Origin of the sequence: Sulfitobacter sp. 1A10359, assembly GCF_043558145.1 — a bacterium.
Lineage (GTDB): Bacteria > Pseudomonadota > Alphaproteobacteria > Rhodobacterales > Rhodobacteraceae > Sulfitobacter > Sulfitobacter faviae.
Map to the genome: position 1 here is coordinate 281,045 of NZ_JBIFGB010000001.1, position 108,800 is coordinate 389,844.

Genomic DNA, 108,800 nt, shown 5'->3' on the forward strand with positions numbered 1-108,800 from the left:
GTGAAACCTGCCGTGCCCACGGCCATCGCTTGACGCGTGTCCAACCCTTCGGGCAGCGGCACCAGCCAATCGGCCTTGACCCGCGCCTTTTGCGCATAGCCGCCCCAATGCGCCTCGCCCACGCGCCAACCGGTCAACACCACCTTGTCGCCGGGCTTGTAACGGTCGTCATTCGAGGTCTCGACCGTGCCGGCGAAATCGATGCCCGGCACATGCGGATAGTTGCGGACCAAGCCACCACCCGGCCCGATGCAGAGCCCGTCTTTGTAGTTCACGGTGGAATATTCGACCGCGACCGTCACCTCGGCCTCAGGCAGTTGGTCTTCGGTGATCTGGGTGACCTCGGCCTGGGTCTTGCCTTCGTCATCCTTGTTTACAATCAGCGCATTAAAGCTCATCTTTCATCTCCTTTTCAGGTTTCAATCGACCGGGCCTCAGGCCCAGAAACTTTCACGTACGGTCACGTCACGCGCGCCATCGGGGGTGTGCGCCCGCAAGCGCGTGCCCGGGTCCCAATGGGTCATCCGCACCATTCCGATGGCGACATTCACGCCAAAGTCAGGGGACCAAACCGCCGAGGTCACCTGCCCCACGCGTTTGTCGCCCGCCATCAAGGACCAGACACGATCACAAAGCGGCACCGGATCGCCCGCGATCTCTAGGGGACGTATCTGTTGCACCGGCCCCTCTTTCGCCACCCGCAGCAGCGCGTCTCTGCCGATACAGCCCATCGCCGCCTGCGTGTCGCAGAGCTTGCCAAGACCGCATTCGTGGGGCGTGTTGTCGTCGGTCATGTCATTGCCATAGCTCAACAATCCGCCCTCGATCCGCTCAATCAGGTTCGGACAGCCCGCCCGCACATCCAGATCGCGTCCCGCCCCGAAAAGGGCCTCCCAAAGTGGCATCGCGATGTCGGCCCCTTCGGTATAAATCTCAAAGCCGCCCTGTTTGGAGTAGCCGGAGCGCGCGACATTCATGGCGCGGCCTTGAAACTGGAACTCTCCGAAGCGGAAGAACTTCACCTCCCGCACCGCCGCGCCAAAGACGCGTTCCATTAGATCTTCGGCCTTCGGCCCCTGCACCGCCAGCAGGTTCACATCCGGTTCATCGACCAAAACATCAAGATGATAACCGTTGCATATCCCCTTGGCCCACAACAATAAATCGCTATCGGCGATGGAAATCCACCAACGATCCTCGGCCAGTTTCACCGCCACAGGATCATTGAGCATACCACCCGTCTCATCCACGATTGGCACATAGACACAGCGGCCCGGCGCCACATTGCGCAGATCACGGGGCGTCAGCATCTGCATCAGTCGGGAAGCATCGGGCCCGCGCAGTTCAACCTGTCTTTCGCAAGCCACGTCCCAGACTTGCACGGCTTTCTTCAAGTGGTGATAATCCGCCTCGGTGCTCTCAAATACGGTGGGCAGCAGCATCCGGTTGTAGACCGTATAGGCTTTCACACCCGCCGCCTCGACCCCGGCAGAGAATGGCGTGCGCCTGATCCGGCGCGAGGGAGAGAGTTCGGCCATCAGCCCTCCTCCGGCATAAAGATGAAATCGGTTACCGGCGCGTCACATCCTGCGTTGGTGAGCATGGCGTGCACTTGGCCGCGGTGGTGGGTTTGGTGGTTGAAGAAATGCACCACACATCCCGCCATTGGCTTGGAAACATCGCGCTGCAAGATACCGGAATGCCACGTTAAATCCCCATCCAGCCTTGACTGCTCCAGCCCCGACGCCCACTCAGAAATGGCATGATCGCATTGCCCTCGCGCCAAAACCCAGGCGTCACCGGAGCGGCAAAGCTCGGTGTCTTTGCCTTCCGGTTTTGGCGCGGCAGGCTCGAACCGCGACAGCCAGAGTTGATCGCACCACAGAAGATGGTTCAGCGTGCCGAGGATGGAGCCGAAGAACGCCCCGCGATCCTGCGTTAACGATGCTTCATCCAAAGTCTGAACGACATTTGACAACTGTCTGTTTTGCCAAGCATTATAGCGCGCCATCTCCTTGGCATAGGCGGGGGTGATCACCGCGCCCCCTGCCAATCAATCGCGCAGACCTCAGCCGATTTACCGCCGAAATCCCAGACCCGGCCATAGTCGCGGACCTTGGATTTTACGCCACGCGCAGCCACGATATTCGGGCCCATCCAGTATTTCGAATTGGTGATCGTCACAGGCTCTCCCGGTTCGGCCCCGGCCAGCATCTCGATCTCGCCGTTGATCTTTCGGCCAATGTTGATGACCCGGCGGTTGCCGTCGCGAATGATTTCGACCGGGGCGCGTTCGGCGCCGATGATCTCGCTTACCAACATGGTGAACAGCCCCGTGGTGCCACCCGCAGCGCCTGAGAAGATTTGCAGCAACCCGTCATAGGCCGCCTCGCTCGCGCGGTCGTCCACATAGGCGGCGACCTTCCAATTTCCCTCGCCCATGCGGCCCGGAATGTCGACCAACAGCCCGACGTTCAGACCGGCCAAGTCCTCCCCCTCGAAATGGCCCTCGTCGATCACGATGCCCATCCATGCATGGCAGTGGCCTTCGGTCGGCAGATGCGCGCCAAGGCTGACCACGCAGGGGCAGAAGACATCGCAAGAGCAGTTCAGGAAAAGCTCGCCCTTGATCGCCCAATTGGCGGGTGTCATCTCTCTGTTTGGCATACTATCCTCCTGTGATCATGGGCCAACCCGCCACGGCTCCTGCGCCGAGGATCAGGGCGAAACCCATTGGTTTTGTTACGTAATGCCCGATCTGGGGCAGTTTTTCGATGACCATGAAAAGCGTGGCCAGCCCCATCCAAGCAAGGTTCATGACCCCGCCGGCAAAGCCCAGAAGCATAAAGCCCCAGCAGCAGCCCGTACAAAAGGCGCCGAGGCCCAGCCCCATGCGAAAACCGCCCGCGGCGCCGGGGCGCCAATGGCCCATGAAATACATCATCGGAGAGTGGCAGACGCCGTGGCAAATCTCCTTGGCGCGGGTAAATTGGAAGAGGCCCACAGCCAAGAGCAGCGCCGCCGCCGTCCAACGCGATTTGGCGATGCCGAGCATGTCGATGACGCCGCCGTGCAGCAGCAACAGTTGCAAACCCGCGATCCCCGCTGCGAAGATCAGCCAGACTGCGAGGTAGCCTGCAAGCACCGCCAGCCAACCCGCGCGCGTGCCATTGGCCGAAGTCATGAGGTCTTCGTAAGCGCGTAGCGTCGGCACCATGGTCGGGACCATCATCGCCGCCATCATCGCGCCCCACATCACGAACAGTGGAAAGAAACGCGCCATGGGCATATACATATCCATGCCCGGATCCATCTGCCGCATGCGTTCGCCCATGGCTCCGGGGCGGCCCAGCAGATCGAGATCCATCTGCATCGCCATGCTGTACATCATCCACCAAGCGGCGAGAATTAGGGCGAAAAACCCCAGCCATAGTGTTGATCGTACCATCCCGGTCATCGCCGCCCTCCCCTGCGTGCTCTTGTAGATTTAATGTCAGACAATTAAAGTCCTCGCAAACACTAATTGTAAGACATATGAAAATTGACCCAACCAACCCCGCCGATCTATCGGCCCAGATCGCCACGGCCATCCGCGACGCCATCATCGGCGGGCATCTGATCGTCGACCAGCGCCTGCCCTCCGAGGCGGAGCTGGCCGAGCAGTTCGAGGTTTCCCGCCCCACGGTGCGCGAGGCGCTCAAGCGGCTGGCCGCGCAATCGCTGATCCGCACGCAGCGCGGGGCCACGGGGGGGGCTTTCGTCAACCGGCTGAGCTTTCCGGACGCCTATGCGCAGCAGATCACCACATCGACCCTGCTGCTGTCGATGAATGCGGTGAGTTTTGAGACCGCTTGCGAGGCACGCTTCGCCTTGGAACGCGCCTGCGCCCCGCTATCGGCAGAACGGCGGACGGCGGACCACCTTGCCACCATGCGCGCGGAGATTCACCGGCAGGCGCAGCCGGGACTGACGGATGAGGCCTTTTGCGCCTCCGACGTGGCATTTCACCGGGCGCTGGTCGATGGTGCGGGCAATCCGGTCCTGAGTTATCAACTTGCAGGCGCGGTTGAGGCGATGCAGCCCCTGATGAATATGATCACCTTCACCGCGCGGGATCGCGCACGGATCGTGGCTCTGCATCAAGAGATCGCGGATGCGGTAGAGGCCCATGACGGCAGGGCGGTGACGGCAGGGCTGACCGCGCTGGAGGCCGAGACGCAACAGCTTGCCCAAAGCGTTTTCGCCGCGCGTGCGGCGCGGAATGCCGAAGTTGCGGGCAGACGCTAGGTTGGGCCATATAAACAACGCGATACGCGCTTGTCTTGACGTGAAAAATTCACCGCATCGCACCCCTTGCAATTGACCCATGGCAGCCCTACTTTAATCCTGTCCTTCGGGACTATGGACATAAACGCGCTCGTAATAAGCGGTTCGGACCCGGGGGCGGTACCCGGCGGCTCCACCAAACATCCTTCATTTGGGGATCATGGGGCCGAAATAGGATCGACGAACGTCTAAAGGGGTTGCTTTGTCTCGGTGAGATACCACCGTTATCGGTTCAAACTGTACAATTGCAAATGACAATCGTGCTCCAGTTGCGATGGCCGCGTAAGCGGTTTCAGCGACTGAAATCTTAAGTCCTTAGGCCTTGCAGCTTAAGGCGGGGTTCGCAGGTACCTGGCAACAGAAACCTGCACTTTTCCCTTCCGTTTCATACCCGTTAGACGGCGCTCTTGCATTAACTTGACCGCGCTTTCCTCTGGCCCTATCCGTGACGCAGCGAAGCTGTGGTGGCTTTGATGACGCAGGATGGCCCCGATGACCCCACCTAGTTGGCCCGATATGTTTCGCGTGTTTGGCCGGATCGGGTTGATGTCCTTCGGCGGCCCCGCAGCCCAAATCGCCGTGATGCACCGCGAGCTGGTCGAGCATCGCCCGTGGTTGAGCGAGCAGACCTACCTGCGGGCCCTTTCGCTCTGTATGCTGTTGCCCGGACCGGAGGCGATGCAGCTGGCGACCTATGCAGGCTGGCGCCTGCGCGGTGTCGCGGGCGGGCTGTTGGGGGGGCTGCTTTTCGTCGTGCCGGGAGCTGTATTCATCGCGGCACTCGCGCTCCTTTATGCGTGGTATGGGCAGATGCCCTTGGTGCAAACGGCCTTTCTGGGCATCAAGGCCGCTGTCATTATCGTGGTATTCCAAGCGCTTCTGAAAGTTTCTTCAAAGGCGCTTCACGGGCGTCTCGGCTGGGCGCTGGCCTTTGGGTCTTTCATCGCGCTCTTCGTGCTGGGCCTGCCGTTTCCGCTGATCATTCTGGTGGCCGGGGCCATTGGGATGCTGACCCGAAGCCCGACGCCCGAGACCGAAGCCGCCGACCTGCCGCCGGCGCATAGCCTGCGCACCCTGCTTATCTGGGGTGGTCTCTGGGCCGCGCCGCTTCTGTTCCTTGCCTTCATCGGCGACGACTTTCTGCTGCAACTGGGGCTGTTCTTTTCCAAACTGGCCGTGGTGACCTTCGGCGGGGCCTATGCGGTGCTGGCCTATATGACCCAGACCGTGGTGCAGGATTTCGGCTGGATCGAGACCGATCAGATGATCGACGCGCTTGGCTTGGCTGAGACGACGCCGGGCCCGCTGATCCTTGTGACGCAATTCGTCGGGATGTTGGCGGGATTTGCGCAAAGCGGCCCCGCGGGGGCGATGGCTGCCGGGCTGCTGGCGCTTTGGGTCACTTTCACGCCCTGTTTTCTGTGGATTTTCCTTGCTGGCCCGTATCTTGAGGCGCTCTCTGAACAGCCGCGCATCGCAGGCGCACTGCGGGCGATCACGGCGGCTGTCGTGGGTGTCATCGCCAATCTCTCGGTCTGGTTTGCGCTGCATGTGCTGTTTGACCGGGTGGGCGCTGATGGCCCGCTCGCCCTGCCCCTGCCCGTTTGGGACAGTTTCAACCCCATGGCCGCCGCGCTCACCCTCTTGGCGGCCGTGCTGATGCTGGCGCTCAAGCGTGGTTTTGTCGTCACGATGGTTCTGCTCGCCACGCTGGCGCTGATCCTTCAAGCGATTTAGCGCGGGACCCCCTTTCACTCGCCCCTGAATGGGGTATGCTTACCCCTGCCCAACGCCCGGACCGGAGAGAAGAATGAGCCGCAGCATTGATTACGGCAACCTGATGCACGAAGCCATGCGGGGCCTGATCCGCAGGGTCTTGCAAGACGTATCGGACAAGGGACTGCCGGGGAATCACCATTTCTTCATCACCTTCGACACCTCGCATCCGGATGCGGAATTGGCCGATTGGCTGTCCGACCGCTATCCAGATGAGATGACCGTCGTGATGCAGCACTGGTACGACGGCCTCGATGTGGGTGAAGACGGTTTCGCCATCACGTTGAACTTCGGCGATGCGCCGGAGCCGCTTTATATTCCTTACGACGCGATCCGCACCTTCGTGGACCCTTCGGTTGAGTTCGGCCTGCGGTTCGAACAGCAAGAAACCGAAGAGGAAGACGTGGCGGAGGATGAGGCCACGCTCGACCAGACGGATGAGGCAGAGCTGGAAGTCGCGGAAGAGCCGGTCAAAGATGCCGAGATCGTCTCGCTCGATTCCTTTCGGAAGTAGCGGCGGAATGGCCGTTAGCGCCATCCCCGCATTGCGCAGCGCGTAAGGCGCAGGTACACCGCTGGACAACGATAAGTCACAGCAGGAGCCGCAGAATGGCCGATACCCGCACCGAAACCGACAGCTTTGGTCCGCTTGAAGTCCCCGCCGATAAATACTGGGGCGCGCAGACGCAGCGTTCGATCATGAACTTCCCGATTGGCTGGGAAAAGCAGCCCATCGCCATCGTGCGCGCGCTCGGCGTGATCAAGAAAGCCTGCGCGCAGGCGAATGTCGCGCAGGGCTCGCTGGACGAGGAACGCGGTAAGGCAATCATTCAGGCCGCTGGCGAAGTGTTCGAGGGCAAGTTCGACGATAACTTCCCGCTGGTGGTCTGGCAGACCGGTTCCGGCACCCAGTCGAACATGAACGCCAATGAGGTCATCGCCAACCGCGCGATCGAACTCATGGGCGGCACCATCGGCTCCAAGGACCCGGTGCACCCCAACGATCATTGCAACATGGGCCAGTCTTCGAACGACACTTTCCCCACCGCCATGCATATTGCTACCGCGATGACGGCGCGTGACGTGCTGCTGCCGGGGCTGGAGAAGCTGCACGGTGCATTGGAGAAGAAGGTCGAGGAATTCGACGGCATCATCAAAATCGGCCGCACCCATACGCAGGACGCGACACCGCTGACGCTGTCTCAGGAATTCTCGGGCTATACCCATCAGGTCGCCATGGGCATCGCCCGCGTGCGCGATGCGCTTGGCCGTATCTATGAGCTGGCACAGGGTGGCACCGCCGTCGGCACCGGGCTGAACACCAAACAAGGCTGGGCGGAGACTGTGGCGCATAACATGGCCGAGATCACCGGGTTGCCCTTCGTCACAGCCCCCAACAAATTCGAAGCACTTGCCGCCCATGACGCGATGGTCGAGATTTCCGGCGCGCTGAAGACCGTGTCGGCTTCGCTGTTCAAAATTGCCAATGACATCCGACTTCTGGGCTCCGGCCCGCGCTGCGGTCTGGGCGAATTGATCCTGCCCGAGAACGAGCCCGGCTCTTCGATCATGCCGGGCAAGGTGAACCCAACGCAATGCGAGGCGCTGACGCAGGTCTGCGCCCATGTTATGGGCAATGATGCCGCCGTGGGTTTCGCCGGGTCGCAGGGGCATTTCGAGCTTAACGTCTACAAGCCGATGATGGCCTATAACGTGCTGCAATCTATGCAGCTTTTGGGCGATGCAGCTTCGGCCTTTACCGACAATCTGGTGGATGGCCTCAAGGCTGACGCGGACCGGATCGAAAAGCTCATGCGCGAGTCGCTGATGCTGGTCACCGCGCTGGCCCCCGAGATCGGTTATGACAACGCCACCAAGGTCGCAAAGACCGCGCATAAGAACGGCACCACCCTGAAGGAAGAGGCGATCGCCTTGGGCTTCGTCGATGCCGAGACATTCGAGCGTGTGGTGCGCCCCGAGAACATGATCGGCCCGAAATGAGCCAGCCCATCAACCTGAACAAGGCGAGAAAGGCACGCGATCTTGCGGCCCGCCGCGCTCAGGCGGATGAGAATGCGCTGCGCTTTGGCCGCAGCAAGGCCGAGAAGGAGGCGGCGCGCAAAAGCGCCGCCCAAGCCAAGGCCACGCTCGACGCGCATAAGCGCGAGACATGAGCGCAAGGCCCCGCAAACATTCGGTGACCCTAAGGGGCCACCGGACATCGATCTCCCTCGAAGACGAATTCTGGGCTGAGTTCCGCGCCATCGCCGCCGCACGGGGCATGCCGATCAACGCGTTGGTGGCCGAGATTGACGCCGCCCGTGGGCTGGACATCGGGCTGGCCGGGGCGATCCGCTTGTTTGTGCTGCGGTCGTTAAAGGAACGTTTACCAAAAGCGGATTAGCGTCCGGCCATGACTTTGGCCTCTCCCCTTTCGCCACAGGCGTGGCTCCACAGCCTCTTTGCCTCGCGCGCCGCGATCAGCGGTCAGGTGATCCGGCGCAAAGCGCGGGATATCGAGAAATTCGTCGGACGCCGGGCATTCGAAGCGGAATTGAAGCGCCGTGGGTATCAAGCGGTGGAAAACGCCGGACAGGTCATCATATTTTGCCATCGTGAACCCATCCGGCGGATCGTGTAGCCGTTTTCTTTAAAAGAAAACGGCTTCGGAATTTTCAAAAAATTCCGTTTAGCAAATCGAGGCTTGGTAGATTTTCTCGATGTTCTGCCCAAGCGCCGTGTTGAACTCGGCGTCCGTCATCTTGACGTTCAGCCTTTCGGTCAAAGCGCGGGAGAAGCTGGCGATCATGGTCCGGTTCTTGCCCAGCCGTTCGCAGGCTTCCGCCGTGGAATAGCCACCCGACAGCGCCACGACGCGCAGCACATTGGCATGCTCGGCAAGATCGTCATAGAGACCGGCCTTTTCGGGGATCGTCAGTTTCAGCATCACCATCTCACCTTCGGGCAGCGCCTTCAGGTGCTTCTCGATCTCACCGTGCAGAATTTCTTCGGCCTCGGCCTTGCTCTCGGAGTTGATGTTCACCTCGGGCTCGATGATCGGCACGAGACCGGCGGCACAGACCTGTTTGGCCAGTTCGAACTGCTGCGCCACCACGGCGGCGATGCCGTTTTCATTGGCCTCATGAATGACAGAGCGTTCCTTGGTGCCGAAGATGCCGTGTTTCACGGCACGGGCCAGCAGGTCGTCGATCTCCATGATCGGCTTCATCATCTGCACGCCGTTATTGGTCTCTTCCAGACCCTTGTCGATCTTCAGGAAAGGCACCACGCCGCGGTCTTCCCAGAGCAGCTGCGCGACCGGCTTGCCGTTGATCGTGTCATCCATCGTGCGCTCGAAAAGGATCGCGCCAATCACTTTTTCAGAGGTGAAATCATCGGCCAAGATGATCCGCGCCCGCATGTCATGGACGGCTTTGAACATCTCTTCGTCGCCGTTGTAGTCCGACGGTTCCACGCCATAGAGGCTCAGCGCCTTGGGGGTGGAGCCACCCGATTGATCAAGCGCCGCGATGAAGCCCTTGCCGCTGTCCATTTGCTCAAGTTGCGCCTTGTCGTAGCCCATGTCACCCAGGTCCTATTTTGATTCCGTTCGCTGCGTTTCTAATTGAAACGCAAAGCCGATGATAGCAGCTAGCGTCTTGATAGCGCTAACCAAATGCCCTTATCTGAACGGACGGTCAAATGTGCGACAGGCACTGGCACGCGGCCCGGTTGGGCCGTCACGCGGAAGTCGCGCAGGATGCGCGACAGGATCAGCGGCCCCTCGACCATGGCAAAGCCCGCCCCCGTGCAGACCCGCGGCCCGGCGGAGAATGGGATGAAAGCGTCGCGCTGGCACTGTTTGCCATTCTCGGTCTGCCAGCGGGTCGGGTCAAAGCCGTCGGGGTTCTCCCAAAGCCGTTCGTGGCGGTGCAGATGCCACGGGCTGAGCACCAGTTGCGCGCCCTGTTTCACCTGTCGGTCACGGAAGTGTTCGGGGCAGCGGTTCTCGCGCACCATCATCGGCACGGGCGGGTAAAGGCGCAGCGTTTCGCGAAAAACATCGCGGCTGAGCTTTAGTTTCGACACCACCGCGAAATCGCAGGTCTCAAGCGCCTGCGCCTCTTCCGCCAGTCGCTCTTGCCACGCGGGATGGGTGGCCATCAAGTATAGCGCCCAAGCGAGGGCCGAGGCGCTGGTCTCATGCCCTGCAAGAAAGAAGATCGCGACCTGATCGACCATCTCTTGGGTGTCGAAGCGCTCTCCGGTTTCGGGATCTGCTTGGGTCATGATCTTGGTGGCAAGATCATCGGGCGCGGTGCCCGCCTCGATCTGCGCGATGCGCGCGCGGGTAAGATCGGTGATCAGCGCCCTGATCCGCGCCGCACTGGCCCGCGTGTCGCGGCGAAACAGGCGCGGCATCCAGCGCGGCAGCGGCAAAAGCGCCCCGAGGTTCAGGATCGGCTGGCTGCGCTGGTAATTGCGAAACTCGTCAAAAACGGCGCGGGCGACCTCATGTTCGATCGGCAGCGAAAACAGCGTGCGAAAGATCACATCGGCGGCGGCGTGGCTTGTCTCAGCCTCGATCTCGACCACCTCACCCGCCTTGGGCTCCAGCCTTGCCGCAGCCGCCTCTGCCGCGTCCCACATGGCTGGAAAGGTCTCGCGCAGCCGCCCGCCCTCGAAGGCTGGGTCGATGATGCGGCGCTGGCGTTTCCATGTCTCGCCATTGGTCAGAAAGACTGAGTTGCCCAAGAGGGGCCGCAGCCCCTCGCCGATACGGTCGGATTTGGGGAAATCCTCGGGCCGGTCCTTCAACACGGTTTTCACCAGTTCGGGCTGGTTCATCAGGTAGCTGCGAAAGAAGGGCGTTTTGAACTCAGCCATCCATGCCCGATAGAGCCGCGCGGGCTGGGCCGAGAGGATGTCGGCGCGGAACAGTTTGGCATAGCGCCAGAGCGACACGCGGTCGGGCCGCGCGGGGGGTTTGGGCGGATGGCTCATGCGGCGACAGAGGTGTATTTGCTGACCGCGTGGTCGATCCGGGATTTCGACGCGGGCCGCCCGTCATAGCGCGTGGCGAGTGTCTGGGGCCCGGCAGTGATCTGGAAATAATCGTAGTCGCGTGGCCGGTCAAAGGCGCAAAGATACTGGAAATGCAGCCGGAAGAAACGCCAGCGCAGCGCCTTCCAACGCGCGGGACTAAGCGTTTGCGTGAAGGCGGCGGAGAAGACCAGCGGCCAGCGTTTCCCCTCGGGGGCCACGCCGGACACCGACACCGGATCGCAAAGCGCAAAGGCGCAGCCATCGCCCGGGGCGGTGACATCGACCCAAGCCAATTCATCTCGCGCCGAGAGATAGCGCAGATCGCCGCGCAACCGCTCGGCCCGGGGCAGGAAAGACACCATTGGCACCACCTGCCCCAGCGTGAGGAAACCCAGAGCAGGCCCGCCTTCGGCCACCCTGCCCGACCGGATCAGATCGGCCAGCACAGAAACCCCCAGATGCGCGCCCGAGGAATGGCCGATGACCAAGACCTCGTCGACATCATCGGTCAGCGCGGCGGCGATGGCATCGCCAAAGGTGGCCATACGGGCCTCAAGCTGCGGCGGATTCGCGCCCTTGGTGGCGGCGGAATAGGCGTAATCATGCATGAGGTAATAGGCGAAAAACTTGCCGTCCTTCTTTTTGAACCAGCGCAGCAGGGCAATGCCCAACCCCATGCCCAGTGCCGCGAAGGCGAGCCGCGCGGCCCAATGATCGCTGAGCATGCCGAGAAGGCCATAGCTCAACAGGCCAAGCGCCACCGCCAGCAGCGCCTGCGCGATCAACATGCCAACGGGGTAGAGTGCGGCGATCACCGGCCCCCTGCGCAGCCGCATGAGCCGCCAAAGCGCGCCCGATCCGATGTAGACCCAAGCCGTGCGCAGCAATTGCCAATAGGTCGCCGGGATCGAACTGCTCATGCTTTCGCGCACGATGTCGGACCAGACCAGAACCTCGACCTGCGCGCTCACCCGCTGCCCGTCGATCTCAGCATCCACCTGCCAGCCGTAATTGCCGCGGCCCGCCTTCGGCTTCAGACCGATCTCATAGCCCGAGATCGCCGCCTGCGCGGCGCCTTCCTTGCGGTACAGCTCGCGGTAGCGGCGCGGGTGAATCGGATCGTAGCCGGGGATGTAGAACACCCGGCGCGTTTTCACCGTCTTTCCCTGCGCTTTGCTTACCATGCCCGCCCTCTTCTTCGGCAGAGTCTAGCCGTAATTCGGGGCGAGAATAAGGCTTAACCCACGGTTGCGAGGATCGGGAAGGTTTCGAGCAGCCAGAAGGAGAAGGCGGTGAAGGCACCGGTCAGCAAAGCCAGCCCGACGAGCACAAGAAGCCCCCCCATGATCCGCTCAATCAGCTTCATATGCGGTTTGATCCGGTTCATCAGCGTCATGGCGCGGGTGATGAACATCGCGGCCAGCAGGAACGGAATCCCCAGCCCTGCCGCATAGACGCCCAGCAAAAGCGTACCGCGAGAGACGGAAGCCTCGCTTGCCGCGAGCGACAGGATCGCGCCAAGCTGCGGGCCGATACAGGGCGTCCAGCCAAAGGCGAAAGCCAGCCCCAGAACATAGGCACCAAAGCTGGAGCCGCCTTTATCGCCCGCGTCCAACCGTGCCTCCTGGTCCAGAAAGGGAATGCGGAAAAGGCCGATGAAATGCAGGCCAAAGACAATGATCACCACGCCGGAAATCTTAGCGAAAAGCGCCTGATTCTGGAGAAAGAACATCCCAAAGGCCGAGGCGGTGAAGCCCAAGAGCACGAAAACGGTGCTTAGCCCCAGCACGAAGAACAGCGCCGCCACCACCGCCCGCCGCCGCGCGCTGGATTGGCTCGACATGTCATTGATCGACACGCCCCCCATATAGGCCAGATAGGGCGGCACGATGGGCAGCACGCAGGGCGACAGGAAGCTGAAAATCCCGGCGACAAGGGCGATGGTCATGGCCGGCAGGATCCCGGCGTCGAGGAGGCTTATTTCAAACATGACCGACTCCTAGACCGACATGGCCCCGGCGTCACCTGTCATATTGTCACAAGATCGTGGACCTCGGGACCGGCTTGGCTTAACTGATCTTATGAAGATCGAAAAACTGGATGCCACGGGGCTTCTCTGCCCCCTGCCCGTGCTGAAGGCACGCAAACGACTGGCCGCGCTGGCGCCGGGCGATCAGCTTCACATGACGGCGGATGACCCCGCCGCGGTGATCGACGTGCCGCATTTTTGTGCCGAGGCGGGCCATCAGCTGACTGAAACCCGGACCGAGGGCGCGGCAGAGCTTTACATCATCACCAAGGGCGGCTGAGCGGGCGCGGTCGCGCCGTCTTTCTTACCCTATTGCCAAACTGAAAACGGCGGGCTCTCAAGCCCGCCGTTTCCGTTATCTAGAGCGCTTTAGCTGCCCAGCGACCACCAGCCGCGCCGTTTGGGCTTGGGCTTTTCAGTGGGCTGCTCTTCGACCTTTTCCGCGACCGGCTCGGGAGCGGTTTCGGCAGCGGGTGCCTCGGCCTCGACCGGCTGCGGCGCGGCGGCGGGCTGCGGCTCAGGTTGAGGCGCTTCCGCGACAGGCGTCGCCGTCTCAGGTGACGGGGCCGCGATGGGCGCTTCACTCGGCAGGGCTTCGGCCATTGCATCGGGCGTGGCTTCGGCGACCGGCTCGACCGGCTTGGCCTTGGCCCGGCTGCGGCGCTTGGGCTTCGGCGCGGCTGCGGCCTCTTCCTCACTTGCCACGGCGTCTGCGCTCACGGTCTCTTCCGCCGCTTCGGCTGCGGGTTTCTTGGTCCGACGGCTGCGCTTGGCCTTGGGCTTGGGGGCCTCCTCCCCTTCGGCCTCGGCGCTGACTTTCGGCGCTTCGCCTTCTGCGGCGGCAAGGGCTTCGGGCGCGGGTTCCGCTTCGGGAGCGATTTCGGCCTTGGGCTTGCGCGAGCGGCTGCGGGATTTCGGCTTGGGCTTCTCCTCGGCAGCAGGCGCGGCATCCGCTTCGGCTTGCGGGGCTTCCGCCTCTACCGGCGCGGTTTTCTCGCCCTCGTCCGATTTCGCCTCGTCCTGCTGCTGAGCACCGTTTTGATCCTCTGCACCGTTCTGCTGATCGCCATTGCCATTGCGGCCACGGCCACCCCGGCTGCGGCGACGGCGGCGGCGGCGCTTGGATTTGCCCTCGCCCTCTTCACCATTGCCATTGCCGTTCCCGTTGTCGGAGGGGCTGGCGTCCTGTGCGGCGGGGGCCTCTTCGGCCTCGGCGGCGCTCTCATCCTCATCGATCTGATCCATTAGGGAAGTATCGACCGAGACGACGTGATCCGAGACGGGCGGCACGGTGCGGGTGGCCGTCTTGAACTTCTCGATGTGGAAGTCAGGGCTCACCAACGACGGATCGCCTTCGATCCGCACGGACATGCCATAGCGCATTTCGATATGGGCGATATGCTCGCGCTTTTGGTTCATCAGGAAGTTGGCGATGCCCACGGGCGCCCGCACCAATACCTCGCGGGAGCGGCGGCGGGTGCCCTCTTCTTCGATCTGACGGATGATCGACAGGGCGAGGTTGTCGTCCGAGCGCACGAGGCCGGTGCCGTGGCAGGCGTGGCAAGGCTGGGTTGTCGCCTCGATCATGCCGGGGCGCAGGCGCTGGCGCGACATTTCCATCAGGCCAAAGCCCGAGATGCGGCCCACTTGAATCCGCGCGCGGTCGGTCTTGAGCCGGTCCTTCATGCGCTTTTCGACGGCGGCGTTGTTCTTGCGCTCGTCCATGTCGATGAAGTCGATCACGATGAGCCCGGCAAGGTCACGCAGACGCAGCTGGCGTGCGACCTCATCGGCGGCTTCAAGGTTGGTCTTGAGCGCGGTCTGCTCGATCGAGCCTTCCTTGGTGGCCCGGCCGGAGTTCACGTCGATCGCCACCAGCGCTTCGGTCACGCCGATCACGATATAGCCGCCCGAGGGCAGTTGCACCGTGGGGTTGAACATGCCCGAGAGGTAGCTTTCCACCTGATAGCGGGCGAAGAGCGGCAGGCTCTCGTTGTAGAGCTTCACGTTCTTGGCGTGGGACGGCATGATCATCTTCATGAAGTCCTTGGCGATGCGGTAGCCACGCTCGCCCTCGACGTGAATCTCGTCGATCTCGCGGTTGTAGAGGTCGCGGATCGAGCGTTTGATCAGGTCGCCTTCTTCGTAGATTTTGGCAGGCGCGATGGACTTCAGCGTCAGCTCGCGGATCTGCTCCCAGAGACGCTGGAGGTATTCGTAATCGCGCTTGATCTCGGCCTTTGTGCGTTTCGCCCCGGCTGTGCGCACGATGAGGCCGGCACCTTTCGGCACCTCAATCTCGGTCGCGATCTCTTTCAGCTTCTTGCGGTCGGCGGCATTGGTGATCTTGCGGCTGATGCCGCCCCCACGGGCCGTGTTGGGCATTAGCACGCAGTAACGACCGGCGAGGCTGAGGTAGGTGGTCAGCGCCGCACCCTTATTGCCGCGCTCTTCCTTGACGACCTGCACCAGCAGGATCTGGCGGACCTTGATGACTTCTTGAATCTTGTAGCGGCGCGGGCGCGGTTTGCGCACGGGGCGGATGTCTTCGCTGTCGTCCTCATCGGCGACGGATTCGATGGAATCGTCCTTCGCCGTGGCATCGCTGCCATTGTCGTCTTCGCCATCGGCGTCCTCACCGTCGGCCTGCGCGTCATCCTTGGCGTCGGCATCCTCGGCCTTTGCCGCGTCATCCGCCTTGGCGGGGGCCGCGTCCTCGGCCTTGGCGACATCGCCCTCCGCCGCATCATTCTCGGGCTCTTCGACCGGCGTCTCCCCGACCCGCTCCATGGGCGAGCTGCCCTCTTCAATGTCGAGATCGACGGTTTCCATGCCCGCGATCTGATCGCTGTTGTCCTCGGCGACCTCGGCGGTGGCTACGGCATCATCGCTGTTGGTCTCGGCCGCTTGGCTTTTCGACCGGCTGCGCGACCGCGAGCGCGTCCGCTTAGGTTTTTCTTCCTCGTCATCCTTGGCGGCCTGCGCTTCGGCATAGGCGCGCTCTTCTTCCAGCAGCGCCTGACGGTCGGCCACGGGAATCTGGTAATAATCGGGGTGAATTTCCGAGAAAGCGAGGAAACCGTGACGGTTGCCGCCATAGTCGACAAAGGCCGCCTGAAGCGACGGTTCGACCCGTGTAACCTTGGCTAGATAGATATTGCCAGCAAGCTGGCGTTTATTTTCCGATTCAAAATCGAATTCTTCGACCTTGTTTCCGTCCACAACCACGACCCGAGTTTCCTCGGCGTGGGTGGCATCGATAAGCATTTTCTTAGACATAGATCCATTATGCACAGCACCCGCGCACAAAAGGCCCCTGGCGGGGCTTCGGGCTGGGAGGTGTGACTTGTCAGGGCGATGGAGGACGCGGCAACAGCAGGGCCACGAATGGCCCCCATCTGTCTGCTCTGAGCATCTGCGCGCGTCATCGCGGTTCTTCTCCGATGCGAGGGCTCTGCGGCCTCTCCCATCCATTAATTAGCTGTGCTTCGGTCGGGCTAACCCTCGCGAATATCAGCGGTTCTTCGGCCGTTTCCGGCCCAATCGGTCTGCTGGCCCCCCGGTGTCGGGCTGGCACGGCAGCGAAACTGTCAAAAGTCACCCCACGCCGGTCGGGCGTTACGGGACTTATCCGGCTAGTTAAGGGCTTTACGGGGTGAAACACAATGGTCAATCGAATGAGCAACAGTCAAATGCGCTTTATCCCCGGTCGGTTGACAAGGCGCATGGGCTTGGAAACATTCAGACTGTCGCGGCGGCTGTCGCCGGGCGACACCATAGAATTGCCTTGCCGCCGATGCGGCCCAGAGTTTCAAAGGACCGCTTTCATGCCTAAATTTCTGCGCCCCGCGCTTTGCCTGACCCTTCTGGGCCTCACCGCCTGTGATGAGATCGCCGTGGCCGACGACCCCGCAGCGCTGGCGGAATTGCGCGGGCAGAAAAGCTGTATCTCTGCGGTGGCCCAGCAAACCGAAGCGGCGGGGGTTGCGATTAACACCACCCGTCCGGTCGTTGAGCTTTACCGCCATATCATAGATGTGCCCGGCGCGGCGAGCTGGTCTTGCATCACCGATCCGAATGGCAAAGCGGTCGAGATCGCAGAGCAGCGCAACGGTTAAGCCGCGCTGCTTGTGGGGCGCGGTCAGAGGTAATCTGACCGCTGCAACCCGTATTTCGCCATCTTCTCGTTCAACGTCCGGCGCGGCAGGCAGAGCTCGTCCATCACGCTGGCGATCGAGCCCTTGTGGCGGCGCATGGTGTTGTCGATCAACATACGCTCAAAGGCTTCGACATATTCCTTCAGCGGCTTGCCCTCGGTGGTCATCACCGGCTGCATTTCGTCATGGTCACTCATCAACAGCGAGGCAATGGTGCCCGAGCCGCGGCGCGATTGCAGTACGGCGCGTTCGGCCACGTTGATGAGTTGACGCACGTTGCCGGGCCAAGGCGCCTGCAACAGTTGTGCCGCCTCTTGCGCGCTGACCTGAGGCGCCTCGCAACCGTATTCATCCGCGAATTGATCGCTCAACCGAGTAAAGAGCGTCAAAATATCTTCGCCCCGTTGGCGCAGCGGGGGCACGGTGATGCGCAGGGCCGCCAGACGATAAAACAGGTCCGAGCGCAGCGCGTCTTCCGACGTGCGCCCTGCCTCTTGCAAATTCGAGATGGCGACAATCCGCGTCTCCGCCGGGGTGCCTTGCTCGTTGATCGCGCTCAGCAGCCGGGCTTGGAGTTGCTCAGACAGCGCTTCGATATCCTCCAAGACCAGCGTGCCGCCACGGGCTTCTTCGATAGCAGGCAGTTGCGCGTCTTCGGGCTGCATCGGGCCGAAAAGCCGTTTGGCCAGCGCTTCTTCCTCCAAGGCACCGCAGGAGACGAGCACGAATTTCTTGCCCGCCCGCGAGCCTACGGCGTGCAGCGCATGGGCGACCAAAGTCTTGCCCGTCCCGGTCTCCCCGTCGATCAGCACATGCCCATCGGCCTGCCCCAGATCGAGAATATCCTCGCGCAGGCGCTCCATCACCGGGGATTGGCCGATCAGCTTTTTCATCAACTGGCCGCCGTCGGACAGTTCACGCCGCAGCGCGCGGTTGTCCATGACCAGCCGCCGCGCGTTGGTGGCTTTCTTGGCCAACTCGCTCATCCGGTCGGGGTTGAAGGGCTTTTCGAGGAAATCGAACGCGCCCACCCGCATCGCCTCAACCGCCATCGGCACATCGCCATGGCCGGTGATCATGATGACCGGCAGGGCCGAGTCGCTACCCATCAGCTTTTTCAGAAATTGCATCCCGTCCATGCCCGGCATCTTGATGTCGGAAATGACGATGCCCGGGTAATCCGGCCCCAATGTCTTGAGCGCGTCCTCGGCGCTGCCGAAAGTTTCCGTGTCATAGCCCGAAAGGGCCAGCCACTGGCTGATCGACTGCCGCATGTCCTGTTCGTCATCTACAATCGCGATTTTCATTGCCTGAGCCATGCGTTCACTCCGCCGCTTCTATCTTCGTTTCATCTGCCAATATGGGCAGCTGCATTTCAAATACAGCGCCACCGTTCTGTCCGTTGCGCGCCGTCAGCCTCCCGCCGAGGTCGTTGACGATCCCCGATGAAATAGCAAGACCCAGCCCAACGCCATCGCCGGGCTGTTTGGTCGTGTAGAAAGGTTCGAACAGCGCGTCCAAGTCTTCGATCCCCGGGCCATTGTCGCGCACGGTCAATGTCGCCGTCTCCCCCGCTGATAGTATAATGTCCACCTGAGGGTTTCGTTCCGATTTTGTTGCGTCTAATGCGTTTCTTAACAGGTTTACCATAACTTGTTCGATCCGCATACGGTCTCCCATCACCATGACGGGATTATCGGGTAGAATACGGCTGATCTGGACCTGTCGCTGGCGCAATTGCGGCTCCATCATCGACAGGGACGATGCCAGCGCCGCGCCCATGTCGACCGGAGAGAAAGCCTCCTGCCCCTTGCGGGCATAGGATTTCAGCTGCCGGGTGATCGCACCCATCCGTTCGATCAGATCGTCGATCCGCCCAAAGGACGACAGCGCCTCATCCTGCCGGTTGCGGTTGAGCAACAACCGCGCGCCCGCCAAATAGGTCTTCATCGCGGCAAGCGGTTGGTTCAACTCATGACTGACGGCGGCGGACATCTCGCCCAAGGCGGCGAGTTTCGATGACTGTTCAAGCGTTTGTTCGGCCACGGCAAGGGTCTGTTGCACGCGCTTTCGTTCGGCAATCTCACGTTGCAGGGCAAGGTTCAGCGCCCTGAGTTTTGCCGATTCCCGTTGGAAGATCGCCAGCCTTCCGGCCGTGCGGCGGCTGAGGAAGTAGAACGCCAAGGCCAGCAGGATCGCAAAGCCCATCACCTCAAGCGCCAGCACCCCGTTCACCTTTTCGCGCACGGAAGCATAGGTGGTGTAGCTGCTCATCCGCCAGCCCCGGAACGGAATCCGGTTTTCCAGACGCATCACCGCTTCGCCCTGCAAATAGGCATCGGGCGGCAGCGCGGTCCAATCGGTGGTGGCTTGGATGGCGCGCTCAATGGCGCTTTGCGGCGTGTGGTTGGCCAAGGCTTCGGGTTCGGTCAGGCCACGCCAGCGCGGCTCGGTGGCGAGGATGATCTGCCCGGTGCTGTCCATGACAATCACCGCATCGGAAATCCCGGCCCATGCGCGTTCGAACTTCTGCAAGTCGACCTCGACCGCGATCACGCCAAGGGTCGTGCCGCCCGACTGCATGCGCCGCGAATAGAGGAAACGATAGCCGCCCTGCTCCCGCTCAATCGTCGAAAAGATCGTCGCGTTGGAGCGGATGGCGTCCACGAAATAGGGCTCGGATTTATGCGCAGAGCCCAAACGGTTGCGGTCGGTCGCCGCAACGGTACGCCCGTCGATGTCATAAAGCATCAAAGAGGCCGCGCCAATCTCTTCCACGAAGGAGATAAGCCGCTGCGTCGATAGGGAATAATCCGCCGTTTGTAGCGCCCCGATCAAGGTTGGGTCGCGGGCCAAAAGCTGCGGGACGATGGCATTCTGGCGCAGTTCCGCCAACAGGTTGCCGCTATAAAGCGCGATGCGCAGTTCGGCGCGGTTGCGGGTGCTTTCGGTAAAACGGTCGGTCAGCAGTTTGTTGGTGATCGAAATGGTCACCACGGCGAGGATCATAAGCGCCGCGATGGCGAACCGCACCCGCCAGGATACGGCCATGCTATTGCCTTCGGAACCGGATGTATCACTCATCGCGGCAACCTACGCGCTCCGCGCGCCGCACTCAAGTCAGGCGGTTTGCAAAGCACCGGTCAATGCGCGGAAGAGCGCCGCCCCATCCGTATTGCCATGCGCCGCTTCCGCCGCCCGCTCAGGATGCGGCATCATGCCCAGCACCCGGCGGTTTTCCGACAGGATGCCCGCGATGTCATCGCGCGCGCCATTCGGATTCTCGGCATAGCTAAAGGCCACTCGATCTTCGCCGCGCAGTTTCGCAATCGTCTCGTCATCCGCGAAATAGTTGCCGTCGTGGTGGGCGATCGGAATGTCGATGACCTGACCGGCAGTGTAGCCGCTGGTGTAATCGCTCGCCGTAGTCTCGACCTTGAGACCCACGGTCTTGCAGATGTATTTCAATCCCGCGTTCCGCAGCAGCGCGCCCGGCAGCAGGCCGGTTTCGGTCAGCACCTGAAAACCGTTGCAGATGCCCATCACATAGCCGCCACGCTCCGCATGGGCGGCCACTGTGCGGCAGATCGGCGAATTCGCGGCGATGGCCCCGCAGCGCAGGTAGTCGCCATAGGAGAACCCGCCGGGGATCCCCACGATATCAACGCCTTGCGGCAGTTCGCTGTCCTTGTGCCAGACCATGGAGACCTTGGCACCCGCGGCTTTGAAAGCCACGGCAAGGTCGCGGTCGCAATTGGACCCGGGAAAGACAACCACCGCTGCGTGCATCAGGCCAGCTCCACCGAATAGGATTCGATCACCGTATTGGCCAAGAGCTTTTCGCACATGGCGTTCACATCAGCCTCGGAGGTGCCTTCGGCGAGGTCAAGTTCGATCACCTTGCCCTGACGCACACCGTTCACCCCGTCAAAGCCCAAGGCTCCGAGCGCGTGGCGAACCGCTTCGCCCTGAGGGTCGAGCACCCCGTTCTTCAGCATCACATGCACCCGTGCTTTCATGGCGCGACACCCCTTTGTAACATCTGCAAATTGAACGGCGAAGCCGCGTTAGTTGATCAGCGTCGGCTTGGTCACCGGCGCGTTGTTCTTGGGCATGACGCCAAGGCGTTTGGCCACTTCGGTATAGGCATCGGTGAGCGACCCCAGATCGCGGCGGAACACGTCTTTATCGAGCTTCTGGCCCGTTTCGATGTCCCACAGGCGGCAGCTGTCAGGGCTGATCTCATCGGCGACGATCAGACGCTGGAAATCACCGTCGTAAACGCGGCCAATCTCGATCTTGAAGTCCACCAGCTTGATGCCGACGGCCATCATAACGCCCGACATGAAGTCATTGACCCGCAACGCAAGGCTCAGGATATCGTCCATATCTTGCTGGCTGGCCCAGCCGAATGCGGCGATATGCTCTTCTGTCACAAGCGGATCGCCGAGCGAGTCGTCCTTGTAGCAATACTCGACAATCGGGCGCGGCAATTGCGTGCCCTCTTCGATGCCAAGGCGCTTGGACATGGAACCGGCGGCGTAGTTGCGCACGATCACTTCCAGCGGAATGATCTCAACCTGCCGCACAAGCTGTTCGCGCATGTTCAGGCGTTTGATGAAATGCGTCGGCACGCCGATGCTGTTCAGGCCAGTCATAAAGAACTCGGACAGGCGGTTGTTCAACACGCCCTTGCCTTCGATCGTGGCTTTCTTCTCGGCGTTAAAGGCCGTGGCATCGTCTTTGAAATATTGAACGATCGTACCGGGCTCGGGACCTTCATAGAGGATCTTTGCCTTGCCTTCGTAGATCTTGTTGCGCCGGGCCATGGGCATCCTTTCCAACAGGGGGCCGGGAACATCCCCGCCGCTTGCGCTTCTCTTAGTGCAAGCACCCCGCTGCTGCAAGCATGGCCCGCCACCTTTGCCCCGCCACTTGCGAGAACGGACCTGCGTTCGCATATCGAAAGGGTAACCGCAGCAATCGGAGACCCGCCATGAGCAACTTTGACGACCGTGCAAATGCCTTTGAAAGCAAGTTCGCCCACGACGCGGACATGCAATTCCGCGCCGAGGCGCGGCGCAACAAGCTTCTGGGTCTCTGGGCTGCTGAACTTTTGGGCAAATCCGGCAGCGATGCCGAGGACTATGCCAAAGAGGTCGTGAAATCCGATTTCGAAGAGGCGGGCGACGAAGACGTTTATCGCAAAGTCTCGGGCGATCTGGGCGACCGCGCGGATGAGGCGACGATCCGCGGCGAGATGCAAAGTCTGATGGCCGAGGCCAAGGCGCAATTGCTGAGCGAAACAAGCTGACACCCTGCGCCCCGGTCTTGGCACCGGGGCGCAGCCTTCCCGCCTGCCCTCATAATGAAGATGAATATTATGAGATTGCCCCCAAGTGGCCCGCGTGACATCAGGCGAAATTCCCAGACCCAACAGGAGCCCCCATGAGCAACGCATTCACCGATCTTCTCGCTGAAAAGGGCACATTGCTCGCCGATGGGGCCACGGGCACCAATCTGTTCAACATGGGGCTGATGTCGGGCGACGCGCCCGAATTGTGGAACACCGACGAGCCCGCCAAGATCACCAAGCTCTATCGTTTCGCGGTGGATTCGGGCAGCGATCTGTTCCTGACCAATTCCTTCGGCGCCAATGCCGCCCGCCTCAAACTGCACGACGCGCAGAACCGCGTGCATGAGCTGAGCCGCGTCTCCGCCGAACTGGCGCGCGAGGTGGCCGATACTGCCGAGCGTAAGGTGATCGTTGCAGGTTCCGTCGGCCCCACGGGTGAGATCATGGAGCCTGTGGGCACCCTGTCCCACTCCCTCGCCGTTGAGATGTTCCACGAGACCGCCGATGGGCTCAAGACAGGTGGCGCGGATATCGGCTGGCTAGAGACGATCAGCGCCCCCGAAGAATACCGCGCCGCTGCTGAGGGGTTCCAGCTTGCCGGTCTGCCGTGGTGTGGCACGATGAGCTTTGACACCGCGGGCCGCACGATGATGGGGCTGACCTCCGAAGGGATGGTCGACTTGGTGCATGGGCTCGACAACATGCCGCTGGCCTATGGTGCCAACTGCGGCACCGGCGCCTCTGACTTGCTGCGCACCGTGCTTGGCTTTGCCGCGAAAAACGGCACGCTGCCGATCATCTCGAAAGGCAATGCAGGCATCCCGAAATACGTCGAAGGCCACATCCACTATGACGGCACGCCCGAGTTGATGGCGCGCTATGCGGTGATGGCCCGCAACGCAGGCGCAAGCATCATCGGCGGCTGCTGTGGCACCCTGCCCGAGCATCTGGTCGCCATGCGTGAAGCGCTCGACAGCACCGAAAAAGGCCCGGCCCCCACGCTGGAGCAGATCCGCGAAGAGATTGGCGATTTCTCTTCCGAAAGCGATGGCACCGATGGCCAAGGCCCGACGCGCGCGCCGCGCCGCGGACGTCGCCGGGGCTGAGGCTCAGAATAAGCTCAATTGATCGCCCTTTTCGGAGGGCGGTCGAAACAGATCACAGCGCAGTGGCACGCCCGCGCGGGTCAGTCCCAGACGTTTGATTGCCAGATCAAAACGTTGCGCCACCATCTGCGCATATGGCCCCTCGCCCCGCATCCGCTTGTGCCAGCCCGCATCGTATTCCTTTCCCCCGTGCATATCGCGCAAGCGCGCCATGATCCGATCGGCCCGGTCGGGGTAATGAGTGGCGAGCCAGTCTTGCACCAGCGGCGACACCTCTCGCGGCAGGCGCAGCATGATCCAGCTTGCATGCCGCGCGCCGGCGTCGCGTCCGGCGGTCAGGATCGCCTCCAACTCCGGGTCGGTCAGCGCCGGGATCATAGGCGATGCCATGATCCGCACCGGGATCCCTGCTTCCGACAGCTTTCGGATCACCTGCAACCGCCGCTGCGGCGCGGGCGCGCGCGGCTCCATCAAGCGGCTCAGCTTCGCGTCCAGCGTGGTCACCGAAATGCCGACCGCCGCCAATCCGCGCCCTGCCATGTCGTCCAAGATGTCGATGTCGCGTTCAATCAGGCTGCCCTTGGTGACGATCGCCACCGGGTGATTGAACGCGGATAACACCTCAAGACATTCTCGCATGATGCCATGGGTCTTTTCGATCGGCTGATAGGGATCGGTGTTGGTGCCGATGGCGATGGGCGCGACCTGATAGCGCTTCGACCGCAGTTCCCGCGCCAGAACGTCCGGGGCTTCGGGGCGGGCGATCAACTGCGTCTCGAAATCCAATCCCGGCGACAGGCCGAGGTAGGCATGGCTAGGCCGCGCGAAACAGTAAACGCAGCCGTGTTCACAGCCCCGATAGGGGTTGATCGAGCGGTCAAAAGGCAAATCCGGCGAGCGGTTGTAGGTGATCACCCGGCGCGGCACCTCGATACTGGTCTGGGTGCGCAGCACCGGAAGCACCTCGTCACGCGCCCAACCGTCATCTTCGGCGACGCGGGTATGACGCTCAAACCGGCCCGCATCATTGCTGCCCGTCGCGCGGCCAAGCACGCGGAATCGCTGGTCTTCCCTATCCATGAAAGAAGGTTAGAACATTGCGCGAACATCGGCAAGTAACCTCGTGCAAACCCTTGTCCTTACACCGCAAAAAGCAGTAGTTTGCCCCCAAGGCGTCGCGCAAGGCGCGGCCGATGTCGCAAACCGCGACCCCGGCGCTAACATTCCGTGAGACAAGGGCTCAAGTGCCATGCACCTGCACGCCCAGCAGAAGGAAACACCATGTCGGAAGAAGACGATATCATCCTGGCCGAGTTGGACGACGAAGAACTGGTCCAGCAGATGTTCGATGACCTCTATGACGGTCTCAAGGAAGAGATCGAAGAAGGGGTGCAAATCCTGCTCGACCGCGGGTGGGAACCCTATGAGATCCTGACTAAGGCGCTTGTCGGCGGCATGACCATCGTCGGCGCCGATTTCCGCGACGGGATCCTCTTCGTGCCCGAAGTGCTGCTGGCTGCCAATGCGATGAAGGGCGGCATGGCCATCCTCAAGCCGCTGCTTGCGGAAACTGGCGCGCCGCGCGTGGGCAAGATGGTGATCGGCACCGTCAAAGGCGACATTCACGACATCGGCAAGAACCTCGTCGGCATGATGATGGAAGGCGCGGGTTTCGAAGTTGTCGATCTGGGCATCAACAACGCGGTTGAAGCCTATCTCGAAGCGCTCGAAGCGGAAAAGGCCGATATCCTTGGCATGTCCGCCCTGCTGACCACGACCATGCCCTATATGAAAGTGGTGATCGACACGCTGGTCGAACAGGGCAAGCGCGAAGACTATATCGTGCTGGTGGGTGGCGCGCCGCTGAACGAAGAATTCGGCAAGGCCATCGGGGCTGACGCCTATTGCCGCGATGCTGCCGTGGCGGTTGAAACGGCGAAAGACTGGATGGGCCGAAAACATAACTCTGCCAACGCCTAACCTACCTTCCCTGCTTTGCGTTGGCATCGCTGCCATGCGATGGTGACGCCATGAGCGACAGTAAACTGCCAGATGATCGGACCCTAACCCAAGACGGGCTCGCGCCAACCCGCGCGGGCCGTATCTTGCTAATCGCCTGTGGCGCGCTGGCGCGTGAGATTCTGGATTTGAAGGCCGCTAACGGTTGGACCCATCTGGACCTGACCTGCCTTCCGGCAAAATATCACCTCTACCCGGAAAAGATCACCCAAGCGGTGCGCGACACGGTCGCCAAACATCGCGCGGATTATGACGATTTCTTTGTCGTCTACGCCGATTGCGGCACGGGCGGCGGGCTGGAACGGGCCTGCGAAGAGATGGGCGTGCAGATGGTCGCAGGGCCACATTGCTACAGTTTTTTTCAGGGCAACGAGAGTTTCGCCAAAACCTCAGAGGATGAGATCACCACCTTCTACCTCACCGATTTTCTGGTGCGGCAGTTTGAGTCTTTCATCATCAAACCCATGGGACTCGACCGGCATCCCGAGCTGCGCGACATGTATTTCGGCAATTACGAAAAACTGGTCTATCAGGCGCAGACGGACGACCCGGCGCTGACCGAAAAAGCCCAAGACTGCGCCGCGCGGCTTGGCCTTGCGTTCGAGCGGCGCTTCACGGGCTACGGGGATTTGGAGAGCGCGTTGCGCGCCCTCTGAGCGTTACGCTTCCTGCGCTGCCGTCTCGCGCACCCGCTCGATCATCGCGCGCAACCCGTTTGAGCGCTGCGCCGAGAGGTGGTCGTTCAACCCCAGCCGCGCCAGTTCCGCCTTGGCATCGACGCCGCCCACTTCACTAGGTGTCAAGCCGTTGTAAAGCTTGCGTAAAACCGCAATTAGCCCTGAGACGATCATCGCATCGCTGGCGCCATCGAAATGCAGCTTCCCGCCCTCGAACTGTGCATGCAGCCAGACCTGAGAGGCGCAGCCATCGACCTTGGTCGCGGGGACGCGCAGCGGCTCAGGCAGCGGCTCCATCGCTTTGCCAAGGTCGATCACATGGCGATAGCGGTCTTCCCAATCGTCCAGAAACTCGAAATCCTCGACCAGTTCTTCAAAGGCGGGCGTGGCCATCTGTGCACTCTCTTCGGGTGAATTCCATTGCCTGACAGGTAGGATGCCCAGGGGCAAAGGTCCACCCCCTTCCCAAGGCTGGCGGGATGGGGTAGCACAAGGCAAGTAAACTTAACGGCGGTTCCCATGCGCAAGACAATCCTCGCTCTTTTGGCTTCGACCCTTTTGGTATCCGCCTGCGGCACGGTCCGTGACAGCCGCATCAACCCGCTGAATTGGTTCGGCCCCGCCCGTTCGGTTGAGACCGCCCCGGCGGAGAGCACGAACCCCCTGATTCCGCAGCGCAGCGGGCTGTTCGCGCGGCGCGCGGTTGAGGTCGACACCTATGAGGGGCGCCCCTTTGAACAGATCACCGATCTGACCATCGAGCCGGTGCCGGGCGGTGCGATTCTGCGCGCCACCGGGCTGGCGGCACGCCAAGGCATCTACAAAGTGCGCCTGACCCCCGCGACGCCGGATGAGATGCCCGTCGACGGTGTTCTGACCTATCGTTTGGAAGGGGTCCGCCCCGATAAGGCCACCCCGCAAGGCAGCCGCCCCACGCGCGAAGTGATTGCCGGGCGTCGCCTGACCGATCAGATGCTGGCCGGGGTGCGTGAGATTCGCGTCGAAGGGCAGCTGAACGCGCTGGTCTTTCGCCGCTAAGACGCCGCCTGCCCTCTATTGAGAAAGAGCCGCCCCTGATCGGGCGGCTCTTTTCGTTTCAGACTTTGACGGCCTTCACGTCATTTCCGTCAGCGGCCAAGGCGATCTTGCCTTCGCAGAGCAGCAGCGCATCGGCACCGAAGACCTCATGCCGCCAGCCGCGCAGCGCCTGCACGTCACGCTCCCCCGCCGAGAGCATGTCGAGATCGCTGGCCGAGGCGATGAGCTTGGCGGCAACGCCCGCGCTTTCGGTCTTGGCCTTGAGCAGCACGCGCAGAAGATCGGCCAAGGCCGGGTTGACTTGCAGCTTGTCGCGCTTGCGGTCGGGCTGGGGCATGTCGGCAGGCTTGCAGGCCACGCCTGCGGCGACCGCTTTCAGTATGCCTTCGGCAATTTCGCCTTTGCGGGCCTCGCGCAGCAGCAGCCGGGCGCGGTTCAACTCTTCGCCATTCGAGGGCTTGAGGCTCGCCAATTCGACCAGCGCGTCATCTTTGAACACCCGGTTGCGCGGGATGTTGCGGCTGCGGGCGTAATCCTCACGGAAAGCCGCCAACTCGCGGACGATCGCCAGAAACTTGGGCGAATTGGTCCGGGTTTTGACCCGTTTCCAAGCATCCTGCGGTTGGGTGACATAGGTGTCGGGGCTGAGCAGCGTCTCAAGCTCTTCGGCCACCCACCGCGCGCGTCCGGTCTGTTCAAGCTTGCGGGCCAGAAATTCGTAGATTTGGCGCAGATGGGTCACGTCGGCCAGCGCATAGGTCTTCTGCGCCTCGGTCAGCGGGCGGCGCGACCAATCGGTGAAACGCGAGGTTTTGTCGAGCGACTGATGCGCGATCTTGCGGACCAAAGTCTCATAACCCACCTGTTCCCCAAAGCCGCAGACCATCGCAGCGACCTGCGTGTCGAACAGCGGCTTGGGAAAGACCTTGGCATCGACATAGAAGATCTCGAGATCCTGCCGTGCGGCGTGGAAGACCTTGACCACCGATGTATCGCGGAACAGATCGTATAGCGGCTCAAGCGAGATGCCATCGGCCAAGGGATCGACCAGCACGGCGTTGCTGTCATCGGCACCCGGCATGGCAAGCTGGACAAGGCAGAGTTTGGAATAATAGGTCCGCTCACGCAGGAATTCCGTGTCGACGGTCACGTAATCATGGCGCGCAGCCTCTTCACAGAATTGCGCGAGGTCGGCGGTCGTGGTGATGGTTTTCATATATGCTCTTTGACATGTTGCACGCCCGGTCATCGGGCTTTGCCAAAGAGGTACATCACGCGAGAGGGTTTGACCAGCGTCAGCCCGTGAGCAGGACCGGCTCTCGCCCACCGGCGGCGAAACGGCGCAGCACGGCGGGGTAGAGGCGGTGTTCCTGCACCAGCACCCGCTCGGCCAAACTCTCGGCCGTGTCGCCGGGCAGGACGGGGATGCGCGCCTGACCAAGGATCGGACCGTCATCAAGTGCGGCGGTCACCTCATGCACGGTGCAGCCATGTTCGGTATCGCCAGCCTCGAGCGCGCGGGCATGGGTGTGCAGCCCGCGGTATTTCGGCAATAGCGAAGGGTGGATGTTGATCATCCGCCCCGTCCAAGCATCGGTGAACCCTTCGGTCAATTTGCGCATGAAACCGGCAAGGCAAATGATGTCGGGCGCATGGGCCTCAATCGCAGCGCTGAGCGCCGCCTCAAAAGCCGGGCGGTCCTTGCCGAAGGGGCGGTGATCGACCACTTCGGTCGCGATCCCCTGCCCCTGCGCCCAAGCGATCCCCCCCGCATCCGCGTTGTTCGACAGCACCAGACAGGGGCGGCCCGCATGGTCGCCAGTCATATCCTCGACCAGCGCCCGCATGTTGGAGCCGCCGCCCGAGACGAAAATCGCAACCCGCTTGGTCAAAGCAGCGCGCCGGAATAGGTGACGCCATTGCCAGTGGTGATGCGCCCGATCTCGATGGCGGCGTGGCCATCCTCGGCAAAGGCGGCTTTGGCGGCCTCGACCTTATCGGCGGAAACCACGGCGACCATGCCAATCCCGGCATTGAAGGTCTTGAGCAACTCGGCCTCGGCCATGCCGCCTTGGGCAGCCAGCCATTTGAACACGGGCGGCAGTTCCCATGTATTGAGGTCGATCTCAGCGGCGAGGCCCACGGGCAGCACGCGCGGCAGGTTCTCGGTCAGGCCACCGCCGGTGATATGCGCCAGAGCCGAGACGGCATCCGCGCGCAGAGCCGCCACAGCGCCTTTGACGTAGAGTTTCGTGGGTGTGAGCAGCGCATTGCCGAGATCACCTTCGCCCCATGGGCAATCGTCACCCCAGCCCAAACCGCTCCGTTCAACGATCTTCCGCACAAGGCTGTAGCCGTTGGAATGCACCCCGTCGCTCGGCAGACCCAAGAGCACGTCGCCCTCTTTCACGTCGCGCGGCAGCTCGGTTCCCCGCTCCATCGCGCCGACCGAGAAACCAGCGAGATCGAAGTCGCCCGCGTGATACATGCCCGGCATTTCAGCCGTCTCGCCGCCGATCAAGGCACAACCGGAATCGGCGCAGCCCTTGGCGATGCCTTCGATGATCCGCGCGGCGCTGTCGAGCTCCAGTTTGCCGGTGGCGAAATAGTCGAGGAAGAAGAGCGGCTCGGCCCCCTGACAGACCAGATCGTTGACACACATGGCGACCAGATCGATGCCGATACTGTCGACATTGCCCGTATCAATCGCGATGCGCAACTTGGTGCCCACGCCATCGGTCGCGGCGACCAGCACCGGGTCGGTGAAGCCTGCGCCCTTGAGATCAAACAGCGCGCCAAAGCCGCCGAGGCCGGACATCACACCGGGCCGCGCGGTGGATTTCGCCGCCGGTTTGATCCGCTCTACAAGCGCATTGCCTGCGTCAATATCCACGCCTGCTTCGGCATAGGTGATTCCGTTGTCGGATTTCGTCATGGTCATGGCCCCCGGCGCGCATTTTCCCTTGCGCGCGGAGTTAAAGTATTGCGCCGCCCACTGCAATCATTTGGTGCAGCTAATGTCTTGACGCTCGGCCTGCGGCGTCATACCCAAACGCCCATGGCGGGCCTGTAGCTCAATTGGTTAGAGCAGAGCGCTCATAACGCTTTGGTTGCGGGTTCAAGTCCTGCCGGGCCTACCATACTTCCGCCCCCCGCCTTTCGTGGCCGTCACCGTTTGGCGCTGACGTGCCAGTTCACCTGCATCTCGACCACCGTTTCACCCGCTTCGTTCTGGATGTCGACCGCCACGTCAAAGGCGACTTTTCCGTTTTCTTGCAGCGCGCTCAGCAGGTCGGACCCGGGGCGCGAGGTTTTGGCATGGGCGGTTAGCGTGCCTTCGGCGATCTTTTTAAAGGTGATCTGCCCCATGGCCGCCACGGGGCGCATGTCCATGATCACCGGCGCGATGGCCCCCGCCATGGCGGCCCCCGAGGCGGCTTCGCCCAGTGTGAACATCGCGCCCGCGTGCTGCGTGCCGATGTGGTTCGAGGTCTCATGCCGCTGCACCAATTCGGCGCTGGCGGTGCCGTCTCCGATCTCGAGCAGTTTCACCCCGACATGGGCGGCAAAGGGCACGGCCGTCTCGAGATGGGCTTTGATCATGTCATAGGGGGTCATCGCTGCGCTCCGTATTAGGGTCACCTCACTGTGACAAAGCCCGGCCCGCGGCACAATCATGCCGCCGGGTCACCGCGCGATGACGATATCGGCGCGCAGCCCGCCAAGGCGGTCCGATTCCCCAAGCCGCAGCACCCCGCCATGGGCGCGGGCGATGTCGGAGGCGATGGCAAGGCCAAGCCCCACGCCGCCGCCCTTGTCCTGGTTGCGCGCAGGATCAAGCCGCGAGAAAGGCCGTGTCGCCTCGTCCCGCCGCGCTTCTGGGATGCCGGGGCCGTCGTCTTCGACCCGGATGCGCAGGGTGCGATCGCTCAGCATGACCGAGACTTCGGCCTGCGTGCCATAGCGCACGGCGTTGGAAATAAGGTTGTCCACCGCCCGGCGCATCGCGACCCTGCGCAGCTTCACGATCCCCTCGCCCGCGCCCTCGGGCGGCAGCAGCGTGACCTTGCGCCCGGCCCGCTGCGCGTCTTCGACGATGGCGCTGACGAAACCATGCGGGGCCACCTCTTCAGGCACACCCTCGGCGGCGCCCTTGGCGAAGTTCAGGAATTCGTCCAGCATCCGCTGCATATCATCCACATCGGCCAAGAGCGGGGCTGCGTCCTCCTCGTCGATCATCGACAGGCCGAGGCGCATCCGGGTCAGCGGCGTGCGCAGGTCGTGGCTCACGCCTGAGAGCATCAGCGTGCGTTGCTCGATCTGCCGCTCGATCCGGGCGCGCATATCGACAAAGGCATTGCCCGCCGCGCGGACTTCGATGGCGCCGGTGGGGGTATAGGGCTCATGCCGCCCCCGGCCAAAGGCCTCCGCCGCGCGGGCCAGACGTTTGATGGGGCGCAGCTGATTGCGCAGATAGATCGTGGCGATATAGCTCAAAAGCACGCCGAAAAACACGGTGTAGACGAAGAGCTGATGCGGGTTCGAGGCCGATATGCGCCGCCGCTCGAACTGGATTCGCAGCGGCCCGTGCACGCTTTCGATATAGAGCACGACGAAATCGTCATCGCTGAGGTCGACCGCTTCGATCCCGTCCATCTTGCTGCGCAGCCGCGGGATGAGGACGCGCCCCGAGTAATCGTACCACAGCATGCTGTCTTCTTCGGGCAGCGGACGGTTGGCGGGGGTCACCACGAAATCAAGCGGACCCGCCCGTGCCTCAACCGCCGTGGGCACGGATTGCGCATCGGGGGCCGTGCCGACCGCCAGCATGACCAGCTCCAGTTCCCGCAGGACCGTATCGGTCATCTGGCCGGTGACACCTTCGAAATGCCTCTGCGCAAAGATTACCACGACGACCAACTGCAAAAACACCACTGGTAACAGCAGGATCAGCGCGGCACGTCCGTAGATGCCGCGCGGCACATATCGTTTGAGCCAGGCAAAATTCATGGCTAGACCTTAGCCAGCCCCCTGCCCCAGCGAAAGGTGAAACCATGCTGCCGCCCGACAACTTCGACCCCGAGATTGGCCTTGCCGAAACCTTGGAACCCGGGCTGCGGCGGATCGTGGCGCCGAACCCCTCACCGATGACCTATCGCGGCACCAATACCTATCTGTTGGGCGAAACCGACGTGGCGGTGATCGACCCCGGCCCCGACAGCCCCGCGCATCTTGAGGCGATTCTCGCCGCGATCCAGCCCGGGCAGCGGATCAGCCATATTATCGTGACCCATACGCATCTGGATCACTCCCCCCTTGCCCGCCCGCTGGCCGCGCGTACGGGGGCCGAGGTCTGGGCCTTTGGTGAGGCCACGGAGGGCCGTTCGACGGTGATGCAGGGGCTTGCTGAGGCGGGGTTGATGGGCGGCGGCGAAGGTGTGGACCACGGGTTTCGCCCTGATCACACTTTGGCCGATGGGGATGTACTGAAGGGGGACGGCTGGACGCTGAAGGTGCTGCACACGCCGGGCCATATCGGTAACCACATCAGCCTCGCTTGGGGGGATGCCTGTCTGACCGCGGATCACGTCATGGGCTGGGCGACCTCCCTCGTCTCGCCCCCTGATGGGGATCTGACCGATTTCATGGCCTCCTGCGATACGCTGGGCGCGCGGCAATGGCGGGTGTTCTATCCCGGTCACGGCGCCCCGGTGAGCGATCCCAACGCGCGGCTCGACTGGTTGGTGGCGCATCGTCGCGCGCGGGAGGTGTCGATCCTCGACGCACTGGCCGCCGGACCCGCGACGGCTGAGGACCTCGCCCGCGCCATCTATACCGAAACACCTGCCGCGCTTTTAGGCGCGGCCACCCGAAACGTGCTGGCGCATCTGGTCGATCTGACCGGCCGGGGGCGGGTGGCCCCAGAGGGCACCTTGCAGGCAGAGGCGCGTTTCACTCTCAACTCATAGGGGAATGCGGGCCCTTCCGTCGCAAAATCGCAACAAATGCCCCATTCTGGGCGCAATCTGGCCCCTTTATGGACCCGAACCGCGCCCAAGCTGGTTGCGGGGGTGAGAGACATCAAACCCCAGCGAGCAGCAAAGGAGCTACCCGATGGCCCGACTAGACAGAACGCCGCAACCGCAAAAACCGAAGCCCGCGCCGAAGCCGAACGGCACCTCGGCCCAACCACCGCAGCGTCCCACGCCGCTGATCACCGACTACGCCAGTCTTTGAACGGCGCTCCCCGCGCACCGGATGGGGCCGGTGGATGGGGGAACTTTGGGGCCGGACCATGCGTTTGCCGCCTAGAGCAACACGCAAGGACAGACATGAAACCCCATACCCCCTCTCACGAAGCTGACCTCGCCCGTCTGCGCCGTTTGGCCGTCAGCATGGACAGCGCCTATAAGCTGCCGATCGTCGGCGTGCGGATGGGATGGGATTCGATTCTGGGCCTGGTGCCGGTGGTGGGTGATACGCTCGCCCTTCTGCCCGCGGCCTACATCCTGAAAGAATCGCACCGCATGGGCGCGCCGAAAAGCGTACTGGCGAAAATGCTGGTGAACACCGGGGTCGACTATGTGATCGGCTCCGTCCCGCTGGTCGGTGACCTTTTCGATATCGGTTGGAAGTCGAAGCTGCGCAACGTCGACCTGCTGGAGCGTCACTTGAAAGACCAAGCTGCTAAAGCCCCGCCGCTGGGCAATGTCGAAGGGCGCATGTCCTCGCACCACCCGACGCTCAACAACTGATCGCCAAAGAAAAAGGGCCGCCCCAAGGCGACCCTTTCAGTCTTTCCGAAGAACGGGTGGCTTAGCCGACCAGCTCCAGACCGGAAAAGAAGTATGCGATCTCAACCGCTGCGGTTTCCGGCGCGTCGGAACCGTGCACGGAGTTTTCGCCAACGCTTTCAGCAAATTCTGCGCGGATGGTGCCCTCTGCCGCATCGGCAGGGTTGGTCGCGCCCATCACTTCGCGGTTTTTCGCGATGGCATTTTCACCTTCGAGAACCTGAGCCACGATCGGCGCGGAAGCCATGAACTCACACAGTTCGTCGTAGAAGGGACGCTCAGCGTGCACTTTGTAGAACTCGCCCGCCTGCGCTTTGGTCAGGTGGATGCGCTTTTGCGCCACGACGCGCAGGCCGGCGTCTTCGAATTTCTTGACGATGGCACCGGTCAGGTTGCGGCGGGTTGCGTCGGGCTTGATGATCGAGAAAGTGCGTTCGAGGGCCATTGGCTGTACTCCATAGCGGGTGTTGATTTGCGCGCTCCCTAGCATGGGGTCTGGCCCATGAAAAGCCGTGATTGACCTTCGGCCCCGCTTGCTCCAAACGGCTTTCATGTTACGCATTTCAGAAATCAACTACTCCGTCGAAGGCCGCCCCCTGTTCGAGGAAGCCTCCGCCGTGATCCCCGAGGGGCATAAGGTCGGCATCGTCGGGCGCAACGGCGCGGGCAAGACGACGCTGTTCAAAATCATCCGTGGTGAGCTGTCACTCGACAGCGGCGATATCTCTTTGCCCTCCCGCGCCAAGATCGGCGGCGTCGCACAAGAGGTGCCCTCGTCCGAGACCTCGCTGATCGACACGGTGCTGGAGGCCGACGTTGAACGCGCCCGGTTGATGAAAGAGAGCGAGACCGCCGAAGACCCTGCCCGCATCGCTGACATCCAGACCCGTCTGGCCGATATCGACGCTTGGTCCGCCGAAGGCCGCGCAGCGTCGATCCTGAAGGGGCTTGGTTTCGACGACGAAGAGCAGCAGATGCCCTGCTCCGCCTTCTCCGGTGGCTGGCGGATGCGCGTGGCGCTGGCTGCCGTGCTCTTTGCCCAGCCCGACCTGCTGCTTCTGGACGAGCCGACCAACTACCTCGACCTTGAAGGGGCGCTCTGGCTGGAAAGCTATCTGGCGAAATACCCCCATACGGTGCTGATCATCAGCCACGACCGCGGCCTGTTGAACCGCGCCGTGGGCGGCATCCTGCACCTCGAAGACCGCAAGCTGACCTATTACCAAGGCCCCTACGACCAATTCGCCCGCCAGCGCGCTGAGAAACGCGCGTTGCAGGCGGCGATGGCCAAGAAGCAACAGGCCCGGCGCGATCACATGCAGGCCTTCGTCGACCGTTTCAAGGCCAAAGCCAGCAAGGCCAAGCAGGCGCAATCACGCCTCAAGATGATCGAGAAGATGGACATGATCACCGCGCCCGAGGACGTGGCGCGCAAGGTCTTCACCTTCCCCGAGCCCGAGGAACTCTCGCCTCCGATCATCAACATCGAGAACGGCGCGGTGGGCTACAGCGACGACAACCCGGTGCTTACGCGGCTGAACCTGCGCATCGACCAAGACGACCGGATCGCCCTTCTGGGCAAGAACGGTCAGGGCAAATCGACGCTGGCGAAACTTCTGTCGGACCGCCTGCCCCTGATGGCTGGGCGGCAGATCAACTCCTCCAAGCTGCGCGTCGGTTTCTTCGCCCAGCATCAGGTGGATGAGCTGATCGTCGAGGAAACCCCGCTGCAGCACATGATCGCAGCCCGCCCCGGCGTGTTGCAATCCAAGCTGCGCGCGCAGCTTGCGGGCTTCGGCCTCGGCCCCGAACAGGCCGAGACCGAGGTCGGGCGGCTGTCGGGCGGGCAGAAGGCGCGGCTCTCGCTGCTCTTGGCAACGCTGCACGCGCCGCATCTGCTGATCCTCGATGAGCCGACCAACCACCTTGATATCGAAAGCCGTGAGGCGCTGGTGGAGGCGCTGACGCGCTACTCGGGCGCGGTGATCCTCGTCAGCCACGACATGCACCTGCTGTCGCTGGTGGCCGACCGGCTGTGGCTGGTGTCGAAAGGCACGGTCAAACCCTATGAGGAAGACCTCGAAGCCTATCGCAAAATGCTGCTGACGCCGGAAAAGCCGGTTAGCAAGAACCCCGCCAAGCCGAAAGAAGCGTCCAAGCCCAAACGCGCAAGCCGCGATGAGGTGTTGGCGCTGCGCAGCGAGGTCCGCAAGGCCGAAGCGCGGATGGAAAAGATCAACGAGATGCGCGACAAGCTCGCCAAGAAACTCGCCGATCCCGCGCTCTATGAGGACGCCAAAACCGGTGAGCTTGAGGTCTGGAACAAGAAATACGCCGAGGTGATGGAGGCGCTGGACCGCGCGGAATCGCTTTGGATGGGCGCACAGGAAAAGCTGGAGAAGGCCACGGCCTGACCCGGAAGCGTTCACTTTATCACATCGCAGGGGTCGCCTAAGGGGCGGCCCTCGTGCATTCTGGCAAGAAGCCCCGCGCCAAGGAAGTCCCATGACCCTCGACACCGCCTATATGATCACCGCCCTCGTCACGATGTTCGTGGTGATCGACCCCATCGCCATCGCGCCGGTCTTCCTCGCGCTCACTCGCGGGATGAGCAACGCAGAGCGGCGCAAGATCGCTTGGCGCGCGGTCGGCGTGGCCGGGTTGATCTTGCTGATCTTCGCAGCCTTCGGCGAGGCAGTGCTGGGTTTCATCGGCATCTCGATGCCCGCCTTCCGCGTCGCGGGCGGCATTCTGTTGTTCATCACCGCCCTCGACATGCTTTTTGACCGCCGCACCAAGCGGCGCGAAGACCGCGCAGATGAGGATGACCACGACGACCCTTCCGTCTTCCCCATGGCCATTCCTTTGATTGCGGGCCCCGGCTCCATCGCCTCGGTCATCCTGCTGACGGGGGAAAAACCGGGCGGCGAAGGGCTGTTGACCATCATCGTGATCACCGCGCTGACACTGGTGGTCATGGCGCTGACCATGCAGGTCAGCGGCGCGCTTGAGCGGGCGATGGGCAAGACGGGCATCAATATCGTGACCCGTCTGCTCGGCATGTTGCTGGCGGCGCTTTCGGTTCAATTCGTGCTCGACGGCTTGGCGGCCTTTGGCTTTGGCCCCGGCCCCACGTCCGGCTGACATTTCCGCGCGGCCTTCCTATATGAGATCTAAGGGGGCGCGTTCATGGCCGAAATCGACACAGCACATCTGATCTATCTCATCGTTCTTCTGGCGATGGTGGCGGGCTGGTTTTTCATGCACAGCCGCCCGAATATGAACAAGACCCTGCAACAGGCGGCGGTCTGGGGGCTGATCTTTACCGGCGCCGCGGCGGGCGTCGGCCTGTGGCAAGACATCACCCGCGACAGCGCCCGCAAACATCTCACCATCAGCGAAGAGGGTGACATCGTCCTGCCCCGCGGGCGCGATGGGCACTATTACCTGACCGCGCAGATCAACGGCGCGCCGGTGCGCTTTGTCGTCGATACCGGCGCGTCGGACATCGTGCTGACGAAATCCGACGCGACCCGCATCGGCATCGACCTCGAGGGGCTGGACTACCTTGGCCGCGCCGGCACCGCCAATGGCGAGACGCGCACCGCCTTCGTGCGCTTGGACGAGGTGGTGGTGGGCCATGCGGTCGATCACGACGTTCCCGCGGTAGTGAATGACGGGATCATGTCGCAATCACTGCTCGGCATGGGCTACCTGCAACGCTGGGGCCGGATTGAGATCAGCGGCGGAGAGCTACGCCTAAGCCGATGAGTGATTGAGGCAAGACCTTGCCGGAAATGCGCTGTAAAACATCAAACTCGCCGCGAAATAACGCCGCATTCGCCGCGAATTGAACAGGTTTCCGCCCCTTTGGCCGGATATCTGCAAGGCACAACTGTACCCAATTTTGGAGAAAGTGCTGCTATGCTGACGAACATTTTTGGTGGGTCATCTTCCTACCAACAAAGCAACAAACCCGCCAAGGCGGAGAAGGCTGAAAAGCCGGAGAAGGCCGAGAAGACCAAGGACAACAACGCGCAGGCGCAGGCGAAACCTGCCGGCGACGGGCAGACCACACAAAACAGCGCGGCGGCGCAAGAGGCGTCGAAACCTCAATCCGTGCAAGCGCCTGCCAAGACCGAAACGGTGCAAGCCGTGGCGCAGGCAAAATCGGTCGAGACGGCCCAAAAGGCCACGAGCGCGGATGACGAAGCCTTTGCCCGCGCCGCAGCACAGCGCAGCGTCGACAGCCAGCGCACCCGCGCCTTGCTGGATACGATCGCGCCGGTGAACAACAGCGCGGTCGAAGCCGCGAAGTCCTACGTCAGCAAGGTAGAACCCAAAGCGGCAGAGGCCGAAGCTGGCTCAGCCACCGGTGTCGCGAAACCCGCGCTCGACAAAGCGGCCTGATCCGCATTCAGGGGCGGCGGGCTTGCGGCCCCTGCCCCTGCACTGCCGCCCTTTAAGTCTCGGCCTTCTTTTCCCAGCGGCCGCTTTCCTCGGACCAATATTGGGCCGAGGCGCCGTCGGATTTCAGCCGCTTCCACAGGCCGCGCGCCTGATCCAGCGCGACGGGATCATGCTCGTCGAACAAGACGCAGACCCGCTGGTGCGCTGCCACTTCCGCAGCGGTGACATCGGCCCCATGCACCGTCATCAGACAATCCGCGCGATTGGGGGCACCATCCTCCAGCGTCAGCAGCACGGGCTGATCCGCGTCCTGCGGCCCGCCCGCCATGCCATGGGGCAGAAAACTGTCATCCGCATAGGTCCAAAGCGCCCGGTCCAGCGCCTGTAGCCCCGCCCGGTCCGTCCCGCGCAGGGCCACGCGCCAGCCATTGGCGAGCGACTTTTCCAGCAGCATCGTCAGCGTCTCGACCAGAGGTCGCTGGGTCAGGTGATAGAAGTAAGCCGCCCCCATCAGTCGCTCAGCCCTTCTCGAAACGATCGGCGACGAGACGGTTCAGCGCCGCCACGCCCCAGCCCGTCGCGCCCGCAGGCGCCAGCGTGCTTTCGGATTTCAGTGAGGCGACGCCGGCAATATCGAGGTGAATCCAAGGTGTCTCATCCTTGACGAAACGCTTGAGGAATTGCGCCGCGGTGATCGACCCCGCCGGACGCCCGCCGATGTTCTTCATGTCGGCCACGCGGCTTTTCAGCAGGTCATCATAGCCCTGCCCCAGCGGCATCCGCCACGCGCCCTCGCCTTCGCTCTCGGCGGCTTTTAGGAAATCGTTGCACAGCCCGTCGTCATTCGAAAAGACCCCGGCGTTCTCATGGCCCAGCCCGATGATGATGGCCCCGGTCAGCGTCGCCAAATCAATCATCGCCGCGGGTTTGAAACGATCTTGCGCGTACCACATGACATCGCAGAGCACCAAACGCCCCTCGGCGTCGGTATTGATCACTTCCACCGTATCGCCCTTCATCGTGGTGATCACATCGCCCGGGCGGGTGGCATTGCCCGAGGGCATGTTTTCAACGATACCCACAAGCCCCACGACATTCGCCTTAGCCTTGCGCAGTGCAAGTGTGCGCATCACGCCCGAGACGACGCCCGCGCCGCCCATGTCCATGGTCATGTCTTCCATGCCAGCCCCGGGTTTGAGGCTAATGCCGCCGGTGTCAAAGACCACACCCTTGCCGACCAGCGCCAGAGGGGCTGCGTCATCCGCACCACCTTCCCACCGCATCACGACCACTTTCGATGGGCTGTCCGACCCTTGGCCTACTGACAAAAGCGTGCGCATTCCGAGCTTTGCGAGTTCTTCCTCATCCAGAACTTCAACTTTCAGGCCCAAGCTCTCCATCTCGGCCAGTCGTTCGGCAAAATTGGTGGTGGTCAGGATATTGGCGGGCGCGTTGGTCAGATCGCGGGTCATGAAGGCACCCTCGGCCACGGCCATGAGCGGTGCGGCGGCCTCGCAGGCGTCATCGGGTTTGGAACACATGACGTCGACCGTGCCTTTGCGCGCCTTGGGCGCCGATTTGTGATCTTCGAACCCGTAGTCCCGCATTGCCAGACCAAAGGCCACATCGGCCACCCGGCGTGTCGCGGCGGCGAGCATCAGCAGATCGCTGTCACCCCGGCGCTTGGCCAGCGCGGCCCCGGCTTTGCGCGCGGTCATCACCTCGGCCCGGCGCGGCATATGAACCACGTCCACCGCCTCTGCCGCCATGCCTGCGGGGTAGCCCATGCTGAGAACCTCGCCGGGTTTCAGCGCCGCGAAACGCTCACTCTCTACCAGCCGCTGTAAAGCGCCTTTGGTCAGACGGTTCACCCGGCGCGCCCCGGCATCCAAACGGCCCTCAGGCTCCAGAAACACCGCAATCCGCCCGGAATGCCCCGCGATACGGTCGATGTCGGTCTCGGCGAAGGTGATGGGGGTCAGATCGGTCATGGCATGCCTCATGGTTGATTTTGCCCCAGACCTAGCGCGCCGCGCGGCGCATGGCCAGATAGCAGTTTTCCCGCCCCACGAATTGCTTTAAGATCCTCGCAAAGGCCGTCAGAGCATCTCGGGGGATCAGAGTGGCAAGAATTGACCGCTACATGCTGTCGCAACTTCTGGTTATGTTCGGCTTTTTCGCTTTGGTGCTGGTGGCGCTTTTCTGGATCAACCGCGCGGTTGTCTTGTTCGACCGTTTGATCGGCGATGGCCAATCCGCCTTAGTGTTTTTGGAGTTCACGGCCCTCGGCCTGCCGAAACTCATCGTCACCGTCCTGCCCATCGCGACCTTTGCCGCCTCGGTCTATGTGATCAACCGCATGTCGGGCGAATCCGAGTTGACGGTGCTCCAAGCCGCAGGCTCCGGCCCGTGGCGGCTGGCGCGGCCCGTCTTCGTCTTTGGCCTCTGCGTGGCGGCGATGATGACAGTGCTGAGCCATTTTCTGGTCCCCATGGCGCAGGGGCAGCTGAAGCAGCGCGAGGCCGAGATCTCGCGCAACCTCACCGCAAGGCTGCTGACGGAGGGGACTTTTCTGCATCCCTCCGACGATGTCACCTTTTATACTCGCGCCATCGACAGTGACGGCGTGCTGCGCGATGTTTTCCTGTCGGACCGGCGCAAGGCTGACGAAGGCGTGATCTACACCGCCGCCGAAGCCTACCTCGCCCGCAACGGCGACGACACGACGCTGATCATGCTCAACGGCATGGCGCAACGGCTGGACACCGAGAGCAACCGTTTGGCCACGGCCAAATTCCGCGACTTTTCGTTCGATATCTCCCCGCTGGTCAGCAGCGGAGACGAAATCGACCTGTCGGTCAGCGCAATGGTCACGCCTGATCTGCTTTGGGATTGGGACGGGGTCGCGGCGGCGACCGACACCTCGCCGGGCGTGGTGGCCGAAGAGCTGCACGGCCGCTTCGCGCAGCCGCTGTTCTGTCTCGTCGCCGCGATGATTGGCTTTGCGACTTTGATCCTCGGCGGTTTCTCCCGCTTTGGCGTCTGGCGCGAGGCGGTGATCGCTTTTGGCCTGCTCATCGCCATCGACGGGCTGCGGGGCACGATGGTCGTGCAAATCCGTGAGGCGGCGGCGCTCTGGCCGCTGGCCTATCTGCCCTCGCTCATCGGGGCCGTGCTGACGCTGGCGATGCTTTGGCAAGCCGCACATCCGCGCTGGATAAGGCGGCGTCTGCGTGGCAAGAGGGCCGCCACATGATCCTGCATTTCTATTTCGCCCGCCGCTTTTTTATGAGTTTTCTCGTCATCACCGGGGTGCTGGCCGCGCTGGTGATGCTGGTCGACGGTGTGGATCAGGCCCGGCGTTTCGCGGATGACGATGTGGGCTGGGATCAAGTGCTGGGCATGACGCTGCTGCACATGCCCCAGACCATCAACATGATCCTGCCGCTGATCATGATCCTCGCCACGGTGGCGCTTTTCATTGGGCTTGCCCGGTCCTCCGAACTGGTGGTGACCCGCGCCGCGGGCCGCTCGGCCCTGCGCGCGCTGGTGGCCCCGGTGGTGGTGGCCTTGATCATCGGCACGCTGGCCGTGGCCATGCTCAACCCCATCGTGGCGGCGACAAGTGAGCGGGCCGAGCAATTGACCCAAGAATACCGGTCCAATGGCCGCGCGGCGCTCTCGGTCAGTGACGAGGGGCTGTGGCTGCGGCAAGGCACGGAGGAAGGCCAATCGGTTATTCGCGCATGGCGCACCAACGCCGACGCCTCCGTGCTCTATAACGTCACGATTATCAGCTATGATGCCGAGAAGGGCCCGGTCCGGCGCATCGAAGCCGAAAGCGCAAAACTCAGCAGCGGCGACTGGGAGCTTACCGGGGCAAAGATTTGGCCGCTGGCGGCCGGGGTGAACGCTGAAGGCGCGGCGGAGGTGCATGAGACCCTGACGATCCCCTCTTCCCTCACCGTCGAGCGTATCCGCGAGAGCATTGGCCGTGTCGCCGCCGTCTCGATCTATGAACTGCCCGAGTTTATCCGACAGTTGGAACAGGCCGGGTTCAGCACGCGCCAGCATGAGGTCTGGCTTCAGGCCGAGCTTGCGCGGCCCTTCTTTCTGGTGGCCATGGTTCTGGTTGCGAGCGCATTCACCATGCGCCATACCCGCTTTGGGGGGACCGGCGTCGCTGTGCTGGCCTCGATTTTGCTGGGGTTCGGTTTGTATTTCATTCGCAGTTTCGCACAGATCCTTGGCGAGAATGGCCAGATCCCCGTGATCCTTGCCGCTTGGGCGCCGCCCGTGGCGGCGATCTTTCTGGCGCTAGGCCTGCTACTGCATGCGGAGGACGGCTGACATGCGCGCGGCCCTTGTTGGACTTGCCCTTTCATTCGCGCCTCTGAGCCTTGCCGCCCAGACCGCGCCTGCCAGCGACCGCCCCGCCGTTCTGGTGGCCGATCAGGTCTTCATTACACGCGATAAGGTCTTGGTCGCGCAAGGAAATGTCGAAGCCTTCCAGGGGGAGACGCGGCTGCGCGCCACGGCGATCCGCTATGATCAGGCCACCGGCGCACTTAGTATCGAAGGGCCGATTGTGCTGTCTGAGGGTGAGAATACCACGATCCTCGCCGATGCGGCCTCACTTGATGCGGGCTTGCAGTCCGGCCTTTTGCGCGGCGCGCGGATGATCCTTGAACAGCAGTTGCAGCTTGCCGCCGTGCAGATCAACCGGGTCGAAGGGCGTTATAGCCAACTTTACAAAGCCGCCGTAACCTCTTGCAAAGTCTGCGAAGATGGCGAAACACCACTTTGGCAAATCCGCGCGAAACGGGTGGTGCATGACCAAGTGGCGCAGCAGCTTTACTTTGACGAGGCGCAGTTCCGGATCAAGAACGTGCCCATTGCCTATCTGCCCCGCCTGCGCCTGCCCGACCCCACGTTGGACCGCGCGACTGGTTTTCTCGCGCCCACGGTCCGCTCGACCTCGCAACTGGGCGTGGGGCTGAAACTGCCCTACTTCATCAAGATCGGCGATCACCGCGATCTGACGCTGACGCCCTATCTTTCTGCCGAAACCCGCACGCTTGAGTTCCGCTACCGTCAAGCTTTCGTTTCGGGACGGATCGAGTTCGAAGGGGCGATCACCGATGATGAATTGGATCCCGGCAAGACCCGTGGCTACCTCTTTGGCACCGGCAGTTTCGATCTGCGGCGCGACTACAAACTGTATTTCGATATCGAGACCACGAGCGACAGTTCCTATCTGAGCGACTATGGCTATTCGGGTAAGGACCGTCTGACCAGCGAATTGACCGTCAGCCGCGCACGGCGCGATGAATATATGCGGGCAACCCTGCTGAACTACCAATCGCTCCGCGATGGTGAGGACAATGATCTGCTGCCCAACCTGGTCTTGGATGGTGAATTCCAGCGGCGCTATTTCCCGACTTCCGTGGGCGGCGAACTCCGCCTGACGCTTGAGGCCCATAGCCACCGCCGGTCGTCGGACCTCAGCACCGATGGTAATGGGGATGGCGAAGCCGACGGGCGCGATGTGTCGCGGCTTAACGGGGAGGCCGCTTGGCTGCGGCGTTTTACCTTCGGCAATGGTCTGGTGACCGACGTCGAAGCGGGGGCGAGCTTTGGTTTGTTCAACATCGCGCAGGATGCGGTCTATGACGGGCGCTACTCCGACCTCGTGCCCCATGCTGCCGTCACCATGCGCTACCCCATGCAGCGCCGGGAGGCCGCAGGCGTGGTGCAACAGCTTGAACCGCTGGTGCAATTGGGTTGGACCGGCGGTGATCGGCTCGATATTCCGAATGAGGAAAGCACGCTGGTGGAATATGATGAGGGCAACCTTCTGTCGCTCAGCCGCTTCCCCCGGCCCGACCGGCGCGAACGGGGTGCCGTGGCGGCCATCGGGGTGAATTGGGCGCGGCTCGATCCCAATGGCATGGATGCCAGCCTGTCTTTCGGTCAGGTGATCCGCGCCGATGTGGATGATGCCTTTAGCTTTAGCTCTGGCCTGCAAGGCACCTATTCCGATTTCCTGCTGGCCGGACAATTGCGCAGCGACAACGGTTTGGCGCTCATCGGGCGCGGGCTGGTCGATGATGACTTCGAGGTCGCCAAGGCCGAGCTACGCGGGGTTTGGGATTTCAAACGCGGGCAGATCTCGGGCAGCTATGTTTGGCTACACGAAGACGCCGCCGAGGACCGCAACGAAGACGTGTCTGAGATCACCTTCGACGGCAACTATTCGATCAACAGCCAGTGGCAGGCGTCCGCCGAATGGCGGTTCGACCTTGCTGACGAACGCGCGGCGACGGCGGGTCTTGGCCTGAGCTACAACAATGAATGCGTGCAGGTCGACCTTTCCGTGAACCGCAGCTATTCATCCTCAACAAGTGTTGAGCCCTCAACGGATATCGGTTTTAACATCGGCCTCAGGGGCTTTGCCGCAAACACCGGAACAGAAAGATACGTACGCTCATGTGGGAAGTAACGAAACAGACCGTCCGCGCCGGGATCCGTGGGACTGCGGCACTCGCCCTTGCTCTGGTCATCGGCCAATCCGCAGCGGCGCAGAACCTCTTTGCCCCCGTGGCCCGTGTCAATGACGAGGTGATCACCGGCTACGAAGTGCAGCAGCGCCAGCGCTTTATGCAGCTGATCGGCGCCCCCGGGGCCGATACCGACAGCGTGATCGACAGTCTGATCGACGACCGCCTGCGTGGGCAGATCCTTGATCAAGCCGGGCTTGAAGTCACCCCCGAGGGCATTCGATCCGGCATGGCGGAATTTGCCAGCCGCGCGGATCTGACGACCGAGGAGTTTCTGAAAGTCCTTGGGCAAGCCCAGATTTCCGAAGAAACCTTTCGCGACTTTATCGTGATCAGCGCCGCTTGGCGTGATCTTATTCGCGCGCGCTATAATGGCCGCGTTGACATCACCGACGAAGAGGTCGACCGCGCCCTTGGCAGCAGCCGTGGCAACAATGGTCTGCGCGTGCTGTTGTCGGAGATCATCATCCCCGCCCCGCCGCAGAACGCCGATCAGGTGAACGCGCTGGCCGAACGCATTTCGGAAAGCCGCTCTGAGGCCGAATTCTCGTCCTATGCCAGCAAGCATTCCGCAACCGCCTCGCGCGGGCGCGGGGGCCGGATGCCTTGGACACCGCTTGAAAAACTGCCCGCCAGCCTGCGGCCCATCCTCTTGGCCCTCGCCCCGGGTGAGGTGACAGCGCCGCTGCCGATCCCCAATGCCGTGGCCCTGTTCCAACTGCGCGGCATCGAAGAGACCGGCAAGCCGAGCGTCGAGTATTCCGAGATCGATTATGCCGCCTATTACATCCCCGGTGGCCGTTCCGAGACTGCCCTGTCGCGCGCGGCTGAGCTGCGCGGTCAGGTGGATCAATGTGACGACCTCTATGGCGTGGCCAAGGGCCAGCCCGCCAATGTGCTGGACCGTGGCACCAAGGCCCCGGCGGAGATCCCGCAGGACGTGGCGATTGAACTGGCGAAACTCGACCCCGGCGAAGTCTCCACCGCGCTGACCCGTGCCAATGGGGAGACTTTGGTCTTCCTGATGCTTTGCAATCGCACCACGGCGGCCAATGCCGATGTCAACCGCGAGGCAGTGGTCAGTTCGATCCGGCAGCGCAAGCTTGAGGGCTATGCCACACAGCTGCTGGAACAGGCCCGCGCCGAAGCCCGTATCACCCGCCAATGAGCCGCCCGTCCCGGCCGGTGGCCATCACCTGCGGTGAACCCGCCGGGATCGGCCCCGAGATCGCCGCCCGCGCTTGGGCGGCGCTCTCGAAGGACATCCCAATGGTCTGGATCGGCGACCCTCGCCATCTGCCGCAGGATGTCCCGCACCGCGTGATCGACAGCCCGGATGAGGTGAGCGCGCCGAGTGCCGATGCGCTGCCCGTGCTCCCCCATCCCTTCGACAGCGCTGCCCTGCCCGGCGTGCCGCAGCCCGGCCATGCGCAGGGGGTGATCGATGTGATCGCCCGGGCGGTCGATCTGGTGCAGACTGGCGCCGCCTGCGGCGTCTGCACCGCGCCGATTCACAAGAAGGCCCTGCAAGACGGGGCCGGTTTCGCCTATCCGGGCCATACCGAATACCTCGCAGCGCTGGCAGGTGTCGACGACGTGGTGATGATGCTCGCCTCTGACCAATTGCGCGTCGTGCCCGCCACGATCCATATCGCGCTCGATAAGGTGCCGCAGGCGCTGACCCCTTCGGGCCTGCGCCGCACGATTGAGATCACCGCGCAGGAATTGCAAAGCCGCTTCGGCATCCCCCGCCCCCGCATCGCCGTCGCCGGGCTGAACCCGCACGCGGGCGAAGGCGGCAGCATGGGCCGGCAAGAGATCGACTGGATCGCGCCGCTGATCCTTGAGATGCAGGGCGAAGGCTTTGCGCTGACCGGGCCGCTGCCTGCCGATACGATGTTCCACGCCCGCGCCCGCGAGGGCTATGACGCGGCGGTGGCGATGTATCACGACCAAGCGCTGATCCCGATCAAGACCTTGGATTTCGACCGGGGCGTGAACGTGACGCTGGGGCTGCCCTTTGTGCGCACCTCGCCCGATCACGGCACCGCCTTTGACATCGCGGGCCAAGGGCGCGCCAACCCGACCAGCATGATCGAAGCGATCAAATTGGCATGGCAGATGGGCAAGAAGACATGAGTGCAATCGACAATCTCCCGCCGCTGCGCGAGGTGATCAACACCCACGAATTGGCCGCGCGCAAGTCCCTCGGCCAGAACTTTCTGCTGGACCTGAACCTCACGGCCAAGATCGCGCGGCAAGCCGGGGATATGGCCGATTGCGACGTGTTGGAGATCGGCCCCGGGCCCGGCGGCCTCACCCGTGGGCTGCTGGCTGAAGGCGCGCGTCATGTGCTGGCGATCGAGAAGGACCGCCGCTGCCTGCCCGCGCTGGCCGAGGTGGCGGAACATTACCCCGGTCGCCTGACCGTGATCGAAGGCGACGCGCTTGAGATCGACCCGCTGAGCCATCTAACCCCGCCCATCCGTGTGGCCGCCAACCTGCCCTATAACGTCGGGACCGAACTGCTGGTCCGTTGGCTCACCCCGCCCGAATGGCCACCGTTCTGGCAAAGCCTGACGCTGATGTTCCAACGCGAGGTGGCCGAGCGGATCGTGGCAACGCCCGGCTCCAAAGCCTATGGGCGGCTGGCCGTGCTGGCGCAGTGGCGCAGCGATGCGCGGATCGTGATGCAGTTGCCGGCGGGCGCTTTCACCCCGCCGCCCAAGGTCTCGTCGAGCGTGGTGCATCTGACCGCCCTGCCCGAGCCGCGCTTCCCTGCCGATCCGAAGGTGCTGAGCCATGTGGTCGCGATGGCCTTCAACCAGCGGCGCAAGATGCTGCGCTCGGCGCTCAAAGGTGCCGCGCCGGATATCGAGGACCGTTTGACCGCCGCGGGGCTGAAACCCACCGACCGGGCCGAACAGGTGCCGCTTGAGGGGTTCTGCGCCCTCGCCCGCGAGATTGCCAAGAGGTAACCATGTTCTACCGACTATTGCTCGTCTTTGCCCTGTTGCTGGGGCTTTCCGCCTGCGCCCTGCCGCGCAACGGCCCACCGCCTCTGGGCACCGAGGGCGAGATCGCGGAACTCGCTCGCGCCATCGAAGACCTTTCTTCGGAGGTAAATCCCGAAGAGGCCGCCCGTGCCGCACGGATCGCTTACCGGCATACCCATGAACTGGCGATCGCCTATCAAATCACCGACCCACCGCTGATCCATAACGTGAAGGTCAACAATGGCAGCAAGCCGCGCGGCCTGTGTTGGCATTGGGCTGAGGATCTGGAGAACCGCCTGAAGGCCGAGGGTTTCGCCACGCTCGACCTTCACCGCGCCATCGCCAATGGCGACTCGCGGATCCTGCTGGACCATTCCACCGCCATCATCTCAGCCGGCGGGGCACCGATGCAGGCGGGGCTTGTCCTTGACCCTTGGCGGCGCGGGGGCGAGTTGTTCTGGTCGCCGGTCACCAGCGATCCGCGTTATGACTGGGCGCCGCGCGAAGAGGTGCTGCGGCGCAACGGGCGGATCAGATATGTGCAGGCGGGGATGGAAGGGTAAATCTGCCCCGCGCTGCCACCATCACCGCTTACGAAAAAGCCCCGCAAATCGCGGGGCTTTTCTTATTCTGCGACCTTTGCGGTGTCGCTCTTGCTGTCGCCACCCTCCTGCGGCTGTGCCTCCGCCACTTTCGGCTTGGGCTTGCGGCGCGGGGCGCGTTTCGGCTTTGGCTTGCTCTCGGGCGTGTCGACCAGCGTGCTCTCTTCGCTGTTCGGCTCGGCCTCGGCCTGCTGTTGCGCGGGCTCTTGCTGCTCGGGCTGTTTGTCGGCTTTCGGCTGCTCGCCCTGCGACTGGCCGCCCTGCTGTGCCTCGCGCTCCTGACGCTCGGCCCGCTCGCGATCCCGCTCGGCCTGACGCTCACGGTTCTGGCGCTCCTGCTCCTCGCGGCGCTGGTCCACTTCGCGCTGTGCCTCGCTCAGCAGGCGCAGGTAGTGCTCGGCATGCTGTTGAAAGTTCTCGGCGGCCACACGGTCATTGCTCAACTGTGCATCGCGGGCCAGTTGGTTGTATTTCTCGATAACCTGCTGCGGCGTGCCGCGCACCTTGCCCTCGGGGCCGGAGCTGTCGAAAACACGGTTGACGACATTGCCGCCGCCACCTTGCGACGAGCGTTTGCGGTTATTCTTCGACCGGGAGCGTGATCTGGGAGAATTCATGGAATGATGTCAGCCTTGTGTGCTGTGTGTCGTTCACCGGGGGTGCAAAGCACGTCTTGAACCCGGCCTAAGCGATATGTTGGGCATAGTGCCGCGCGGGACCGCCTGTGGCATCCACCGCTGCAACACCCCTGACTAACCATGCCAGAAAGGCTTGGGCAAGAAGAAACTGCCACTTAGCCCGCCAAATGGCGGTTTTTTCGCGATTTCACGCCGGTTTATCGGCTGAAACGACCCGTGGCCGCCCATCGAGATCATGCGCCAGCGTGACCCGGCCCCAGCCCGCCGCGGCAAAGATTTCCTGCACCGCTTCGCCCTGTTGCCAGCCGATTTCGACCATAACGCGGCCTTGAGCCGTGAGGTAGCCCTGCGCCTCGGCGGCGATAATGCGGTAGATGCTCAGCCCGTCTTGGCCATCGGTCAGCGCCATTTCCGGCTCATGCTGCCGCAATTCGGGAGAGACATCGGCCATTTCCTCGGCGGCCAAATAGGGCGGGTTCGACAGGATCAGGTCAAACCGCCCCTCAATGGCGCTGAACCAGTCGGACTGCCGGATATCGGCGCGGTCGGCCACCCCGTGCTGCACCGCATTGGCGCTGGCCTGAAGGCAGGCGGCTTCCGAGAGGTCCACCCCCAACCCCGTCGCCGCTGGCCGTTCTGCCAGAAGGGTGACGAGGATACAGCCCGAGCCGGTGCCGAGGTCCAGAATGCGGGTGAAATCCTCGCCGAGCGCGAGGTCAATCAGGGTCTCCGTTTCGGGCCGCGGGTCAAGCACATCGCGGCTGATCGCGAAATCGCGGCCATAAAAGGCCCGCCGCCCGATCAACTGCGAGACCGGCACGCGCACGGCGCGCAGGGAGATGAGCTGGTCAAAGCGTTCGGCAACCTCGGGGGCGATTTCCTCGGGCGCGATGAGGGTCACGCGGGCGGCATCGACAGCGGCGGCATGGGCGAGCAACAGCCGCGCATCCCGCGCCGGATCCGGCACACCGGCGGCACGCAACCGTCCGGCGGCGGCGGCCATGGCTTGGGCGGCGGTTTGGGGGCTCACCCCTCCATCTCCGCCAGCTGACGCGCATGGGCATCGGCAGTGAGCGCGTCGACGATCTCATCCAGATCGCCCTGCATCACGGCTTCGAGCCGGTAGAGGGTCAGGTTGATCCGGTGGTCCGTCATACGCCCTTGGGGGAAATTATAGGTGCGGATCCGCTCAGAGCGGTCACCGGAGCCCACCTGCGCTGCGCGGTTGGCAGAGCGCTCGCTGTCCATCCGGCTGCGCTCCATATCATAGAGCCGTGCTTTGAGCACCTGCATCGCCTTGTCGCGGTTGCGGTGCTGGGATTTCTCTGACGAGGTGACGACGATCCCGGTCGGGATATGGGTGATCCGCACGGCGGAATCGGTGGTATTGACGTGCTGCCCCCCCGCGCCGGAAGAGCGCATCGTGTCGATCCGCAGGTCATTTGCGTTGATCTCGATATCCACGTCTTCGGCCTCGGGCAGCACCGCCACGGTCGCCGCCGAGGTATGGATACGCCCGCCGCTTTCGGTAGTGGGCACGCGCTGCACGCGGTGCACGCCGCTTTCGAACTTGAGACGGGCAAAGACATTCTGACCGGTGATATGGGCCACGACCTCTTTCACGCCGCCGAGTTCGGACATCTGGCTTTCGATCAGGTCGAACCCCCAGCCCTGCGCCTCGGCATAGCGTTGGTACATGCGCAGAAGGTCACCGGCGAAAAGCGCCGCCTCATCGCCGCCCGTGCCGGGGCGGATCTCCAACATCGCGGGTTTCGCATCCGCCGCATCGCGCGGAAGAAGTGCAAGTTGCAACCCCTGCTCGACCTCCGGGAGACGGGCGCGCAGGCGCGGCAGTTCATCCCGCGCAAGCTCGGCCATCTCGGGGTCTTTCAGCATCTCTTCGGCCTCTTCAAGGTCGCGCTGGAGCTGCTGGTAGAGGTCGATCTGATCGACCACGGGCTTGAGATCGCTGTATTCTTTCGCGAGGGCTGCAAAATCGGCCCCATCAGAGCCCGCAGACATGCTGGCCTCCAGAAACTGGAAGCGTTGCGAGATTTGCGCGAGGCGGTGCATCGGGATCATGGGGTTCCTGTCGCTTATGCAAATGCTTTGGTCAAGAGGCGGCTTGTGCTATCATCGGGTATGACACGTCTTATGCCGCTCATCTGCCTTATGGGCCTGACGGCCCTGCACCCTGCCCTTGCTGATGTCAAAGCGCCGGGCGGCAAGACAATTGATTGCTATTGCACCAACAGCAGCGGCGCCCGTGTGGAACTGGGTGAGACCATTTGTCTACAAGTGGATGGGCGCATGTTCATGGCGCAATGCCAGATGTCGCTCAACGTGCCGATGTGGCGGGAGGTGCAGCAAGGCTGCCTGTCATCGCGCCTCGATCTGATCAAGCCATCCGTTGACCCGCTTGGCGTTGACCCCCAGATCTGATCGGCCAAAGCGCGAGCGGCCATAGACTTCGACATAGCGCGGGTTGTCACCGTAGACGCCGATGGTGGTGAAATCAGGATAGCCCATCAATTTGGTGCGGGTGACATAGGTGACCTGCCCCTCGGCGAGCGATCCGGCGACGACTTCGGTGCGCGGCGTTTGCAGGATCACCCGGTCAAGCTGGGCCAAGGTCTCGGCCCCGTCGCCCTCGACGGGCACGCGCCAGATATAGCTGTTGGTGCCTTGGGTCTTGCCCATCTTCTGCCCTTCGGCCTGCGCATGCCAACGCGCGGTGTCGATGGGCGCAAGGCGGACATAGGCCACCAAGGCGACGAGGGCGATCACGATGATCCAGAACAGCATTTTAAGCACCTTTCAAAGCTCGGCGGTCAGGGGCGACGGAGGTCGCAGTAAGCAAGCCGGCCCGCCTTTCAGCGGACTGGCGCGTGATGTCGTGGCTCTCGCTCACGCGGTTCTCATGCGGTGACCCAGCAGCGACAGGATCTCGGTCGCGACATGGGCACCCGCCACCGCCGTGGCGCCGGTGGTGTCGAAGGGGGGCGAGACTTCGACAACGTCACCGCCCATGATGTTGATCCCCGCCAGATCGCGCAGCATGATCGACGCCTGCGCCGAGGTCAGCCCGCCCCACACCGGGGTGCCGGTGCCGGGGGCAAAGGCCGGATCCAGCGCGTCGATGTCAAAGGTCAGATAGCAGGGGCGATCGCCGAGGATCTCCTTGATCTTGGCAACGGTGGCCTGCGGCCCTTTCTCATGCACCTCACGCGCGTCGATGATATTGACGCCCATCGTGTCCTCATTGGTGGTGCGGATGCCGACCTGCACGCTGGTCGACGGGTCGACGATGCCGGACTTCACGGCCTTGTAGAACATCGTCCCGTGATCGATCCGGTCCATGTCGTCGTCTTGCCAAGTGTCCGTATGCGCATCGAACTGTAACAGGCTGATAGGCCCGTATTTTTCCGCATAGGCCTTGAGGATCGGGAATGAGATATAGTGATCCCCACCCAACACGACCGAGGCCGCGCCAGCATCCAGAATGGTCTTGATATGGGCGGTCAGGGCGGCGGGAAACTGGCTGACATGACCATAGTCGAAGGCCAGATCGCCATAGTCCGCGATGGCAAATTCGCTCAGCACGTCGAAATCCCAGCCATAAGGCGCGTCGGGCGCTTGCAGCGCGCTGGCCTCGCGGATGGCGCGGGGGCCAAGGCGCGTGCCGGGGCGGTTGGTCACCGCTTGGTCGAAGGGCACGCCGGTCACCGCGATGTCGACGCCGGTCAGATCCTTGGTGTATTTCCGTCGCAGGAAGGAGGTCGCCCCGCCAAAGGTCAACTCATAGCTCGGCCCTTTGAGGTCCTCGCGGGTAAAGGCCATATCCATCTGTTTGGCCGCGTCTTCCAATGCCATTACTTGCCTCCTGCTGGCTGTGCCCGCTCAACGATACGGGCGAAAAAGGATGCGCCAAGCGGCGCGATCTCGTCGTTGAAGTCGTATTCCGGGTGGTGCAGCCCCGCGCCTTCCCCGGCTCCGAGGAAGAGATAGGCGCCGGGGCGTTTTTCAAGCATGAAGCTGAAATCCTCCGCACCCATCTCGCGGCCATAATCGCCGTGCACTTGGGCCGCGCCCACCACTTCGGTCGCCGCCGCGATGGCGGCCTCGGCCTTGGCCGGATCATTGACCGTGGCGGGATAGCCGACCTCATAGTCCAACTCGGCGGTGACGTCATAACTCGCCGCCTGCCCGTCCACGATCTGCTGCATCCGGCGCATCACCATGGCCTGCACCTCACGGTCAAAAGTGCGCACGGTGCCGTTGATATAGGCGGTTTCGGGGATGATGTTATCGGCGGTGCCCGTGTGAATCTGCGTGACCGAGACCACCAAATCCTGCGCCGCGACATGGTTGCGGCTGACGATGGTCTGAATGGCCGTGGCGATGCCGCAGGCCGCCACAACGGGGTCGCGGCTCTCATGGGGCATCGCGCCATGACCGCCCTTGCCCTTGATATGAATGTGGAATTCATCCACCGCCGCCATGATCGGCCCCGGCGTGGTATAGAATGCGCCTTCGTCAAAGCCCGGCACGTTGTGGATGCCGTAAACCTGCGCGATCTCGAACCGCTCCATGATGCCCTCTTCGACCATCACGCCCGCGCCGCCGCCCGCCTCTTCGGCGGGTTGAAAGATCAGCGCCACCCGGCCTGCGAAATTGCGTGTCTCGGCCAGATATCGCGCCGCGCCCAGAAGCATGGTGGTGTGCCCGTCATGGCCGCAGGCATGCATCTTGCCCTCTCGCGTGCTTGCATAGTCCTTGCCCGTCGCCTCTTGGATCGGCAGCGCATCCATATCGGCGCGCAGGCCGATGGTCGGGCCTTCGCCCTGCCCCTCGATGATCGCCACGATGCCGGTTGTCGCGATGCCCTCGTGCAGCTCATCCACACCAAATTCGCGCAGCCGCTCGGCCACGAAAGCTGCCGTCTTATGGCAGTCGAACGCCAGTTCGGGAATTCCGTGCAAATGGCGCCGCCATGCTGTCATATCCTCCGCAAAGGCGTTGATGCGGTTCACCACGGGCATGGGCTGGACTCCTTGGGGTTGGTTTGGTCAGGGTGCATCTGACACCAGACATACGGGGCCTGCAATGCCGGACAACACAAAAGCCGATCTCATTCACGATTCAGATGCCGGGATCGAACGGTTGCTCGAAATCATGCGCCGCCTGCGCGACCCCGAGACGGGCTGCCCCTGGGATATCGAGCAAGATTTCGACAGCATCGCCCCCTATACTATTGAAGAGGCTTACGAAGTTGCCGATGCCATCGCCCGGCGTGATTGGGGCGAGCTTGAGGGGGAATTGGGCGATCTGCTGCTGCAATCGGTCTATCACACGGCGATGGGTGAAGAAGCGGGGCATTTCACCTTTCAATCCGTGGTGCGCAACATCAGCGATAAGATGGTGGCGCGGCACCCGCATGTCTTTGGCGACGAATCCCGCGATAAGAGCGCCGAACAGCAGACCGCCGATTGGGAAAAGATCAAAGCCGCCGAACGCGCGGGCAAGGCACAGAGGGGCACCTTGGACGGGGTGGCAATCGGCCTGCCGGCGCTGTTGCGGGCGATGAAGCTTCAAAAACGCGCGGCACGGGTGGGCTTTGACTGGCCCGAAACGACGCAGGTGCTCGACAAGATCACCGAAGAGGCCGGCGAACTGGTCGAGGCGAAAGACCAACTCAGCCAAGCGGAAGTCGAGGAGGAATATGGCGATCTCCTTTTCGTCATGGCCAATCTGGGCCGCCATCTGGGGCTGGACCCGGAGGCCGCTTTGCGCGCCGCCAATGCCAAATTCACCCGCCGGTTCGAGGGGGTCGAGGCCCGGCTCGCCGCCATGGGCAAAACCCCGCAAGACAGTGATCTGGCCGAGATGGACGCGCTGTGGGATGCGGTGAAACTGGCGGAACGCGGCTAATCCCCCGGGCAGCGGCTGGACAAAGACCCGCCCCTCCGGCAAGGCTCTGCCCCAAGCAATTTGACGAAAGTAAGCCCATGACCCCGCGCAAAATCATCATCGACACCGACCCCGGCCAAGACGACGCCGTCGCGATCCTCCTCGCGCTAGCAAGCCCCGAAGAGATCGACGTTCTCGGCATCACCTGTGTCGCGGGCAACGTGCCGCTGGATCTGACTTCGAAAAACGCGCGGATCGTTTGCGAATTGGCGGGGCGGGATGATGTGAAAGTCTTTGCCGGTTGCGACCGCCCGCTGGGGCGTGATCTGGTGACGGCGGAACATGTGCATGGCAAGACCGGCCTCGACGGCCCCGACCTGCCCGATCCAACCATGCCGCTGGTCGAAGGGCATGGGGTGGATTTCATCATCGAACAGGTCCGCGCCCATCCCGCAGGTAGCGTAACCCTTTGCCCCTTGGGGCCGCTGACCAATATCGCGACTGCCCTGCAAAAAGCGCCCGACATCGCCGAGAAGGTGCAAGAGATCGTGCTGATGGGCGGCGGCTATTTCGAGGGGGGCAACATCACGCCCACGGCGGAATTCAACATCTACGTCGACCCCCATGCCGCTGATATCGTTTTCAAATCTGGCATTCCGATCGTCGTGATGCCGCTCGATGTGACCCATAAGGCGCTGGTCACCAAACCGCGCAACGATGCCTTCCGCGCACTTGGCACCAAGGTCGGCGTCGCCGTGGCCGAGATGACCGATTTCTTCGAGCGGTTCGACAAAGAGAAATACGGCTCCGAAGGCGCGCCGCTGCATGATCCTTGCGTCACCGCCTATCTGATCAACCCCGATCTTTTCCAAGGCCGTCATATCAATGTCGAGATCGAAACCCAGTCGGAGCTGACCATGGGCATGACCGTCGCCGACTGGTGGCGCGTGACCGACCGCACACCCAACGCGCTTTTCGTAGGCGACCTTGATGCCGACGGGTTCTTTGCCCTGCTCACCGAAAGGCTGGCCCGCCTATGAGCGCCCATCTCACCCTCGGCGCGCCTGAGCATCTCGACAAGCTTGTAGCACTTGTCGCGGCATTCCACGCCGAAGCGGGGATCGAGATGAGCGATGAACAGCGCCGCCGCGGGCTGGCCCCGCTGCTGGATGGTATCCCCCATGGCGCCGCCTATCTGATCGGCCCGCCCCGCGCGCCTATCGGCTATGTGGTGATCTGTTTCGGCTGGTCGGTTGAATTCGGCGGGTTGGACGCCATCATTGATGAAATCTACGTCCGTCCCGGCGTGCGGGGTCGCGGCATCGCCTCGGAGGCGCTGATCGCGCTGCCCCGGGCGCTGGCGGCGGGCGGGCTGCGGGCCGTCCATCTTGAGGTGGATCGCAACAATGCCGCGGCGATGAAACTCTATACCCGGGCGGGCTTTCGCCCGCGCGAGGATTACATGCTTATGTCCCGGATCCTGTGATGCGTATTCCTTTCGATAATAGCTATGCCGCCCTGCCAGAGGGGTTCTTTACCCGGCTGGCTCCCACGCCTGTCAAAGCGCCCCAGCTTTTGGCATGGAACGCCGAATTGGCGGCGGAACTGGGTATCGAAGGGGCGGAGCCCGCGGAAATCACGCAGATCTTTGCCGGCAACGATGTGCCTGCGGGGGCCGATCCCCTGGCGCAGCTTTACGCCGGGCATCAGTTTGGCAACTTCAACCCGCAGCTTGGCGATGGCCGGGCGATCCTGCTGGGGGAAGCCGTCGATCAGAGCGGCCAGCGCCGTGACATCCAGTTGAAAGGCTCAGGCCCCACGCCCTATTCGCGGATGGGCGATGGCCGCGCATGGGTCGGGGCGGTGCTGCGCGAATATCTGGTGAGCGAGGCGATGCATGCCCTTGGCGTGCCCACCACCCGCGCCTTGGCCGCCGTCGCCACCGGTGAGTCGATCCTGCGCGAAAGCGGCCCCCTGCCCGGTGCCATCGTGACCCGCGTCGCCGCCAGCCACCTGCGCGTCGGCACCTTTCAGGTCTTCGCCCATCGCGGGGAGACCGAAGCGCTCAAAACCCTCACCGACTATGCCATCGCGCGCCATTACCCCGAGGCCGATGGCCCGCTTGGCCTTTTGCGCGCGGTCTGTGCTGCGCAGGCGGAACTCGTGGCGCAATGGATTTCGGTGGGCTTTATCCACGGCGTGATGAACACCGACAATTGCAGCATCTCGGGCGAGACGATCGACTATGGCCCCTGCGCCTTTATGGATGCCTTCCATCAGGGCCGTGTTTTCAGCTCCATCGACCGGCAGGGCCGCTATGCCTATGGGAACCAGCCGCAGATCGTGGTCTGGAACATGGCGCAGCTTGCGACCTCGCTTTTGCAGCAGATGGACGACAAAGAGAGCGCCGTCGAAGAGGCGACCGAGATCGTCCACGATATGCCCGACTTGATCGAAGCCGCATGGCTGCGCCGTTTTGCAGCCAAGGTTGGCATCTCGACACCGCGGGCCGAAGATGTCGACCTCATCAACGAATTGCTGGGGCTGATGCAAAAGGATGGTGCCGACTTCACCAATGCCTTCCGCGCGCTTCCCACAGATCAAGCCCGCGACCAGTTCACCGACCGAGACGCTTTTGACACATGGGCCAAAGGCTGGCGCGCACGGATCGAACGGGAACCCGATCCGCAAGCGGTGATGAATGCGGCGAACCCCGCCGTGATCCCCCGCAACCACCGGATCGAAGAGATGATCGAGGCCGCCGTCGCGGGCGACATGGCCCCTTTCGAGCGGCTGATGAGAGCGCTGGCCACCCCCTTTGTCGAGACGGACCCCGAGCTTCAGCGCCCGCCGACCGAGGACGAGATCGTGCCCGCCACATTCTGCGGCACCTGAGCTTAGTGGCTGCGGGGTTTACGATTAATCAGGTAAATCCCCGCCGCCACCAGCAGCAATGCGGCCCAAATGCTCAGCCCCACTTCTTCCGAAAGGATCAGCCAGCCCAGAAGCACGGCAAAGACCGGCGACAGAAAGCTAAACGAGGCGACAGAGGCTGCGGGATAGATTGTCAGCAGCCAGAACCACGCCAAAAAGCCGAAGCTCGCCACCGCGATGATCTGATAGGCAAGCCCCGCCAGATGCACCGGGGCCACTTCGCGCAGCAAGGGACCGAAGAGCGGCGCAAGCAGCAGAAGGATCGGGGCAGAAATCACCAGTTGCATCATCAGTTGCTGCGCGGGCGGCACTTTGGCCAGCGGCGTGACACGAACGCAAAGCGCGATGCCCGCCCAGCAGAGTGCTGCGAAAAGCGCCAGAAGATCGCCCAGCCAATGCGCCCCTTCGGTTCCGCCATCGCTCAACGCCAGCACCACGCCGCCCATGGCCAGCCCCATGCCGATGAGCCGCGCCCCGCTTAGCCGCTCTCCCGGTAGCCACAGATGCGCGGCGATGCCAAGCCAGACCGGCATGGAATAAAGCAGGATCGACGCGCGGCTGACCGTGGTCAGGTCGAGCGCGAGGAACAGGCAGACAAACTCTAGCGTAAAGAAAAGCCCCGCCGCCACACCGCCCCATAGCGCAGCACGTGGGATCGACAGGCTGACGCCCCGCCGCCGCATCCAGATCAGCAGCAAAAACACCGCCCCGAGAGAGCGCAGCCCGGCCAGAAAGACCGGGTTGAAGCCGCCAGTGCTGACCTTGATGACGACTTGGTTAAAACCGAGGTTCAGCGCGAAGAGCACCAGCGCCACGGCGCCGAATGTATCAATGTGTGATTTGCGTTCCATCCCGCCAGAAGCGCTGCCCGGATCAGATAAGTCAATGGCGCGCCGCGGTTTTCCGGGCGCGCCATTTCGCTGTCCTAGGGAGGTGCCTCGGCTCAGGCCGCCTGCTGGCCGCCCGGCTTGCCACCGCCGCCACCGCGCCTGCGACGCCGCCCGCCGCTTGGCTTGCCCGCGCCTTCACCACCGCCGCCGCCGCCACCGGGACGACCGCCACCACCACCGGGGCGGCCACCGCGTCTGCGGCCCCGGCCCTTGGGTTTCGCAGGCTCATCAATCACTTCCCAAGGACGGCCCGAGGCCACGGGGATCGAAATGCCCATGGTCTTTTGGATCGCCTTCAGTTCGCCCATTTCATCGGGGGCGCAGAAGGCCACGGCGGCCCCATCCTTGCCCGCCCGCGCGGTCCGGCCGATGCGGTGGACGTAGTTGTCCGGCACATTCGGCAGGTCGAAGTTATAGACGTGTTTCACATCCGGAATGTCGAGGCCCCGCGCCGCCACATCGGTGGCCACCAACACGGTGATGTCGCCATTCTTGAACCCCGCAATCGCGCGGTCCCGCTGACCTTGGCTTTTGTTGCCGTGGATCGAAGCGGCGTCAAACCCGGCCTTCACCAGCGTCTTCATCAGCCTTTCCGAGCCGTGTTTCGTGCGGCCAAAGACCAGCGCGCGTTCGCCCTTGTGCTTGGCCAGCAGCTCTTTCAGCAGTTCGGTCTTCTCGGCCTTGGCGATGAAATGCACCTCTTGCGTCACCTTATCCGCCGCCTTGCCCGGAGGCGAGACTTCGATGCGGATCGGGCTGTTGAGATAGCTGTTGGCGATCTCGTTCATCAGCTTGGGCATGGTCGCCGAGAAGAGCATCGTCTGCCGCTCTTTCGGGATCATGTTCGAGATTTTGCGCAGGTCATGGATGAAGCCCATGTCGAGCATCTGGTCGGCCTCATCCAGCACGAGGAAGGTCGTCGTATCGAGTTTGACCGCGCGCCGGTCGAGCAGGTCCAGCAGACGGCCCGGTGTGGCGATCAACAGATCGACACCACGCTCCAGACGCTTGATCTGCGTGTTGATCGACTGGCCCCCCACCACCATCGCCACTTTGATCGGCGTGCCTTCGGCATAGCCGCGCAGGTTCACGGCGATCTGCTGCGCCAGCTCGCGCGTAGGCGCAAGCACCAGCCCGCGCACGGAACGCGCTGCGGGGCGGCCCTCGATCTCCATCATCTGGGCCAGCAGCGGAACGCCAAAGGCGGCGGTCTTGCCGGTGCCGGTCTGGGCAAGGCCCATCACGTCGCGCCCGTTCAGCGCATGGGGGATCGCCTGTTTCTGGATCGGGGTCGGCTCGTTCAGCCCCATCTCTTTCAGTCGGGCCACCAGTTTGGCAGGCAGGCCCATCATGTCAAAATCGCTCATTCGTTCACTTTCCGGCCCGCGAAAACACGCGCCATGTTCTTTCGCCGCGCCACTCAACAGGCGCCACGGGGTCGCGCAAGCCAGATCGCGGGCGCAGGCCACATGCCTCACACCCGTCTGTCGCGCTTGGCCCCACGCGTGATTTTGGGAACATCGGCGGGCCTTGTCGTCAGCGTCCCAGAGACCCCTCATGGGGCTTGGCGCTGATACTGCTCACGCGGCAGAAGGCTTCGCTTGATCCTCACATGGGCGCTACGTGCGCAAAAGTCAACCGGCGCGGTCAATTCCGGTGGCGTCCGGCGGTGCTAAAATGCTAGGACCGTAGTCCGACGGACGAAGGGCGAGACGATGCGCAACCCGATCATCAAACGCTGCGAGGCGATGGGCCTGCGCATGACAGGTCAACGCCGGGTCATCGCTCAGGTGATTCACGACAGCGAAGACCACCCCGATGCCGAAGAGATCCTGACCCGCGCCAGCGTGATCGACAGCGGCATCTCCATCGCCACGGTCTACCGCACGGTGAAGCTGTTTGAGGAAGCGGGCATCCTCGACAAGTTGGAGTTCGGCGATGGCCGGGCGCGTTACGAAGATGCACAGCGGGCGCATCACGATCACCTTATCGACGTGAACTCGGGCGAGGTGATCGAATTCGTCGATGCGGAAATCGAAGAGCTTCAGGAACGGATCGCGCGCAAGCTGGGTTACAAATTACAGGGCCACCGGATGGAACTCTACGGTGTGCCGATCAAGAAGGATGACCCATGACAGAACGTGACCGCCCTTTGCTGGCCGTGTTGATCGACGCCGATAACGTGCCCGCAAAACATGCCGCAGCCATCATGCGGGAGGTCACGACGATTGGGGAGCCTGCCCTGCGACGGGTCTATGGCGATTGGTCGAATGACCACCTCAAGGGCTGGAAAGCGCCGATCCGCGAGTTGGGTTTGGTGGCGCATCAGGAAACCGCGAACACCAAGGGCAAGAACGCCAGCGACATCGGGCTGGTCATTCAGGCGATGGACATCCTGCACAGCCGCCGCTTCGATATTATCGTGATCGTTTCCTCCGACAGCGATTTCACCGCGCTGGTGAACCGCCTGCGCGAAGATGGGGTGACCGTTATCGGCATTGGCGAGAAGAAGACCCACGATTCGCTGCGCAATGTCTACAACCGCTTCATCCTGATCGAAAACCTCGACGAGGTAGAGCCCGACACCCCCTCGCGGGCCAAGGCCAAGGTGGGCGATGCCCTGCCCCTGTTCAAAGCCGCGATGGACAAGATCGACACCGAAGACGATTGGTATAACCTCGGCCAGATCGGCCAGACCATTCAGGCAGCGCATCCCGATTTCGACAGCCGTACCTATGGTCATGGCAAGCTGAGCGCCTTGGCCGCCGACCTCAAAGCCTTGGAAACGCGGAAGGACGGCAACCGCTTGATGGTCCGCCTAAAAAGCTAACGCCGGATCACTCGGCGGCGCGCTGCTCTTGCTTCGCGACGCGGGCGAGCATGGCCGGCAGCAGTACGCTCAGCACCACCAGACGCATGATGTGGCAGGCGGCGACAAAGCCCGGCACCACCGCCAGCACCGCGCCAAGGGCGATCATCGTCTCCAGCCCGCCGGGTGCGAAGGCCACCAGCACATGCCCCAGCGGCATGCCAAGCGCCCAGGCCACCGGAACGGCGCCAAGTCCCGCCAGCCCCACCGCAACGCCCGTGATCGCCAGCCCCGCGCCAAGCCCGCTTGCCAGACGCGCAGGCGTGATGCCGGAAAACCGCGTACCGATGAGGCTGCCGAGCACGAGATAGGCGACAAGGGTCAGCCAGCCCGGCAGAACGCCAGTCTCTAGCCCAGTCAGATGCGCGATGGACGAGACCACCATCGCCCCCATCAAAAGCGGCGCGGGCACGGAAAGACGGGCAAAGATCATTCCCACGACGACGGAGACGCCGATCATCACGAGGATCGACAGCAGGCTCATCCCCGCCCCCGCGGGGGCGATATTGCCGGTCATGTCGACGCCCATCAGAAGGGCGGCGAAAGGCACGACGATGGTCAGCGCCAAAAGCCGGACCGACTGCGTGATCGAAATGCGCGGCATGTCCGACCCGCTGTCGCTGGCAATCGCCATGACGAAACTCAGATGTCCGGGGGCCGAGGCCAGAAGCGCGGAACGTGCGTCAAAGCCAAAATACCGCGCGAGCATCCAACGGCAAAGCGCCATGATTCCCCAAATCACCCCGGTCATAAAGACAAAGGCCAGTGGCCAGCGCAGCATGGCGTTCACCGCATCTTGGTTGAACCCTGCCCCCACGGCGATGCCCAGCACGACGAAACAGGCATCCCGCAGCCGCGGATCGACCGCCGTGCGCACCCCCATCAGGCCTAAGACACTCACCGCGATCACCGGGCCAAGCAACATATAGACCGGCGCATTCAGCCACCAGAACAGCAGCGCACCAAAGCCCCCGGCCGCAAGGGTCAGCACTGTGTCGCGCGGGGCGAGCGAGGGGATCGGCCATCTCATGCGGTAGGGCTAGCACTCCGGTAGAGCCTGCGCCAGTGGCACACGCATGACGCGCATCGCGCGCCCTTGCCCTTTCGTCGCAAAAGGTTCATGGGCGACTGGCAATACCACGGGATGAAGGGGCGTGATCATGGACAATCTGCGCGGCGCGATGCTGATGGTGCTGGCCATGGCCGGTTTCGCGGTCGAGGACATGTTCGTCAAACTGACGAGCGATGCGCTCCCCGTCGGCCAGATCATCGCGCTTTTGGGCGCGGGCGGCGGGGCGATCTTTGCCGTGACCCTGCGCATTCAGGGAAAGCGCCTGTTCTCTGCCGATATGCTGACCCAGCCGATCCTGCTGCGTGCCGTGGGCGAAGTGCTGGGCACGCTTTGTTTCGTCACCGCCATCGTGCTGACGCCGCTCTCTTCGGCCTCAGCTATTTTGCAGGCGACCCCTCTGGCCGTCACCCTCGGTGCGGCGCTGTTCCTTGGCGAGCCGGTCGGCTGGCGCCGCTGGAGCGCGATCATCGTGGGCTTCCTTGGCGTGCTCTTGATCGTGCGCCCGGGGCTGGAGGGGTTCAACGCGCTGTCGCTTTTCGCCGTGGCCGGTGTCATCGGCCTCGCCTTGCGGGACTTGGCGACGCGCAAAGTTCCCAAAAGCATCAGCTCCATGCAGCTTAGCTTTCTGGCCTTTATCGTCTTGGTCCCCGCAGGGCTGATCCTGATGCTGGCCGCAGGCACGCCCGCCGCCATGCCCGGCGGGGCCGAGGTGCTCTATCTCGCCGGGGCGATGGTGATCGGGGTGCTGGCCTATTACGCCATCGTCGCCGCCATGCGTGTGGGCGAGGTGAGCTTTGTCACCCCCTTCCGCTATACCCGCATGCTCTTTGCGCTGGTGGCGGGGATCGTGGTTTTCGACGAATCCCCCGACACGCTGACGCTGGTCGGGGCCGCGATCATCATCGCCTCGGGGGTCTATACCCTGCTGCGCGAACGCAAAATCACCCCCCGGCCCCGCCGCGGTCTTTCCAAGCCGGGCCTGCCGGGGTAAACCGCCACAAACCCGAACATGAGGACAAAGCCCATGAGCACGATCATCGACATCCACGCCCGCGAAATCCTCGACAGCCGGGGCAACCCGACGGTCGAAGTCGACGTTATCCTCGAAGACGGCACCATGGGCCGCGCCGCTGTCCCCTCCGGTGCCTCGACCGGTGCCTATGAGGCGAACGAGCGGCGCGATGGCGACAAGTCGCGCTATCTGGGCAAAGGCGTGCTCGAAGCCTGCGCCGCCGTTAATGGCGAGATTGCCGAGGCGCTCGTGGGGGTCGAGGCGACGGAACAGGTCGAGATCGACGAGATGATGATCGAACTCGACGGGACCGAGAACAAATCCCGCCTCGGCGCCAATGCGATCTTGGGCGTGTCGATGGCCGCGGCCAAGGCGGCGGCGGACTACTGCGCGCAACCGCTCTACCGCTACATCGGCGGCACCACCGCCCGCGTTCTGCCGGTGCCGATGATGAACATCATCAACGGCGGCGAACATGCCGACAACCCGATCGACATTCAGGAATTCATGATCATGCCGGTCGCCGCGGAAAACATCCGCGAAGCCGTGCGCATGGGGGCCGAGGTGTTCCACACGCTGAAGAAAGAGCTTTCCGCCGCTGGCCTGTCGACCGGGATCGGCGACGAGGGCGGCTTTGCCCCCAACATCAACTCCTCGCGCGATGCGCTTGATTTTATTCTGAAGTCCATTGAAAAAGCGGGCTACAAACCGGGCGAAGACATGTATCTCGCCCTCGATTGCGCGGCGACGGAATACTACAAAGACGGCAAATATGTCCTCTCCGGCGAAGGCAAAACCCTGTCGAGCGCAGAGAACGCCGACTACCTCGCGGCGCTGGTGAACGACTACCCGATCATCTCCATCGAAGACGGCATGGCCGAAGACGATTGGGACGGTTGGAAGGCACTGACCGACCTCTTGGGCGGCAAGGTCCAACTGGTGGGCGATGACCTTTTCGTCACCAACCCTGCGCGTCTGAGCGATGGCATCCAGCGCGGCGCGGCGAACTCCATGCTGGTCAAGGTCAACCAGATCGGCACCCTGACCGAGACCCTCAAAGCCGTGGATATCGCGCATCGCGCGGGCTACACCAACGTCATGTCGCACCGCTCGGGCGAGACCGAAGATGCCACGATTGCCGACCTTGCAGTCGCCACCAACTGCGGCCAGATCAAAACCGGCTCGCTGGCGCGTTCTGACAGACTGGCGAAGTACAACCAGTTGATCCGTATCGAAGAAATGCTGGGCGAGACCGCTCAATACGCGGGCCGCTCGATCCTGCGCGGCTGATGTCGGACCTCACCATCCGCCCTGTCACCACCGCTGCGGACCTCGCGGCGGTGGTGGACCTCTGCTGGGCCTATCGCGACTTTCTCTATCACTTCGGCCCGACCGAACAGCGGATCGTCGAGACTTTCTACCCCCAAGACAAATACAGCGCCCTGATGGCACGCCTGGCCGAGGAACACGCCCGCCCGCGCGGCATCATCCTCTTGGCCGAGCGGGGTGGCATCCCCCTGGGCTGCGGCATGTCCCATGCGCTGACCGAGACGGAGAGCGAGATCAAACGCGTCTTCGTCGCCGACGCGGCCCGTGGCACCGGGGCGGGCCGGGCGATCTGTCAGCGCCTTGTCGATCAGGCGCGGGAAGATGGGTTCGAGAAGGTCTATCTTGATACCTCCGTGGGCTTTGCCCCTGCCCGCGCGCTTTATCGCTCGCTTGGGTTTGTTGAGCGCGGGCCCTATCAACCGATGCCGGATTTCACGCGGGATGCGATCTGTTTCTTTGAGATGCCGCTAAGGGATGTGGCTGCGCCAGCCGAATAACGCAAACGGGGCGGCCAGATTGCCGCCCCGTTTTTCATTGCCGCGCGGTTTACCCGGCGAAGAGTTGTAGGAACTTCTGCTTCGAATACCCCAGCTTCAGCGCCCCACGGTCCGACAGGCGCGGCGCGATGCGCATGCGGATGATGTCCCGGTCCGTATCGAGCGCCGCGTTGAGGCGCAGCACCGCGTCGACCTTGCCGTTTGGCCCCGGGGCGACCTCTTCGATCATGCCGACCAAGACACTGTCTTTGCTCCAGACCGGCGCGCCGATGAGGGTCGCGATGTTGATCGGCCTTGGGGTGGTGGCACTGTTGTCGCCGCCGGTGATCGCCCGGCCTGCGGTCGCCGTGGGGGTACTATCGGGGTCATCCGTCCCGCTGTGCCCGCTGCCCCCGCCGACCGAGACGCCAGCCCCGGCCCCCAGACCGTCACCGCCGCCCACCGAAGCGCCGACGCCTGCGTTCACACCGTCGCCCCCACCGACCGAAGCACCAACTCCGGCCCCGATGCCATCACTGCCGCCGACCGAAGCGCCAACTCCGGCCCCGATGCCGTCACTGCCGCCAACCGAAGCACCGACACCGACATCCGCGCCCCCATGGTCGCCATGGCCCCCGACGCTGACCCCAACCCCGAGGCCGATTTCGGCCTGCGCTGCGGGTGCGAGCATGAGCGTCACTGCCGTAACGGCGAGGCTGTTTTTGAAAGCACCTGTGTGAAAGATAGTCATAGCGAATCTCCTTCTCTAAGCCGGTCGAATGCCTTCGACCCTTGGCCCCCACAGGGAACCTACGCGGGAAGTCGCAACGATGTTTCAAGAAAATTGCGCTGTAGGTGTATTTTTCGCAACTTTGTTAGCAAGTTGGCGTTCTTGCCGATATGACGGCATAGCGGCTGCACGCTGGGGCCTTAAAATCCTTCTCCGGCACCTTTCCGTCAAAGTTAGGCAACGCCCCGGCCACCTCACTCCCGGCTGACGGTGCCCCCGCCCACGGCGGCGCGGACGCCTGTCGTGCCGGGGCACGAGGTGGGCAGCCCGCGCGCCACGCGTACTGCCAGATAGGCAAAGGCCTGCGCCTCCAGCATATCGCCATCGAGCCCGATCTCCTCCACCGGGGTGACGGGGCAATCGAGGCTGACATCCAACATCCGCATCAGCACCGGATTATGCCGCCCGCCGCCCGTCACATAGACGCGTTCGGGCGGGGCTGGGCAATGCTGCATCGCCTCGGCCACGCCAGCGGCGCACATGGCGGTGAGGGTGGCGCAGGCATCGGCATCGGAGAGCTCACCCACAAGGGCCACCATCTCGGCAAAATCATTACGGTCGAGGGATTTGGGCGGCATGCGTGCGAAATAGGGCTCGGCCAGAAATAGTTCCAAGGCGCCCTGCTCCACCCTGCCCCGCGCGGCCAGCTTGCCGCCTTCGTCATAGTCTTGGCCAAGGCGGGTCTGCATCAAATCATTGATCGGCGCATTGGCGGGGCCGGTGTCAAAGGCCAGCAGCGCGCCGTCCTCCTCCGGGCGGGCCACGCGCGGGTCGACCCACGTGAGGTTGCCCACGCCGCCAAGGTTGAGGAAGGCCACCGGCCCTTTTTGCCCGGCGTAGCGCGCGCAGGCGTGGTGAAAGAAGGGGGCGAGCGGTGCACCCTCGCCGCCCAGTTCAACATCGGCGCTGCGGAAATCCCAGACCACGGGCAGGCCAATCTCTCGCGCCAGCAGCGCCCCGTCTCCGACTTGCAGGGTGCCCTGCATGCGTGGGGCATGGGCGAGTGTTTGGCCGTGAAAACCGATGAGGTCGACCTCAGGCGCATATTTCAGCAGGTCGGCCAAAAGCGCCAGATGCGCGGCCTCCACCGCCTTGGCGGCTTCCTCAACCTCGGCCCCGTGCCACTTGCCGAAGCCCGCGGCGATCACGCGCCGCTCTTCGGCGGCATAGCTGCGGTAGCCGCTTTGGCCAAAGCTGGCGATGTCATGCCCATCGGTGCGCAAAATCGCGGCGTCCACCCCATCCAAAGAGGTGCCCGACATCATTCCCAAAGCCGTCACCACTTCGGTTCCGGCATCTTGCCTGTGCTTGGCCCTATTCATGGCCTTTTCCTTTGCCGCTCGTGCGCATATAGATTGCCCCGCAATACAGTTTTGAGGCAAGTCACCATGACATACCATCCCAAATCGGAGTTCATCCACACGATGATGCAGCGCGGCTTTCTGGCCGATTGCACCGATTATCAGGGGTTGGACGAAGCCCTGCTGAAAGGCGCGGCCCCGGCCTATGTAGGCTATGACGCCACGGCCAAATCGCTGCACGTGGGGCATCTGGTCAATATCATGATGCTGCGCTGGCTGCAGAAATGCGGCGGCAAGCCTATCACCCTGATGGGCGGCGGCACGACAAAGGTGGGCGATCCGTCCTTCCGGTCGGATGAACGCCCGCTGCTGACGCCCGAGGCGATCGACGACAATATCGAAGGCATCCGCCAGGTCTTTGCCCAATACCTCGATTACGGCGAGGGCGAGAATGGCGCCTTGATGCTGAACAACGCGGAATGGCTCGACGGGTTGAACTACCTCGATTTCCTGCGCGACATCGGGCGGCATTTCTCGATTAACCGGATGCTGAGCTTTGAGAGCGTGAAGTCCCGTTTGGACCGCGAGCAGTCGCTGTCTTTCCTTGAGTTCAACTACATGATTCTCCAAGCCTATGACTTCATGGAGCTGCACCGCCGCTATGGCTGCATTCTTCAGATGGGCGGGTCGGATCAATGGGGCAATATCGTCAACGGCATCGACCTGACGCGCCGGGTGATCGATGGGGAGGTTTACGGCCTAACGTCACCGCTCTTGACCACCAGCGACGGCAAGAAGATGGGCAAATCGGCGGGCGGTGCGGTCTGGCTCAATGGCGATATGCTGAGCCCTTATGAGTTCTGGCAGTTCTGGCGCAATTGCACCGATGCCGATGTGGGCCGTTTCCTCAAGCTCTATACCGAGCTGCCGGTCGATGAATGCGACCGTCTGGGCGCGCTGGCGGGGTCCGAGATCAACGAGGCGAAGGTGCGTCTGGCCAATGAGGTCACTGGCCTCCTCCACGGGGAAGAGGCCGCCCGCAACGCCGAAGCCACCGCGCGCGAAGTTTTTGAAAAAGGCGGTGTGGGCGATGACCTGCCCACCCTGACCCTGTCGGCGGCTGATGTGGGCGATGGGGTTTCCATCGTTCAATTGCTGGTGAAGTCGGGCCTTGCCGGCTCTGGCAAAGAGGCCAAGCGCCTGATTGCCGAGAACGGCGCACGGATCGACGACAAGCCGCTGACCGATGCGGGCATGATGCTGGATGCGGGCGCGTTGTCCTCTCCGGTCAAACTCAGCGCGGGCAAGAAGCGCCACGCGCTGGTGCAGGTCGGCTAATCTCTCACGGGGCGGGCTTCGGTCTGCCCCGTCTTCCCCACTCCCGCCGCCCTACAGCCGCCGCAACGGCATCCCTTGCATGGGGTGAGACTTCGTGCTGAACTGAACAAGTGTTCATATCGGGGGGGAGCCATCATGAAACTAGACAGTACAGCCGCCATCATCACCGGGGGCGCCTCGGGGCTTGGCGAAGCCACGGCGCGCTATTTTGCGTCGCAGGGCGCGCAGGTCACCCTGTTGGACCGTGACGCCACCCGGGGCGAAGCCATCGCGAAAGAGATCGGCGGCCACTACGTCCTAACCGATGTAACGGATGAGACCTCGGTGCAGGAAGCGGTGGACTATGCCCAAGAAAAGATGGGCTGGATCACCGCGGCGGTGAATTGCGCGGGCATCGCACTTGGGATCAAAACCACGGGGCGCGACGGGCCGCATCCGCTGGACGCCTTTCAACGCACCATCGACATCAACCTCGTCGGCAGTTTCAACGTGGCGCGGCTGGCGGCGGTGGCCATGGCCAAGAACACCCCCGAAGACGACGGCGCGCGCGGGGTAATCATCAATACCGCCTCCATCGCAGCCTTCGACGGGCAGAAGGGCCAAGCCGCCTATGCTGCCTCCAAGGGCGGGATCGCGGGCATGACCCTGCCGATGGCGCGGGATCTGGCCAAGGAAGGGATTCGCGTGATGACCATCGCGCCGGGCATCTTCAAAACGCCGATGCTGGCCGGGCTGCCGGAAGAGGTGCAGGCCGAATTGGCCAAGGATGTGCCCAACCCGCCGCGCCTTGGCGATCCTGCGGAATACGGGCGGCTGGCCGGGTTCATCGTCGAAATGGGCTATCTTAATGGTGAGGTGATCCGCCTCGACGGTGCGCTCAGGATGCGCTGATGCCGCTGCAAAACCGCGTCCAACCGGATGGGGAGATCATCGCCCACCCGGCGCGGGGCAGCTTCATGGGCAACCGTGGCATCCTGCATGACGATCACGGACTGCACCTCAAACGCCGTTGGGCGCATCAGAATTGGGTCTGTTGTCGGCTCAGTTTCTAGGGGCGTCGCCGCAAGCTGATGGCGCCGCGCCATTACACCGAGCTGTTCTTTCTTGACGAGGCCGTGGCCTTTGCCGCCGGTCACCGCCCTTGCGCGGAATGCCGTGCTGCGGATTATCGACGGTTTCGCGCGTGTTGCGACCTCCCCGGCCCCGCCGCGGATTTTGACCGTCAGTTGCACGCCGAACGGGCCGTGCCGCGCGTTTTTCGTCAGCGCCGCCATGGGGATGTAGAAGCGCAGGACCTGCCCGACGGCAGTTTCGCCTTGGATCGCGATGGCCAGAGCGGCATGCTTCTCGGCGATGCCCTTCACCCCTATGCGCCGGAGGGCTACGGGGCTGTGCAGCGACGCCCGCAGGGCCGCGTCACCCTGCTCACCCCGCCGAGCATCGTCGCGGCATTCCGCAACGGTTACCGCCCGCAGATCGCTTTGGCAGAAGCGCGGGGTTAGCCCTGCGCTTTCTCCTCAAGCGCCATCCACTCTTCTTCGGCGTTAGAGAGCTTTTCATGCCGCTGCACCAGCGCATCGGTGGCTTTTTGAAACTTCACCGGCTCACGGGTGAAAAGCTCCGCATCGCTAAGCAGTTCTTCGAGCTTGCCAATCTCGGCCTCCAACCGCTCGATCTCAGCAGGCAAGGCTTCGAGCCGGTGCTTTTCGGTAAAGCTGAGCCCGCCCGCGGATTGCTTTTTCTCCGCTTTCGGCTCGGGTTTGCTCGGCTTGGGTTTAACCACGCTTTGGGCGAAATCATCCTGCCCGCGCTGTGCCAGATAATCGGACCAGCCGCCCGCATAGACCGTGGCGCGGCCATCCCCCTCCATTGCGATGGTGGTCGCCGCCACCCGGTCGAGGAAGTCACGGTCGTGGCTGACCAGCAGCACGGTGCCGTCATAGGTGCCCAAGAGTTCCTGCATGAGGTCGAGCGTCTCAACGTCGAGATCGTTCGTCGGCTCGTCGAGCACCAAAAGGTTCGAGGAGCGCGCCATGATCTTGGCCAAGAGCAGCCGTGCCTTTTCGCCGCCCGAAAGCGAGCGGACCGGCGCGCGGGCCTGTGCCTCGTCAAAAAGGAATTCCTTGAGGTAGCCGACCACATGTTTCGGCTGACCCCGCACCAGCACCTGATCGGCCTTGCCCGAGACGCGCATTTCAGGATCGCCGGTGAGGCTGTCCCAAAGGGTCATGTCCCCGTCAAGCTGCGCGCGCGCTTGATCGAACAGCGCGAGTTCCAGATTGGTGCCCAGTTTGATCTCACCCGCGTCGGGTTCTTCTTTGCCGATCAGCATGTTCAGAAGCGTGGTCTTGCCCACGCCGTTTGGCCCCACCAGCGCAATCCGGTCGCCGCGCTGCACGGTGATCGAGAAGTCGCGCAGGATCTGTTTGTCACCGAATTTCTTGGCGATGCCGCTCGCTTCGATCACCTTGCGGCCTGACTTCGGCCCAGCCTCCAGCGCCATGGCCGCGGTGCCTTGCCGTTTGATCTGCGCCGAGCGTTCGGCGCGCAACTCCTGAAGCGCGCGCACGCGGCCCTGATTGCGCTTGCGCCGGGCCGAGATCCCCTCGACCGCCCAACGCGCCTCGGCCTTGATCTTCCGGTTCAGCTTGTGGCGCTGCATGTCCTCTTCTTCCCAGACCTGATCGCGCCATGCCTCAAACCCTTCAAAGCCGATGTCCTGACGGCGCACGGTGCCGCGGTCGACCCAGAGGGTCGCGCGGGTCAGCTCGCGCAGGAAGGCGCGGTCGTGGCTGATGATGACAAAGGCGGTGCGGGTGCCCTTTAGCTCGGATTCGAGCCATGCGATGGCTTCGATGTCGAGGTGGTTGGTCGGCTCGTCCAGCAGCATCAGTTCCGGCTCTTCGGCCATCAGCCGCGCAAGTGCCGCGCGGCGACGCTCCCCGCCCGATGCGGTGGCCACAGGGCGTGCGGGGTCAAACTTCAACCCCTCGCCAGCGCGCTCCACCTTATACATCTCACCCGGATCGAGCCCATGGGCCGCGAAGTCGCCAAGCGTCTCGAAGCCCGAGAGGTCCGGCTCCTGCTCCATATAGCCGACCGAGACGCCGGGCCCGGCCACAACCGCCCCGCTGTCGGGCTCTACCAGCCCGGCCATGACCTTCATCAGCGTCGATTTGCCCGAGCCGTTGCGGCCCACCAAGGCCAACCGATCGCCGGTCTGAACCACGAGGGAGAGGTCTTCGAAAACAGGATCGCCACCAAAGGTCAGCGAAATGTCGGTGAGTTGTAAAAGGGGTGCGCGTGCCATGCCTGCCAGCTATCTTTCGGCGCGGGCAAGGTCAATGTCCAAAGGCGGTGCGGCTTCAGGCCAGCGCCCGCAAAAGCCGCGCGCGGTTGGGCGGGATCCCGGCGATCTCCAGCCCGGTGAAGACATGCAGCGTGCCCATTTGCCGGTCGATCACGGCGTGGTCGCTGACCCAACCGCCCATCGCCAGATAGCTGCGCAGCAGCGGCGGGATTTGCTGGCGCGCGCGCCGGGGATCGGGGCTGTGGCGGTGCCGGGCATAGAGGTGGACCTCAGCTGCCCTGACGCGGGGGCGCCATTCCGCGGGGGCAAGATGCTGTTGTTTCAACAGGGCAAAGGCATCGCGGTAGCGGGTCGGATCGGTGCCCGTGAAAGAGGAACAGCCAAACAATAGCGCCGCCCCGCTGCCATCGACTTCCCGCGCCAACTGCCCCCAAGCGAGGCGCTGAATGTCGGGGTCTTGCCATTCTGGGTGGATACAAAAGCGGCCCAGTTCCAGCATGGCGCCTTGCGTACGCCCCAGACGGCTCAGATCGTAAAACTGTGCGGCATAGCTCTGGGCCAGCTCCGCGCCCTGAAACAGGGTCAGGCGAAAGCAGCAGACCAATGTGCCGCTGTCGCGATCCTCTATCAGAAAATGCCGTGCTGCCGCGTCGAATGCATCACGGTCGACGGTCCCGGTCTGAAAACACTGCGTCCGCAGCGTGTGCGCCCGGGTGATGTCCCCGGGCGTGAGGGCTTCGCGCGTCAGATATCGGCCCGGGGGCGCTTGGGTCATCTGCGAGGTCGCCTTCGCTTATCCGCGGCCCTGCCCCGCTGCCGGGGCATGGCAAGGGGAACTTAGCTGCCGAAGGCCGACGGGCTGAAGCGGCCGAGGTTGCCCAGAAGCTGGCGCAGGAAGGTGTTGTCGGCCACAGGCGATGTCGTCACGCGGCGCGACAGCGGCACAACCTGCCCGCGTTCAAGCCCGAAGCGTTCGACATTCGACACCACACCGGCCTCGTTGAAACTGACGGTCACCACCTCACGCTCGATCTCTTTCGGGGCCATGAAGCCAAGAGCGCGTTTGCGCATTTTAACGTAATAGTAACTATCATCGCTCAAAACACCCGAAACCGTGGGCACACCGATCTTCTGCGCGACGCTTTCCTTGGTATCGCTGCCCACAACGACCTGCTCAAGCTGGTCTTGCGGCGGCACATAGCCGTGGTTCTCATACTGCGGGCTACAGGCGGTCAGAAGCAGTGCAAGTCCCATACCCGCGATCCGGAGGTGCGTCTTGCCGGTCTGTTTGGTTTTGCGCATTTGGTCTGCCCTCTTGCCCTGACGGATTATGGCTTTTATTTCGCATACACCAAGGCACCCCAAGTGTACAAGAAACGAAAGTCGGATCTCATGTCGCGCAAATCACCTACGCCAACCGCTCTTCGGGTCGCGGACCTGTCCCAGACGGAGCCAAACGCGTTCGCGCTGCGCCCTGAGGCGGAAGCGCTGGCGCAGATCGCCGAGGAACTTGATCTCTCGGCCCTGCGCAAACTTAGCTTTTCGGGCAGCATCAAACCGCTCGGCAAACAGGACTGGCAGCTTGACGGGAAACTGGGCGCGACCGTGGTGCAGCCATGCGTCGTCACGCTTGAGCCAGTGACCACGCGGATCGACGCCGATATTGCCCGCCGCTTCATCCATGATTTCGAACTCCCCGACGAAGAGGAGGTCGAAATGCCCGAGGACGATACGACAGAGCCTTTGGGTCAATGGATCGACCCCGCGCAGGTCATGATCGAGGCGCTGGCGCTGGAAGTGCCGGAATATCCCCGCAAGGGCGACGCCGAACTGGGCCAGATGGTCCATGCCGAACCGGGGCAGAAGCCAATGACGGACGAAGACGCGCGGCCCTTTGCGGGGTTGGGCGCGCTGCGCGATGCGCTGAAGAAAGACGAAACCTAAGGAAACAAGCGGAAAACCGCGGAAATTCGCGCTTGCATCGCGCCGGTTTCGCGTTATTTTGCCGCCCTCACCCGAATTAAGGTTGGACATTGCGCGGCTGCGGCCCTAAAGCGTCGTCACGCCCGAAACGGGGTCCGAATTGAAACACGGTTGCGGCCTGCTTTGCCAAGTCAGCAACCCCGAAGGCAAAGGCACCAGACATGGCTGTCCAACAGAATAAAGTATCCAAATCCCGCCGCAACAACCGCCGCGCCCACGATTCGCTCTCTGCGGCGAACCCGAACGAATGTTCGAACTGCGGTGAGCTGAAGCGCCCCCACCACATCTGCGCGGCTTGCGGTCACTATGACGACGCCGAAGTTGTCGCCCTGACCGAAGAAGTGGACTTGGAAGACGACGCAGCATAAGCTGCGGTAGTTTTTAAGGTTTTCTCTTAGGCAGTGAGGCATTCGCACTGATGACGGCCCAGCCCGATCACCCCAACGCGAAAGCCGGACACACCCTGATCTCGGTCGACGCGATGGGGGGTGACGAAGGCCCGGCAGCAGTTGTTGCCGGGTGTGCGCTTTCTGCGACAGCAAATCCCGATATCGGTTTTATCCTGCATGGTCCCCGTGATCAGTTGGAGCCTTTGATCGCCAAACGTGGTGAGTTGTCGGACCGCTGCGAGATACGTCACGCCACGGATGTCGTCACGATGGACGACAAGCCCAGCCAAGTCGTGCGCACCGGCAAAGACAGTTCCATGTGGTCTGCCATCGAATCCGTGCGGAGCGGAGAGGCGGCTGTGGCTGTCTCTTGCGGCAATACCGGCGCGCTGATGGCGATGTCGATGATACGGCTGCGAAAATTGCCGGGCGTGAATCGCCCTGCGATTGCCGTGCTCTACCCCTCTTCCAACCCGCAGGGCTTCAACGTGATGCTCGACGTGGGCGCCGATGTGCGCGCCGACGCCGATGATCTGTTACGTTTCGCGCTGATGGGCACCTCCTACGCCCGCAACGGTATGGATTTGCAGCGCCCCCGCGTGGGGCTGCTGAATGTCGGCACCGAAGAGCATAAGGGCCGCACCGAACTCAAAGAAGCCTATGATTTGATTCGCGCCCAAGGTGATGCCACCGGGTTTGAATTCGTCGGTTTCGTTGAGGGGGGCGATATCTCGGGCAACCGCGCCGATGTTATCGTGACCGATGGTTTTACCGGCAATGTCGCGATCAAAACCGGCGAAGGCACGGCCAGCATGATTGGCGACAGGCTGCGCGAAGCATTCAAATACTCACCCCTGTCGCGGCTCGCCTCGCTGCTGGCCTATACCTCTCTGCGCCGTCTCAGCAAAAAGATCGACCCGCGCCGTGTGAACGGCGGCGTCTTTCTGGGTCTGAACGGCACGGTGGTGAAATCGCACGGCTCCGCCGATGCGACCGGCATCTCCGCTGCGATCAAACTCGCCGCGCAGTTGTCGCAGAATAAATTCAATGACAAGCTAGCCGCTCGCGTCGCCGCGACGCTGCCAGCTGAGGAGTCCGTCAAATGAGCCTGCGCGCCGTTGTCACTGGTTGTGGCCACTACCTGCCCGCCCGTGTCGTGGAAAATGCCGAATTTGAAGCGACCCTCGACACGAATGACGAATGGATCCGCTCGCGCTCGGGCATTGAACGCCGCCACTTCGCCGCCGAAGGTGAAACGACCTCTTCCATGGCCAGCGCCGCCGCACGCAAGGCGCTCGAAGACGCGGGGCGCGATGTCTCCGATGTTGACGCGATCGTCGTGGCCACCTCCACCCCCGACCTGACCTTCCCGTCGGCGGCAACCATGGTGCAAGCCGAATTGGGCATGACCAATGGTTTCGCCTTTGACGTGCAAGCGGTCTGCGCGGGCTTTGTCTATGCGCTGGCCAACGCCAATGCGCTTATCGTTTCCGGTCAGGCGCGCAACGTGCTGGTGATCGGGGCCGAGACCTTTAGCCGCATCATGGACTGGACCGACCGGTCGACCTGTGTGCTTTTTGGCGACGGCGCGGGCGCGCTGCTGCTTGAGGCGCAAGAAGGGCAAGGCACGCCAGAGGATCGTGGGATCCTCGCGACTGACCTGAATTCCGATGGGCGCTACCGCGAGTTGCTCTACGTCGATGGCGGCGTCAGCACCGGCACGACAGGCTATCTGCGGATGCAGGGCAATCAGGTGTTTCGCCACGCGGTTGAAAAGCTGGCCGCCACGGCCAATACCGCCATGGAGCGTGCCGGCGTCAGCGCCGAAGACGTCGATTGGATCGTGCCGCATCAGGCCAACATCCGCATCATCCAAGGCACCGCGAAGAAACTGAACCTGCCGATGGCGCGCGTTGTCGTGACCGTACAGGACCACGGCAACACCTCTGCCGCCTCGATCCCGCTGGCGCTGTCGGTGGGCCGTGAGCGTGGTCAGATCAACAAGGGCGATCTGATCGTCACCGAAGCCATTGGCGGCGGTCTGGCTTGGGGCTCTGTTGTCCTGCGCTGGTAAGTCCCTGAGCTAACGCGGAAAATCTCTGCCGAATCGTGCTCGATCCGGGCATTGATGTTGACTCTAAAAATCTGAGCAGCATATGCTATTGGAAAGCATGGGGGATATAATGCCGAACAAGACATTGACGCGCATGGATTTAAGCGAAGCTGTATTTCGTGAGGTCGGTCTGTCTCGCAATGAGAGTGCTCAGCTGGTCGAAGCCGTGCTTGAGCATATGTCCGACGCTCTGGTCGACGGGGAACAGGTCAAGATTTCCTCTTTCGGCACTTTTTCGGTACGCGACAAGACCGCGCGTGTGGGCCGCAATCCGAAAACCGGCGAAGAGGTTCCGATCAACCCGCGCCGGGTGCTGACCTTCCGCCCCTCGCATCTGATGAAAGACCGGGTTGCCGAAGGCAACAAGTCCTGACCCATGGTCAAATCGCCGGACGCTTTTCGCACCATCTCCGAAGTCGCTGACTGGCTCGGTATCCAGGCCCATGTTCTGCGGTTTTGGGAGAGTAAGTTCACCCAAGTGAAACCCATAAAACGGGCGGGCGGGCGGCGCTATTACCGCCCCGCCGATATGCTGCTGCTTGGTGGGATCAAGAAACTGCTGCATGACGATGGGCTGACCATCAAAGGCGTTCAGAAGATCTTGCGTGAGGAAGGGATGACCCATGTCTCCTCCCTCTCCGCCCCGCTTGATGAGTTGGATTTCGTGGAGCCGCGCCCTGCGCCGAAGCCCGACATTATCCGGCCCGAGACCGGAGTGGTTCTGAACTTCGGCGCGAAGACGGAAGCGCGCGGGGATGAAGTGAGCGCTGAGACGGTTGAGACGGTCCACACGCGGCAGGAGAACACGGCGGAGGTAGAAGAAACCGCCCCTGCGGTAGCACAGCGCCCCTCGCCCATGCCGCCCGCCGACGATCACCCACGGGCCACGCCCGATCCGCTGGCACCCTCTGACAGCAACACGCCCGACGCGCCGCAACTCCCTGCGTCCGAAGCTGAGCCCGAAGAGGAACCTGCATCAGAGACCGGCCTGCCCGAGTTCCTCAAGCGCCCACTGGCGGCTGAGCCGGAGGAGACCGCAGAGGTTTCACGCGCCCCTGCCGAAGCCGAGGCGGAAGACCCCGAAGACGACACGCCGAAACCCGCGATCATCGACCTTCCCGATTTCACCCCAGAAGCCGATTTTCCCGCCCGTCCGGGGCTGCTCAGCGTAGGTGCGCGTGTCCATCGCCTGCCCCGTGACGTGCAACCGCAGGTCGCCGGTCTGTTGTTGGATTTGGCTGAATTGCGCGCGCGCATGGCCGCAGAAGCCGGCGCGGAAACAAATTTCTAATCGCGATGAAAAGATTGGCAATTCCCTCTTGCACCCCCTGCGAGATCGGGTATGAAGCCCACGTAGTCGGGCTATGGCGCAGCCTGGTAGCGCGTCCGTCTGGGGGACGGAAGGTCGCAGGTTCGAGTCCTGCTAGCCCGACCAACCGACTACAACAAAACGCCCGCGCCGGTAACGCGCGGGCGTTTGTCATTTAAGAAGGCCGCGCCCGATGCCCAATGCGATGAACGGGGTGCTCCCCAACCAGCAGATTGCAGCGATGATCGAAAGCGGCGCCATTGCCGCCGATCCCGCGGTCACCTCTGCCCAGATCCAGCCCGCCAGTCTTGACCTCCGCCTCGGCAGCGTCGCCTATCGCGTCCGCGCGTCTTTCCTTGCCGGGCATGGGGCCAAGGTCTCGGATCGTCTAGCGGAATTTGAGATGCACCGCGTCGACCTCAGCGAAGGGGCCGTACTGGAAAAGGGTTGTGTCTATGTGGTGCCACTGATGGAGCAGTTGGCGCTGCCCGAGGGTGTCTCTGCCGTGGCGAATGCCAAAAGCTCCACCGGGCGGCTTGACCTGCTGACCCGCACCATCACCGATGGTGGCACCGAATTCGACCGCATTGCGCCGGGCTACACTGGCCCGCTCTACGCCGAGATCTGCCCGCGCTCTTTCTCGGTGCTGGTGCGGCCCGGGATGCGGCTCAATCAGATTCGTTTCGGCAGCGGGGATGCGACCCTCGACGACGACGCGCTGCGCGCGCTGCACGATAAGACACCGCTCGTTGACGGGACCGCCGTGATCGATGAGGGCTTGGGCTTCTCCGTCGATCTACGGCTGCCCGGCACCAGCCTCGTCGGTTACCGCGCGAAGCCGCATGCCGGGGTGATCGACCTCGACAAGATTGGCCATTACGATCCCGCCGCCTATTGGGAAGAGGTGCATAGCACCAACGGTCAAATCATCCTCGACCCCGGCGCCTTCTATATCCTCGTCAGCCGCGAAGCGGTGACGATCCCGCCTGCCTATGCCGCTGAAATGGCACCCTATTTGGCGATGGTCGGAGAGTTCCGCGTGCATTACGCGGGCTTCTTCGATCCGGGCTTTGGCCATGCCGAGGCAGGCGGCGCAGGCTCACGCGGGGTGTTGGAGGTGCGCTGTCACGAGGCGCCCTTCGTGCTGGAGCATGGGCAAGTCGTGGGCCGTTTGGTCTATGAGCATATGGCGCAGATCCCCAGCCAGCTTTACGGCGCCGACATCGCGTCGAACTACCAAGGTCAGGGGCTGAAACTGTCGAAGCATTTCCGCTCCGCGTAAAGACGCGGCGCCGGTCAATCCTCGAACAGCTCGCTCTGCCCTTCGGTCGCTTCCGGCTCGTCCTCGCCATCGCCCACGGTGGGCAACAGACCGGCGGGCGGACGGTTCTCCAACAACCCGGCAGAGCGCAGCTCTTTCAGCCCCGGCAGGTCCCGCGCGCTTTCCAAACCGAAGTGATCCAAAAACTCCTGCGTGACGACAAAGGTTACTGGACGGCCCGGGGTCATCTTGCGGCGGCCAAAGCGGATCCACTCCATCTCAAGCAACTGATCCACCGTGCCCCGCGACACCGATACGCCGCGAATCTCTTCGATCTCGGCGCGGGTGACGGGCTGGTGATAGGCGATGATCGCCAAAGTCTCGATCGCCGCGCGGCTGAGCTTACGGGTCTCGACCGTTTCCTTATGCATCAGGAAACCAAGGTCGGGCGCGGTGCGAAAGGCATAGGCATCGCCAACTTTCATCACCTGCACGCCGCGCCCCTGATACCGGTGCCGCAGGAAGGCCATCGCCTCGCCCACGTCTGAGCCGCGCGGCAAACGCTCTTCGAGTTCGCGCAGGGTGATCGGCTCGGAACTGGCGAAAAGCACGGCTTCGATCATACGCTCCTGCTCGGCGAGCGAGGGCGCGTCGAACAGTTTCTTTTCTTTGGTTTCAATCTCTTCCGACACGCATCAATCCTTCTTGCGCAGTTGGATGGGGGCGAAAATCTCTTTTTGCCGGATCTCCATATGCCCCTCTTTGACCAGTTGCAAAGAGGCGGCAAAGGTCGCCGCCGTGGCCGAGCGGCGGCGTTCTGGGTCGCTCTCCCAGCCCTCGGGCAGGTAGCTGTTCAGATCGCCCCAATCGCCCGCATAGCCGATCAGCCCGCGCATGCGGTCCAGCGCCTCTTCCATGGTGAAGACCTTGTCGCGGTCCATCACGAAGGGGCGGAAATCCTCACGCGTGCGGGTGCGCGCATAGCCCTGCATCAGGTCCAACAGGGTCGCGGTATAAGTGACCTTTTTGACGCTGGTGATCTCTTGGGTCTGGCCGCGGGCAAAGAAGTCCCGGCCAAGCTGATCCCGCGCCATCAGACGCGCGGCGGCGTCGCGCATGGCTTGCAAACGTTCCAGTTGGAAGGCCAGATGCGCGGCCATTTCCTCGCCCGATGGGCCCTCTTCGGTCGGGTCCGGGGGCAGCAGAAGACGCGACTTCAGGAAAGCCAACCACGCCGCCATGACGAGGTAATCCGCCGCCAGTTCCAGCCGCAGCTCCTTGGCACGCTCAACAAAAGCCAGATACTGCCGCGCCAGTTGCAGCACCGAGATCTTGCGCAGATCGACCTTTTGCGTCCGGCTCAGCGACAGCAGCAGATCAAGCGGCCCTTCATAGCCTTCGACATCGATGATGAAGGCTTCGGCGGCCAGCCGGTCGGCCACGGTGCTGCCAGCCCCGGCCCGGTCTTCCTGAAATGTCGTGTCAGCCATGCAATATCCCGCCCAGAAGCGTCTCAAGCTGGGCGCTGAGGGCGTCGATGTCAACGTCATCGGGGGTTTGCCGCGCATCCATCGCGCGCAGGGCGCGGGTCTGGGCGGCGGGGGTCATCTCGCCCGCGGCTTCGGCCACGGCGCGGCGCTCTTCGAGCGGCCCGTTGCAGAAAAGTGCCACGTCACAGCCCGCCGCGATGGCGGCGCGGGTGCTTTCCGCCGGGGTCATTTGCAGCGCTTTCATCGAAATGTCGTCGGTCATCACGAGGTTGTCGAAGCCGATCTCTTCGCGGATCAGCCGCATCACCTCGGGCGACAGGGTCGCCGGGGCATTGTCCAGCGCGTCATAGACCAGATGCGCGGTCATCCCCATCGGCAGGTCGCGGAGGCTGCGGAAGGGGGCGAAATCGACCGCTTCCAGATCGATCCGGCGGGCCGCTACCCGGGGCAGATCGTGGTGGCTGTCAAGCGTCGCGCGGCCATGGCCCGGCATGTGCTTCATCACCGGCAAGACCCCTCCGGCCAGCAGCGCATCCGCCACGGCGCGGCCAATCTCGGCCACCTGCCCCGGCGTTTCACCGTAGCAGCGATTGCGCAGAAAACGGTGGGTGTCCGGCCCGGCCACATCGATCAGTGGCGCGCAATTGCTGTCGATCCCGACACTGTGCAGCTCATGGGCGATGATCCGGTACATCAAGTGGAAGGCTTGGCGCGCTTGATCGCCGGCGCGGGCGGCGATGTCCATCGGCGGCATCCAATCCCGCCATTGGGGCGCGCGCATGCGTTGCACGCGGCCGCCCTCTTGGTCGATGGTGATGACGGCATCATGCCCCGCCGCCTCGCGCATCTCTTCGCAGAGCGCGCGGAGCTGGTCGGGGCTGTCGATGTTGCGGGCGAATAGGATAAAGCCAAAGGGCCGCACGTCCCGAAAGAACGCCTTTTCCTCGACGCTGAGCCGATGGCCCGTCGCGTCGAGGATCGTGGCCCCGAAGGGGGGCATCAGCGCATCACCACCGGGATGCAATCCGCGTTTTCGGCCACGAGGGCCGAGCAGAAGCGGCGCGCATCGGCGATGTCGTTAAAGCCCATGGCGCGCAGGCGGTAGAATACCCGCCCGCCGCTGGTGGCCTTTTGCACGACGCGGCTCTTGCCTTCGAGATAGGCACCGAAACGGCCCTGCAAACGGTCCCATTGTTCGCGCGCCACCTCGGGGCTGTCAAAGGCGCCAAGCTGGGCCATGCGGGTGCCAGCGGGCAGCGATGCGGGATCGACTTCTTGGGTGGCCGCGGCCACTGGATTAGGTTGCACGGCGGCGGGTGTCACAATGGCACCGCCCGCCGGGCGGCGGCGCGGGCGCAGGGAGTTGCGCACGCCGGGCGCGTTCAGCACGGCCTTGACCACCTTGGGCTGCACGGATGTATCGGCCAGCGCCATCGCCACGGCGGCATCGACAGGATCGCCAGCGGCGGCCTCCTCACCGGTGAGCGGTGCCACGCCATTGGTCAATTGCGCCACGAGGTCTTGCACATTGCCCGAGCGGATCGCTTCGGAGGCGTCGATCAGGTCGCCGTCATCCTCACGCGCCACGGCTGGCGTCGCCGTACCCTGTGTCTTCGCGGCAACCATTGCCACTTTGACAGGCTGGTCTTCGTCTTGCAATTCGATCTGGCGCGGCGCGAGACGCAGCTCATCCGCCGGGCGCCCGGCGCTGCCTTCGGCGGCGACCACATTGACCGAAAGCCCCTGATGACGGGCCAATTCACCGCCCGGCTCTTCGGGGCGCACGCGCATCTCGCCTTCGATCGCGCGGACCACCGGGATGCCGGTCACGTCGCGGACAAGCAGTTTGTAGCCCCAGACACCGATTCCCGCCACAAGCGCCAAGGAAACCACCGCGCCCGCAATATTTGTGAGCGTTGTCAGGGTCTTGGGCGCGCTGCCCACTGCGTAGCTATGCGCGGAATCGGGCGCATAGCCCGCCGTCGTCGGGGAAGACGTGAAATCTGCCATCTCTGCCTCTTTGCCCGGCGTGATACATCGCCACGCGGGTCTGGTCATGGGGTTGCCTGTTTTCGGCGCGCTGGTGCGGTTACCGCATCTCTTGCGCCGGTGTGACCCCGAGAATACCAAGACCCGCCGCAATTACAATCGCAACGGCACGCGACAGCGCGATTTTTGCCTGCGACGTGGCCGCGTCCCCTTCTTGCAACGCACGCAAGCCGTCTTCGGACCGGCCCAAGTGGTAGAGGCTGTGGAAGTCGGAGGCCAATTCATAGAGGTAGAAGGCCACCCGGTGCGGCTCATTGCTGCGCGCGGCGGTCTCGACCAAACGGGGCCATTCGGCAAGCTTGCGCAGCAGGCCAATCTCGGCCTCGTGGTCGAGCTTGGACAGGTCCGCGTCCAGCAGCGTGGCATCCGCCACCTCGATCCCCGCCTCTTCGGCTTTGCGCAGGATCGACGCGACACGCGCATGGGCGTATTGCACGTAAAAGACCGGGTTCTCGCGGCTTTGCTCCAACACCTTGTCGAAATCGAAGTCGAGCATCGCGTCGTTCTTGCGCGTCAGCATGACAAAGCGCGTCACATCCGGGCCGACCTGATCCACCACATCGCGCAGGGTCACGAAAGTCCCTGCCCGTTTGGACATCTTGAACGGCTCGCCGTTTTTGAAAAGCTTCACCAACTGCGTCAGCTTGATGTCGAGCGGTACATGCCCGTCGCTCAGCGCCGAAACCGCCGCCTTCATCCGTTTGACATAGCCGCCATGATCCGCGCCAAAGACATCGATCAGCATGTCGAAATCACGGCTAACCTTGTCATAGTGATAGGCGATGTCGGGGGCGAAATAGGTCCAAGACCCGTCGGACTTCTTGACCGGGCGGTCGACATCGTCGCCATGTTCGGTAGATTTGAACAGGGTCTGTTCGCGCGGTTCCCAATCGTCGGGCTTCTTACCCTTCGGCGGCTCCAACACGCCTTCGTAGATCAACCCTTTGGCTTCTAGCGAGGCGATGGCCGCTTCGATCTGACCCGTGCCATAGAGCGATTTTTCGCTATAGAACACGTCCATCTCGACACCCAGTGCCGCCAGATCGTCGCGAATGAGGTTCATCATCGCGTCGGTTGCGAATTCGCGGATATCGTCCAGCCATTCGCTTTCCGGCTGGTCGACCAGCTTGTCGCCGTACATCTTGGCCAGCGCCTCGCCCAGCGGGATCAGGTAGTCGCCGGGATAGGTGCCATCGGGGAAGGCCACCTCTTTGCCATTGGCTTCAAGGTAGCGCAGATAGACCGAACGGGCGAGCACATCGACCTGCGCACCGCCGTCGTTGATGTAGTATTCCCGCGTCACGTCATAGCCCGCGAAGTCCAGCAGGCTCGCCAGCGCATCACCAAAGACCGCGCCACGGGTGTGGCCCACATGCAGCGGCCCCGTCGGATTGGCCGAGACATATTCGACGTTCACCCGCTGACCGGCGCCAAGGATCGCGCGGCCAAAGTCGGTGCCTTGGTTCAGCACCTGACGGGCCACGTTCTGCCAGACCGAAGGCGCAAGGCGCAGGTTGATGAAGCCCGGCCCCGCCACTTCGGCGGAGGTGATGCGCGGATCGTTTTGCAATTGCGCGGCCAGTGCTTCGGCGATGTCGCGCGGCTTCATGCCCGCAGGTTTGGCCAGCACCATCGCGGCATTGGTGGCCATGTCGCCATGGGCCGCGTCACGCGGCGGCTCAGCGGTGATCGGGTCAAAGTTCAGGGTCGCAGGCAGGGCTTCCTGCGCGACCATCTGTTCCAGCGTCGCAATGATGAGATGGCGAATTTCGGCAAATAGGTTCATGTCGGGTATCCTTGTTCCCCGCCCGTTTATCATGTGCGGGGGTGCAGTCAATCAAGCGTCGGGCCGTCGCGGCCCAAGATGGGGAGTGGCGTTTGAAGCGGCGCGTTCAGCCGAGGTCCAAACGCCCAGATCGGAGCCGTCGACCCGCCTCGGAGCCGAGGAACAGCGCGCTTTCCGCTGCAAGCTCTGCCTGCCCCTCGGGCACGGTGATGAGGTGGAAATGCAGCCCCCGCGGCCCGAACACCTTGTCGAGCGCGGCATTGGCCGCTTCAAACGCACCGATCATGGCATGCCCGGCCAGCGCCAATGGTTGGCTTGGCCGCGAAAGAACAGTCACCACCGCCCCCTGCCCGGCCACCAGACCCCGGCCCAAGGCACGCATCATGGCTGAAAGCCCGCGGATCTGCGCATCCGTGCCTTTGCAGCAATCGTCGGGGTCGAGCGGCATCAGGTTTAGCACCATATGCAGCGGCGTGCCGCCCCAATTGCGGTGCAACGGCTCAAACCGCGCGACAAGATCGCCGGCCAGCGCCAGCGCTTCGACACGTTCTGTCGATTGGCTCATCAACCGCGCCAGGACCGTAGGGTCGCGGTCCATCGCCACGACTTCCGCCCCCAGTTCTGCCGCGCGTTTGGCCACCGCAGGCCCCGGCGCTTGCCCCGCCGAGAGGATCGCGAATGTCGCGTCACCGGCCAGACTTTCCGGCAGAACGGGGGTTTGTATCATGTCATCTCACCTATGGATCATCAAAAGAAGACTACCATGCCGCGAAGCCTAGCGGAAGCTGCGCAGGTCGCTGTCGAAGAGACGCGCGTGTTCTTGCAAGGCGAAACGGTCGGTCATGCCCGCAATGTAATCAGACACCATCCGCGCCAGCGCGGTTTCATCCTCTGCCGCCTCGATCGCCGCCGCCCAATGGCGCGGCAAGAGGCTGGGCTGGGACAGGAACAGCGGGAACAGGTCCTCGACCACCTTGGTCACCTTCTCGCGATTCTCCATCACCGAGGGGGCGCGATACATGCGGGTGAAAAGAAACTTGCGGATCTCGCGCAGGTCTTGCCAGACCGGGTCTGAGAAACGGATCACCGGGCGGCCCAGATTGCGGATGTCGTCAGGGGATTTCGCCCCCGAGTCTTTCAGCAGTTTGGCCGAGGTTTCGATCACATCGCCGACCATCACCCCAAAGACCCGCCGCAGCGCCTCATGACGGCGGCGGTAGCGGTCGGTCTCGGGGTAGAGCCGGTCAACCTCGGCATAGGCGGGGCCGACCATGGGCAGTTCGGCAATCTCACTTTCGGTAAACAGCCCTGCGCGCAGACCGTCGTGCAGGTCGTGGTTGTTATAGGCGATGTCATCGGAGAGCGCGGCGACCTGCGCCTCGGCGCTGGCATGGGTGTGCAGTTCCAGATCGTGCCGCGCGTCGTAATCGGCCAGCGCATGGGGCACCTCGCCCGTCACTGGCCCGTTGTGTTTCGCGATGCCTTCCAGCGTGTCCCACGTCAGGTTCAGCCCGTCGAATTCGGCATAGTGCCGCTCCAGCGTGGTGACGATCTTGATCGCCTGCGCGTTGTGATCGAAGCCACCGTAGGGTTCCATCAGCTTGTGCAGCGCATCTTCGCCGGTGTGGCCAAAGGGCGTGTGGCCCAGATCATGGGCCAGCGCCACCGCCTCGGTCAGCTCGCCATTCAGACGCAGCGCGCCTGCGATGGTCCGCGCGACCTGCGCCACCTCAATCGAATGGGTCAGACGGGTGCGGAAATAGTCGCCCTCATGCTCCACAAAGACCTGCGTCTTGTGCTTGAGCCGCCGAAAGGCAGAGGCATGAATGATCCGGTCCCGATCCCGCTGATAACAGGAGCGAAAAGTGCTTTCCTCTTCCGGCACCAACCGTCCCTTGGCGGTGTCCGGATCAGAGGCGAATTCTGCGCGCATCACGGCTGGTCCTCTCTCGCGGTCCTTGTGACCTGTCCTTGTGCTTTCTATATGTTAGAGGAACGCGAAAGAAAACCGATGCATCGGAGCCCGCAGATGAACCTGCCCCCCAAAGTCACCCCCCGCGCCTTTGAACGCCTCGCCGAGATCGGGGCCGCAGACGAAGGCAAGGCCCTGCGCATCGCTGTCGAAGGCGGCGGCTGCTCGGGCTTTCAATACGAAATCGCGCTGGACGAGCCCGCCGAAGATGATCTCATTCTCGAAGGCAGCGGTCAGAAGGTGGTGGTCGATAGCGTCTCCCTGCCGTTTCTGGCCGACGCCGTGATCGATTTCACCGAAGAGTTGATCGGCGCGCGCTTCACCATCGAGAACCCCAATGCGACGGCGGCCTGCGGCTGCGGCACGTCCTTTTCCATGTAAGTCTGTCGTGCGCGTTTAACCGCGCGCCCGGGCAAACCCGTCGAAGAATTCGTCGAAATAAGGCCCGGCGCGTTCGGCGCGCAGCAGGGTCGCGTGGCTTTCCGCGCAAAGATACGACAGCACATGCGGGCGCATATGCCCCCAGTCAGCCCGGCGGTTCGCCCCCATGTCGTTGAGGCAAGCCGCCAAGGGGCGCAGGGCCCCTACCCCCTTTCGGCCTTTGTGAAAACGCAATGCGCCTTTTGGGATATCGGTGGATCGCATCGGGCGGCCCGCAATTTGCATGGCCCAGCCAGTGACGAGCCATTCGTGGTAATCATCCTGCAAAGGCGCGCCTACGTCGGCGTAGACCCTCATGACACGGTGGCTGGCGGCAAGGGCATCCTCCCACAGGGGGATGGGGGCCTGCCCGGCAAAACACAGCGCGGCGCAGACCTCGGCCAGCAGGTCCATATCTTGATCGAGAAAAGCCAGCAGCCCCGTGAAATGCAGGCTTTTCAGCGCGGCCTCCGGCAGGTCTGGGGGCTGGCGGCCATAGTCCGACAGGTAGAAAACGATATGGGTCAACTCATAGGCCGCCTTCCGATTGGGCATGGCGAAGGTGGCACTGCGGGCGATAAAATCGCGCAACCGTTGACCGAGCGCCCCATCCTCCACCCGTGGCCCGACGCCCCGGCGACGCAGCAGACGGCGCGCCTCGGCCCGTTGTAGATCCGACAGTTCCGCCCCCTCCAACCCTGCCCGCGCAACCTTGGCGCAAAGGGCCGCGCCCTGGTGCTGTGGCAGTCCGAGGTCTTCGAGATCGAGGCAGATCGACAGGATGAAACGGTAATACTGCGGAAAATCGCGCAGCAGGTTCCGGCAGCCTCGATGGAAGGCCGCGAGTGGCTGAAGCGCCGCAGTGTTAAGCGTGGCCCCCGTGCTCGCCAGCGCCCCGAGCAGTTCGGCGTTTTCCTTCAGCCAAAAAACATCCCCCTGCGTGCGACGCCCCTCTGCAAAGGCTCGGATCAGCCGGGCCGTTTGCACGGTCGGGTCTTGGCTTTCGTCAGGTTTGAGCAGAACAACATTGGTCATCGCATGGCCTCCGACAGGGGGAACGGCGGGCGACAAAGCCGCCCGCTTGAAAGGGCTTCAGCCGCTGAAGGGCAGCACCTCAGCCGGGGCGAGGCCAGTGGTGAACAGGCCGACCCCGCCGCCTTGCGTGATGCTGCTGCCGTCCTGCTGTAGCCCAGTGGTGAAGATCTCGACCCCTTCGCCCAACAACATGTCACCGCCCCCACGGGTGAGGCCGGTGGTGAAAAGGCCAACACCGGCGCCAAGCGCCATGGGATTGTCCTCTGTCTGAGGGGCTGATACGGGGGCGAAGTCGCGTGCAAAAATAGCAGTCATAGTATGGTCCTTTTCAGAGGGCTTTGCAATTTAAAGATGTAGTTCTTCGACTGACGCACGTTAAGCGTGTCAATCCAAGCATTTTTCGGCTAACACATTGTACTGAAAGATTTATCCACATTCAGGTCGCGCCGCAGTTTCGCCTGAATTCTCGAATTCTCTTGCGCCCTGTGGAGAAAAAGAAATGCCGCCCACAGGGCAGGATCGAGACAATACGGGCAACCGCCTCGCGGACTTTCTAAAATAGCGAGAAATCTGACCCGAGAATCACCTTAAGCGCGCAAGCCTTCCCCTTGCTCCGCGACGCCAATTGCGCGATAGCAGTCGGACGTCGAAAGAGGGCCGGATATGAAGATCGCGAGTTTCAACATCAACGGTATCAAGGCCCGTGCGGCGGCCCTTCCCGATTGGCTAGACGAGGCGCAGCCGGACGTTGTCGTGCTGCAAGAGATTAAGTCAGTGGATGAGGCCTTCCCCCGCGAAATGCTCGAAGAGCGCGGCTATAACGTCGAAACCCACGGGCAGAAATCCTTTAACGGCGTGGCGATCCTGTCGAAACTCCCGCTTGAGGATGTGACCCGCGGCCTGCCGGGCGATGATGCCGATGATCAGGCCCGCTGGATCGAAGCGACGGTTGTGGGCGACGATATGGCGCTGCGGGTCTGCGGGCTCTACCTGCCCAATGGCAACCCGGCGCCGGGGCCGAAATATGACTATAAACTCGCATGGATGGCGCGGCTGCAAGCCCGTGCCGAAACGCTGCTGGCCGAGGAAACGCCGTTCCTTATGGCGGGGGATTACAACATCATCCCGCAGGCCGAAGACGCCGCCAAACCCGACAGCTGGCGCGAAGATGCCCTCTTCCGCCCCGAGTCCCGCGCCGCGTGGCGGCGGCTGGTGAACCTTGGCCTTACGGACGCCTTCCGGGCGCGCACCCAAGGGCCGGGGCATTACTCCTTCTGGGATTATCAGGCCGGGGCGTGGAACCGCAACAACGGCATCCGCATCGACCACTTCCTATTGTCGCCCACCGTGGCCGACCGGCTGCGCGATTGCCAGATCGACCGCGACGTGCGCGGGCGCGATAAGCCGTCGGATCACGTGCCCATCTGGGTCGAACTGGATATCTGAGGTCAGGCCTCCAGTTCGGCATCCCAATAGAGGAAATCCATCCAGCTTTCATGCAGATGGCCGGGCGGGAATTTGCGGCCCATGTTGCGCAGTTCTTCTGCGGCGGGTTGCCGCGGCGGTTTGCGCAGGGCAAGCCCCGTGCGGTGCAGGGGCCGCGAGCCTTTGCGCAGGTTGCAAGGGCTACAGGCGGCGACCACGTTTTGCCAGCTTGTCACCCCACCGGCAGCGCGCGGCACCACATGGTCAAAGGTCAGATCGCCCTTCGCGCCGCAGTATTGGCAGCGGAATTCATCCCTCAGAAATAAATTAAAGCGCGTGAAGGCCACGCGCTTTTGAGGTTTGACATAGTCTTTGAGAACGACAACCGAGGGGATCCTGATCACCGTAGAGGGGCTGCGCACCACCTCGTCATATTCGGCGACGATCTCGACCCGGTCGAGCCATTTGGCCTTTACCGCCTCCTGCCATGGCCAGAGCGACAGCGGGTAATAGGATAAAGGTCGGTAATCCGCGTTGAGCACCAGCGCGGGGTGGTGTTTGAGCGCCGCCGGTTGGCGGGTAAATTCGGTCCTGAAATCGCCGTCCATCTGGTCGCGTCCTCTGCCCGTTTTAGTCACTATATCTCGCGGTTTCGCTCTGGCAAGACAAAGGTGAACCACTAGATGTCGCCGGTTTTGCCCAAAGATTACGACAGAGGCGTGACAGATGGGCAGAGTTTGTTAACCTTGTGGCATGTCGAAAAGCCCCCTCCCCGATGCGCCCGCCCCGCAATCCCTGCTCGAAGCCGCCGTCTATGTCGATGATCTGGACGCGGCGCGGGGGTTTTACCGCGACATTCTGGGGCTGAAACTGTTTCAGGAGGTGCCGGGTCGGCATATGTTCTTTGCGCTCGGGCCCTCGGTCTTGCTGGTCTTCAACCCGACCGCCACGGCGCAGCCGCCCGGCAATCCGAAAATGCCTGTGCCGCCCCATGGCGCGCGCGGCCCGGGGCATGTCTGCTTTGCGATGAAACGCGATGAGATCGCCACAATGGAGACGCGGCTGCAGGCCGCCGGGGTCGAGACCGACACCAGTTTTGATTGGCCCAACGGGGCGCGCTCGCTCTATGTGCGCGACCCCGCTGGCAATTCGGTTGAGTTCGCCGAACCCTGGCTTTGGGACGAGATGAAGGGTTAAAGCCCCAGTTTGTCGCGCATGAAGGCCAGCGCCACGCTCAGCCCATCGGGCGCGATGCCATGGCCGGTGCCCTTCATCACATGGGCGTAAACGTCTTGCCACCCCGCCTCTTGCAGCGCTTCGGCGGCCTGCGGCAAGGATTGCGGCGGCACCACGTCATCGGCATCCCCATGAACCAGCAGCACCGGCGGTTTCACCTGCGCCTCTTCGGCCAGCGCTTCGGGGTTGAGCAGACGGCCCGAGAAGGCCACGATCCCCGCCACGGCATCTTCGCGCCGTGGGGCCACATGCAGCGACATCATCGTGCCTTGGGAAAAGCCGAAGAGCACGACCTGTTCGGGCAGCACGTCTTCGTCGACCATCAGCGCATCGAGGAAGGCATCGAGGTCTTCGACCGCGCTCATCATCCCGCGCATCGATTCCTCTTCGGACGACCCGTCGATCCATGGGATCGGGAACCACTGATAGCCCATCGGCGCACCGGCGCAGGCCTCGGGCGCGTCGGGAGCGACGAAAAGCGTGTCGGGCAAATGCTCGCTCAGCGGATCGGCAAGGCCCAGCAAGTCAGCGCCATTCGCGCCATAGCCATGCAGGAACACCACCACCGACCGTGTGGTGCCAGAGACCGGCGCGCGGCGCTCGGCGTTCAAAACCCGTGTCATGACAATCCTTCCTTTTGTTTCAACACCCGGTAGTAGGCAAAGAGCAGCCGCGCCGCAACCGACCGCCAAGGTGACCATGCGGCGGCCATCGCGGAGAGGTCTTTCGGGCTGGGACGGGCAGGCAGATCGAACAGCCCCCGCGCCGCCTCTTGCAGCGCAAGGTCGCCGCTGGGAAAGATATCGCGGCGGCCAAGGCAGAACATCACATAGATCTGCGCCGTCCATGGCCCGATCCCCGGCATGTCGACCAGCGCGGCGATGGCCGCGTCATCGGGCAGCCCGTGCAGCGCGTCGAAGTCGAAATCGCGTTCCGCCAAAGCCAGCACATAGCGCGCCTTGGGGCGGCTCAGCCCCGCAGCACGCAGGCCGTCGTCACCGGCGCGCAGGACGATTTCGGGCCGATCCAACCCCGCCGCGACAAGCCGCGTATAGATCGCCCGCGCCGAGGCCACGCTCACCTGCTGCCCCACAATGATGTCGAGCAGCCCCGCGAAACCGGGTGGGCGCAGGCGCAGAGGCAGCGGGCCGGTCTGGGCCAGCGCCATGGCGAAACGCGGCTCCCGTTCGGCCAGCCATGCCGCGCCTTCGGCCACATCGGCGTCGCAGGTGATCGGGGGCGCGAGGCTCATAGCTGTGCCACCCAATCGAGCATCGCGTCGAGATCGGCCAGACAGGGCGCGCCCTCTGGCAGTGGCGGTCTGTCGATCAGGATCACCGGCAGGCCGAGCGACAGGGCAGCGTCGACTTTCGGGCGGCTGGCCTGCCCGCCGAGGTTGCGGCAAATCAGCAGGTCGACGCCGAGGTCGCGGAACAATGCCGTTTCACTCTCAACGGTGAACGGCGGCTCGCCAAAGATCAGATCTACAAAGTCATAGGGCGCGGCGCGGTCATGGCGGCTCGTCTGCCGCAGCATGAGGCGCGCGCCCTTGAACGGTTGGAACGCTGGCAGGCTGGCCCAACCGGTCGCGGCAAAGACGCGGGCGGCGAGCGGTACGGCGCGGGCGGCGGCCGCGACATCCGGCACCGATTGCAGCAGCGGGTTGTCCAGCGGCCAGAGGGGCCGCGAAAAGCTGACGAAGGGTTTGCCCAAAGACGTGGCGGCGGCATAGCCTGCGTGGCTCAGCCCCGCATCGAACCCGTGGCTGAGATCGAGCACCGCGTCGAAGCCCGCCATATCGCGCCGCAGCGCCGCGGCATCCCCGGCATCGCGCATCTCAAAGGCCATCGGCATCGGATTGCCGCCGCGCGGCGGCTCCGTCAGCCAAGCGGTGACCCGGTGCCCGGCCTGCGTCAAGGCGCGTGCAAGCTGCCGCGCTTCGGCGGTGCCAGCGAGCAGAAGAAGGGTCAGCGAAGGGCGATCGGGGGCGGTCATCGGCGCGATCATCGGCGAGCTTGCCGCCGGGCGCAAGCGGGATCGGCGGCGCAAAAACCGATGCCGGGCTTGCCCTTACCCAAGGGCAGGGCTACCCCTTGGCGGGAAGTGAGGAATTCAGACATGATCGACGACAGACGCGCGCGGCGCAACGTAGCGGTGCTGGTGGCAGCACAGGCCTTTCTCGGTGCGCAGATGCCGATGATTTTCCTTGTCGGCGGTCTTGCCGGGCAGTCGCTTGCGACGAACGTCTGTCTTGCCACCCTGCCGATCTCGATGATCGTTCTGGGCTCCATGCTCTCGGCCACGCCGGTCTCGGCCATCATGCAGCGCTATGGCCGCCGGGCGGGGTTCTTTCTGGGCGCGGCGGGCGGTGCCTTGGGCGGTGCGGTCGCGGCCTACGGGCTTTATCTCGCGTCTTTCCCAGTCTTTTTGCTGGGGTCGCTTCTGACGGGCATCTATATGTCGGCGCAGGGCTTCTACCGTTTCGCCGCCGCCGATACCGCCTCGGATGATTTCCGGCCCAAGGCGATTTCCTATGTCATGGCAGGCGGACTTGTCTCGGCCACCATCGGGCCGCAGCTTGCCACGGCCACGTCGATGAGCCTCGTGGTGCCCTTCCTTGGCACCTATATGGCCGTGGTGGCGGTTAACCTCATCGGGGCGCTGTTGTTTCTCTTCATCGACATTCCGAAACCGCCGATCCCGGCCCATGACGCGCCCAAGGGCCGCAGCCGGTGGGAGCTTTTGACCACGCCGCGCATCGCCGTCGCGGTGATCTGTGCCATGGTGTCCTATGCCTTGATGAACCTTGTGATGACCTCGACCCCGCTGGCTGTCGTCGGCTGCGGCTATAGCCAAGACAGCGCGGGCTATGTGGTCACCGGCCATGTGCTGGCGATGTTCGCGCCTTCGTTCTTTACCGGCCATCTGATCAACCGTTTCGGGGTTGAGCGGATCATGGGCCTCGGCATCGCGATCCTTGCCGCCGCCGGGCTGGTCGCGCTTCAGGGGGTGGAACTGGGCAACTTCTTTGTCGCGCTGATCCTGCTTGGATTGGGCTGGAACTTTGGCTTTATCGGGGCCACCACCATGCTTGCGGGCGCGCATGAGCCGCATGAGCGCGGGCGGATGCAGGGCTTGAATGACCTGCTGGTGTTCGGCGGCGTGACCGTAGCCTCGCTGGCCTCGGGCGGGCTGATGAACTGTTCGGGCGGCACGGCGCAGGAAGGCTGGGCGGCGGTGAACCTTGCCATGGTGCCCTTCTTAGTGCTCGCGGGCGGGTCGCTGATCTGGCTGGTGCTGCGCAGCCGCAAGGAGACGCAGCTGAGCTAAGCGCCTACCAGCGCGACACCAAGGCCCGCAGCGCGAAATGGCGGCGCGGGTCAGGCAGCGCAGCTTGTGAGACCTTTTCCGGCGCATCCACCGCGGCCCGCAACACCGGACCCGCATGGGCGGCAGGCAGCAGCGCCGCGCGCGCGGCTTTGGGGATCCTGCCTCGATTGGCACGCGCCGATTTCAGCCGGTCGAGCGCCCCCTTGGCAAGGGCCGAGACCCCCTCTGCCGTACCATCCAGCAGCGGCACGCGGCCTGCCTCTTCCAAGTTCGGAATGGCGCAAAGCCATGCGGCGATGCCAGTGGCGTAGGCCGCATCGCGCACCACCGCTTCATCCGTCGCCCCAAGGCGGCGGGCGGCGACCCACATCAGATGGCCTGCGGTCTGGTCGATGTAGCGCTCGAAATGCGCGGCATCCTCAAAGGGGTCTTTGTAGATGTCCCATCGCCGCGCGGCGACGAGTTCATCGAGCAGTTCGGCATCCTGTGGCGCAATCGCACGGGCCAGCGGCGTGGTTACCTCATGCCGCCTGACGGGGCCGCCCTTGGCGACCTCTTCCAGCGCGTCGCGCCACCATTGCAGGCGCATCTCGGCGATCATCGTCTCTTGCGTGACCCATGGGGCGCGGGCAACTTCGACGTTGAAGGCGTAGAGCGGGAAGAGCAGCTTGCGCGTCTCGACGGGGGCGGCCATGGCGGCGCGAAAGCGCCAAGGGTCGGCGCGCTCTACCATGGCGGCGCAGGCGTTTAGATCAGCGTCGAAGGTCATGTGGGGCGTGCCACCGTCAGAAGATAGCCGAACTCATCCCGATGCGCGCGCCAACAGGCGATCTCCGCCTCGGCGGCGTCGAGCATTTGAGCCAAATCATCATCCGCACCCGGGCGCAGCTTTTCAATCCGCGCCTCCAGGGGGGTGTAGTAATTCTCCCAAGCTTCATCCGACAGGACACGGGTCGCCACGACCTCATAGCCCGCCGCGCGGACCCGCTCGGCAATGCCGTTTGCGTCGCTCATCGCGGGGTAGTCCGCCCATTGCGCGCGGGCCTCTTCCGACGGGCTATCCGTCAGCCAGCAGGGTTCGGAGAATGCCACAACCCCGCCCACCCGCAGCGATTTGCGCCAACGGGTCAGCGCCTCGGTCACACCGAGGAAATAGACCGCACCGGCGCACCAAATTAGATCATAGTCATTGGCGATCGCGGCCATATCCGCGCGCAGCAGGGTGACATTGCCATCGGCCACGAAACGGCCCCGCGCGGTGTCGACGAAATGCGCAGTTTGATCGAGGGCCGTCACATGGCCCTGCGGGATCGCCGCGCGCAGGGCGCCGATGTCGCTGCCGGGGCCGCAGGCCACATCGGCAATCTCGGCCCGCGCGGGCAGATCGACCTGTTCCACGGCCCAGCTCACATCCGCAGGCTCCCCCGGCCCTTCGCGCGGCAGATCACGATGGAGAGTGAAAAAGGCGGTCATATCATCTGTCATTGGGCGCGGTCCCGGATCAATTTCCAACGTATCGCATCAAGCAGCGCTTCGAATGAGGCGTCGAGTATGTTGGCGCTGACGCCTACGGTGGACCAGCGCCGTCCCTGCCCGTCTTCGCTGTCGATGATGACGCGGGTGGTGGCTTCGGTGCCGCCTTGGGTGATGCGCACCTTGAAGTCAACCAGACGCATGTCATCCAACAGGCTGCTGTATTTGCCCAAGTCCTTGGCCAGCGCCTTGGACAGCGCGTTAACCGGGCCACGGTCCGCGCCATCCTCGTCCAGCGATTCCGAGACCGAGAGCCGTTTTTCCCCATCCACATCAATGACCACGACCGCTTCGGAAAGGCTGACCATCCGGCCTTCGGCATTGCGGCGTCGTTCGACGGTGACGCGGTAGCGCTCGACCTTGAACAGATGCGGCAATTGGCCCATCACGTCGCGGGCCAGCAGCTCAAAGCTCGCCTGCGCGGTGTCATAGGCATAGCCCTGCGCCTCGCGATCTTTGACCACTTCCAAAATCCGGCCAAGCGCAGGGTCGCCCTTGGCGACCGAGAGGCCCGCATCGCTCAGCCGTTTGCGCAAGTTGGATTGCCCGGCTTGGTTCGACATCGGAATGACGCGCGTATTGCCGACCAGCGCGGGGTCGATATGCTCATAGGTGCTGGGGTCTTTGGCGATGGCACTGGCATGCAGCCCCGCCTTATGCGCAAAGGCCGAAGACCCGACGAAACCCGCCTGTTTCATCGGCACGCGGTTGAGGATCTCATCCAGCATCCGGCTGGTGCGCGTGAGCCCGCGCAGCGCCTCGGGGCTCACCCCGATCTCATAGCGGCTGGCATAGGGCTCTTTCAGCAGCAGGATCGGGATCAGGGTGGTAAGATTGGCGTTGCCACAACGCTCCCCCAGCCCGTTGAGCGTGCCTTGGATCTGCCGCGCGCCCGCGTCGACGGCGGCCAGCGTGCAGGCGACGGCGTTTTCGGTGTCGTCGTGGGTGTGAATGCCCAGATGATCCCCCGGGATGCCTGCCGCGATCACGGCGCGGGTGATGCGGCCAATCTCATCGGGCAGCGTGCCACCATTGGTGTCGCAAAGCACGATCCAACGCGCGCCCGCGTTATAGGCTACGCGGATCGCTTCCAGCGCGTAGTCTGGATTGGCCTTGTAACCGTCAAAGAAATGCTCGGCGTCGAAGAGCGCCTCGCGCCCTTGGGCGACAAGATGGGCGACGGATTTGGCGATGTTGTCGGTGTTCTCGGCCAGCGTGATGCCGAGGGCGGTTTTGACGTGGAAGTCATGGGTCTTGCCGACGATGCAGACGGATTTGGTGCCCGCGTTGAGCACGGCGGCCAGCACGTCGTCATTCTCAGCCGACATGCCCGCGCGTTTGGTCATGCCAAAGGCGGTGAGCCTTGCCTGCGTCGGCGGCGCGGCGTCGAAAAAAGCGCTGTCGGTCGGGTTGGCGCCGGGCCAGCCGCCTTCGATGTAATCCACGCCAAGCGCGTCGAGCGCGCTGGCGATCTGGCGTTTCTCATCGGTGGAGAACTGCACGCCTTGGGTTTGCTGCCCGTCACGCAGGGTGGTGTCGTAGAGGGTGAGGCGCGCGCGGGTCATGGGAGATTGCCTCCTTCCGCGTCACACTCCCGTTCGTGCCCTCGGCACGAACAGCGCCCGACCGCCCCCATGGGCGGGCGCTTCGCTTCCGCCCGCGGTCGAACGCCGTTCTTGGGACGGCGACACATCACAACAACCCCTCCAACTGGCTCCGATCAAAGCCCGGCGGCGGCGTCAGCTTTACCCCATCCTTGCTCATCTGCACCTCGATCCCGACCGAGGTCAGCGCTTTCTTGATCCGGTCCACCTCGGCGAAATCCTTGGTCTCCATCGCAGTGGCGCGGGCATCGCCGAGGAAGGCTTCGATATCGGTCAGATCCAGCGCCTGAACCGCGGCCCATTCGGGGATCAGTTCGTCCAGCAGCCCCAAAAGCGACAGCGCCCCGCGCAAGCCTGCCGTATCACCTGCGTTGGACAGCCGGTGGCATTCGGTCAAAGCGCCGTGGGTGTTGAGATCATCGGCCAATAGCGCCACCAGTTCGGGCCCGGGCGTCGCGGCCTCGGCCTCCGCCGCCTGAAGATACCATTTGCGCAGGGTCTTTTCGGCTTCCTCACGCTTCTTTTCGGTCCAGTCCATCGGCTTGCGGTAATGGGTCGAGAGCATCACGAAACGGATGACCTCCCCCGGCACGCCTTGGTCCAGCAAATCGCGGACGGTAAAGAAGTTGCCCAAGGACTTGGACATTTTCTTGCCCTCGACCTGCAACATCTCATTGTGTAGCCAGTAGTTGGCGAACCCGTGGCCCGCGCATTTCGACTGGGCGATCTCATTCTCATGATGCGGGAATTGCAGGTCGATGCCGCCGCCGTGGATGTCGAAACGCTCCCCCAACAGGTCATGCGCCATGGCGGAACATTCGATATGCCAGCCCGGACGCCCCTCACCCCATGGGGAATCCCAGCCGGGGGTGTCTTCGTCCGAAGGCTTCCACAGCACGAAATCCATCGGGTCTTCTTTATAAGGCGCCACCTCGACCCTTGCACCAGCAATCATATCGTCGACCGACCGGCCCGAAAGCGCGCCATATTCGGCATATTTGCGCACCCGGAACAGCACATGGCCCTCGGCCTCATAGGCATAGCCCTCCTCCATCAGCCCGCGGATCATCGCGACCATCTGGGGGATATACTGTGTCGCGCGAGGCATGTGATCGGGCTCCAAGGCGCCCACGGCGGCCATGTCGTCCAGATACCACTGCGTCGTCTCGGCGGTGATCTCTCCAATGCTGCGCCCGCTCTCAGCGGCGCGGGCATTGATCTTGTCGTCCACGTCGGTGAAATTGCGCACGTAAGTCACATGCTGCGGCCCATAGACATGGCGCAGCAAGCGGTAGAGCACATCGAAAACGATCACAGGCCGTGCGTTGCCCAGATGCGCCCGGTCATAGACGGTGGGGCCGCAGACATACATCCGCACATTCTGCGCATCGATCGGGGTGAAATCCTCTTTCTTGCGGGTGGCGGTGTTGTGCAGCTTGATCGTCAGGTCACGGGTCATGGGCAGGCGTCCTTGCGCGGGTGTGACGCGGGCTTGGCATAGTTTTGTCAGAATGGGAATGACGTGAACAGCGGCCCGCGAGGATGTCTCAGCGGGTAATGCAGCAAATAATGAGCGTTGCGGTGTTCATGACCGGGTTGTAGCAAGCGCGCCGCCCTGCGCCAAGCCCCTTGTCCGGTTAAGTTTTATGCAACCCTGCCTTCCGCCTTGCCGGCGCGGATTGACAAAGCCCCAAGGCTCTGCCCCCTTGTGCGGAGAATTTCGGAGGCATCATGGATAGATCATCGCGCATCAAAGGGGTTCTGGCCGGAGGGTCCGACGGTTGGGAAGTGTTTCACAAATCGCGCGCCATGATCGCGGCGGGGGTGCCGGTGACCGAGCTTACCATCGGCGAGCATGACATCCGCACCGCCGCCCCGATCCTGCAAGAGATGCACCGCAGCGCGCTCGGCGGCCATACCGGCTATGCCGCCGTGCCGGGCACCGATGCCCTGCGCGACCGGATTGCGAAACGTGCCGAAGAGCGGACCGGCGTGCCAACGATGCGCGACAATGTGGTGGTCACCCCGGGCGGGCAAGCGGGGCTATTCGCGGCGTTCATGGCGGTCTGCGACCCCGGCGATGCGGCGCTCTACATCGACCCCTATTATGCCACCTACCCCGGCACCCTGCGTGCTGCCGGGGCACGGGCCGTGGCGGTCGAAGCACGGGCCGATCACGGGTTCCTGCCCCGCAGGGCGGATCTGACGGCCGCCGCCGAGGGCGCAAAAGCGCTGTTGATCAACACGCCCAACAACCCGACCGGCGTGATCTATGGCCGCGAAACCTTGGAAGAGATCGCACAGGTCTGCCATGATCACGACCTTTGGCTCGTCTCGGATGAGGTCTATGACACGCAGATTTGGGAGGGCGCACATCTCAGCCCTCGCGCCCTGCCCGGCATGGAGGAGCGAACGCTGGTCATCGGCTCCATGTCGAAATCCCACGCGATGACCGGCAGCCGCTGTGGCTGGATTATCGGGCCTGAAGACATCATTGCCGACCTGATCGACCTTGCCACCCATACTAACTACGGCGTGCCGGGCTTCATTCAGGACGCGAGCGACTATGCCCTCGCCCAAGGTGCCGCTTTCGAAGAGGAAATCAGCGCCCCCTTCGCCCGCCGCCGCGCGCTGGCGCAGCGGGTCTTGAGCACTCAGAACGTGGTGCGTTCAGTGCCCTCGCAAGGGGCGATGTATCTGATGCTGGATATCCGCGCCACGGGCCTCAGCGGCAGCGAATTCGCCGATGCCCTGCTGGAAGATCAGCATATTGCAGTGATGCCGGGCGAGAGTTTCGGCGCGGCGGCGGCGGGCCATGTGCGCGTGGCCATGACGATCGAAAACAGCGCGTTTGAGGCGGCCCTGCGCGACCTCTGCCGCTTTGCCGAAGGGCGCGCCAGCCGCGCCGCGTAAACAAAAAAAGACCGGCCTCCTTTCGGAAGCCGGCCCTTCATCAAAGCGGGTCATGCCGCCAAGACAGATCAGAAGCGCATGGAGCCGCGCAGGGAGATCGTGGTCGCGTCCAGATCTTCGCCTGTGCCGCCTACGTCATCGAATTTGTGCTGCAGCACTTCGCCACCAACGGTGTAGCGGTCAGTCACTTTATAGGTGACGCCCAGACCGGCGAAGGGGCCGGTTTCATCGCCAACGCTTGTGTCGGCACGGGCTGCACCGGCTGTTGCATAGACAAGTGTCTTGCCGAAGTCGTAGCCAGCCTTGACCTTGGCGCGTGCCACGGAGTCCACATCGCCTGCGCCGTTGCCCAGATCGATGTCGGTCTTGTCGTAGTCAAGTTCGCCACCCAGAACGAATTTGCCGAAGTCATAGTCGTAACCGGCGTGGAAACCGTAGGACGTGTCGTCGCCGTCAAGGTTGCCGCTGTCGCTGTCGACGTCGGTCTGGCCGACCTGAAGACCGGTGTAGAAGCCTGTCCAGTCGCCATCAACGGCCACGGGTGTCGGCGCCGGTGTGAAAACCGGTGCTTCAACGGTGGTGTCTTCCAGCGAACCGGCTGCTGCTGCACCCGCGAAGGCGCTGGATGCGATCAGGGCGATGCTGGCGATTGTTGTCGTGCGTTTCATGTTCTGCTCCTTAAATACAGGTGACCCCGCGATCCTCGCCGCAGGGTCACTCACGCAACGCCCCATTTAGGATTGGGTTTCAGGTTTTTCACATCACAGAATTGCGATGCGCTGATTGTCGCACATTTGCAACACACCCTCGGCTAGGGGCCGCTTAAGTTATGTATCATGTGTCGAATTAGGCGCTGCGCAGATGCATTTTGCCTCGTTAAATCAGAGAGTTGATGCCGCAACACGAATTCCCGGCCATGTCTGCCCTCACCGCAGCGAAAGTTCCGCCAGAGAAACGACCCAGAGACAACCGCGCGAAAGAGGCTCCCCGATCGAAAACCGCTAAAACGCCCCCGACCCCGCACCATTCCCTCACGGTAGACCCCGTCCGAGGCTTGCTGTCACCACTGAACGCGTTATCTGCTCGTATTGTCAGCAAGAAGGAGCAGGCCCCACCCCATGTCTTGGATCACCACCCATCTGGAAGTCGTCATTATCGTGATCCTGACGCTGCTGGCGGCAATCGTGATCTTGCAACAACGCCGCACGCCGCAATCCACCGCCGCTTGGCTGTTGTTCATCATCGTGCTGCCCTGGGTTGCGGTGCCGCTGTTTCTGGCGCTCGGCTTTCGCAAACAATCCTCGCGCTACACGCCGGTGCATTTTCTGAAAGGCGATACCGGCGGCCCGCCGCCCCGCCCTGTGCATACGCTTGACGCGACGATGCAGTATTTCGGCCTGCCCGCCGCTGTCCATGGCCAAGACCTGCGGCTCTTGGGCGACCCCACGGCGGCCCATGAAGCGGTCATGGCACTGATCCAAGGGGCCGAGAAACGGCTCGACGTGCTCTTTTACATCGTAGCCAATGACGACACCGGGCGCATTTTCGTCGACGCGCTAACCGAACGGGCCAAGGCGGGCGTGAAGGTTCGGCTGCTGATGGACCGTTTGGGCACCCTGCGCGGCCCGACAGCCGCCCTGCGCCGCCTGTGCGACGCGGGTGGCGATGTGCGCTTCTACTCTCCGCTGTTGCAACTCCCGGGCTCGGGCCATCTGAACCTGCGCAACCACCGCAAAATGATCATCGCCGATGATGCACGGGTCTTTTCCGGGGGCATGAACATCGGCGCGCATTACCTCGGACCTGCGGCCTTGGAGGATGGCTGGACCGATCTGGCCTTTCTGCTCGAAGGCCGCGCGGTGCAGAGTTTCGGCGATGTGTTCCGCTCAGACTGGGGCGTCGCCAGTGGGGAGGCTTTGGACCCGGCCCCCTCGGTCGCGGCCCATACGGGCGGGACAGCGACAGTGCAGCTCGTGCCCTCCGGCCCCGACATCGCCGAAGACCCGCTGCATGATGGTCTGATCCGCGCAATACATCTGGCCGAGGCACGGATTTGGCTGGTGACCCCCTATTTCGTCCCGACCGAGGCGCTCGGTTCGGCTTTGACCACTGCGGCCCGGCGGGGTGTGGATGTGCGGGTTCTGGTCCCCGAACGCTCAAACCAACGGATGGCCGATTTTGCGCGGGGTGCCTATCTGCGCGATCTGCATGAGGCGGGCGGCCATGTGCTCTATTACCAGCCTGGCATGATCCACGCCAAAGCCGGGATCATCGACGACATGGGGCTGGTCGGCACGGCCAATTTCGACGTGCGCAGCATGCTGCTGAATTTCGAGGTCACGCTCTTTGTCTATGACGCGGCCTCGGTCGCAAAGCTGCATGACTGGTTCGAACATCTCTCGGAGCATTGCGCCATGGAAAGACCGCCTAGCGGGATGTTCCGCAAGGTGGCCGAAGGGCTGTTTCGTCTGGGAGCGCCCGTCCTATGATCCCCGCCGTCGCCCCGCAATCGCTGCGCATCGTCAGCTATAATATCCGCAAGGCCATGGGCACCGACCGGCGCCGCGATCCCGAGCGGATCATGCGGATCATCCGCAGCCTGCATGCCGATGTGGTGGTGCTGCAAGAGGCCGACCGCCGCCGTGCCCCCCGCCCTTCGGCCCTGCCTCTCGACCGGGTCGAAGAGGTGACGGGCCTGCGCCCTGTGCCCACGCCGAGCGACGTGAGCATCGGCTGGCATGGCAATGCCGTTCTGGTCCGCCCCTCGGCCAAGATCGACCGGGTGGCGCATCTGACCCTGCCGGGGGTGGAGCCGCGCGGCGCCATGGTGGCCGACCTGCATCTCGGCGCGCGGCAATTGCGCGTGATCGCCTCGCATCTCGGCCTGCTGCGTCCGTCGCGCAAGGAGCAGCTGAGCGCCATGATCGCCCATCTCGACGCCTGCGCCGCCTGCCCGACGCTGATCGCGGGCGACCTGAACGAATGGTCGCAAAAGGTGGGTCTCGGGCGTTTGGCGAAACGGTTCACCATTCATGCGCCGGGCAAGAGCTATCACGCGCGGATGCCCGTGGCCTTCCTAGATCGCATCGCCTTGGACCAACATCTTACCGTGCGCCAAGGCGGTGTGATCGAGACAGCCCAGACCCGCCGCGCCTCGGACCATTTGCCGATCTGGCTCGACGTGGCGCATCGCTAGACGTCCTCACCCCGTGGCCCAAGCCAATTCGCCCACCATCATGTTGCAGGCCTGCTGCGGGGTCGAGAAAGCGACCTGCATATCAAAGGCCATGCGCACATCCGCCCGCGCCTTGGCGATGGTGGCATCCGTCGCCCCAAGCCGCCGCGCGGTGGCAATATTCTGGTTCGCGTCATGCCGCAGCTTGCGCACGCTTTCATAGCCGCCCGCAAAACCCGCACATTGTTTCGCCGTCAACTCCGCCGCCGCCGCTTTGCGCGCCGCGGCCTCCATCGGTGAGGCCGGAGGCTCCACACAGCCCGCCAGCGATCCGGTGAGAAATCCCAATATAACAAGACGTTTCATCAAATTCTCCCTTTCATGACCTTGATAGGGAGAGACTGGTTTAATTTTGGTTAACGCAGTTTTGACGAGGACGCGGAAATTAACGCTTTGGTAGAGCTACACGCCGACTTCGTCGGGGCGGGCCTTTTGGCCCTGCCCCTGCGCGCCCCTTTCGGGATACATCTTATCAGCTACAGCCCGAAGTGCCGCCGCAGGTGTTGCACTTCATGCAGGTGCCGTTGCGAACCAATGTGTAGTTGCCACATTCACCACAGGCTTCGCCCTCATAGCCCTGCATCTTGGCCTTGGCCCGCGCATCGAGACTTACCGCGCCGGTCGCGGCCGGAGCTGCGGGCTGCACCGCGACCGCCATATCGCCATTGCTGACTTGGGCTGCGTAGGCGGAGCTTGTTTCGACGTTTTGCCCGCCTTGCAGCACAACCAACTCTTGCGGCAGCCGGTTGCGCAGATAGCCGGTGGAGCTGATTTGCTTCAGCACTTCCAACGATTTATTCGCGGCCCCTTCGCTCAACTCGCTGACGTTCGAGAGGTTCTCTTCCTCGCCCCGGCCCAGATCGTCAAAGGTCGCGCCCTCGGGCTTCACATGCGCCAGATCGGTGCGGTCGAGGTAGCTCACCGCCAATTCACGGAACACATAGTCGAGGATCGAGGTCGCCTGTTTGATGCTGTCGTTGCCCTGCACCATGCCCGCCGGTTCGAACTTGGTGAAGGTGAAGGCGTCAACGAATTCCTCCAGCGGCACGCCGTATTGCAGACCGACCGAGACCGCGATGGCGAAGTTGTTCATCATCGCCCGGAAGCCCGCGCCTTCCTTGTGCATGTCGATGAAGATCTCGCCCAGCTTGCCGTCCTCATATTCGCCGGTGCGCAGATAAACTTTGTGACCGCCCACGTTGGCCTTCTGGGTATAGCCCTTGCGGCGCTGCGGCATCTTCTCGCGGTGCGACTTGATGATCTCCTTGACGATCACCTTCTCGACGATCTTTTCGGCCAACACGGCGGCTTTCTCATGGGTGTTGCCGCTTTCCAGCGTCTCGGCGGCGTCTTCGTCGTCCTCCACGAGGGCCGCGGCCAGTGGTTGGCTCAGTTTCGAACCATCGCGATAGAGCGCGTTGGCCTTGATCCCCAAGGACCAGCTGAGTTCATAAGCCTTCTGGCAATCCTCGATCGTCGCGTCATTGGGCATGTTGATCGTCTTAGAGATCGCCCCCGAGATGAAGCTCTGCGCCGCCGCCATCATGTGGATGTGGCTGTTGACCGAGAGATAGCGTTTGCCCTTCTTGCCGCAGGGGTTGGCGCAGTCGAAGATGCCGTAATGCGCCTCGCGCAGATGCGGCGCGCCTTCGAGCGTCATGGTCCCGCAGACGTGGTCATTGGCCGCTTCGATATCGGCCTTGCTGAAACCGAGGGAGCGGAGCAGATCAAAGGTCGGGTCGTTCAGCTTTTCGGTCGGAATGCCCAGCACCTGCGTGCAGAAAGCTTCGCCCAACGTCCATTGGTTGAAGACAAAGCGGATGTCGAAGGCCTGCTTTAGCGCGGCGTCGATCTTGGCCAATTCATTGGCGCCAAAGCCGTGCCCTGCCAGCGTGGTGTGGTTGATCGCGGGCGCATTGCCGATGGTGCCGTGGCCGACGGCGTAGCTGACGATCTCTTCGATCTGGGCCGACCCGTAGCCGAGCTTTTCCAGCGCGGCAGGCACGGATTGGTTGATGATCTTGAAGTATCCACCCCCGGCGAGCTTCTTGAACTTCACCAGCGCGAAGTCGGGCTCGATGCCGGTGGTATCGCAGTCCATCACCAGACCGATGGTGCCGGTGGGCGCGATGACGGAGGTCTGCGCGTTGCGGTAGCCATGGGCTTCGCCCAGTTTCAGCGCCTCGTCCCAGCAGGATTTGGCGATGTCGACCAGCCCCGCCTGCGGGCAGTTGGCGTGATCCAGCGGGACCGGCTTGACCGACAGCTGCTCATAGCCGTCGGCCTTGCCATGGGCCGCGGTGCGGTGGTTGCGGATGATGCGGAGCATGTGTTCGGCGTTCTTGGCATAGCCCGGGAAAGCGCCTAATTCGCCCGCCATCTCGGCGGAGGTCGCATAGGCGACGCCGGTCATGATCGCGGTCAGGGCACCGCCCAAAGCGCGGCCTTCGTCGCTGTCATAGGAATAGCCCATGTTCATCAGCAAGCCCCCGATATTGGCATAGCCCAGACCCAGCGTGCGGAAGTCATAAGACCGCTGCGCGATTTCCTTGGAGGGGAACTGCGCCATCATCACGCTGATTTCCAGTGTCACGGTCCACAGGCGCGAGGCGTGCATGTAGTCCTCGACCTGAAAGACACCGTCCTTGAGGAAGGTCAGCAGGTTCATCGAAGCCAGATTGCAGGCCGTGTCGTCGAGGAACATGTACTCCGAACAGGGGTTCGAGCCGCGGATCGCGCCGTCTTCGGGACAGGTGTGCCAGTCGTTCACGGTGTCGTGGTATTGGATGCCCGGATCGGCGCAGGCCCAAGCGGCGTGGCCGACCTGATCCCAGAGGTCACGGGCGCGGACGGTCTTAACAACCCGGTTCTCGGTGCGGCTGATCAGCTCCCAGTCGGCATCCTTCTCCACGGCCTTCAGAAAGGCGTTGGTGACGCGGATCGAGTTGTTGGAGTTCTGGCCGGAGACGGAGTTGTAGGCCTCAGAATCCCAGTCGGTGTCATAGGTCGGGAACTCGATGCCGGTGTGGCCCTGCTTGGCGTAGTCCAGCACGCGCTTGACGTAGGTCTCGGGGATCGCGACCTTCTTGGCCTCGCGGATCGCCTGTTTCAGCGCGGCGTTCTTGGCGGGGTCATAGGCATCCGCCTCGGCCCCGTCCCATGTCTTGATCGCGTCGAACAAAAGGTTGAGCTTCTGCTCGTGCATCTTGGAGCCGGCGACGATGGAGGCCACCTTCTGCTCTTCGAGCACCTTCCAGTTGATGAAATCCTCGATATCGGGGTGGTCGGCGTCGACGATCACCATCTTGGCCGCCCGGCGGGTGGTGCCGCCGGATTTGATGGCGCCGGCTGCACGGTCCCCGATCTTGAGGAACCCCATCAAACCCGACGACTTGCCGCCGCCCGACAGCTTCTCGCCCTCTCCACGGAGCGATGAAAAGTTGGTGCCCGTGCCCGAGCCGTATTTGAACAGACGCGCCTCGCGGACCCAAAGGTCCATGATGCCGCCATCGCCCACCAGATCGTCGCCGACGGACTGGATAAAGCAGGCATGCGGCTGCGGGTGCTCATAAGAGGATTTCGACCGGGTCAGTTTGCCAGTCTTGTAGTCGACGTAGTAATGCCCCTGCGCCGGACCGTCGATGCCATAGGCCCAGTGCAGACCGGTGTTGAACCACTGCGGGCTGTTGGGGGCCGCGCGCTGGCTGGCGAGCATGTGGCGCATCTCGTCGTAATAGGCGCGGGCGTCTTCCTCGGTGGTGAAATAGCCGCCCTTCCAGCCCCAATAGGCCCAAGCGCCCGCCAGACGGTCGAAGACCTGCTTGGAGGAAGTCTCACCGCCCATCTCGGCACCCTCGGCGGGCTCGGAGCGCCACAGGAACTCGGGCACGTCCTTTTCCTTGACCTTGCGGGTCTTGCTGGGCACGCCTGCCTTGCGGAAATACTTCTGAGCGATCACGTCGCTGGCGACCTGGCTCCAGGATTTGGGCACTTCGACGTTGTCGAGCTTGAACACCACCGAACCGTCAGGGTTGCGGATCTCTGACACCGTGGTGACAAAGTCCAAATCCGCATAGGCATCCTGCCCGGCCTTGGTGAAATTCCGTTCAATCTTCATCGTCGCTGCCCTTTTTCAAACTCTCAAAATCCTGAGCCGACATGCCCACGGCAGGCCGTCTCACCCCTATTGCTGGCAGTTTGAACAAAGCTTCCCCGCGCCACCTGCTGACGCAAGCGGCCCGAAAACGATTAAAACGCTGGTTCTATACTCTGTCCCCGCCGCCGAAGCGCCCCGTTGCGTTAACCACAACATATTGTGGCGCTTTACTTGACCCCCACAAACTGACGTAGATCGCACTAATTGGTCAACGGTTTTTTTCGGAATTATTTCGGGGCGGGTAGTTGACCGAAGCCCCCCGATTTGCCCCGCGCCCTACCCCAGTGATTCAGCCTCAGGATATCCCCAAAGATACCCGCAAGCCCGATTGGTGGGCGGCTTTGAAATAATCCATTGCCGGGGCCGGGTTAGCGGAGGTGTTTGAGAGATTGGTTGAATTCATCCACAGCCCAAGACCACCCGCCGGGCGACAGGCCGCCGCAAGTGAACCCTGTGCCACGATCACCCGGCCCAAGCCCCCTGCCCCATGTCCGCGTCAAGAACCGCGGCAGAATCATCACGATCTTGGCGCGCACAGGCGCAAACCTGCCAATACGGCGGCGGTAGCTACTATATCTTGTGCAGAATGAGGATAGAACAACGGGCGCGCCTCAACCAAAGCGGGAAGCGCTACATCAGCGATGTTAGAAGAAAGTGGTCGGAGCGAGAGGATTCGAACCTCCGACCCCCTGTACCCAAAACAGGTGCGCTACCAGGCTGCGCCACGCTCCGACTGGGGCTTCTTTAGCCATAAGCCCGCCAATTGAAAAGCCCCGATTGACCTTAAAATCGGAAAATCC

115 protein-coding genes, 3 tRNA genes and 1 other RNA gene (1 of these 119 cut by a window edge) are annotated in these 108,800 nt (G+C 63.0%); 59 read left to right on the forward strand and 60 right to left on the reverse strand.

The features are described 5' to 3' along the window. The 5 genes in view from acuI to ACGYK2_RS01390 are tightly spaced (at most 36 nt apart) and all read right to left on the reverse strand, a layout consistent with a single transcriptional unit that may run on beyond the window. Window positions 1-398 carry the start of an acryloyl-CoA reductase gene (acuI, locus tag ACGYK2_RS01370; protein WP_271687249.1) on the reverse strand. The gene continues 589 nt to the left of window position 1, outside the view, so 398 of the gene's 987 nt are visible here — the first part of the coding sequence; its start codon is at window positions 396-398; its stop codon lies off the left edge, out of view. A gap of 36 nt (window positions 399-434) precedes the next feature. Further along, window positions 435-1,538: a dimethylsulfoniopropionate demethylase gene (locus ACGYK2_RS01375; RefSeq protein ID WP_271687248.1), complete on the reverse strand. Its 1,104-nt coding sequence runs from the start codon at window positions 1,536-1,538 to the stop codon at window positions 435-437. Then, window positions 1,538-2,038, reverse strand: coding sequence for a DinB family protein (locus ACGYK2_RS01380; protein WP_271687247.1), 501 nt, complete (start codon window positions 2,036-2,038; stop codon window positions 1,538-1,540). Before ACGYK2_RS01380 ends, ACGYK2_RS01375 begins: the two co-directional genes overlap by 1 nt. Then, a complete protein-coding gene (locus tag ACGYK2_RS01385) occupies window positions 2,035-2,667 on the reverse strand; it encodes a DUF1326 domain-containing protein (protein WP_271687246.1) in 633 nt (210 codons plus the stop codon). Before ACGYK2_RS01385 ends, ACGYK2_RS01380 begins: the two co-directional genes overlap by 4 nt. A gap of 1 nt (window position 2,668) precedes the next feature. Further along, complete coding sequence (locus ACGYK2_RS01390) at window positions 2,669-3,457, reverse strand: DUF2182 domain-containing protein (RefSeq protein ID WP_271687245.1); 789 nt, start codon at window positions 3,455-3,457, stop codon at window positions 2,669-2,671. 77 nt (window positions 3,458-3,534) lie between these two features. On the opposite strand from ACGYK2_RS01390, the gene ACGYK2_RS01395 reads away from it, so the two are divergent. The 8 genes from ACGYK2_RS01395 to ACGYK2_RS01430 all read left to right on the forward strand — a co-directional run bounded on the left by ACGYK2_RS01395 (window position 3,535) and on the right by ACGYK2_RS01430 (window position 8,743). Continuing rightward, window positions 3,535-4,287 (forward strand): FadR/GntR family transcriptional regulator, encoded by a 753-nt coding sequence (locus tag ACGYK2_RS01395; RefSeq protein WP_271687244.1) that lies wholly within the window; start codon window positions 3,535-3,537, stop codon window positions 4,285-4,287. Between the two features lie 62 nt (window positions 4,288-4,349). Beyond that, window positions 4,350-4,698, forward strand: a transfer-messenger RNA (tmRNA) gene (ssrA, locus tag ACGYK2_RS01400). A gap of 120 nt (window positions 4,699-4,818) precedes the next feature. Then, the gene (gene chrA, locus ACGYK2_RS01405) at window positions 4,819-6,063 is read left to right on the forward strand and encodes a chromate efflux transporter (RefSeq protein WP_271687243.1); all 1,245 of its coding nucleotides are present in this window, start codon (window positions 4,819-4,821) and stop codon (window positions 6,061-6,063) included. Window positions 6,064-6,136: 73 nt separating this feature from the next. Further along, on the forward strand, window positions 6,137-6,616 hold the full coding sequence (locus ACGYK2_RS01410; RefSeq protein ID WP_067266680.1) for an SspB family protein: 480 nt from the start codon (window positions 6,137-6,139) through the stop codon (window positions 6,614-6,616). Between the two features lie 95 nt (window positions 6,617-6,711). Beyond that, window positions 6,712-8,103, forward strand: a complete 1,392-nt coding sequence (fumC, locus tag ACGYK2_RS01415) for a class II fumarate hydratase (RefSeq protein ID WP_271687242.1) — start codon at window positions 6,712-6,714, stop codon at window positions 8,101-8,103. Next, window positions 8,100-8,276 carry a DUF4169 family protein gene (locus ACGYK2_RS01420; RefSeq protein WP_067266677.1) on the forward strand — a complete coding sequence of 59 codons (177 nt, stop codon included), beginning with the start codon at window positions 8,100-8,102 and terminating at the stop codon, window positions 8,274-8,276. The genes fumC and ACGYK2_RS01420 overlap by 4 nt, the downstream gene beginning before the upstream one ends. Continuing rightward, a complete protein-coding gene (locus ACGYK2_RS01425) occupies window positions 8,273-8,506 on the forward strand; it encodes a ribbon-helix-helix domain-containing protein (protein ID WP_271687241.1) in 234 nt (77 codons plus the stop codon). The genes ACGYK2_RS01420 and ACGYK2_RS01425 overlap by 4 nt, the downstream gene beginning before the upstream one ends. 9 nt (window positions 8,507-8,515) lie before the next feature. Continuing rightward, on the forward strand, window positions 8,516-8,743 hold the full coding sequence (locus tag ACGYK2_RS01430; protein ID WP_271687240.1) for an N-(5'-phosphoribosyl)anthranilate isomerase: 228 nt from the start codon (window positions 8,516-8,518) through the stop codon (window positions 8,741-8,743). Window positions 8,744-8,791: 48 nt separating this feature from the next. Here the strand turns inward: ACGYK2_RS01430 and ACGYK2_RS01435 are convergent, their stop codons facing one another. From ACGYK2_RS01435 to ACGYK2_RS01450, 4 genes are all read right to left on the reverse strand, one after another. After that, a complete protein-coding gene (locus ACGYK2_RS01435; RefSeq protein ID WP_271687239.1) occupies window positions 8,792-9,685 on the reverse strand; it encodes a fructose bisphosphate aldolase in 894 nt (297 codons plus the stop codon). 68 nt (window positions 9,686-9,753) lie between these two features. Beyond that, window positions 9,754-11,106, reverse strand: a complete 1,353-nt coding sequence (locus tag ACGYK2_RS01440; RefSeq protein WP_276154844.1) for a cytochrome P450 — start codon at window positions 11,104-11,106, stop codon at window positions 9,754-9,756. Then, the gene (locus tag ACGYK2_RS01445) at window positions 11,103-12,332 is read right to left on the reverse strand and encodes a hypothetical protein (protein WP_271687237.1); all 1,230 of its coding nucleotides are present in this window, start codon (window positions 12,330-12,332) and stop codon (window positions 11,103-11,105) included. The genes ACGYK2_RS01440 and ACGYK2_RS01445 overlap by 4 nt, the downstream gene beginning before the upstream one ends. A 53-nt stretch (window positions 12,333-12,385) precedes the next feature. After that, a complete protein-coding gene (locus ACGYK2_RS01450; protein ID WP_271687236.1) occupies window positions 12,386-13,138 on the reverse strand; it encodes a cytochrome c biogenesis CcdA family protein in 753 nt (250 codons plus the stop codon). A 91-nt stretch (window positions 13,139-13,229) separates the two neighbouring features. Here ACGYK2_RS01450 and ACGYK2_RS01455 point away from each other — a divergent pair, with 91 nt between their 5' ends. Then, the gene (locus ACGYK2_RS01455; RefSeq protein ID WP_067266668.1) at window positions 13,230-13,457 is read left to right on the forward strand and encodes a sulfurtransferase TusA family protein; all 228 of its coding nucleotides are present in this window, start codon (window positions 13,230-13,232) and stop codon (window positions 13,455-13,457) included. An 89-nt stretch (window positions 13,458-13,546) separates the two neighbouring features. Here the strand turns inward: ACGYK2_RS01455 and ACGYK2_RS01460 are convergent, their stop codons facing one another. Beyond that, window positions 13,547-16,456, reverse strand: coding sequence for a ribonuclease E/G (locus tag ACGYK2_RS01460; RefSeq protein WP_271687235.1), 2,910 nt, complete (start codon window positions 16,454-16,456; stop codon window positions 13,547-13,549). A 548-nt stretch (window positions 16,457-17,004) separates the two neighbouring features. Between ACGYK2_RS01460 and ACGYK2_RS01465 the strand changes: the two genes are divergently transcribed. Then, window positions 17,005-17,295: a hypothetical protein gene (locus tag ACGYK2_RS01465; RefSeq protein WP_271687234.1), complete on the forward strand. Its 291-nt coding sequence runs from the start codon at window positions 17,005-17,007 to the stop codon at window positions 17,293-17,295. A 23-nt stretch (window positions 17,296-17,318) separates the two neighbouring features. Here ACGYK2_RS01465 and ACGYK2_RS01470 read toward each other — a convergent pair whose 3' ends face one another. The 5 genes from ACGYK2_RS01470 to purC are packed head-to-tail and all read right to left on the reverse strand — an operon-like array spanning window position 17,319 to window position 22,163. Next, the gene (locus ACGYK2_RS01470) at window positions 17,319-18,653 is read right to left on the reverse strand and encodes a sigma-54 dependent transcriptional regulator (RefSeq protein ID WP_067266663.1); all 1,335 of its coding nucleotides are present in this window, start codon (window positions 18,651-18,653) and stop codon (window positions 17,319-17,321) included. Window positions 18,654-18,657: 4 nt separating this feature from the next. After that, entirely contained in the window at window positions 18,658-20,418 is a 1,761-nt protein-coding gene (locus ACGYK2_RS01475; protein ID WP_067266661.1) for an ATP-binding protein, read from the reverse strand. Between the two features lie 36 nt (window positions 20,419-20,454). Next, window positions 20,455-21,123, reverse strand: coding sequence for a phosphoribosylformylglycinamidine synthase subunit PurQ (purQ, locus tag ACGYK2_RS01480; RefSeq protein ID WP_271687233.1), 669 nt, complete (start codon window positions 21,121-21,123; stop codon window positions 20,455-20,457). Then, a complete protein-coding gene (purS, locus tag ACGYK2_RS01485; RefSeq protein WP_067266658.1) occupies window positions 21,123-21,353 on the reverse strand; it encodes a phosphoribosylformylglycinamidine synthase subunit PurS in 231 nt (76 codons plus the stop codon). The genes purQ and purS overlap by 1 nt, the downstream gene beginning before the upstream one ends. 48 nt (window positions 21,354-21,401) lie before the next feature. Further along, on the reverse strand, window positions 21,402-22,163 hold the full coding sequence (gene purC, locus ACGYK2_RS01490; protein WP_067266657.1) for a phosphoribosylaminoimidazolesuccinocarboxamide synthase: 762 nt from the start codon (window positions 22,161-22,163) through the stop codon (window positions 21,402-21,404). Window positions 22,164-22,330: 167 nt separating this feature from the next. On the opposite strand from purC, the gene ACGYK2_RS01495 reads away from it, so the two are divergent. After that, the gene (locus tag ACGYK2_RS01495) at window positions 22,331-22,648 is read left to right on the forward strand and encodes a DUF1476 domain-containing protein (protein ID WP_271687232.1); all 318 of its coding nucleotides are present in this window, start codon (window positions 22,331-22,333) and stop codon (window positions 22,646-22,648) included. A 134-nt stretch (window positions 22,649-22,782) separates the two neighbouring features. Next, on the forward strand, window positions 22,783-23,796 hold the full coding sequence (gene bmt, locus ACGYK2_RS01500; protein ID WP_271687231.1) for a betaine--homocysteine S-methyltransferase: 1,014 nt from the start codon (window positions 22,783-22,785) through the stop codon (window positions 23,794-23,796). A 3-nt stretch (window positions 23,797-23,799) separates the two neighbouring features. On the opposite strand, the gene ACGYK2_RS01505 is transcribed toward bmt, so the two are convergent. Beyond that, window positions 23,800-24,876 carry a PA0069 family radical SAM protein gene (locus ACGYK2_RS01505; protein WP_271687230.1) on the reverse strand — a complete coding sequence of 359 codons (1,077 nt, stop codon included), beginning with the start codon at window positions 24,874-24,876 and terminating at the stop codon, window positions 23,800-23,802. A 201-nt stretch (window positions 24,877-25,077) separates the two neighbouring features. Between ACGYK2_RS01505 and ACGYK2_RS01510 the strand changes: the two genes are divergently transcribed. Both ACGYK2_RS01510 and ACGYK2_RS01515 read left to right on the forward strand, forming a co-directional pair. Beyond that, complete coding sequence (locus ACGYK2_RS01510) at window positions 25,078-25,776, forward strand: B12-binding domain-containing protein (RefSeq protein WP_271687229.1); 699 nt, start codon at window positions 25,078-25,080, stop codon at window positions 25,774-25,776. Between the two features lie 50 nt (window positions 25,777-25,826). Beyond that, window positions 25,827-26,471, forward strand: a complete 645-nt coding sequence (locus ACGYK2_RS01515) for a DUF1638 domain-containing protein (RefSeq protein ID WP_271687228.1) — start codon at window positions 25,827-25,829, stop codon at window positions 26,469-26,471. A gap of 3 nt (window positions 26,472-26,474) precedes the next feature. Here the strand turns inward: ACGYK2_RS01515 and ACGYK2_RS01520 are convergent, their stop codons facing one another. Beyond that, the gene (locus ACGYK2_RS01520; RefSeq protein ID WP_067266648.1) at window positions 26,475-26,885 is read right to left on the reverse strand and encodes a SufE family protein; all 411 of its coding nucleotides are present in this window, start codon (window positions 26,883-26,885) and stop codon (window positions 26,475-26,477) included. Between the two features lie 126 nt (window positions 26,886-27,011). Between ACGYK2_RS01520 and ACGYK2_RS01525 the strand changes: the two genes are divergently transcribed. Continuing rightward, a complete protein-coding gene (locus tag ACGYK2_RS01525; protein ID WP_271687227.1) occupies window positions 27,012-27,530 on the forward strand; it encodes a hypothetical protein in 519 nt (172 codons plus the stop codon). Window positions 27,531-27,588: 58 nt separating this feature from the next. Here ACGYK2_RS01525 and rnd read toward each other — a convergent pair whose 3' ends face one another. The 3 genes from rnd to purM all read right to left on the reverse strand — a co-directional run bounded on the left by rnd (window position 27,589) and on the right by purM (window position 30,465). Then, window positions 27,589-28,746, reverse strand: a complete 1,158-nt coding sequence (gene rnd, locus ACGYK2_RS01530; RefSeq protein WP_271687226.1) for a ribonuclease D — start codon at window positions 28,744-28,746, stop codon at window positions 27,589-27,591. A 79-nt stretch (window positions 28,747-28,825) separates the two neighbouring features. Continuing rightward, window positions 28,826-29,422, reverse strand: a complete 597-nt coding sequence (purN, locus tag ACGYK2_RS01535; protein WP_271687225.1) for a phosphoribosylglycinamide formyltransferase — start codon at window positions 29,420-29,422, stop codon at window positions 28,826-28,828. Further along, complete coding sequence (purM, locus tag ACGYK2_RS01540; protein WP_271687223.1) at window positions 29,419-30,465, reverse strand: phosphoribosylformylglycinamidine cyclo-ligase; 1,047 nt, start codon at window positions 30,463-30,465, stop codon at window positions 29,419-29,421. The genes purN and purM overlap by 4 nt, the downstream gene beginning before the upstream one ends. 128 nt (window positions 30,466-30,593) lie before the next feature. Here purM and ACGYK2_RS01545 point away from each other — a divergent pair. Then, window positions 30,594-30,670 (forward strand) — tRNA-Ile (locus ACGYK2_RS01545). A gap of 28 nt (window positions 30,671-30,698) precedes the next feature. On the opposite strand, the gene ACGYK2_RS01550 is transcribed toward ACGYK2_RS01545, so the two are convergent. Beyond that, on the reverse strand, window positions 30,699-31,148 hold the full coding sequence (locus tag ACGYK2_RS01550; RefSeq protein WP_276154405.1) for a DUF4442 domain-containing protein: 450 nt from the start codon (window positions 31,146-31,148) through the stop codon (window positions 30,699-30,701). A gap of 69 nt (window positions 31,149-31,217) precedes the next feature. Next, window positions 31,218-32,540 (reverse strand): ATP-binding protein, encoded by a 1,323-nt coding sequence (locus ACGYK2_RS01555; protein ID WP_271687221.1) that lies wholly within the window; start codon window positions 32,538-32,540, stop codon window positions 31,218-31,220. A 44-nt stretch (window positions 32,541-32,584) separates the two neighbouring features. Between ACGYK2_RS01555 and ACGYK2_RS01560 the strand changes: the two genes are divergently transcribed. The 3 genes from ACGYK2_RS01560 (at window position 32,585) to ACGYK2_RS01570 (ending at window position 34,285) form a co-directional block, all read left to right on the forward strand. Then, window positions 32,585-33,499, forward strand: coding sequence for an MBL fold metallo-hydrolase (locus ACGYK2_RS01560; RefSeq protein WP_271687219.1), 915 nt, complete (start codon window positions 32,585-32,587; stop codon window positions 33,497-33,499). Between the two features lie 145 nt (window positions 33,500-33,644). Then, window positions 33,645-33,767, forward strand: coding sequence for a hypothetical protein (locus tag ACGYK2_RS01565; RefSeq protein WP_269451603.1), 123 nt, complete (start codon window positions 33,645-33,647; stop codon window positions 33,765-33,767). A 95-nt stretch (window positions 33,768-33,862) separates the two neighbouring features. Next, a complete protein-coding gene (locus ACGYK2_RS01570) occupies window positions 33,863-34,285 on the forward strand; it encodes a DUF4112 domain-containing protein (RefSeq protein ID WP_271687216.1) in 423 nt (140 codons plus the stop codon). Between the two features lie 61 nt (window positions 34,286-34,346). On the opposite strand, the gene ndk is transcribed toward ACGYK2_RS01570, so the two are convergent. After that, window positions 34,347-34,769, reverse strand: a complete 423-nt coding sequence (gene ndk, locus ACGYK2_RS01575) for a nucleoside-diphosphate kinase (RefSeq protein ID WP_067266630.1) — start codon at window positions 34,767-34,769, stop codon at window positions 34,347-34,349. 106 nt (window positions 34,770-34,875) lie between these two features. Here ndk and ACGYK2_RS01580 point away from each other — a divergent pair, with 106 nt between their 5' ends. From ACGYK2_RS01580 to ACGYK2_RS01595, 4 genes are all read left to right on the forward strand, one after another. Further along, window positions 34,876-36,738 (forward strand): ABC-F family ATP-binding cassette domain-containing protein, encoded by a 1,863-nt coding sequence (locus tag ACGYK2_RS01580; RefSeq protein ID WP_271687214.1) that lies wholly within the window; start codon window positions 34,876-34,878, stop codon window positions 36,736-36,738. A gap of 91 nt (window positions 36,739-36,829) precedes the next feature. Then, window positions 36,830-37,468: a MarC family protein gene (locus ACGYK2_RS01585; protein ID WP_271687213.1), complete on the forward strand. Its 639-nt coding sequence runs from the start codon at window positions 36,830-36,832 to the stop codon at window positions 37,466-37,468. A gap of 45 nt (window positions 37,469-37,513) precedes the next feature. Next, window positions 37,514-38,095 carry a TIGR02281 family clan AA aspartic protease gene (locus ACGYK2_RS01590; protein WP_271687212.1) on the forward strand — a complete coding sequence of 194 codons (582 nt, stop codon included), beginning with the start codon at window positions 37,514-37,516 and terminating at the stop codon, window positions 38,093-38,095. Window positions 38,096-38,248: 153 nt separating this feature from the next. Next, a complete protein-coding gene (locus ACGYK2_RS01595; RefSeq protein ID WP_271687211.1) occupies window positions 38,249-38,734 on the forward strand; it encodes a hypothetical protein in 486 nt (161 codons plus the stop codon). Between the two features lie 52 nt (window positions 38,735-38,786). Here ACGYK2_RS01595 and ACGYK2_RS01600 read toward each other — a convergent pair whose 3' ends face one another. Further along, window positions 38,787-39,245, reverse strand: coding sequence for a DNA polymerase III subunit chi (locus tag ACGYK2_RS01600; protein WP_271687210.1), 459 nt, complete (start codon window positions 39,243-39,245; stop codon window positions 38,787-38,789). Window positions 39,246-39,252: 7 nt separating this feature from the next. Then, complete coding sequence (locus ACGYK2_RS01605; RefSeq protein ID WP_271687209.1) at window positions 39,253-40,725, reverse strand: leucyl aminopeptidase; 1,473 nt, start codon at window positions 40,723-40,725, stop codon at window positions 39,253-39,255. Between the two features lie 131 nt (window positions 40,726-40,856). Here ACGYK2_RS01605 and lptF point away from each other — a divergent pair, with 131 nt between their 5' ends. The 7 genes from lptF to ACGYK2_RS01640 are packed head-to-tail and all read left to right on the forward strand — an operon-like array spanning window position 40,857 to window position 48,853. Next, window positions 40,857-41,990: an LPS export ABC transporter permease LptF gene (lptF, locus tag ACGYK2_RS01610; protein ID WP_276154406.1), complete on the forward strand. Its 1,134-nt coding sequence runs from the start codon at window positions 40,857-40,859 to the stop codon at window positions 41,988-41,990. Beyond that, the gene (lptG, locus tag ACGYK2_RS01615; protein WP_271687207.1) at window positions 41,987-43,084 is read left to right on the forward strand and encodes an LPS export ABC transporter permease LptG; all 1,098 of its coding nucleotides are present in this window, start codon (window positions 41,987-41,989) and stop codon (window positions 43,082-43,084) included. Before lptF ends, lptG begins: the two co-directional genes overlap by 4 nt. Before the next feature lies 1 nt (window position 43,085). Then, a complete protein-coding gene (locus tag ACGYK2_RS01620; RefSeq protein ID WP_271687206.1) occupies window positions 43,086-45,236 on the forward strand; it encodes an LPS-assembly protein LptD in 2,151 nt (716 codons plus the stop codon). Beyond that, entirely contained in the window at window positions 45,224-46,462 is a 1,239-nt protein-coding gene (locus tag ACGYK2_RS01625; protein ID WP_271687205.1) for a peptidylprolyl isomerase, read from the forward strand. Before ACGYK2_RS01620 ends, ACGYK2_RS01625 begins: the two co-directional genes overlap by 13 nt. Continuing rightward, window positions 46,459-47,433 carry a 4-hydroxythreonine-4-phosphate dehydrogenase PdxA gene (pdxA, locus tag ACGYK2_RS01630; protein WP_271687204.1) on the forward strand — a complete coding sequence of 325 codons (975 nt, stop codon included), beginning with the start codon at window positions 46,459-46,461 and terminating at the stop codon, window positions 47,431-47,433. The genes ACGYK2_RS01625 and pdxA overlap by 4 nt, the downstream gene beginning before the upstream one ends. Further along, window positions 47,430-48,272 carry a 16S rRNA (adenine(1518)-N(6)/adenine(1519)-N(6))-dimethyltransferase RsmA gene (gene rsmA, locus ACGYK2_RS01635; protein WP_271687203.1) on the forward strand — a complete coding sequence of 281 codons (843 nt, stop codon included), beginning with the start codon at window positions 47,430-47,432 and terminating at the stop codon, window positions 48,270-48,272. Before pdxA ends, rsmA begins: the two co-directional genes overlap by 4 nt. A 2-nt stretch (window positions 48,273-48,274) precedes the next feature. Then, window positions 48,275-48,853, forward strand: a complete 579-nt coding sequence (locus ACGYK2_RS01640; protein ID WP_271687202.1) for a hypothetical protein — start codon at window positions 48,275-48,277, stop codon at window positions 48,851-48,853. Between the two features lie 62 nt (window positions 48,854-48,915). On the opposite strand, the gene ACGYK2_RS01645 is transcribed toward ACGYK2_RS01640, so the two are convergent. The 3 genes from ACGYK2_RS01645 to prfA form a co-directional block, all read right to left on the reverse strand. Further along, window positions 48,916-49,509, reverse strand: a complete 594-nt coding sequence (locus ACGYK2_RS01645; RefSeq protein ID WP_271687201.1) for a DUF4167 domain-containing protein — start codon at window positions 49,507-49,509, stop codon at window positions 48,916-48,918. A 208-nt stretch (window positions 49,510-49,717) separates the two neighbouring features. After that, window positions 49,718-50,560 (reverse strand): peptide chain release factor N(5)-glutamine methyltransferase, encoded by an 843-nt coding sequence (prmC, locus tag ACGYK2_RS01650; protein WP_276154407.1) that lies wholly within the window; start codon window positions 50,558-50,560, stop codon window positions 49,718-49,720. Next, window positions 50,557-51,612, reverse strand: a complete 1,056-nt coding sequence (gene prfA, locus ACGYK2_RS01655; protein ID WP_271687200.1) for a peptide chain release factor 1 — start codon at window positions 51,610-51,612, stop codon at window positions 50,557-50,559. The genes prmC and prfA overlap by 4 nt, the downstream gene beginning before the upstream one ends. Before the next feature lie 60 nt (window positions 51,613-51,672). On the opposite strand from prfA, the gene ACGYK2_RS01660 reads away from it, so the two are divergent. Continuing rightward, the gene (locus ACGYK2_RS01660) at window positions 51,673-51,972 is read left to right on the forward strand and encodes a hypothetical protein (protein ID WP_271687199.1); all 300 of its coding nucleotides are present in this window, start codon (window positions 51,673-51,675) and stop codon (window positions 51,970-51,972) included. Here ACGYK2_RS01660 and ACGYK2_RS01665 read toward each other — a convergent pair. The 3 genes from ACGYK2_RS01665 to ACGYK2_RS01675 all read right to left on the reverse strand — a co-directional run bounded on the left by ACGYK2_RS01665 (window position 51,910) and on the right by ACGYK2_RS01675 (window position 54,572). After that, window positions 51,910-52,335: a DUF1499 domain-containing protein gene (locus ACGYK2_RS01665; RefSeq protein WP_271687198.1), complete on the reverse strand. Its 426-nt coding sequence runs from the start codon at window positions 52,333-52,335 to the stop codon at window positions 51,910-51,912. The genes ACGYK2_RS01660 and ACGYK2_RS01665 overlap by 63 nt on opposite strands. A gap of 102 nt (window positions 52,336-52,437) precedes the next feature. Next, window positions 52,438-53,403: an agmatinase gene (speB, locus tag ACGYK2_RS01670; RefSeq protein ID WP_271687197.1), complete on the reverse strand. Its 966-nt coding sequence runs from the start codon at window positions 53,401-53,403 to the stop codon at window positions 52,438-52,440. Next, on the reverse strand, window positions 53,403-54,572 hold the full coding sequence (locus ACGYK2_RS01675) for a M20 aminoacylase family protein (protein ID WP_271687195.1): 1,170 nt from the start codon (window positions 54,570-54,572) through the stop codon (window positions 53,403-53,405). Before ACGYK2_RS01675 ends, speB begins: the two co-directional genes overlap by 1 nt. A 64-nt stretch (window positions 54,573-54,636) precedes the next feature. Here ACGYK2_RS01675 and mazG point away from each other — a divergent pair, with 64 nt between their 5' ends. From mazG to ACGYK2_RS01695, 4 genes are all read left to right on the forward strand, one after another. Beyond that, window positions 54,637-55,461: a nucleoside triphosphate pyrophosphohydrolase gene (mazG, locus tag ACGYK2_RS01680; RefSeq protein WP_271687194.1), complete on the forward strand. Its 825-nt coding sequence runs from the start codon at window positions 54,637-54,639 to the stop codon at window positions 55,459-55,461. A gap of 77 nt (window positions 55,462-55,538) precedes the next feature. Further along, a complete protein-coding gene (locus tag ACGYK2_RS01685; RefSeq protein WP_271687192.1) occupies window positions 55,539-56,480 on the forward strand; it encodes a nucleoside hydrolase in 942 nt (313 codons plus the stop codon). After that, window positions 56,477-56,926 (forward strand): N-acetyltransferase, encoded by a 450-nt coding sequence (locus ACGYK2_RS01690; protein ID WP_271687191.1) that lies wholly within the window; start codon window positions 56,477-56,479, stop codon window positions 56,924-56,926. The genes ACGYK2_RS01685 and ACGYK2_RS01690 overlap by 4 nt, the downstream gene beginning before the upstream one ends. Further along, a complete protein-coding gene (locus tag ACGYK2_RS01695; protein ID WP_394374187.1) occupies window positions 56,926-58,335 on the forward strand; it encodes a YdiU family protein in 1,410 nt (469 codons plus the stop codon). The genes ACGYK2_RS01690 and ACGYK2_RS01695 overlap by 1 nt, the downstream gene beginning before the upstream one ends. Window positions 58,336-58,337: 2 nt before the next feature. Here the strand turns inward: ACGYK2_RS01695 and ACGYK2_RS01700 are convergent, their stop codons facing one another. Further along, a complete protein-coding gene (locus tag ACGYK2_RS01700) occupies window positions 58,338-59,225 on the reverse strand; it encodes a DMT family transporter (protein WP_271687189.1) in 888 nt (295 codons plus the stop codon). A gap of 92 nt (window positions 59,226-59,317) precedes the next feature. Further along, the gene (locus tag ACGYK2_RS01705; RefSeq protein ID WP_276154408.1) at window positions 59,318-60,631 is read right to left on the reverse strand and encodes a DEAD/DEAH box helicase; all 1,314 of its coding nucleotides are present in this window, start codon (window positions 60,629-60,631) and stop codon (window positions 59,318-59,320) included. A gap of 348 nt (window positions 60,632-60,979) precedes the next feature. Between ACGYK2_RS01705 and ACGYK2_RS01710 the strand changes: the two genes are divergently transcribed. Both ACGYK2_RS01710 and ACGYK2_RS01715 read left to right on the forward strand, forming a co-directional pair. Next, window positions 60,980-61,399 carry a Fur family transcriptional regulator gene (locus ACGYK2_RS01710; protein WP_067265902.1) on the forward strand — a complete coding sequence of 140 codons (420 nt, stop codon included), beginning with the start codon at window positions 60,980-60,982 and terminating at the stop codon, window positions 61,397-61,399. Next, a complete protein-coding gene (locus tag ACGYK2_RS01715; RefSeq protein ID WP_209217720.1) occupies window positions 61,396-62,094 on the forward strand; it encodes an NYN domain-containing protein in 699 nt (232 codons plus the stop codon). The genes ACGYK2_RS01710 and ACGYK2_RS01715 overlap by 4 nt, the downstream gene beginning before the upstream one ends. Before the next feature lie 7 nt (window positions 62,095-62,101). Here the strand turns inward: ACGYK2_RS01715 and ACGYK2_RS01720 are convergent, their stop codons facing one another. Further along, complete coding sequence (locus ACGYK2_RS01720) at window positions 62,102-63,163, reverse strand: AbrB family transcriptional regulator (protein ID WP_271687187.1); 1,062 nt, start codon at window positions 63,161-63,163, stop codon at window positions 62,102-62,104. 130 nt (window positions 63,164-63,293) lie between these two features. Here ACGYK2_RS01720 and ACGYK2_RS01725 point away from each other — a divergent pair, with 130 nt between their 5' ends. Genes ACGYK2_RS01725 through ACGYK2_RS01735 form a run of 3 tightly spaced genes read left to right on the forward strand, consistent with a single transcriptional unit; the run spans window position 63,294 to window position 66,043 of the window. Next, window positions 63,294-64,196 (forward strand): DMT family transporter, encoded by a 903-nt coding sequence (locus ACGYK2_RS01725; RefSeq protein ID WP_271687185.1) that lies wholly within the window; start codon window positions 63,294-63,296, stop codon window positions 64,194-64,196. Window positions 64,197-64,229: 33 nt separating this feature from the next. Beyond that, window positions 64,230-65,507, forward strand: coding sequence for a phosphopyruvate hydratase (eno, locus tag ACGYK2_RS01730; RefSeq protein ID WP_209217717.1), 1,278 nt, complete (start codon window positions 64,230-64,232; stop codon window positions 65,505-65,507). After that, window positions 65,507-66,043 (forward strand): GNAT family N-acetyltransferase, encoded by a 537-nt coding sequence (locus tag ACGYK2_RS01735; protein ID WP_271687183.1) that lies wholly within the window; start codon window positions 65,507-65,509, stop codon window positions 66,041-66,043. Before eno ends, ACGYK2_RS01735 begins: the two co-directional genes overlap by 1 nt. A 49-nt stretch (window positions 66,044-66,092) precedes the next feature. Here the strand turns inward: ACGYK2_RS01735 and ACGYK2_RS01740 are convergent, their stop codons facing one another. Then, complete coding sequence (locus tag ACGYK2_RS01740; protein WP_271687182.1) at window positions 66,093-66,773, reverse strand: hypothetical protein; 681 nt, start codon at window positions 66,771-66,773, stop codon at window positions 66,093-66,095. Between the two features lie 233 nt (window positions 66,774-67,006). Continuing rightward, window positions 67,007-68,134 carry an anhydro-N-acetylmuramic acid kinase gene (locus ACGYK2_RS01745; protein WP_271687181.1) on the reverse strand — a complete coding sequence of 376 codons (1,128 nt, stop codon included), beginning with the start codon at window positions 68,132-68,134 and terminating at the stop codon, window positions 67,007-67,009. A gap of 66 nt (window positions 68,135-68,200) precedes the next feature. Between ACGYK2_RS01745 and tyrS the strand changes: the two genes are divergently transcribed. The 4 genes from tyrS to ACGYK2_RS01765 all read left to right on the forward strand — a co-directional run bounded on the left by tyrS (window position 68,201) and on the right by ACGYK2_RS01765 (window position 70,953). Beyond that, complete coding sequence (tyrS, locus tag ACGYK2_RS01750) at window positions 68,201-69,451, forward strand: tyrosine--tRNA ligase (RefSeq protein WP_271687179.1); 1,251 nt, start codon at window positions 68,201-68,203, stop codon at window positions 69,449-69,451. A 135-nt stretch (window positions 69,452-69,586) separates the two neighbouring features. Further along, window positions 69,587-70,342 carry a 3-hydroxyacyl-CoA dehydrogenase gene (locus tag ACGYK2_RS01755; protein WP_271687178.1) on the forward strand — a complete coding sequence of 252 codons (756 nt, stop codon included), beginning with the start codon at window positions 69,587-69,589 and terminating at the stop codon, window positions 70,340-70,342. Continuing rightward, window positions 70,342-70,503: a hypothetical protein gene (locus ACGYK2_RS01760; protein WP_271687177.1), complete on the forward strand. Its 162-nt coding sequence runs from the start codon at window positions 70,342-70,344 to the stop codon at window positions 70,501-70,503. Before ACGYK2_RS01755 ends, ACGYK2_RS01760 begins: the two co-directional genes overlap by 1 nt. Window positions 70,504-70,521: 18 nt before the next feature. Then, window positions 70,522-70,953, forward strand: coding sequence for a hypothetical protein (locus ACGYK2_RS01765; protein ID WP_271687176.1), 432 nt, complete (start codon window positions 70,522-70,524; stop codon window positions 70,951-70,953). Here ACGYK2_RS01765 and ACGYK2_RS01770 read toward each other — a convergent pair. The 3 genes from ACGYK2_RS01770 to ACGYK2_RS01780 form a co-directional block, all read right to left on the reverse strand. Further along, window positions 70,950-72,761, reverse strand: a complete 1,812-nt coding sequence (locus tag ACGYK2_RS01770) for an ABC-F family ATP-binding cassette domain-containing protein (RefSeq protein WP_271687175.1) — start codon at window positions 72,759-72,761, stop codon at window positions 70,950-70,952. The genes ACGYK2_RS01765 and ACGYK2_RS01770 overlap by 4 nt on opposite strands. A gap of 55 nt (window positions 72,762-72,816) precedes the next feature. Further along, window positions 72,817-73,536: a GNAT family N-acetyltransferase gene (locus ACGYK2_RS01775; RefSeq protein ID WP_271687174.1), complete on the reverse strand. Its 720-nt coding sequence runs from the start codon at window positions 73,534-73,536 to the stop codon at window positions 72,817-72,819. Between the two features lie 62 nt (window positions 73,537-73,598). Then, window positions 73,599-74,063, reverse strand: a complete 465-nt coding sequence (locus tag ACGYK2_RS01780) for an outer membrane protein assembly factor BamE (RefSeq protein WP_067265877.1) — start codon at window positions 74,061-74,063, stop codon at window positions 73,599-73,601. Window positions 74,064-74,153: 90 nt separating this feature from the next. On the opposite strand from ACGYK2_RS01780, the gene ACGYK2_RS01785 reads away from it, so the two are divergent. The 8 genes from ACGYK2_RS01785 to ACGYK2_RS01820 all read left to right on the forward strand — a co-directional run bounded on the left by ACGYK2_RS01785 (window position 74,154) and on the right by ACGYK2_RS01820 (window position 79,837). After that, the gene (locus tag ACGYK2_RS01785; protein WP_271689965.1) at window positions 74,154-74,705 is read left to right on the forward strand and encodes a DUF177 domain-containing protein; all 552 of its coding nucleotides are present in this window, start codon (window positions 74,154-74,156) and stop codon (window positions 74,703-74,705) included. A gap of 200 nt (window positions 74,706-74,905) precedes the next feature. Beyond that, window positions 74,906-75,112 carry a 50S ribosomal protein L32 gene (gene rpmF, locus ACGYK2_RS01790; protein WP_067265873.1) on the forward strand — a complete coding sequence of 69 codons (207 nt, stop codon included), beginning with the start codon at window positions 74,906-74,908 and terminating at the stop codon, window positions 75,110-75,112. Window positions 75,113-75,162: 50 nt separating this feature from the next. Then, window positions 75,163-76,239 carry a phosphate acyltransferase PlsX gene (gene plsX / locus ACGYK2_RS01795; protein ID WP_271687173.1) on the forward strand — a complete coding sequence of 359 codons (1,077 nt, stop codon included), beginning with the start codon at window positions 75,163-75,165 and terminating at the stop codon, window positions 76,237-76,239. After that, window positions 76,236-77,207 carry a beta-ketoacyl-ACP synthase III gene (locus tag ACGYK2_RS01800; RefSeq protein ID WP_271687172.1) on the forward strand — a complete coding sequence of 324 codons (972 nt, stop codon included), beginning with the start codon at window positions 76,236-76,238 and terminating at the stop codon, window positions 77,205-77,207. The genes plsX and ACGYK2_RS01800 overlap by 4 nt, the downstream gene beginning before the upstream one ends. A 109-nt stretch (window positions 77,208-77,316) precedes the next feature. Then, window positions 77,317-77,619, forward strand: a complete 303-nt coding sequence (gene ihfA, locus ACGYK2_RS01805) for an integration host factor subunit alpha (RefSeq protein ID WP_067265868.1) — start codon at window positions 77,317-77,319, stop codon at window positions 77,617-77,619. Window positions 77,620-77,622: 3 nt separating this feature from the next. Next, entirely contained in the window at window positions 77,623-78,537 is a 915-nt protein-coding gene (locus ACGYK2_RS01810; protein ID WP_271687171.1) for a MerR family transcriptional regulator, read from the forward strand. 67 nt (window positions 78,538-78,604) lie between these two features. After that, a tRNA-Pro gene (locus ACGYK2_RS01815) sits at window positions 78,605-78,681 on the forward strand. A gap of 79 nt (window positions 78,682-78,760) precedes the next feature. Beyond that, window positions 78,761-79,837, forward strand: coding sequence for a 2'-deoxycytidine 5'-triphosphate deaminase (locus ACGYK2_RS01820; protein WP_271689964.1), 1,077 nt, complete (start codon window positions 78,761-78,763; stop codon window positions 79,835-79,837). 14 nt (window positions 79,838-79,851) lie between these two features. Here ACGYK2_RS01820 and scpB read toward each other — a convergent pair whose 3' ends face one another. From scpB to ACGYK2_RS01855, 7 genes are all read right to left on the reverse strand, one after another. Then, the gene (gene scpB / locus ACGYK2_RS01825) at window positions 79,852-80,508 is read right to left on the reverse strand and encodes an SMC-Scp complex subunit ScpB (RefSeq protein ID WP_067265864.1); all 657 of its coding nucleotides are present in this window, start codon (window positions 80,506-80,508) and stop codon (window positions 79,852-79,854) included. A 3-nt stretch (window positions 80,509-80,511) separates the two neighbouring features. Further along, window positions 80,512-81,306: a ScpA family protein gene (locus tag ACGYK2_RS01830; protein WP_271687170.1), complete on the reverse strand. Its 795-nt coding sequence runs from the start codon at window positions 81,304-81,306 to the stop codon at window positions 80,512-80,514. Beyond that, the gene (nagZ, locus tag ACGYK2_RS01835; RefSeq protein WP_271687169.1) at window positions 81,299-82,306 is read right to left on the reverse strand and encodes a beta-N-acetylhexosaminidase; all 1,008 of its coding nucleotides are present in this window, start codon (window positions 82,304-82,306) and stop codon (window positions 81,299-81,301) included. The genes ACGYK2_RS01830 and nagZ overlap by 8 nt, the downstream gene beginning before the upstream one ends. Beyond that, entirely contained in the window at window positions 82,306-83,316 is a 1,011-nt protein-coding gene (locus ACGYK2_RS01840) for an SPOR domain-containing protein (RefSeq protein WP_271687168.1), read from the reverse strand. The genes nagZ and ACGYK2_RS01840 overlap by 1 nt, the downstream gene beginning before the upstream one ends. 79 nt (window positions 83,317-83,395) lie before the next feature. After that, window positions 83,396-85,141 (reverse strand): arginine--tRNA ligase, encoded by a 1,746-nt coding sequence (argS, locus tag ACGYK2_RS01845; protein ID WP_271687167.1) that lies wholly within the window; start codon window positions 85,139-85,141, stop codon window positions 83,396-83,398. Window positions 85,142-85,247: 106 nt separating this feature from the next. Further along, window positions 85,248-85,868: a hypothetical protein gene (locus ACGYK2_RS01850; RefSeq protein ID WP_271687166.1), complete on the reverse strand. Its 621-nt coding sequence runs from the start codon at window positions 85,866-85,868 to the stop codon at window positions 85,248-85,250. 48 nt (window positions 85,869-85,916) lie between these two features. Next, window positions 85,917-87,074, reverse strand: coding sequence for a deoxyguanosinetriphosphate triphosphohydrolase (locus ACGYK2_RS01855; protein ID WP_271687165.1), 1,158 nt, complete (start codon window positions 87,072-87,074; stop codon window positions 85,917-85,919). A gap of 96 nt (window positions 87,075-87,170) precedes the next feature. On the opposite strand from ACGYK2_RS01855, the gene ACGYK2_RS01860 reads away from it, so the two are divergent. Beyond that, window positions 87,171-87,494 (forward strand): iron-sulfur cluster assembly accessory protein, encoded by a 324-nt coding sequence (locus ACGYK2_RS01860; RefSeq protein WP_271687164.1) that lies wholly within the window; start codon window positions 87,171-87,173, stop codon window positions 87,492-87,494. A gap of 15 nt (window positions 87,495-87,509) precedes the next feature. On the opposite strand, the gene ACGYK2_RS01865 is transcribed toward ACGYK2_RS01860, so the two are convergent. Continuing rightward, window positions 87,510-88,568 (reverse strand): DUF6902 family protein, encoded by a 1,059-nt coding sequence (locus ACGYK2_RS01865; protein ID WP_271687163.1) that lies wholly within the window; start codon window positions 88,566-88,568, stop codon window positions 87,510-87,512. 57 nt (window positions 88,569-88,625) lie between these two features. Next, the gene (locus ACGYK2_RS01870) at window positions 88,626-88,883 is read right to left on the reverse strand and encodes a DUF6749 family protein (protein WP_271687162.1); all 258 of its coding nucleotides are present in this window, start codon (window positions 88,881-88,883) and stop codon (window positions 88,626-88,628) included. A gap of 348 nt (window positions 88,884-89,231) precedes the next feature. Between ACGYK2_RS01870 and xth the strand changes: the two genes are divergently transcribed. Continuing rightward, window positions 89,232-90,014, forward strand: coding sequence for an exodeoxyribonuclease III (gene xth, locus ACGYK2_RS01875; RefSeq protein ID WP_271687161.1), 783 nt, complete (start codon window positions 89,232-89,234; stop codon window positions 90,012-90,014). 2 nt (window positions 90,015-90,016) lie between these two features. Here xth and ACGYK2_RS01880 read toward each other — a convergent pair whose 3' ends face one another. After that, window positions 90,017-90,601, reverse strand: coding sequence for an HNH endonuclease (locus tag ACGYK2_RS01880; RefSeq protein WP_271687159.1), 585 nt, complete (start codon window positions 90,599-90,601; stop codon window positions 90,017-90,019). A gap of 145 nt (window positions 90,602-90,746) precedes the next feature. Here ACGYK2_RS01880 and ACGYK2_RS01885 point away from each other — a divergent pair, with 145 nt between their 5' ends. Next, a complete protein-coding gene (locus ACGYK2_RS01885) occupies window positions 90,747-91,190 on the forward strand; it encodes a VOC family protein (protein ID WP_271687158.1) in 444 nt (147 codons plus the stop codon). On the opposite strand, the gene ACGYK2_RS01890 is transcribed toward ACGYK2_RS01885, so the two are convergent. Genes ACGYK2_RS01890 through ACGYK2_RS01900 form a run of 3 tightly spaced genes read right to left on the reverse strand, consistent with a single transcriptional unit; the run spans window position 91,187 to window position 93,224 of the window. After that, complete coding sequence (locus ACGYK2_RS01890) at window positions 91,187-91,852, reverse strand: alpha/beta hydrolase (protein WP_067267442.1); 666 nt, start codon at window positions 91,850-91,852, stop codon at window positions 91,187-91,189. The genes ACGYK2_RS01885 and ACGYK2_RS01890 overlap by 4 nt on opposite strands. Further along, on the reverse strand, window positions 91,849-92,481 hold the full coding sequence (locus tag ACGYK2_RS01895; RefSeq protein ID WP_271687157.1) for a DNA-3-methyladenine glycosylase: 633 nt from the start codon (window positions 92,479-92,481) through the stop codon (window positions 91,849-91,851). The genes ACGYK2_RS01890 and ACGYK2_RS01895 overlap by 4 nt, the downstream gene beginning before the upstream one ends. Continuing rightward, on the reverse strand, window positions 92,478-93,224 hold the full coding sequence (locus tag ACGYK2_RS01900; protein ID WP_271687156.1) for a precorrin-6A/cobalt-precorrin-6A reductase: 747 nt from the start codon (window positions 93,222-93,224) through the stop codon (window positions 92,478-92,480). The genes ACGYK2_RS01895 and ACGYK2_RS01900 overlap by 4 nt, the downstream gene beginning before the upstream one ends. Before the next feature lie 123 nt (window positions 93,225-93,347). Here ACGYK2_RS01900 and ACGYK2_RS01905 point away from each other — a divergent pair, with 123 nt between their 5' ends. Beyond that, window positions 93,348-94,559, forward strand: a complete 1,212-nt coding sequence (locus ACGYK2_RS01905; protein WP_271687154.1) for an MFS transporter — start codon at window positions 93,348-93,350, stop codon at window positions 94,557-94,559. Between the two features lie 4 nt (window positions 94,560-94,563). Here the strand turns inward: ACGYK2_RS01905 and ACGYK2_RS01910 are convergent, their stop codons facing one another. The 4 genes from ACGYK2_RS01910 to cysS all read right to left on the reverse strand — a co-directional run bounded on the left by ACGYK2_RS01910 (window position 94,564) and on the right by cysS (window position 99,155). After that, on the reverse strand, window positions 94,564-95,328 hold the full coding sequence (locus tag ACGYK2_RS01910; RefSeq protein WP_271687153.1) for a squalene/phytoene synthase family protein: 765 nt from the start codon (window positions 95,326-95,328) through the stop codon (window positions 94,564-94,566). After that, window positions 95,325-96,044 carry a trans-aconitate 2-methyltransferase gene (locus ACGYK2_RS01915; RefSeq protein ID WP_271687152.1) on the reverse strand — a complete coding sequence of 240 codons (720 nt, stop codon included), beginning with the start codon at window positions 96,042-96,044 and terminating at the stop codon, window positions 95,325-95,327. The genes ACGYK2_RS01910 and ACGYK2_RS01915 overlap by 4 nt, the downstream gene beginning before the upstream one ends. Further along, window positions 96,041-97,657, reverse strand: coding sequence for a citramalate synthase (gene cimA / locus ACGYK2_RS01920; protein ID WP_271687150.1), 1,617 nt, complete (start codon window positions 97,655-97,657; stop codon window positions 96,041-96,043). Before cimA ends, ACGYK2_RS01915 begins: the two co-directional genes overlap by 4 nt. A gap of 127 nt (window positions 97,658-97,784) precedes the next feature. Continuing rightward, complete coding sequence (gene cysS / locus ACGYK2_RS01925) at window positions 97,785-99,155, reverse strand: cysteine--tRNA ligase (protein WP_271687149.1); 1,371 nt, start codon at window positions 99,153-99,155, stop codon at window positions 97,785-97,787. A 272-nt stretch (window positions 99,156-99,427) separates the two neighbouring features. Here cysS and ACGYK2_RS01930 point away from each other — a divergent pair, with 272 nt between their 5' ends. Beyond that, window positions 99,428-100,609: a pyridoxal phosphate-dependent aminotransferase gene (locus ACGYK2_RS01930; protein WP_271687148.1), complete on the forward strand. Its 1,182-nt coding sequence runs from the start codon at window positions 99,428-99,430 to the stop codon at window positions 100,607-100,609. 68 nt (window positions 100,610-100,677) lie between these two features. Here ACGYK2_RS01930 and ACGYK2_RS01935 read toward each other — a convergent pair whose 3' ends face one another. Next, on the reverse strand, window positions 100,678-101,277 hold the full coding sequence (locus ACGYK2_RS01935; protein ID WP_271687147.1) for an outer membrane protein: 600 nt from the start codon (window positions 101,275-101,277) through the stop codon (window positions 100,678-100,680). A gap of 450 nt (window positions 101,278-101,727) precedes the next feature. Here ACGYK2_RS01935 and ACGYK2_RS01940 point away from each other — a divergent pair, with 450 nt between their 5' ends. Both ACGYK2_RS01940 and ACGYK2_RS01945 read left to right on the forward strand, forming a co-directional pair. Then, entirely contained in the window at window positions 101,728-103,098 is a 1,371-nt protein-coding gene (locus ACGYK2_RS01940; RefSeq protein ID WP_271687146.1) for a phosphatidylserine/phosphatidylglycerophosphate/cardiolipin synthase family protein, read from the forward strand. Next, window positions 103,095-103,805, forward strand: coding sequence for an endonuclease/exonuclease/phosphatase family protein (locus ACGYK2_RS01945; RefSeq protein WP_271687145.1), 711 nt, complete (start codon window positions 103,095-103,097; stop codon window positions 103,803-103,805). Before ACGYK2_RS01940 ends, ACGYK2_RS01945 begins: the two co-directional genes overlap by 4 nt. 6 nt (window positions 103,806-103,811) lie before the next feature. On the opposite strand, the gene ACGYK2_RS01950 is transcribed toward ACGYK2_RS01945, so the two are convergent. The 3 genes from ACGYK2_RS01950 to ACGYK2_RS01960 form a co-directional block, all read right to left on the reverse strand. Then, entirely contained in the window at window positions 103,812-104,150 is a 339-nt protein-coding gene (locus ACGYK2_RS01950) for a hypothetical protein (RefSeq protein ID WP_271687144.1), read from the reverse strand. Between the two features lie 166 nt (window positions 104,151-104,316). Then, window positions 104,317-107,961, reverse strand: coding sequence for a vitamin B12-dependent ribonucleotide reductase (locus ACGYK2_RS01955; RefSeq protein WP_271687143.1), 3,645 nt, complete (start codon window positions 107,959-107,961; stop codon window positions 104,317-104,319). 694 nt (window positions 107,962-108,655) lie between these two features. Then, window positions 108,656-108,732, reverse strand: a tRNA-Pro gene (locus ACGYK2_RS01960). Window positions 108,733-108,800: the final 68 nt, after the last annotated feature.

Coding starts and splice junctions, on each gene's coding strand:
- ACGYK2_RS01880 (WP_271687159.1), bottom strand. CDS start 90,601: ATGGACGGCGATTTCAGGACCGAATTTACCCGCCAACCGGCGGCGCTC.
- plsX (WP_271687173.1), top strand. CDS start 75,163: ATGACGGCCCAGCCCGATCACCCCAACGCGAAAGCCGGACACACCCTG.
- nagZ (WP_271687169.1), bottom strand. CDS start 82,306: ATGCCCCCCTTCGGGGCCACGATCCTCGACGCGACGGGCCATCGGCTC.
- ACGYK2_RS01915 (WP_271687152.1), bottom strand. CDS start 96,044: ATGACAGATGATATGACCGCCTTTTTCACTCTCCATCGTGATCTGCCG.
- ACGYK2_RS01410 (WP_067266680.1), top strand. CDS start 6,137: ATGAGCCGCAGCATTGATTACGGCAACCTGATGCACGAAGCCATGCGG.
- ACGYK2_RS01590 (WP_271687212.1), top strand. CDS start 37,514: ATGGCCGAAATCGACACAGCACATCTGATCTATCTCATCGTTCTTCTG.
- ACGYK2_RS01890 (WP_067267442.1), bottom strand. CDS start 91,852: ATGACACGGGTTTTGAACGCCGAGCGCCGCGCGCCGGTCTCTGGCACC.
- ACGYK2_RS01470 (WP_067266663.1), bottom strand. CDS start 18,653: ATGGCTCAGGCAATGAAAATCGCGATTGTAGATGACGAACAGGACATG.
- ACGYK2_RS01455 (WP_067266668.1), top strand. CDS start 13,230: ATGAAGATCGAAAAACTGGATGCCACGGGGCTTCTCTGCCCCCTGCCC.
- cysS (WP_271687149.1), bottom strand. CDS start 99,155: ATGACCCGTGACCTGACGATCAAGCTGCACAACACCGCCACCCGCAAG.
- ACGYK2_RS01385 (WP_271687246.1), bottom strand. CDS start 2,667: ATGCCAAACAGAGAGATGACACCCGCCAATTGGGCGATCAAGGGCGAG.
- rsmA (WP_271687203.1), top strand. CDS start 47,430: ATGAGTGCAATCGACAATCTCCCGCCGCTGCGCGAGGTGATCAACACC.
- ACGYK2_RS01550 (WP_276154405.1), bottom strand. CDS start 31,148: ATGACCCCCTATGACATGATCAAAGCCCATCTCGAGACGGCCGTGCCC.
- ACGYK2_RS01390 (WP_271687245.1), bottom strand. CDS start 3,457: ATGACCGGGATGGTACGATCAACACTATGGCTGGGGTTTTTCGCCCTA.
- ACGYK2_RS01520 (WP_067266648.1), bottom strand. CDS start 26,885: ATGGCCACGCCCGCCTTTGAAGAACTGGTCGAGGATTTCGAGTTTCTG.
- xth (WP_271687161.1), top strand. CDS start 89,232: ATGAAGATCGCGAGTTTCAACATCAACGGTATCAAGGCCCGTGCGGCG.
- ACGYK2_RS01465 (WP_271687234.1), top strand. CDS start 17,005: ATGCCTAAATTTCTGCGCCCCGCGCTTTGCCTGACCCTTCTGGGCCTC.
- ACGYK2_RS01855 (WP_271687165.1), bottom strand. CDS start 87,074: ATGCGCGCAGAATTCGCCTCTGATCCGGACACCGCCAAGGGACGGTTG.
- ACGYK2_RS01565 (WP_269451603.1), top strand. CDS start 33,645: ATGGCCCGACTAGACAGAACGCCGCAACCGCAAAAACCGAAGCCCGCG.
- ACGYK2_RS01375 (WP_271687248.1), bottom strand. CDS start 1,538: ATGGCCGAACTCTCTCCCTCGCGCCGGATCAGGCGCACGCCATTCTCT.
- ACGYK2_RS01675 (WP_271687195.1), bottom strand. CDS start 54,572: ATGCCCGTGGTGAACCGCATCAACGCCTTTGCGGAGGATATGACAGCA.
- ACGYK2_RS01440 (WP_276154844.1), bottom strand. CDS start 11,106: ATGAGCCATCCGCCCAAACCCCCCGCGCGGCCCGACCGCGTGTCGCTC.
- ACGYK2_RS01660 (WP_271687199.1), top strand. CDS start 51,673: ATGACACGTCTTATGCCGCTCATCTGCCTTATGGGCCTGACGGCCCTG.
- ACGYK2_RS01695 (WP_394374187.1), top strand. CDS start 56,926: ATGCGTATTCCTTTCGATAATAGCTATGCCGCCCTGCCAGAGGGGTTC.
- pdxA (WP_271687204.1), top strand. CDS start 46,459: ATGAGCCGCCCGTCCCGGCCGGTGGCCATCACCTGCGGTGAACCCGCC.
- purS (WP_067266658.1), bottom strand. CDS start 21,353: ATGAAAGCACGGGTGCATGTGATGCTGAAGAACGGGGTGCTCGACCCT.
- lptG (WP_271687207.1), top strand. CDS start 41,987: ATGATCCTGCATTTCTATTTCGCCCGCCGCTTTTTTATGAGTTTTCTC.
- rnd (WP_271687226.1), bottom strand. CDS start 28,746: ATGAAAACCATCACCACGACCGCCGACCTCGCGCAATTCTGTGAAGAG.
- ACGYK2_RS01475 (WP_067266661.1), bottom strand. CDS start 20,418: ATGAGTGATACATCCGGTTCCGAAGGCAATAGCATGGCCGTATCCTGG.
- ACGYK2_RS01715 (WP_209217720.1), top strand. CDS start 61,396: ATGACAGAACGTGACCGCCCTTTGCTGGCCGTGTTGATCGACGCCGAT.
- ACGYK2_RS01810 (WP_271687171.1), top strand. CDS start 77,623: ATGGTCAAATCGCCGGACGCTTTTCGCACCATCTCCGAAGTCGCTGAC.
- ACGYK2_RS01800 (WP_271687172.1), top strand. CDS start 76,236: ATGAGCCTGCGCGCCGTTGTCACTGGTTGTGGCCACTACCTGCCCGCC.
- ACGYK2_RS01595 (WP_271687211.1), top strand. CDS start 38,249: ATGCTGACGAACATTTTTGGTGGGTCATCTTCCTACCAACAAAGCAAC.
- ACGYK2_RS01955 (WP_271687143.1), bottom strand. CDS start 107,961: ATGAAGATTGAACGGAATTTCACCAAGGCCGGGCAGGATGCCTATGCG.
- ACGYK2_RS01780 (WP_067265877.1), bottom strand. CDS start 74,063: ATGCGCAAAACCAAACAGACCGGCAAGACGCACCTCCGGATCGCGGGT.
- chrA (WP_271687243.1), top strand. CDS start 4,819: ATGACCCCACCTAGTTGGCCCGATATGTTTCGCGTGTTTGGCCGGATC.
- ACGYK2_RS01430 (WP_271687240.1), top strand. CDS start 8,516: ATGACTTTGGCCTCTCCCCTTTCGCCACAGGCGTGGCTCCACAGCCTC.
- ACGYK2_RS01495 (WP_271687232.1), top strand. CDS start 22,331: ATGAGCAACTTTGACGACCGTGCAAATGCCTTTGAAAGCAAGTTCGCC.
- ACGYK2_RS01950 (WP_271687144.1), bottom strand. CDS start 104,150: ATGAAACGTCTTGTTATATTGGGATTTCTCACCGGATCGCTGGCGGGC.
- ACGYK2_RS01720 (WP_271687187.1), bottom strand. CDS start 63,163: ATGAGATGGCCGATCCCCTCGCTCGCCCCGCGCGACACAGTGCTGACC.
- ihfA (WP_067265868.1), top strand. CDS start 77,317: ATGCCGAACAAGACATTGACGCGCATGGATTTAAGCGAAGCTGTATTT.
- rpmF (WP_067265873.1), top strand. CDS start 74,906: ATGGCTGTCCAACAGAATAAAGTATCCAAATCCCGCCGCAACAACCGC.
- ACGYK2_RS01935 (WP_271687147.1), bottom strand. CDS start 101,277: ATGAAACGCACGACAACAATCGCCAGCATCGCCCTGATCGCATCCAGC.
- ACGYK2_RS01645 (WP_271687201.1), bottom strand. CDS start 49,509: ATGAATTCTCCCAGATCACGCTCCCGGTCGAAGAATAACCGCAAACGC.
- ACGYK2_RS01830 (WP_271687170.1), bottom strand. CDS start 81,306: ATGGCTGACACGACATTTCAGGAAGACCGGGCCGGGGCTGGCAGCACC.
- ACGYK2_RS01420 (WP_067266677.1), top strand. CDS start 8,100: ATGAGCCAGCCCATCAACCTGAACAAGGCGAGAAAGGCACGCGATCTT.
- ACGYK2_RS01560 (WP_271687219.1), top strand. CDS start 32,585: ATGCTGCCGCCCGACAACTTCGACCCCGAGATTGGCCTTGCCGAAACC.
- ACGYK2_RS01515 (WP_271687228.1), top strand. CDS start 25,827: ATGAGCGACAGTAAACTGCCAGATGATCGGACCCTAACCCAAGACGGG.
- ACGYK2_RS01705 (WP_276154408.1), bottom strand. CDS start 60,631: ATGAGCGATTTTGACATGATGGGCCTGCCTGCCAAACTGGTGGCCCGA.
- ACGYK2_RS01450 (WP_271687236.1), bottom strand. CDS start 13,138: ATGTTTGAAATAAGCCTCCTCGACGCCGGGATCCTGCCGGCCATGACC.
- bmt (WP_271687231.1), top strand. CDS start 22,783: ATGAGCAACGCATTCACCGATCTTCTCGCTGAAAAGGGCACATTGCTC.
- ACGYK2_RS01930 (WP_271687148.1), top strand. CDS start 99,428: ATGGATAGATCATCGCGCATCAAAGGGGTTCTGGCCGGAGGGTCCGAC.
- ACGYK2_RS01665 (WP_271687198.1), bottom strand. CDS start 52,335: ATGCTGTTCTGGATCATCGTGATCGCCCTCGTCGCCTTGGTGGCCTAT.
- ACGYK2_RS01735 (WP_271687183.1), top strand. CDS start 65,507: ATGTCGGACCTCACCATCCGCCCTGTCACCACCGCTGCGGACCTCGCG.
- ACGYK2_RS01725 (WP_271687185.1), top strand. CDS start 63,294: ATGGACAATCTGCGCGGCGCGATGCTGATGGTGCTGGCCATGGCCGGT.
- ACGYK2_RS01570 (WP_271687216.1), top strand. CDS start 33,863: ATGAAACCCCATACCCCCTCTCACGAAGCTGACCTCGCCCGTCTGCGC.
- ACGYK2_RS01885 (WP_271687158.1), top strand. CDS start 90,747: ATGTCGAAAAGCCCCCTCCCCGATGCGCCCGCCCCGCAATCCCTGCTC.
- purC (WP_067266657.1), bottom strand. CDS start 22,163: ATGGCCCGGCGCAACAAGATCTACGAAGGCAAGGCAAAGATCCTCTAT.
- ACGYK2_RS01840 (WP_271687168.1), bottom strand. CDS start 83,316: ATGGCAGATTTCACGTCTTCCCCGACGACGGCGGGCTATGCGCCCGAT.
- ACGYK2_RS01700 (WP_271687189.1), bottom strand. CDS start 59,225: ATGGAACGCAAATCACACATTGATACATTCGGCGCCGTGGCGCTGGTG.
- ACGYK2_RS01850 (WP_271687166.1), bottom strand. CDS start 85,868: ATGATACAAACCCCCGTTCTGCCGGAAAGTCTGGCCGGTGACGCGACA.
- ACGYK2_RS01895 (WP_271687157.1), bottom strand. CDS start 92,481: ATGAGCCTCGCGCCCCCGATCACCTGCGACGCCGATGTGGCCGAAGGC.
- ACGYK2_RS01690 (WP_271687191.1), top strand. CDS start 56,477: ATGAGCGCCCATCTCACCCTCGGCGCGCCTGAGCATCTCGACAAGCTT.
- ACGYK2_RS01760 (WP_271687177.1), top strand. CDS start 70,342: ATGCCGCTGCAAAACCGCGTCCAACCGGATGGGGAGATCATCGCCCAC.
- ACGYK2_RS01905 (WP_271687154.1), top strand. CDS start 93,348: ATGATCGACGACAGACGCGCGCGGCGCAACGTAGCGGTGCTGGTGGCA.
- argS (WP_271687167.1), bottom strand. CDS start 85,141: ATGAACCTATTTGCCGAAATTCGCCATCTCATCATTGCGACGCTGGAA.
- ACGYK2_RS01640 (WP_271687202.1), top strand. CDS start 48,275: ATGTTCTACCGACTATTGCTCGTCTTTGCCCTGTTGCTGGGGCTTTCC.
- ACGYK2_RS01740 (WP_271687182.1), bottom strand. CDS start 66,773: ATGACTATCTTTCACACAGGTGCTTTCAAAAACAGCCTCGCCGTTACG.
- ACGYK2_RS01395 (WP_271687244.1), top strand. CDS start 3,535: ATGAAAATTGACCCAACCAACCCCGCCGATCTATCGGCCCAGATCGCC.
- ACGYK2_RS01710 (WP_067265902.1), top strand. CDS start 60,980: ATGCGCAACCCGATCATCAAACGCTGCGAGGCGATGGGCCTGCGCATG.
- mazG (WP_271687194.1), top strand. CDS start 54,637: ATGCCGGACAACACAAAAGCCGATCTCATTCACGATTCAGATGCCGGG.
- ACGYK2_RS01940 (WP_271687146.1), top strand. CDS start 101,728: ATGTCTTGGATCACCACCCATCTGGAAGTCGTCATTATCGTGATCCTG.
- ACGYK2_RS01585 (WP_271687213.1), top strand. CDS start 36,830: ATGACCCTCGACACCGCCTATATGATCACCGCCCTCGTCACGATGTTC.
- ACGYK2_RS01505 (WP_271687230.1), bottom strand. CDS start 24,876: ATGGATAGGGAAGACCAGCGATTCCGCGTGCTTGGCCGCGCGACGGGC.
- ACGYK2_RS01820 (WP_271689964.1), top strand. CDS start 78,761: ATGAACGGGGTGCTCCCCAACCAGCAGATTGCAGCGATGATCGAAAGC.
- ACGYK2_RS01620 (WP_271687206.1), top strand. CDS start 43,086: ATGCGCGCGGCCCTTGTTGGACTTGCCCTTTCATTCGCGCCTCTGAGC.
- ACGYK2_RS01685 (WP_271687192.1), top strand. CDS start 55,539: ATGACCCCGCGCAAAATCATCATCGACACCGACCCCGGCCAAGACGAC.
- ACGYK2_RS01765 (WP_271687176.1), top strand. CDS start 70,522: ATGGCGCCGCGCCATTACACCGAGCTGTTCTTTCTTGACGAGGCCGTG.
- ACGYK2_RS01435 (WP_271687239.1), bottom strand. CDS start 9,685: ATGGGCTACGACAAGGCGCAACTTGAGCAAATGGACAGCGGCAAGGGC.
- ACGYK2_RS01910 (WP_271687153.1), bottom strand. CDS start 95,328: ATGACCTTCGACGCTGATCTAAACGCCTGCGCCGCCATGGTAGAGCGC.
- ACGYK2_RS01460 (WP_271687235.1), bottom strand. CDS start 16,456: ATGTCTAAGAAAATGCTTATCGATGCCACCCACGCCGAGGAAACTCGG.
- ACGYK2_RS01745 (WP_271687181.1), bottom strand. CDS start 68,134: ATGAATAGGGCCAAGCACAGGCAAGATGCCGGAACCGAAGTGGTGACG.
- ACGYK2_RS01900 (WP_271687156.1), bottom strand. CDS start 93,224: ATGACCGCCCCCGATCGCCCTTCGCTGACCCTTCTTCTGCTCGCTGGC.
- ACGYK2_RS01865 (WP_271687163.1), bottom strand. CDS start 88,568: ATGACCAATGTTGTTCTGCTCAAACCTGACGAAAGCCAAGACCCGACC.
- purM (WP_271687223.1), bottom strand. CDS start 30,465: ATGACGAAATCCGACAACGGAATCACCTATGCCGAAGCAGGCGTGGAT.
- ACGYK2_RS01600 (WP_271687210.1), bottom strand. CDS start 39,245: ATGGGGGCGGCTTACTTCTATCACCTGACCCAGCGACCTCTGGTCGAG.
- ACGYK2_RS01870 (WP_271687162.1), bottom strand. CDS start 88,883: ATGACTGCTATTTTTGCACGCGACTTCGCCCCCGTATCAGCCCCTCAG.
- ACGYK2_RS01425 (WP_271687241.1), top strand. CDS start 8,273: ATGAGCGCAAGGCCCCGCAAACATTCGGTGACCCTAAGGGGCCACCGG.
- prfA (WP_271687200.1), bottom strand. CDS start 51,612: ATGATCCCGATGCACCGCCTCGCGCAAATCTCGCAACGCTTCCAGTTT.
- ACGYK2_RS01555 (WP_271687221.1), bottom strand. CDS start 32,540: ATGAATTTTGCCTGGCTCAAACGATATGTGCCGCGCGGCATCTACGGA.
- ACGYK2_RS01755 (WP_271687178.1), top strand. CDS start 69,587: ATGAAACTAGACAGTACAGCCGCCATCATCACCGGGGGCGCCTCGGGG.
- ACGYK2_RS01625 (WP_271687205.1), top strand. CDS start 45,224: ATGTGGGAAGTAACGAAACAGACCGTCCGCGCCGGGATCCGTGGGACT.
- ACGYK2_RS01785 (WP_271689965.1), top strand. CDS start 74,154: ATGTCGCGCAAATCACCTACGCCAACCGCTCTTCGGGTCGCGGACCTG.
- ACGYK2_RS01945 (WP_271687145.1), top strand. CDS start 103,095: ATGATCCCCGCCGTCGCCCCGCAATCGCTGCGCATCGTCAGCTATAAT.
- ACGYK2_RS01510 (WP_271687229.1), top strand. CDS start 25,078: ATGTCGGAAGAAGACGATATCATCCTGGCCGAGTTGGACGACGAAGAA.
- ndk (WP_067266630.1), bottom strand. CDS start 34,769: ATGGCCCTCGAACGCACTTTCTCGATCATCAAGCCCGACGCAACCCGC.
- speB (WP_271687197.1), bottom strand. CDS start 53,403: ATGGCATTGGAAGACGCGGCCAAACAGATGGATATGGCCTTTACCCGC.
- ACGYK2_RS01770 (WP_271687175.1), bottom strand. CDS start 72,761: ATGGCACGCGCACCCCTTTTACAACTCACCGACATTTCGCTGACCTTT.
- cimA (WP_271687150.1), bottom strand. CDS start 97,657: ATGACCCGCGCGCGCCTCACCCTCTACGACACCACCCTGCGTGACGGG.
- ACGYK2_RS01580 (WP_271687214.1), top strand. CDS start 34,876: ATGTTACGCATTTCAGAAATCAACTACTCCGTCGAAGGCCGCCCCCTG.
- ACGYK2_RS01605 (WP_271687209.1), bottom strand. CDS start 40,725: ATGACCGATCTGACCCCCATCACCTTCGCCGAGACCGACATCGACCGT.
- fumC (WP_271687242.1), top strand. CDS start 6,712: ATGGCCGATACCCGCACCGAAACCGACAGCTTTGGTCCGCTTGAAGTC.
- ACGYK2_RS01445 (WP_271687237.1), bottom strand. CDS start 12,332: ATGGTAAGCAAAGCGCAGGGAAAGACGGTGAAAACGCGCCGGGTGTTC.
- ACGYK2_RS01775 (WP_271687174.1), bottom strand. CDS start 73,536: ATGACCCAAGCGCCCCCGGGCCGATATCTGACGCGCGAAGCCCTCACG.
- purQ (WP_271687233.1), bottom strand. CDS start 21,123: ATGCACGCAGCGGTGGTTGTCTTTCCCGGGTCCAATTGCGACCGCGAC.
- ACGYK2_RS01525 (WP_271687227.1), top strand. CDS start 27,012: ATGCGCAAGACAATCCTCGCTCTTTTGGCTTCGACCCTTTTGGTATCC.
- tyrS (WP_271687179.1), top strand. CDS start 68,201: ATGACATACCATCCCAAATCGGAGTTCATCCACACGATGATGCAGCGC.
- ACGYK2_RS01860 (WP_271687164.1), top strand. CDS start 87,171: ATGAACCTGCCCCCCAAAGTCACCCCCCGCGCCTTTGAACGCCTCGCC.
- eno (WP_209217717.1), top strand. CDS start 64,230: ATGAGCACGATCATCGACATCCACGCCCGCGAAATCCTCGACAGCCGG.